This is a genomic window from Bifidobacterium sp. LH_413 (assembly GCF_056357015.1).
On the sequence record NZ_JBKEVK010000004.1, the window covers coordinates 57,672 to 173,014 of the forward strand.

At 64.9% G+C, this 115,343-nt stretch carries 100 protein-coding genes, 1 tRNA gene and 1 pseudogene (1 of these 102 only partly in view); 28 read left to right on the forward strand and 74 right to left on the reverse strand.

Translation table 11 applies throughout. The features are described 5' to 3' along the window. Positions 1-88: 88 nt before the first annotated feature. The gene (locus AC1AYN_RS07430) at positions 89-982 is read right to left on the reverse strand and encodes a bifunctional methylenetetrahydrofolate dehydrogenase/methenyltetrahydrofolate cyclohydrolase (RefSeq protein ID WP_476532770.1); all 894 of its coding nucleotides are present in this window, start codon (positions 980-982) and stop codon (positions 89-91) included. A 120-nt stretch (positions 983-1,102) separates the two neighbouring features. On the opposite strand from AC1AYN_RS07430, the gene AC1AYN_RS07435 reads away from it, so the two are divergent. The 4 genes from AC1AYN_RS07435 (at position 1,103) to AC1AYN_RS07450 (ending at position 5,478) form a co-directional block, all read left to right on the forward strand. Then, on the forward strand, positions 1,103-2,206 hold the full coding sequence (locus AC1AYN_RS07435; RefSeq protein WP_476532772.1) for a metal ABC transporter solute-binding protein, Zn/Mn family: 1,104 nt from the start codon (positions 1,103-1,105) through the stop codon (positions 2,204-2,206). 119 nt (positions 2,207-2,325) lie between these two features. Beyond that, positions 2,326-3,225 carry an ABC transporter ATP-binding protein gene (locus AC1AYN_RS07440; protein WP_476532773.1) on the forward strand — a complete coding sequence of 300 codons (900 nt, stop codon included), beginning with the start codon at positions 2,326-2,328 and terminating at the stop codon, positions 3,223-3,225. Beyond that, positions 3,222-4,058 (forward strand): metal ABC transporter permease, encoded by an 837-nt coding sequence (locus AC1AYN_RS07445; RefSeq protein ID WP_476532774.1) that lies wholly within the window; start codon positions 3,222-3,224, stop codon positions 4,056-4,058. Before AC1AYN_RS07440 ends, AC1AYN_RS07445 begins: the two co-directional genes overlap by 4 nt. 466 nt (positions 4,059-4,524) lie before the next feature. Next, complete coding sequence (locus AC1AYN_RS07450; protein ID WP_476532775.1) at positions 4,525-5,478, forward strand: hypothetical protein; 954 nt, start codon at positions 4,525-4,527, stop codon at positions 5,476-5,478. A gap of 567 nt (positions 5,479-6,045) precedes the next feature. Here the strand turns inward: AC1AYN_RS07450 and ispF are convergent. Then, positions 6,046-6,531 carry a 2-C-methyl-D-erythritol 2,4-cyclodiphosphate synthase gene (gene ispF, locus AC1AYN_RS07455; RefSeq protein WP_476532776.1) on the reverse strand — a complete coding sequence of 162 codons (486 nt, stop codon included), beginning with the start codon at positions 6,529-6,531 and terminating at the stop codon, positions 6,046-6,048. An 80-nt stretch (positions 6,532-6,611) separates the two neighbouring features. After that, a complete protein-coding gene (locus AC1AYN_RS07460) occupies positions 6,612-7,208 on the reverse strand; it encodes a CarD family transcriptional regulator (RefSeq protein WP_034526438.1) in 597 nt (198 codons plus the stop codon). A 140-nt stretch (positions 7,209-7,348) separates the two neighbouring features. On the opposite strand from AC1AYN_RS07460, the gene glgB reads away from it, so the two are divergent. From glgB to AC1AYN_RS07475, 3 genes are read left to right on the forward strand one after another with little or no spacing between them, the layout of a single operon-like run. Further along, a complete protein-coding gene (gene glgB, locus AC1AYN_RS07465) occupies positions 7,349-9,580 on the forward strand; it encodes a 1,4-alpha-glucan branching protein GlgB (protein ID WP_476502158.1) in 2,232 nt (743 codons plus the stop codon). Between the two features lie 50 nt (positions 9,581-9,630). Further along, the gene (locus tag AC1AYN_RS07470) at positions 9,631-10,356 is read left to right on the forward strand and encodes a response regulator transcription factor (RefSeq protein WP_476502157.1); all 726 of its coding nucleotides are present in this window, start codon (positions 9,631-9,633) and stop codon (positions 10,354-10,356) included. A 38-nt stretch (positions 10,357-10,394) separates the two neighbouring features. After that, on the forward strand, positions 10,395-11,462 hold the full coding sequence (locus AC1AYN_RS07475) for a sensor histidine kinase (protein ID WP_476502205.1): 1,068 nt from the start codon (positions 10,395-10,397) through the stop codon (positions 11,460-11,462). Here AC1AYN_RS07475 and AC1AYN_RS07480 read toward each other — a convergent pair. Next, positions 11,431-12,189, reverse strand: a complete 759-nt coding sequence (locus tag AC1AYN_RS07480; RefSeq protein WP_476532777.1) for a ComF family protein — start codon at positions 12,187-12,189, stop codon at positions 11,431-11,433. The two genes, AC1AYN_RS07475 and AC1AYN_RS07480, sit on opposite strands and share 32 nt — an antisense overlap. Positions 12,190-12,199: 10 nt before the next feature. Next, positions 12,200-13,009, reverse strand: a complete 810-nt coding sequence (locus AC1AYN_RS07485) for an HAD-IIB family hydrolase (protein WP_476532778.1) — start codon at positions 13,007-13,009, stop codon at positions 12,200-12,202. 101 nt (positions 13,010-13,110) lie between these two features. Between AC1AYN_RS07485 and AC1AYN_RS07490 the strand changes: the two genes are divergently transcribed. Then, positions 13,111-13,539 carry a metallopeptidase family protein gene (locus AC1AYN_RS07490; RefSeq protein WP_476502154.1) on the forward strand — a complete coding sequence of 143 codons (429 nt, stop codon included), beginning with the start codon at positions 13,111-13,113 and terminating at the stop codon, positions 13,537-13,539. Between the two features lie 18 nt (positions 13,540-13,557). On the opposite strand, the gene AC1AYN_RS07495 is transcribed toward AC1AYN_RS07490, so the two are convergent. From AC1AYN_RS07495 to AC1AYN_RS07505, 3 genes are read right to left on the reverse strand one after another with little or no spacing between them, the layout of a single operon-like run. Further along, positions 13,558-15,069, reverse strand: coding sequence for a DUF5719 family protein (locus tag AC1AYN_RS07495; RefSeq protein ID WP_476532779.1), 1,512 nt, complete (start codon positions 15,067-15,069; stop codon positions 13,558-13,560). Then, positions 15,066-18,221, reverse strand: a complete 3,156-nt coding sequence (locus AC1AYN_RS07500; protein ID WP_476532780.1) for a glycosyltransferase family 2 protein — start codon at positions 18,219-18,221, stop codon at positions 15,066-15,068. The genes AC1AYN_RS07495 and AC1AYN_RS07500 overlap by 4 nt, the downstream gene beginning before the upstream one ends. Further along, positions 18,218-18,520 (reverse strand): WhiB family transcriptional regulator, encoded by a 303-nt coding sequence (locus AC1AYN_RS07505; RefSeq protein ID WP_476502151.1) that lies wholly within the window; start codon positions 18,518-18,520, stop codon positions 18,218-18,220. The genes AC1AYN_RS07500 and AC1AYN_RS07505 overlap by 4 nt, the downstream gene beginning before the upstream one ends. A gap of 242 nt (positions 18,521-18,762) precedes the next feature. Between AC1AYN_RS07505 and AC1AYN_RS07510 the strand changes: the two genes are divergently transcribed. The 4 genes from AC1AYN_RS07510 (at position 18,763) to AC1AYN_RS07525 (ending at position 24,303) form a co-directional block, all read left to right on the forward strand. Further along, positions 18,763-20,211 carry an LCP family protein gene (locus AC1AYN_RS07510; RefSeq protein WP_476532781.1) on the forward strand — a complete coding sequence of 483 codons (1,449 nt, stop codon included), beginning with the start codon at positions 18,763-18,765 and terminating at the stop codon, positions 20,209-20,211. A 178-nt stretch (positions 20,212-20,389) separates the two neighbouring features. After that, positions 20,390-21,964 (forward strand): LCP family protein, encoded by a 1,575-nt coding sequence (locus AC1AYN_RS07515; RefSeq protein WP_476532782.1) that lies wholly within the window; start codon positions 20,390-20,392, stop codon positions 21,962-21,964. Between the two features lie 120 nt (positions 21,965-22,084). Continuing rightward, complete coding sequence (locus AC1AYN_RS07520; RefSeq protein ID WP_476532783.1) at positions 22,085-23,896, forward strand: FtsK/SpoIIIE domain-containing protein; 1,812 nt, start codon at positions 22,085-22,087, stop codon at positions 23,894-23,896. Positions 23,897-24,024: 128 nt separating this feature from the next. Continuing rightward, positions 24,025-24,303, forward strand: coding sequence for a WhiB family transcriptional regulator (locus tag AC1AYN_RS07525; protein WP_034526413.1), 279 nt, complete (start codon positions 24,025-24,027; stop codon positions 24,301-24,303). 131 nt (positions 24,304-24,434) lie between these two features. Here AC1AYN_RS07525 and AC1AYN_RS07530 read toward each other — a convergent pair whose 3' ends face one another. Next, entirely contained in the window at positions 24,435-25,925 is a 1,491-nt protein-coding gene (locus tag AC1AYN_RS07530) for a sensor histidine kinase (RefSeq protein ID WP_476532784.1), read from the reverse strand. Between the two features lie 144 nt (positions 25,926-26,069). Between AC1AYN_RS07530 and trhA the strand changes: the two genes are divergently transcribed. Beyond that, positions 26,070-26,966: a PAQR family membrane homeostasis protein TrhA gene (gene trhA, locus AC1AYN_RS07535; RefSeq protein WP_476502146.1), complete on the forward strand. Its 897-nt coding sequence runs from the start codon at positions 26,070-26,072 to the stop codon at positions 26,964-26,966. 99 nt (positions 26,967-27,065) lie between these two features. Here the strand turns inward: trhA and AC1AYN_RS07540 are convergent, their stop codons facing one another. From AC1AYN_RS07540 to AC1AYN_RS07560, 5 genes are all read right to left on the reverse strand, one after another. Beyond that, the gene (locus AC1AYN_RS07540; RefSeq protein ID WP_476502145.1) at positions 27,066-27,548 is read right to left on the reverse strand and encodes a GreA/GreB family elongation factor; all 483 of its coding nucleotides are present in this window, start codon (positions 27,546-27,548) and stop codon (positions 27,066-27,068) included. A 121-nt stretch (positions 27,549-27,669) separates the two neighbouring features. Continuing rightward, entirely contained in the window at positions 27,670-28,074 is a 405-nt protein-coding gene (locus AC1AYN_RS07545; protein WP_476502144.1) for an FKBP-type peptidyl-prolyl cis-trans isomerase, read from the reverse strand. Positions 28,075-28,227: 153 nt separating this feature from the next. Then, positions 28,228-29,688, reverse strand: coding sequence for an L-serine ammonia-lyase (locus tag AC1AYN_RS07550; RefSeq protein WP_476502143.1), 1,461 nt, complete (start codon positions 29,686-29,688; stop codon positions 28,228-28,230). A 44-nt stretch (positions 29,689-29,732) separates the two neighbouring features. After that, on the reverse strand, positions 29,733-30,302 hold the full coding sequence (locus AC1AYN_RS07555; RefSeq protein ID WP_476502142.1) for a cadmium transporter: 570 nt from the start codon (positions 30,300-30,302) through the stop codon (positions 29,733-29,735). A gap of 79 nt (positions 30,303-30,381) precedes the next feature. Next, positions 30,382-30,606, reverse strand: coding sequence for a hypothetical protein (locus AC1AYN_RS07560; protein WP_476532785.1), 225 nt, complete (start codon positions 30,604-30,606; stop codon positions 30,382-30,384). 116 nt (positions 30,607-30,722) lie between these two features. Between AC1AYN_RS07560 and AC1AYN_RS07565 the strand changes: the two genes are divergently transcribed. Further along, positions 30,723-31,211, forward strand: coding sequence for a hypothetical protein (locus AC1AYN_RS07565; RefSeq protein ID WP_476532786.1), 489 nt, complete (start codon positions 30,723-30,725; stop codon positions 31,209-31,211). Between the two features lie 4 nt (positions 31,212-31,215). After that, positions 31,216-31,389: a hypothetical protein gene (locus AC1AYN_RS07570; protein WP_476532787.1), complete on the forward strand. Its 174-nt coding sequence runs from the start codon at positions 31,216-31,218 to the stop codon at positions 31,387-31,389. A gap of 84 nt (positions 31,390-31,473) precedes the next feature. On the opposite strand, the gene AC1AYN_RS07575 is transcribed toward AC1AYN_RS07570, so the two are convergent. The 10 genes from AC1AYN_RS07575 to AC1AYN_RS07620 form a co-directional block, all read right to left on the reverse strand. Further along, entirely contained in the window at positions 31,474-33,456 is a 1,983-nt protein-coding gene (locus tag AC1AYN_RS07575; RefSeq protein ID WP_476532788.1) for a glycoside hydrolase family 3 protein, read from the reverse strand. A 131-nt stretch (positions 33,457-33,587) separates the two neighbouring features. Then, positions 33,588-39,041 (reverse strand): carbohydrate-binding protein, encoded by a 5,454-nt coding sequence (locus AC1AYN_RS07580; protein ID WP_476532789.1) that lies wholly within the window; start codon positions 39,039-39,041, stop codon positions 33,588-33,590. Between the two features lie 391 nt (positions 39,042-39,432). Next, a complete protein-coding gene (locus tag AC1AYN_RS07585; protein ID WP_476502137.1) occupies positions 39,433-40,380 on the reverse strand; it encodes an ROK family glucokinase in 948 nt (315 codons plus the stop codon). A 48-nt stretch (positions 40,381-40,428) separates the two neighbouring features. Next, positions 40,429-42,054: a phosphoenolpyruvate--protein phosphotransferase gene (gene ptsP, locus AC1AYN_RS07590; RefSeq protein ID WP_476532790.1), complete on the reverse strand. Its 1,626-nt coding sequence runs from the start codon at positions 42,052-42,054 to the stop codon at positions 40,429-40,431. After that, positions 42,054-42,314, reverse strand: a complete 261-nt coding sequence (locus AC1AYN_RS07595; RefSeq protein ID WP_100513134.1) for an HPr family phosphocarrier protein — start codon at positions 42,312-42,314, stop codon at positions 42,054-42,056. Before AC1AYN_RS07595 ends, ptsP begins: the two co-directional genes overlap by 1 nt. Before the next feature lie 60 nt (positions 42,315-42,374). Beyond that, complete coding sequence (locus tag AC1AYN_RS07600; RefSeq protein WP_476532791.1) at positions 42,375-43,811, reverse strand: 6-phospho-beta-glucosidase; 1,437 nt, start codon at positions 43,809-43,811, stop codon at positions 42,375-42,377. A gap of 32 nt (positions 43,812-43,843) precedes the next feature. Further along, the gene (locus AC1AYN_RS07605) at positions 43,844-44,170 is read right to left on the reverse strand and encodes a PTS sugar transporter subunit IIA (protein ID WP_033889656.1); all 327 of its coding nucleotides are present in this window, start codon (positions 44,168-44,170) and stop codon (positions 43,844-43,846) included. Between the two features lie 57 nt (positions 44,171-44,227). Continuing rightward, entirely contained in the window at positions 44,228-44,530 is a 303-nt protein-coding gene (locus AC1AYN_RS07610) for a PTS sugar transporter subunit IIB (RefSeq protein WP_034526368.1), read from the reverse strand. Positions 44,531-44,698: 168 nt separating this feature from the next. Then, entirely contained in the window at positions 44,699-46,060 is a 1,362-nt protein-coding gene (locus AC1AYN_RS07615) for a PTS sugar transporter subunit IIC (protein ID WP_051922756.1), read from the reverse strand. Between the two features lie 283 nt (positions 46,061-46,343). Then, positions 46,344-47,042 (reverse strand): GntR family transcriptional regulator, encoded by a 699-nt coding sequence (locus tag AC1AYN_RS07620; protein ID WP_476532792.1) that lies wholly within the window; start codon positions 47,040-47,042, stop codon positions 46,344-46,346. A 199-nt stretch (positions 47,043-47,241) separates the two neighbouring features. On the opposite strand from AC1AYN_RS07620, the gene AC1AYN_RS07625 reads away from it, so the two are divergent. After that, positions 47,242-48,057 carry an HAD family hydrolase gene (locus AC1AYN_RS07625; protein WP_476532793.1) on the forward strand — a complete coding sequence of 272 codons (816 nt, stop codon included), beginning with the start codon at positions 47,242-47,244 and terminating at the stop codon, positions 48,055-48,057. A gap of 237 nt (positions 48,058-48,294) precedes the next feature. Here AC1AYN_RS07625 and AC1AYN_RS07630 read toward each other — a convergent pair. The 5 genes from AC1AYN_RS07630 to eno form a co-directional block, all read right to left on the reverse strand. Continuing rightward, positions 48,295-48,374: transfer RNA gene (locus tag AC1AYN_RS07630), tRNA-Leu, on the reverse strand. An 86-nt stretch (positions 48,375-48,460) separates the two neighbouring features. Beyond that, positions 48,461-49,459, reverse strand: coding sequence for a Ppx/GppA phosphatase family protein (locus tag AC1AYN_RS07635; protein ID WP_476532875.1), 999 nt, complete (start codon positions 49,457-49,459; stop codon positions 48,461-48,463). A gap of 95 nt (positions 49,460-49,554) precedes the next feature. Beyond that, a complete protein-coding gene (locus AC1AYN_RS07640; protein WP_476532794.1) occupies positions 49,555-50,115 on the reverse strand; it encodes a DUF501 domain-containing protein in 561 nt (186 codons plus the stop codon). Then, the gene (locus tag AC1AYN_RS07645) at positions 50,112-50,684 is read right to left on the reverse strand and encodes an FtsB family cell division protein (protein WP_476532795.1); all 573 of its coding nucleotides are present in this window, start codon (positions 50,682-50,684) and stop codon (positions 50,112-50,114) included. Before AC1AYN_RS07645 ends, AC1AYN_RS07640 begins: the two co-directional genes overlap by 4 nt. A 110-nt stretch (positions 50,685-50,794) precedes the next feature. After that, positions 50,795-52,093, reverse strand: a complete 1,299-nt coding sequence (gene eno / locus AC1AYN_RS07650; RefSeq protein WP_034526353.1) for a phosphopyruvate hydratase — start codon at positions 52,091-52,093, stop codon at positions 50,795-50,797. A 206-nt stretch (positions 52,094-52,299) separates the two neighbouring features. Here eno and AC1AYN_RS07655 point away from each other — a divergent pair, with 206 nt between their 5' ends. Next, a complete protein-coding gene (locus tag AC1AYN_RS07655; protein WP_476502129.1) occupies positions 52,300-52,785 on the forward strand; it encodes an N-acetyltransferase family protein in 486 nt (161 codons plus the stop codon). Between the two features lie 44 nt (positions 52,786-52,829). Here AC1AYN_RS07655 and mfd read toward each other — a convergent pair whose 3' ends face one another. The 4 genes from mfd to AC1AYN_RS07675 form a co-directional block, all read right to left on the reverse strand. Continuing rightward, positions 52,830-56,444, reverse strand: a complete 3,615-nt coding sequence (gene mfd, locus AC1AYN_RS07660; RefSeq protein ID WP_476532796.1) for a transcription-repair coupling factor — start codon at positions 56,442-56,444, stop codon at positions 52,830-52,832. Continuing rightward, positions 56,434-57,033 carry an aminoacyl-tRNA hydrolase gene (gene pth / locus AC1AYN_RS07665; RefSeq protein ID WP_476532797.1) on the reverse strand — a complete coding sequence of 200 codons (600 nt, stop codon included), beginning with the start codon at positions 57,031-57,033 and terminating at the stop codon, positions 56,434-56,436. Before pth ends, mfd begins: the two co-directional genes overlap by 11 nt. Before the next feature lie 104 nt (positions 57,034-57,137). Continuing rightward, a complete protein-coding gene (locus AC1AYN_RS07670; RefSeq protein ID WP_476532798.1) occupies positions 57,138-57,722 on the reverse strand; it encodes an N-acetyltransferase family protein in 585 nt (194 codons plus the stop codon). Positions 57,723-58,035: 313 nt separating this feature from the next. Beyond that, positions 58,036-61,365, reverse strand: coding sequence for a UPF0182 family membrane protein (locus AC1AYN_RS07675; RefSeq protein WP_476532799.1), 3,330 nt, complete (start codon positions 61,363-61,365; stop codon positions 58,036-58,038). A 219-nt stretch (positions 61,366-61,584) separates the two neighbouring features. On the opposite strand from AC1AYN_RS07675, the gene AC1AYN_RS07680 reads away from it, so the two are divergent. Then, complete coding sequence (locus tag AC1AYN_RS07680; protein WP_476532800.1) at positions 61,585-62,781, forward strand: glycoside hydrolase family 3 N-terminal domain-containing protein; 1,197 nt, start codon at positions 61,585-61,587, stop codon at positions 62,779-62,781. Here AC1AYN_RS07680 and nadD read toward each other — a convergent pair. From nadD to glyA, 4 genes are all read right to left on the reverse strand, one after another. Then, positions 62,778-63,527: a nicotinate-nucleotide adenylyltransferase gene (nadD, locus tag AC1AYN_RS07685; protein ID WP_476511611.1), complete on the reverse strand. Its 750-nt coding sequence runs from the start codon at positions 63,525-63,527 to the stop codon at positions 62,778-62,780. The two genes, AC1AYN_RS07680 and nadD, sit on opposite strands and share 4 nt — an antisense overlap. Positions 63,528-63,553: 26 nt before the next feature. Beyond that, the gene (locus AC1AYN_RS07690) at positions 63,554-64,123 is read right to left on the reverse strand and encodes a phosphoribosylglycinamide synthetase (RefSeq protein WP_476532876.1); all 570 of its coding nucleotides are present in this window, start codon (positions 64,121-64,123) and stop codon (positions 63,554-63,556) included. A gap of 44 nt (positions 64,124-64,167) precedes the next feature. After that, the gene (locus tag AC1AYN_RS07695) at positions 64,168-65,484 is read right to left on the reverse strand and encodes a glutamate-5-semialdehyde dehydrogenase (protein WP_476532801.1); all 1,317 of its coding nucleotides are present in this window, start codon (positions 65,482-65,484) and stop codon (positions 64,168-64,170) included. Positions 65,485-65,569: 85 nt separating this feature from the next. Beyond that, on the reverse strand, positions 65,570-66,877 hold the full coding sequence (gene glyA, locus AC1AYN_RS07700; RefSeq protein ID WP_476532802.1) for a serine hydroxymethyltransferase: 1,308 nt from the start codon (positions 66,875-66,877) through the stop codon (positions 65,570-65,572). Positions 66,878-67,189: 312 nt separating this feature from the next. Here glyA and thrC point away from each other — a divergent pair, with 312 nt between their 5' ends. Further along, positions 67,190-68,680: a threonine synthase gene (gene thrC, locus AC1AYN_RS07705; protein ID WP_476532803.1), complete on the forward strand. Its 1,491-nt coding sequence runs from the start codon at positions 67,190-67,192 to the stop codon at positions 68,678-68,680. A gap of 81 nt (positions 68,681-68,761) precedes the next feature. Here thrC and AC1AYN_RS07710 read toward each other — a convergent pair whose 3' ends face one another. Further along, a complete protein-coding gene (locus AC1AYN_RS07710; RefSeq protein ID WP_476532804.1) occupies positions 68,762-69,925 on the reverse strand; it encodes a DUF1648 domain-containing protein in 1,164 nt (387 codons plus the stop codon). A 111-nt stretch (positions 69,926-70,036) separates the two neighbouring features. Next, complete coding sequence (locus AC1AYN_RS07715; protein WP_476532805.1) at positions 70,037-70,420, reverse strand: GntR family transcriptional regulator; 384 nt, start codon at positions 70,418-70,420, stop codon at positions 70,037-70,039. Positions 70,421-70,610: 190 nt separating this feature from the next. On the opposite strand from AC1AYN_RS07715, the gene AC1AYN_RS07720 reads away from it, so the two are divergent. Together AC1AYN_RS07720 and AC1AYN_RS07725 are read left to right on the forward strand one after the other, a co-directional pair. Beyond that, on the forward strand, positions 70,611-72,431 hold the full coding sequence (locus tag AC1AYN_RS07720) for an ATP-binding protein (RefSeq protein ID WP_476532806.1): 1,821 nt from the start codon (positions 70,611-70,613) through the stop codon (positions 72,429-72,431). Positions 72,432-72,524: 93 nt separating this feature from the next. Then, positions 72,525-73,148, forward strand: coding sequence for a GNAT family N-acetyltransferase (locus AC1AYN_RS07725; RefSeq protein ID WP_476532807.1), 624 nt, complete (start codon positions 72,525-72,527; stop codon positions 73,146-73,148). Between the two features lie 21 nt (positions 73,149-73,169). On the opposite strand, the gene yidC is transcribed toward AC1AYN_RS07725, so the two are convergent. The 5 genes from yidC to AC1AYN_RS07750 all read right to left on the reverse strand — a co-directional run bounded on the left by yidC (position 73,170) and on the right by AC1AYN_RS07750 (position 78,456). Then, positions 73,170-74,159, reverse strand: a complete 990-nt coding sequence (gene yidC, locus AC1AYN_RS07730; protein WP_476532808.1) for a membrane protein insertase YidC — start codon at positions 74,157-74,159, stop codon at positions 73,170-73,172. Between the two features lie 143 nt (positions 74,160-74,302). Then, a complete protein-coding gene (locus AC1AYN_RS07735; RefSeq protein WP_476532809.1) occupies positions 74,303-74,815 on the reverse strand; it encodes a hypothetical protein in 513 nt (170 codons plus the stop codon). A 28-nt stretch (positions 74,816-74,843) separates the two neighbouring features. Beyond that, positions 74,844-75,497 (reverse strand): HAD family hydrolase, encoded by a 654-nt coding sequence (locus AC1AYN_RS07740; RefSeq protein WP_476532810.1) that lies wholly within the window; start codon positions 75,495-75,497, stop codon positions 74,844-74,846. 71 nt (positions 75,498-75,568) lie between these two features. Then, positions 75,569-77,428: a DNA repair protein RecN gene (locus AC1AYN_RS07745; RefSeq protein ID WP_476532811.1), complete on the reverse strand. Its 1,860-nt coding sequence runs from the start codon at positions 77,426-77,428 to the stop codon at positions 75,569-75,571. Then, positions 77,428-78,456 (reverse strand): NAD kinase, encoded by a 1,029-nt coding sequence (locus AC1AYN_RS07750; protein WP_476532812.1) that lies wholly within the window; start codon positions 78,454-78,456, stop codon positions 77,428-77,430. The genes AC1AYN_RS07745 and AC1AYN_RS07750 overlap by 1 nt, the downstream gene beginning before the upstream one ends. Before the next feature lie 199 nt (positions 78,457-78,655). Here AC1AYN_RS07750 and AC1AYN_RS07755 point away from each other — a divergent pair, with 199 nt between their 5' ends. Beyond that, positions 78,656-80,122 carry a potassium transporter TrkG gene (locus AC1AYN_RS07755; RefSeq protein WP_476532813.1) on the forward strand — a complete coding sequence of 489 codons (1,467 nt, stop codon included), beginning with the start codon at positions 78,656-78,658 and terminating at the stop codon, positions 80,120-80,122. Between the two features lie 52 nt (positions 80,123-80,174). Next, entirely contained in the window at positions 80,175-80,837 is a 663-nt protein-coding gene (locus AC1AYN_RS07760) for a potassium channel family protein (protein ID WP_476532814.1), read from the forward strand. Positions 80,838-80,843: 6 nt separating this feature from the next. On the opposite strand, the gene AC1AYN_RS07765 is transcribed toward AC1AYN_RS07760, so the two are convergent. The 12 genes from AC1AYN_RS07765 to argH form a co-directional block, all read right to left on the reverse strand. Beyond that, positions 80,844-81,638, reverse strand: coding sequence for a TlyA family RNA methyltransferase (locus AC1AYN_RS07765; RefSeq protein ID WP_476532815.1), 795 nt, complete (start codon positions 81,636-81,638; stop codon positions 80,844-80,846). 50 nt (positions 81,639-81,688) lie between these two features. Further along, positions 81,689-81,865: a hypothetical protein gene (locus tag AC1AYN_RS07770; RefSeq protein WP_476502108.1), complete on the reverse strand. Its 177-nt coding sequence runs from the start codon at positions 81,863-81,865 to the stop codon at positions 81,689-81,691. Further along, positions 81,862-82,902, reverse strand: coding sequence for an HAD-IIA family hydrolase (locus tag AC1AYN_RS07775; RefSeq protein ID WP_476532877.1), 1,041 nt, complete (start codon positions 82,900-82,902; stop codon positions 81,862-81,864). Before AC1AYN_RS07775 ends, AC1AYN_RS07770 begins: the two co-directional genes overlap by 4 nt. An 8-nt stretch (positions 82,903-82,910) precedes the next feature. Continuing rightward, on the reverse strand, positions 82,911-84,941 hold the full coding sequence (locus AC1AYN_RS07780; protein ID WP_476532816.1) for a tetratricopeptide repeat protein: 2,031 nt from the start codon (positions 84,939-84,941) through the stop codon (positions 82,911-82,913). A gap of 70 nt (positions 84,942-85,011) precedes the next feature. Then, entirely contained in the window at positions 85,012-86,334 is a 1,323-nt protein-coding gene (gene tyrS / locus AC1AYN_RS07785; protein ID WP_476532817.1) for a tyrosine--tRNA ligase, read from the reverse strand. Positions 86,335-86,495: 161 nt separating this feature from the next. Then, positions 86,496-87,392, reverse strand: a complete 897-nt coding sequence (locus tag AC1AYN_RS07790) for a putative ABC transporter permease (protein ID WP_476532878.1) — start codon at positions 87,390-87,392, stop codon at positions 86,496-86,498. A gap of 2 nt (positions 87,393-87,394) precedes the next feature. Next, positions 87,395-87,913: an HD domain-containing protein gene (locus AC1AYN_RS07795; protein WP_476502105.1), complete on the reverse strand. Its 519-nt coding sequence runs from the start codon at positions 87,911-87,913 to the stop codon at positions 87,395-87,397. Positions 87,914-88,054: 141 nt separating this feature from the next. Continuing rightward, a complete protein-coding gene (locus tag AC1AYN_RS07800; RefSeq protein ID WP_476532818.1) occupies positions 88,055-88,438 on the reverse strand; it encodes a rhodanese-like domain-containing protein in 384 nt (127 codons plus the stop codon). Between the two features lie 89 nt (positions 88,439-88,527). After that, positions 88,528-89,337: a thiazole biosynthesis adenylyltransferase ThiF gene (thiF, locus tag AC1AYN_RS07805; RefSeq protein WP_476532819.1), complete on the reverse strand. Its 810-nt coding sequence runs from the start codon at positions 89,335-89,337 to the stop codon at positions 88,528-88,530. A gap of 111 nt (positions 89,338-89,448) precedes the next feature. Beyond that, a complete protein-coding gene (locus tag AC1AYN_RS07810) occupies positions 89,449-90,318 on the reverse strand; it encodes a thiazole synthase (protein WP_101621613.1) in 870 nt (289 codons plus the stop codon). A gap of 100 nt (positions 90,319-90,418) precedes the next feature. Continuing rightward, entirely contained in the window at positions 90,419-90,613 is a 195-nt protein-coding gene (gene thiS / locus AC1AYN_RS07815) for a sulfur carrier protein ThiS (RefSeq protein ID WP_476532820.1), read from the reverse strand. 483 nt (positions 90,614-91,096) lie between these two features. Then, positions 91,097-92,569, reverse strand: a complete 1,473-nt coding sequence (argH, locus tag AC1AYN_RS07820; protein ID WP_476532821.1) for an argininosuccinate lyase — start codon at positions 92,567-92,569, stop codon at positions 91,097-91,099. 129 nt (positions 92,570-92,698) lie between these two features. Here argH and AC1AYN_RS07825 point away from each other — a divergent pair, with 129 nt between their 5' ends. Then, positions 92,699-92,965 carry a helix-turn-helix domain-containing protein gene (locus AC1AYN_RS07825; RefSeq protein ID WP_476532879.1) on the forward strand — a complete coding sequence of 89 codons (267 nt, stop codon included), beginning with the start codon at positions 92,699-92,701 and terminating at the stop codon, positions 92,963-92,965. A gap of 16 nt (positions 92,966-92,981) precedes the next feature. Here AC1AYN_RS07825 and AC1AYN_RS07830 read toward each other — a convergent pair whose 3' ends face one another. From AC1AYN_RS07830 to AC1AYN_RS07890, 13 genes are all read right to left on the reverse strand, one after another. After that, positions 92,982-94,217, reverse strand: coding sequence for an AbiH family protein (locus AC1AYN_RS07830; protein WP_476532822.1), 1,236 nt, complete (start codon positions 94,215-94,217; stop codon positions 92,982-92,984). Continuing rightward, positions 94,214-97,243, reverse strand: coding sequence for a restriction endonuclease (locus AC1AYN_RS07835; RefSeq protein ID WP_476532823.1), 3,030 nt, complete (start codon positions 97,241-97,243; stop codon positions 94,214-94,216). Before AC1AYN_RS07835 ends, AC1AYN_RS07830 begins: the two co-directional genes overlap by 4 nt. Before the next feature lies 1 nt (position 97,244). Further along, a complete protein-coding gene (locus AC1AYN_RS07840; RefSeq protein ID WP_476532824.1) occupies positions 97,245-98,909 on the reverse strand; it encodes a site-specific DNA-methyltransferase in 1,665 nt (554 codons plus the stop codon). A 200-nt stretch (positions 98,910-99,109) separates the two neighbouring features. Continuing rightward, a complete protein-coding gene (locus AC1AYN_RS07845; protein WP_476532825.1) occupies positions 99,110-99,268 on the reverse strand; it encodes a hypothetical protein in 159 nt (52 codons plus the stop codon). After that, complete coding sequence (locus AC1AYN_RS07850) at positions 99,261-100,034, reverse strand: DUF4391 domain-containing protein (RefSeq protein WP_476532826.1); 774 nt, start codon at positions 100,032-100,034, stop codon at positions 99,261-99,263. Before AC1AYN_RS07850 ends, AC1AYN_RS07845 begins: the two co-directional genes overlap by 8 nt. 5 nt (positions 100,035-100,039) lie before the next feature. Beyond that, entirely contained in the window at positions 100,040-103,300 is a 3,261-nt protein-coding gene (locus AC1AYN_RS07855; protein WP_476532827.1) for a helicase-related protein, read from the reverse strand. A gap of 54 nt (positions 103,301-103,354) precedes the next feature. Further along, positions 103,355-104,116, reverse strand: a complete 762-nt coding sequence (locus AC1AYN_RS07860; protein ID WP_476532828.1) for a hypothetical protein — start codon at positions 104,114-104,116, stop codon at positions 103,355-103,357. A gap of 54 nt (positions 104,117-104,170) precedes the next feature. After that, positions 104,171-104,878 carry a YfbU family protein gene (locus AC1AYN_RS07865; RefSeq protein ID WP_476532829.1) on the reverse strand — a complete coding sequence of 236 codons (708 nt, stop codon included), beginning with the start codon at positions 104,876-104,878 and terminating at the stop codon, positions 104,171-104,173. A 451-nt stretch (positions 104,879-105,329) separates the two neighbouring features. After that, positions 105,330-105,659, reverse strand: a complete 330-nt coding sequence (locus AC1AYN_RS07870) for a restriction endonuclease (protein ID WP_476532830.1) — start codon at positions 105,657-105,659, stop codon at positions 105,330-105,332. Next, complete coding sequence (locus AC1AYN_RS07875; protein WP_476532882.1) at positions 105,608-105,976, reverse strand: hypothetical protein; 369 nt, start codon at positions 105,974-105,976, stop codon at positions 105,608-105,610. Before AC1AYN_RS07875 ends, AC1AYN_RS07870 begins: the two co-directional genes overlap by 52 nt. Beyond that, positions 105,973-106,200: a hypothetical protein gene (locus AC1AYN_RS07880; RefSeq protein WP_476532831.1), complete on the reverse strand. Its 228-nt coding sequence runs from the start codon at positions 106,198-106,200 to the stop codon at positions 105,973-105,975. The genes AC1AYN_RS07875 and AC1AYN_RS07880 overlap by 4 nt, the downstream gene beginning before the upstream one ends. 190 nt (positions 106,201-106,390) lie before the next feature. Then, positions 106,391-106,687, reverse strand: a complete 297-nt coding sequence (locus AC1AYN_RS07885) for a hypothetical protein (protein ID WP_476532832.1) — start codon at positions 106,685-106,687, stop codon at positions 106,391-106,393. Then, complete coding sequence (locus tag AC1AYN_RS07890; protein ID WP_034526300.1) at positions 106,684-106,935, reverse strand: hypothetical protein; 252 nt, start codon at positions 106,933-106,935, stop codon at positions 106,684-106,686. The genes AC1AYN_RS07885 and AC1AYN_RS07890 overlap by 4 nt, the downstream gene beginning before the upstream one ends. A gap of 577 nt (positions 106,936-107,512) precedes the next feature. On the opposite strand from AC1AYN_RS07890, the gene AC1AYN_RS07895 reads away from it, so the two are divergent. Together AC1AYN_RS07895 and AC1AYN_RS07900 are read left to right on the forward strand one after the other, a co-directional pair. Beyond that, complete coding sequence (locus AC1AYN_RS07895; protein ID WP_476532833.1) at positions 107,513-107,770, forward strand: type II toxin-antitoxin system RelB/DinJ family antitoxin; 258 nt, start codon at positions 107,513-107,515, stop codon at positions 107,768-107,770. A 1-nt stretch (position 107,771) separates the two neighbouring features. After that, complete coding sequence (locus tag AC1AYN_RS07900) at positions 107,772-108,047, forward strand: Txe/YoeB family addiction module toxin (protein WP_476532834.1); 276 nt, start codon at positions 107,772-107,774, stop codon at positions 108,045-108,047. Between the two features lie 11 nt (positions 108,048-108,058). On the opposite strand, the pseudogene AC1AYN_RS07905 reads toward AC1AYN_RS07900, so the two are convergent. After that, positions 108,059-108,193 (reverse strand): annotated as a pseudogene (locus tag AC1AYN_RS07905) (HAD family hydrolase); the annotation flags it as partial. Positions 108,194-108,362: 169 nt separating this feature from the next. Between AC1AYN_RS07905 and AC1AYN_RS07910 the strand changes: the two are divergent. Next, positions 108,363-109,775 (forward strand): ATP-binding protein, encoded by a 1,413-nt coding sequence (locus AC1AYN_RS07910; protein WP_476532835.1) that lies wholly within the window; start codon positions 108,363-108,365, stop codon positions 109,773-109,775. 21 nt (positions 109,776-109,796) lie between these two features. Here the strand turns inward: AC1AYN_RS07910 and AC1AYN_RS07915 are convergent, their stop codons facing one another. The 4 genes from AC1AYN_RS07915 to AC1AYN_RS07930 form a co-directional block, all read right to left on the reverse strand. Then, complete coding sequence (locus AC1AYN_RS07915; protein WP_476532836.1) at positions 109,797-110,639, reverse strand: HAD family hydrolase; 843 nt, start codon at positions 110,637-110,639, stop codon at positions 109,797-109,799. 120 nt (positions 110,640-110,759) lie between these two features. Beyond that, complete coding sequence (locus AC1AYN_RS07920; RefSeq protein ID WP_476532837.1) at positions 110,760-112,115, reverse strand: ABC transporter permease; 1,356 nt, start codon at positions 112,113-112,115, stop codon at positions 110,760-110,762. Further along, positions 112,102-113,385, reverse strand: a complete 1,284-nt coding sequence (locus tag AC1AYN_RS07925) for an ABC transporter permease (RefSeq protein WP_476532838.1) — start codon at positions 113,383-113,385, stop codon at positions 112,102-112,104. Before AC1AYN_RS07925 ends, AC1AYN_RS07920 begins: the two co-directional genes overlap by 14 nt. A gap of 38 nt (positions 113,386-113,423) precedes the next feature. Then, entirely contained in the window at positions 113,424-114,386 is a 963-nt protein-coding gene (locus AC1AYN_RS07930; RefSeq protein ID WP_476532839.1) for an ABC transporter ATP-binding protein, read from the reverse strand. Positions 114,387-114,619: 233 nt separating this feature from the next. Here AC1AYN_RS07930 and AC1AYN_RS07935 point away from each other — a divergent pair, with 233 nt between their 5' ends. Further along, positions 114,620-115,343 carry the 5' portion of a sensor histidine kinase gene (locus tag AC1AYN_RS07935; protein ID WP_476532840.1) on the forward strand. It continues 569 nt past the right edge of the window, so only the first 724 of its 1,293 coding nucleotides appear in the window; it begins with the start codon at positions 114,620-114,622; its stop codon lies beyond the right edge, outside the window.

Sequence of the window (115,343 nt, forward strand, 5' to 3'; positions counted from 1 at the left end):
GATATTCAGTTATGGATGTGCCCATCGGACACGCGACTTTCCACAATACAGTCAGCCATGCCCAAAATCCCGGGCGTGTCGCCGTCGGTCAGGCCTTGCCTTCGGCCTTCGCCTGGCGCTCGGCCATCTCCACGACGTTGGCGAGGAGCATGGCGCGGGTCATCGGGCCGACGCCGCCCGGGTTGGGCGAGTATGCGGATGTCTTGTCGTGGGCGGCCTTGTCGACGTCGCCCCTGACGCGCCAACGGCCCGCCTCCTCGTCGTAGACGCGCGAGACGCCCACGTCGAGCAGCACGGCGCCGTCCTTGATCATGTCGGGCTTGACGAATCCGGCGGAGCCCATCGCGGCGACGACCACGTCGGCGCGGCGGATGTGGTCGACGACGTCGCGCGTGCCGGTGTGGCACAGCGTGACGGTCGCGTTGACGGCGCGGCGGGTGAGCATGAGGCCGATCGTGCGGCCGATCGTGATGCCGCGGCCGAGCACGCACACCTCCTTGCCGTCCAGGTCGATGTCGTACGCCTTGAGCAGTTCGATGCAGCCGCGCGGCGTGCACGGCAGCGGCGTGTCGATGTCGCCCTTGACGTGGAGCACGAGCTCGCCGAGGTTGTACGGGTGCATGCCGTCGGCGTCCTTGGCCGGGTCGATGAGGTCGATGATCGCGTTCTGGTCGATGCCCTTCGGCAGCGGCAGCTGCACGATGTAGCCGGTGCACGCCGGATCCTCGTTCATCTCGCGCACCACGGCGGCGATGTCGTCGAAGGTCGCGTCGGCGGGCAGCTCGTGCTTGATGGAGCGGATGCCCACCTCGGCGCAGTCGGCGTGCTTGCCGGCCACGTACTTGACCGAGCCGGGGTCGCTGCCGACCAGCAGCGTGCCGAGGCCGGGTTCGACACCCACGGCCTTGAGACGCTCCACGCGCTCCTTCAAATCCTGCTTGATCTGCGCGGCCACGGCTTTGCCGTCGAGTTTCACGGGCATGTCGACTCCTTCTGTCCTAACGTGTCGTGGGATGCGGTGGACGCTACTACGATTAGGTAACATGTCGGTTTCGCCGAAGACGGATATGGACGCGCGGCGAGGAGCGGAAGGGGTCGGACGATGAACGTGGGACATCTGGGACGGCGAGCGGGACGACGGTTCGGGAGCGTGCGGCGCGCCGCGGCGGCGGTCGTCGCGGCCGTGCTCGCCCTCGCCTGCGCCGCCTGCGGCACGACTGCGGACGACGGCGGGACCGCCACGGGCGCGCAGACGACGCAGACGGCGAAGACCGGCGTCATCAAGGTGGTCTCCTCGGTGAACCAGTGGGGGTCACTCGCCAAGGAGATCGGCGGCGACGCGGTCGACGTCACGTCGATCCTCTCCTCCACGGGCGTGGACGCGCACGACTTCGAGCCGAAGACCTCCGATCTGGCGAAGCTGAGCCGCGCCGAGATCGTCGTCGCGAACGGCGCCGGATACGACACGTGGGCCACGAAGTCGCGCGGACCGGACTCGACGCTCGTCTCCGCCGCGCAGATCGTGGGTGCGATGGACGGCGACAACCCGCATCTGTGGTTCTCGAAGGACGCGCGCGCCGGCATGGCCAAGGAGCTGGCCGACGCGTTCTCGAAGGCGCGGCCGAAGAAGCGCAAGACGTTCGCAGCCAATCTCAAGGCCTGGCAGTCGCGCGAGAAGGAGCTCGACGCGCGCATGGCCGACTTCGCCGACGCGCACAAGGACCTCACCTATGGCGCGACCGAGGCGGTCGTCTACTATCTGATGAGCGACATGTCGTTCGACGACGCCACCCCGAAGGGCTACGCGCAGGCGGTCGCCAACGGCGGCGAGGTCGCTCCCGCCGATCTGCAGACCTTCCAGGAGGTCATCGAGAAGAAGAAGGTCGACGTGCTGGTCAACAACACGCAGGAGGCCTCCGACGCGACGAACATGCTCATCGGCACGGCCGGCCGCTCCGACGTGCCGGTCGTCGACGTGAGCGAGCAGATGCCGAAGAAGTACGACACCCTCGTCGACTGGATCGGCGCGCTGGCCGACGAGATCTTCACCGCCGTCGACCCCGACTACGGCAAGGACGACACGGCCGACAGCGCCGAATCGCCCTCTTCCGATTCCTCTGATTCCTCTGATTCCTCTGGCTCCTCCGACGACTCGGATTCCGCCGGAACCGACGCCGGCGACGCCCAGCCCGACCCCGGCAAGTAACGGCGCGGACGACGCGCCCTTATCGACGCGCACGTAATTGAGAACGGTTGTCAACATCATTTGCGATAATCCTGCGGTAGATTCGTGAATCCCAATCCATGACCACAGGAGGCCCGACCATGGGCGAACCGCTTCAGGACGCGATCGTCTTCCGCGACGCGGCAATCAGGCGCGGCGACCGCGTCATCTGGCAGCACGGCGACTTCGCCATCCCCGCCGGATCGGTCACCGCGATCGTCGGTACCAACGGCGCCGGCAAGACCACAATGATGAAGGCCGAGCTGGGACTGCTGCCGCTCTCGCACGGCTCGCTCACCGTCTTCGGCAAGCCGGCCGGCGAGGCGAACGGCGTCATCGGCTACGTCCCGCAAAGCTACACGTCGGACATCGACTCGAACCTCACCGCCGAACAGTCGGTGCTGCTCGGCCTAACCGGCACGCGGTTCGGCATCCACCCGGTCACGCGCGCGCAACGCGCCAAGGCGCACGAGGCGATGGCGTTCGTCGGCATCGACGGCAAGGCGCGATACCGGCTGTCCGAACTGTCCGGAGGCCTGCGCCAACGCGTCGCCATCGCGCAGGCGATCGTCTCCGACCCGAAACTGCTCATGCTCGACGAGCCGCTCGCCAACCTCGACCTTGCATCCCAGCGCGCCGTCGCGCACCTGCTCGCACGCCTCAACCAGGAACTCGGCATGACGATCCAGATCGTCGCGCACGACCTCAACATGCTGCTGCCGATCCTCACCGGCGCCGTCTACCTGCTCGACGGGCATCCGCACTACGCGGACATGCGCAAGGTGCTCGACTCGAAGCTCCTCACCCACCTGTACGGCACGAACGTGCAGGTCGTGACCACGCCGCAGGGCGACATGTTCGTCACCCCCTCCCCCGACGAGCCGAAGGACCAGCCGATGGACATGCACACGGCGGCCGAGGTGGCGGAGCTGCACCATCACGCGCACACCGACGACATGCACGCGCACGACGCCTCCACGATTCAAGGAGCGAGGAAATGAGCCACATCGATTTCAGCTTCGACCCCAACTGGATGGACACGCTGACCGCGCCGTTCATGGCCAACGCGTTCCTCGCCGGCCTGTGCATCGCGTTCGCGGCCGGCGTGATGGGCTACTTCACCATCGCCCGGCATTCCACGTTCGCCGCGCACGCGCTCGCCCACATCGGCCTGCCCGGCGCGACCGGGGCCGTGCTGCTCGGCCTGCCCGTCTCGCTCGGACTCGGCGCGTTCGCGCTGGGCGGCGCGCTCGTGATCGGCGCGCTCGGCAAGCGCGTCTCCGAACGGGAGATCGCCACCGGCACGGTGCTCGCCTTCGCGACGGGCCTCGGCCTGTTCTTCGCCCGGTTGTCGAGTTCGGCCTCGCAGCAGATGCAGTCGATCCTGTTCGGTTCGATCCTGACGATCACCACCGCGCAGATCATCGGATTCGCGATCTTCGACGTGGTGCTGCTGGCGGTGCTGTCGATCATCTACCGGCCGCTGCTGTTCAGCTCGCTCGACGAGCAGGTTGCGCAGGCCAAGGGCGTGCCGATCGGCTGGATGAACGTCGCGTTCATGGCGATCATGGCCGGTGTGATCACGATCGCCGTGCCCGCGGTGGGGACGCTGCTCATCTTCGCATTGGTCATCACGCCGGCGGCCGCGGCGAACATCATCGCCTCCTCGCCGCTCAGGGCGATGGTCGCGGCCGGGGCGATCTGCCTCGTCTCGATCTGGGGTGGCCTCGTGCTCTCCGCGATGTTCCCAGCTCCCCCGAGCTTCATCATCGTGACGATCTCCACCCTGTTCTGGGCCGCCGCCAAAGCCGTGGAGGCGCTGCGGCGGCGGTGACGCCCATCGCCCGGTTTCCCCATCGCCCGGTTTCCTTGGTTTCCCCCGTATCCCGGATTCCCTTGGCCTCCCCGTATCCTGGCTTCCCTCGATCTCCCCATATCCCGGCACAACCATTCCCGGCTATCAGCCGCATGCCCCGGGATTTCTTGCACTGACCCGCTCCCCAGCGCAAGGAATCCCGGAAACGAGGCGCATCGTCCGGGATTCCTTGCGCTGGGACTTCATCAGTGCAAAGAATCCCGGACGTAGGCCGTGTTTCCCGGGGTTTCTTGTGCGCCGGGGACGACAAGGCTCCCCGGCGTCGTCAGACAAAAACGGACAACGAACAACTGGATCCGTCCAGTTCACGCGTTGATGACGGTTCCCCGAAAAAACCGCACGCGACACGCCCGAAGTGAGGGGTGTTATCCACATTGCCCGATTCGGCTTGTCTCCGGGATCCGGCTGCACATAGCGTCGAACCATGAAAGAGCACAAAGGAGTCACCGCACTGCTGCGAATCGCCGAACGGGAACGACGCTGCGCGATAGGCGACGGCGGCGCCGTCTATCACGCCCTACGCAGGCGGGTGAAGGCGTTGGAAGTGGTCTCGCCATATCCGAATCTTTTCGCAGATGTGTTGTATTGGGACGCCCTCGATCCCGAGGAACAATCGCTGCATATGATCCGCGCGTTGGCAAAGGTCCATCCGCGGTGGACGTTCGCGGGGCTCAGCGCCGCATGCGTCTACGGATACCAGCATTCCTACGCGCTGCATGACGGAACGGTGAGCATCGCGTCGACGAAAGGCTCCGGGCACGGCGCGGCCAAGCAGCTGAGACCGCTTTACATGCACGCCGTTCCCCGTCGCCTGTTCCGCGGGATATCGGTCACCTCCCCCGCCCGCACGCTCATCGACTGCGCCATCCTACCGTTCGTCGATGCCCTGGCCATCTACGACTCCGCACTGCGGAACGGCCACGTCACAATCGCCGACGTCGAAACACTGATGATTCGAATCAACTGCGATGAGACGGCGGTGGCGAAACTCCTGAGACACGCCGCCCCGCTACGGGAGAACGGAGGCGAATCCTGGGCCTACGCCCATATCCTCGAGCTCGGGTATGCAGGCCCGACGTGCCAAACCGAGTTCTTCAACCCGGACATACCGACCATGCCGTATCGTGTCGATTTCTGCTGGCGGCTCGCCGACGGACGCGTCATCGTCGCCGAATACGACGGCATGGCGAAATACGCCGACGTCAGCAATCCGAATCGCGCGAGTCTACAGGCGAAGCTGGATTACGAGCGCCGGCGGGAAAGCTCTCTCCGAGAGCAGGGAATCACCACCATCGTGCATCTGTTCTTCGAGGATGTGAAGAACTCCGCAAGGCTGGATGCCAAACTCACCGATGCCGGCGTACCGAAAATCCGTTGACGTATCATCCACCGGAACCGATCCGAAAATCATCCCGCCCGGAATCCCTTGTACGGAGACCAAGGGCAGCGCAAGGATTCCCGGATAATGACCGCATCATCCGGGAATGGTTGCGCTGAGCCGCTCCCCAGCGCAACTATTCCCGGAAACGAGGCACATCATCCGGGATTTCTTGCGCTGGGATATGGTCAGTGCAAGAAATCCCGGACAAAAGGGACGATTCCCGGGAATAGTTGCGCCGGGAGAGGGGAAACGGATATCGCGACGGGACGTCTCATCGGAATCCGGTGTCACTTCGACGACGGTACGACGATACGACGGCAGCACGGCAATGCTTCGGCAATCATCTGACAATACCTCGGCGGCAATCCGGTGATGGCTCGGTGATGGGTGATGGTCTGGCAACGCCTCGGCGGCAGTCTGGCAGCGCCTCGACGATGGGCCGGCAACACCTCGGCGATGGGCCGATGGTGCGACGGCAGCCCGAGAAGGCGTCTCGGCGACGATGTCATTCGCGACGGCATCTCGTCGACGCGCCGACCCTTCTCCTCGGAGCCGCGAACGGAATCAGCGCCCGGCTTCCTCGACCAGGGCCGTGGCGATGGCGGCGAGGCCTTCGCCGCGGCCGGTGAAGCCCATATGGTCTGTGGTGGTGGCGGTGACGGACACCGGGCATCCCACGGCCTCGGCAAGCGCGGCGGCGGCCTCATCACGGCGACGCCCGATCTTCGGCCGGTTGCCGATGATGGCGACCGATGCCGACGTCGGCGCGAAGCCGCGTTCCCGAAGATACGCGACGGTCTCGCGCAGCATGTCCGCGCCGTGCATGCCGGCGCCGTGCGCCTCCACGCCGACGCCGAACAACACACCGATGTCGCCCAGTCCGGCGGCCGCCAGCAATGCGTCGATCAACGCGTGCGCGGCCACGTCGCCGTCGGAGTCGCCCTCGATGCCGCCGCCCTCGCCGTCCCAGCGAAGCCCCGCGAGCCACAATTCGCGGGAGTCGTCTTCGGGGGCGAAACGATGGGCGTCGAACCCCTGTCCTATACGCATAGTGCTCCTCCCGATATGCGAAGGCCCCCATTGACGGGGGCCTTGCGGATGTCGATCGTCGAATCGCGTCAAGCCGCGGCTCAGCGCTTGCGGCTCTTCTTCTTCTCGGCGTCGAGACGCGCCATCGTGTCGGAGGCGGCCTCCTCGGGCGCCTCGGTGTGATGCTTCTCATCACCGGGCTTCGGCTCGCTGTAGCCGAGGTTCACATCGAGCAGGCGCTGTGCCTCCTCCTCGTCGATCTTCTCGGACAGGGCGATCTCCGAGGTGAGGATGGAACGCGCCTTGGTGAGCATGCGCTTCTCGCCGGCGGACAGTCCGTGCTCGTCGACGTCGCGCTGGGCGAGGTCGCGCACGACCTCGGCGATCTTGTTGACGTCGCCGGTCGCGATCTTCTCGACGTTCAGCTTGTAGCGCCGCGACCAGTTCATCTCCTTCTCGACGATCGGGGTGCGCAGGATCTCGAACACCTTCGCCACCTCGTTCGCGTCGACGATGTCGCGCACGCCGACCTTCTTCGCATTGTCGACCGGGACGTTGATCACCAGGCCGTCGGAGGACAGCACCGACAGCTGCAGGTACTCGCGGGTGACCCCCCTCACGGTCCGCTCGGTGACCGCCTCGACCCTCGCCGCGCCGTGGCGCGGATAGACGACCATATCGCCGACCTTGTAACCCATGAAACCTCCGCTGAAAGCAGACCCACAAAAAACCTGAAAAAGTATGCCATCACCCCCGGACACGCCGGCAGGTCGCCGACCGCGGCTCGCGCGACGCGCCAAAGCCGCGATGATAACGTTTGTAGCCGTACACTATGGGCATGGCTACAAACACGAACATCAATGAAGATACCGTCGCCGTTCCCGTCAACCAGGGTGACCTCGACAAAGTCAGCAACGCCGAGTTCTACAACCCGCACGCCATCCTCGGCGCGCACATGGCGAACTACCCGCATGCCGACCAGACCACGATCCGCGTGCTGCGCCCGATGGCGAAGACCGTCGCCATCGTCACGCAGGACGGCGAATACCCGGCCGAGCATGAATACAACGGCGTGTTCATCGCCGTCGTGCCCTCCGCCAGGACCGAGCACGGCTACAGCGTGCCCGACTACCGCGTGAAGGTCTCCTACGAGGGCGGCGAGCCGTTCGTCGAGGACGACCCGTACCGCTACCTGCCCACCGTCGGCGAGATGGACACCTACCTGTTCGGCGAGGGCCGCCATGAACGCCTGTGGGAGGCGCTGGGCGCGCACGTGCGCCGCTACTCCGACCCGATGGGCGACGTGACCGGCGTCTCCTTCGCCGTGTGGGCGCCGAACGCGCACGCCGTGCGCGTCATCGGCAACTTCAACTCGTGGGACGGCCGCCGCCACGCGATGCGCGCGCTCGGCTCCTCCGGCGTGTGGGAGATCTTCATCCCCGGCATCGGCGCGGGCGAGGTGTACAAGTACCAGATCCTCAACGCCAACTACGAGTGGGTCGACAAGGCCGACCCGATGGAGCGCTCCCACGAGGTGCCGCCGGCGAACGCCTCCGTCGTCGTCGAATCGACGCACGAGTGGCAGGACGACGAGTGGATGGAGAAGCGCGCCAAGACCAACCCGATGGACAGGCCGGTCGCCATCTACGAGATGAACGCGCTGAGCTGGCGCAAGGACGTGAACAGCTACCGCGAGCTGGCCGACAAGCTCGTGCCGTACATCGAGAAGATGGGCTTCACCCACGTCGAGTTCATGCCGCTCGCCGAATACCCGTTCACCGGCTCCTGGGGCTACCAGGTCACCGGCTACTACGCGGTCGACTCCCGTCTCGGCGGCCCGGACGACTTCAAGTACCTCGTCGACCGTCTGCACGAGGCCGGCATCGGCGTGATCATGGACTGGGTGCCCGCGCACTTCCCGAAGGACGCGTTCGCGCTCGGCCGCTTCGACGGCACGCCGCTGTACGAGGACCCGGACCCGACCCGCGGCGAGCATCCGGACTGGGGCACGTACATCTTCAACTTCGGCCGTCACGAGGTGCGCAACTTCCTCGTCGCCAACGCCTGCTTCTGGCTCGGCGAATACCACATCGACGGCCTGCGCGTCGACGCGGTCAGCTCGATGCTGTACCTCGACTACAGCCGCGAGCCCGGCCAGTGGCATCCGAACATCTACGGCGGCCGCGAGAACCTCGAGGCCATCGACTTCCTCAAGGAGGCGAACGCCACCGCATACAAGAACAACCCGGGCATCATGATGATCGCCGAGGAGTCCACCGCGTACGCGGGCATCACCGCCCCCACCGACCAGGGCGGCGTCGGCTTCGGCCTCAAGTGGAACATGGGCTGGATGCACGACACGCTCGAGTACCTGCACGAGGAGCCCATCAACCGCAAGTGGCACCACAACGAAATCACCTTCTCGATGGTGTACGCCTACTCGGAGCACTACGTGCTGCCGCTGAGCCACGACGAAGTCGTGTACGGCAAGGGCTCCCTGTACGGCAAGATGCCGGGCGACGGCTGGCAGAAGTACGCCGGCGTGCGCGCCCTGTTCGCCTACCAGTGGGCGCATCCGGGCAAGAAGCTCACGTTCATGGGCAACGAGCTCGCGCAGTGGGGCGAGTGGGACCACAACAACTCGATCGACTGGGCGTGCCTCGACTGGGAGGACCACCGCGAGGTGCAGTCCATGGTCGCCGACCTCAACAAGCTGTACAAGGAGACGCCGGCCATCTGGAGCCAGGACTTCACGCCCGACGGCTTCCAGTGGCTCACCAGCGACGACGCCGACCACAACACGCTGAGCTTCATGCGCATCGGCTCCAAGGGCGAGACCGTCGTCGTGGTCGTGAACTTCTCCGGTGAGGCGTGGTCCGACTACCAGGTGCCGCTGCCGAAGGAGGGCAAGTGGACCGAGGTGTTCACCACCGACGCCAAGAAGTACGGCGGCTCCGACATCAAGAACGGCACGTTCGAGGCGGACGCCGGCGAATACCATTCGCGTCCGGCCTCGGCGAAACTCACCATTCCGGCGCTCGGCGCTGTATTCTTGAAGCCGGAAGAGTGACGAAAGGCGAACACCCCCTACCTACCGGCTGAAAGGCGGCAAGAACAACCATGCTCAATACCACGGCACGCCAACAGACCACACCGCGCACGGTGCTGGTCGTGGAGGACGAACCGACGCTGGCCACGGCCATCGCGCAGCGCATCACCGCCGAGGGGTGGACGGCGCGCGTGGCCGGCGACGGCGCCAGCGCCGTGCAGGCGGCCACGCAGTTGAAGCCGGATCTGGTGATCATGGACATCATGCTGCCGGTGATGGACGGCCTCGAGGCGACGAAACGCATCGTGGCCGCCCGTCCGGTGCCGGTGCTCATCCTCACCGCCCGCGACGACGAGGCGGACAAGGTGATCGGTCTGGGGGCGGGAGCCGACGACTACATGACCAAGCCGTTCTCGATGCGCGAGCTCATCGCCCGCTGCAAGGCGTTGCTGCGCCGCGTCGAGCGCGCGAAGGTCATCGCCAAGAACGCGGAGAACGAGAAGATCCTCGACTTCGGCACGCTGGTCATCGACCCGGCGCAGCGCACGGTGAGTGTGAACGGCGAGTACGTACACCTCACCCCCACCGAGTTCGATCTGCTCGCCACGCTGGCGCGCAAACCCAAGTCCGTGCTCACCCGCGAGAAGCTGCTCGAGGAGGTGTGGGACTGGGTGGACGCGTCCGGCACCCGCACGGTCGACAGCCATGTGAAGGCGCTGCGCCACAAGCTGGGACCGGACATGATCCGCACGGTGCACGGCGTCGGATACGCGTTCGAGCCCCCATCGGGCGAGTGAGCCGAGGCGACCGGAACATGGGACGACCGATGACGCCGATGACCAAGTCCATCGACTCACGCCGGGCGGGCGCATGCCGTGAACGCATGCGCCCGCTCGGCGTATTCTCCTCGCTCAAGCTCGAATTGTGCGCGCTGCTCGTCTTCGCCACGGCGATCGCGTTCACGATGTGCTGGTTCCTGCTCAAATTCGGCTGGAGCGGCTGGCTCGCCATGCCGTTCACCCTCGTGGTGGCGCTCGGCATCACGTATTTCTTCTCACGCGGTCTCACCGCGCGTCTGCGCCAGCTGCGCGACGCCGCGGAGGCGATGGCCGACGGCGACTACACGGTGCGCGTGCCGATGGACGAGTCCAGCCACGACGAGGTCGGCCAGCTCGCGCGTTCGTTCAACGAGATGGCCGCGGAGCTCCAGCACGCCGACCAGATGCGCCGCGACATGATCGCCAACGTCAGCCATGAGCTGCGCACGCCCGTCTCCGCGCTGCAGGCGCAGGTGGAGAACATGGCCGACGGCGTCACCGAACCGACGCCCGCGAATCTGGAGGGCATCCTCGACCAGACGCAGCGGCTGAGCGATCTCATCGCGTTCCTGCTCGACCTGAGCCGCATGGAGGCGGGGGCCGCGAGCCTCGAGATCGAACGTTTCGATTTCCGCGAATTCCTCGACGACACGATCGAACCGTTGGAGATCGCCGACGGCGGCCATGCGCACGACATCCGCATGCAGGCCGCCGAGGGCATCATGATGGAGGGCGACCAGGACCGTCTGCGCCAATTGTTCACCAACATCATCGGCAACGCGTTGAAGCACTCCCCCGACGGGACGAGCGTGCTCGTCGAAGTGCATGAGGACGAGACGCACGACACCGTGGTGACGAACGTCGTGAACTTCGGCTCGCAGATCGCCCCCGAGGCCCGTTCGGACATCTTCCGCCGCTTCGTCAAAGGCAAGTCCGGTCCGGGCACCGAATCGGGCGGCACCGGGCTCGGCCTGTCGATCGCGCGTTGGGCGGCGCAGCTGCACGGCGGCGACGTGCGCGTCGTCGACGACATGCGCGGCGCCGACTTCGAGATCACGTTGCCGAAGCATCATACCGTGGCGTAGCGGTCAGGGCGAGACAGGCGACGACCTGCGCGCCCGCCGACTCCAGCGCGGCCACGCAGGCGCGCATCGTCGCGCCGGTGGTGACGATATCGTCGACGAGGACCACGCGCCGCCCGTCGACGCGACGGGGCCGCGGCACCGTGATGACGGAACCGCCCACCCTCGCCGCGCGTCCGCTCCTGCCCTTCGTCTCCACCGACTTGCCTCCCGTGACGCGCGACGTCAGCACGTTGCCGGCGTGCGCACGGACGCCCCGCGCACGGCACCATGAGGCGAGTGCGCGCGCGGGCGGCATCATATGCCGCCTGCCGCGGCGCCTCGCCGAACGCGCCGATGACGGCGCCGGCACGATGAGCAGCCCGTCGTCACCGTCATGACCGGCGTCCACGCCTCTCGTCACCATGTCGCTCGCCACCGTGCCGTCGGACGTCGTGACGCCGATCGCGTCCGGGACGCGCGAGGCGAGCGTGCACAGCGCCTGGGAGAACGGACGATCGCACTCCTCGTCGCCATGATCCTTCCATGCCAGCACGGCGCGTCTCGCCGCCCCCTCGTACACCGAACACGCGTATGCCGGCACGTGCGTCGCCTCCGACGGCACGATCACCACCTGCGAGAACAGGGTCCGGCATGCGGGGCACAGCACCTCGTCGGGCATGTCGCATCCCGCACAGCCGCGCGGCAGCAGCAGGCCCATCATGTCCGAGGCCACGGTGCCGGCGCGCATGATACGCCTCCTACCGTCCCGCGGCGGGCTTCGGCAGGCGCTCCAGCAGGCCGTCGATGAGTTCGATGGTGTCGGCCGGGCTGGAGACGGCGATGCCCATCGCCCCGGCCTGCACCGCCGGATAGTCGTTGCCGCCGGGCTCCATGCGGTCGCCGACGAACGCGATCCGGTCCACCTCGACGCCGAGATGGCGGGCGAGCTCGCGTACCGCGAACGCCTTGTCGATGCCCCGGTCGGCCACGTCGATGCTCGTGTAGCCGCCCGCGTGCACCTTGAGATCGGGCAGGTCGGCGGCGACGGCCGCGGCGAGACGCGCCTTCACCTCGTTGGTCGGATCGAACGCCTGCTTGGCCTCCAGCGGCGCCTGCTGGCCGAGCACGGACAGGGTGATCTGGGAGCCGCGGTCCTCGATGCGTTCACCCCACACCGTCTCGAACCAGACGCCCTGCTCGCGCGCGCGGCGCTCCAGGCTCGCGCGGGCGCGGGCGCGCTGGTCCGCATTGAGGTCGTGGCTGAACACCTGCTTCCAGCCGCCGCCTTCCCAGCGCCGATAGCAGGTGCCGGAGGTGGGCATGAGATGGAGCCGCCGCAGATCCGCCTGCGGTTCGAGCACGTCGAGGATCTGGCTGACGACGAGCTCGTAGCGGCCGCCGGTGATGACGGCGACGTCGATGCGCCGCGTGAGTTCGCTGAACCGATGGGCCATGGCTGGCTTCATGGGTTTCCTCGAATTGGCGAGCGTGTTGTCCAGATCGAATCCGATCAGCCGTACACGCGCGCAAAGCACGTCGAGGTCCCATTCGTCCCATGGCCTGATCATCGTCGTCTCCTGTCCGCTGCGCGCAGCCGTCGTATGTCCAGTATCCCACGTCGGAGGCCGCCCCATCGCGGTTGCCGCCGGCATGGCCTACAGTGGGTGCCATGCTTGAAGCCCCTTGGAATGAACGAGTATACCGCAATCGTCACGGCCGCGGCGTCCGCACGCCGATGTTCGGCACACGTCTGCCACGGTATCGCACCCGTTCGGGCATGTTCGACGATCTGGTGGCCGCGCATATCCGCCGTCTGGCCGAGGCGTGGCCGCAGCTGGTCAAGCCGGTGCAGTTCGCGGTGGAGGACGTGCCGCCCTCCGATCCGGCGCCGTGGGAGTCGGAGCCGAGCATCAACTCCCGCCTGTTCCCCGCCGACCACGGCATGCCCGCGCGCATCGTGCTGTACCGCATGCCGTTGCAGTCGCATACGCGGGGCCGCGAGGAGCTCCAGTGGGCGATCCGCGACGAGCTCGTCATCCGTCTGGGCGAACTGTACGGCCGCCGCCCCGAGGAGCTCGACCCGGATTTCGAGTGGTGAACCCGGCGGCCGCGCGGCTCAGCGCACGATCGACGCGTCGGGCGTCGCCCTGACGAGCTCCTCGCGCACCGCGAGCGTGGTGGGCGCGACCACCGACAGTCCGGCGGTCTTGTCGGAGTCGAGTCCGCCGCCGCCGATGCGCGCGCCCCACGAGACGGCCTTGGCCTCGTCCGAGACGATGGCGGCGACGCCCTCCCCTTTCACGGTGGTCGCGTCATGCGCCTTGACGGTCACCTCGCGTTCGTCGCCGGCCTTGCCGGTGTCGTCCATGAATGTGAGCTTGACGGTGGCGTCATCGTCGCCGGCGTTGACGAACGTGAGCGTCGTATCGACGCCGTCCGCGATCGCCATGCCGGAGGAGACTGCGGGAGCCGAGGCCTGGAGCAACGCGAAGTCCTCCTGTCCGTCGGAGCCGGATCTCGTGGCCTTGGCCGAGGCGACGAAGGCCTTCCCGCCGCCGGAGACGACGATTCCGCGCGCGCCCTTGGGCGCCTTGCCCAGATCGATGACGGCGACGCGGTCCGCCTTCACCTGCTCCTTGCGGATGTCCTTCGCACCGTTCTCGGTGGCCCAGGAAAGGGAGACCTCGCCGGCGCTCTTGCCGTACAGGTAGAGGCTCACGCGGTCGCCCTCGGCCACGCCGGGAATCACGCTCGTGGCCGTGGCGTCCGCGGCGGGCATCGCGAAATCGGAGCCCTTCGGCGTCAATCCGCTGCTCGCCGTGGTGCGCACGACGGCGCCCACCGGCGTGGCGCCGCTGTCCACGGTGACGTAGACGCCGTCCTGTCCGGAAGCGGCCGCCGACAGGTCGACGACGGTCTCCCCCTCGGCGGCGACGGTGGCGCTGCCCGCCGTGGACAGGCCGAGCCGTCCCGAGGCCTTGCTGCCCACCACCGTGATGGACACGGTGGTCGCCTTGGACGAGGGATTGGCGAGCACGAGCTGCTGCCGCGTGCCGGTGGCCGTGGATGTGAGCAGGAACGACTGGCTCATCGCTGGGGTGACGCAGGTGGCGGCGGAGATGCCGCGCAGGTCGCCGTCCGCGGCGTGCGACACGGTGACGCCGGCGTGGCCGGAACCGTCGCCGGCCTTGAGCAGGTTCGTGTCGAGCAGGCGGGAGTAGCCGCCGTCGTCCCTTGACACCATCGCGTCACGGCTGACCGGCTTGTCCGGAGCCTTGAGCGAGACGGTCTTCGCGTCGCCGGTCAGGTCGAGCGGCGTGGACGTGGAGGCGTACACGGAGCCGAACGCGGCGAGCGCGGTGGAGGTCGTCATGTCGCCGGCGGATGCACGGTACTCGCTGTCCCCCCAATCGGTGGAGTCGGGCAGTTCCATGCGGGCCGGGCAATACGCCTGAAGACGCTCCTGGACGATGCGGTGCGACGATCCGAGTGTGCCCGAGGCGGAATCCACCATCACGTCGGGCATTCTGACGACGGCCAGCACGGCGAACGCCGCGATGAGCAGCACGCTGGTGACGACCGCCACGATGACGCGCAGCACGCGCATCGGTGTTCCCTGCCTGTTCATGCGGTTTCGCCCTCCTCTTCGCGTTCGGCGCGTCCTTCCTCGTCGACCGGATGCCCGCGCCGTCGCCGTGGCGCGGCGACGAGCACGTACAGCAGGCACGTCACGCCGAGCAGGACCAGCCAGACGTAGCGCCACGGACTGTGCGCCATGGCGCGTTCACGCGTGGCGTCGACGCCGACGCCGGTGCCCTCGGCCGCGGTCAGACGATAGTAGGTGCCCGAGTCGGAGGTCACGACGGACTGGGTGCCGTCGGACGCGGTGATGTTCGTGGCGAGCTGGTCGGATCCGGATTGCCCGGAGACGACGAACACGCCGCCGAACCCGAGACCCACGAGCGCGGAGACGGCCGCGTCATCGCTGTTCGACAGGAGCCTCGCGGACAGCTCGCCGATGCGCCCATCGGCGTCGTCCGTCTGACCGGCGGCCTGGCGGGCGCGCCATGCGGGCGAGGAGTCGACGAGATCGCCCACCGAGGTGTCCATGACCGCGTAGGAGACGTTGGAACGGGAGTCGGCCTCGAGGGCGAGGATGCGTTGGCCGGGCTGGCCTTCGAGCATGTCCGTCGCCACCATCGGCAATCCGGAGCCCGAGACGGCGACGGACCCCTCGACGTGACGGGCCGTGGAGAATCCGGTCCAGGCGACCACGCCCACGGACAATGCGACACACAGCAGCACACGTCCCGCGATCACGGCCCGGTGCCATGCGCGTCCGGAGGCGGCGCCGGAATCCGACCGGCCGCCCGGAGCGCGCAGGGCGACGAAGCGGCGGACGGCGCCGCCGGCCATCAGGCATACGCACGACAGCGCGCCGAGCATGGCGAGCAGAAGTCCGGGAAGCACCGATCCGGCCACGGCGCCGTCGGCGTCCAACGCGATGGCGACCCGTGCCGAGCCGAGGCTCAGCGCGCCGCCCGCGACGATCGTCACCCACATCATGCGCGAGGCGCGCAGGGCGAACGGCAGGACCAGCGAGACGACGGCCAGCACGGTCACGGCGAGCAGCATGCACAGGGTGGCGATGCCGAATCCGGAGGTGAGGAACTGCGTGAAGCCGCCTGTCTCGTCGAATCCGAACGCGCGGATGACCACCTCGGTCAGGTTGAGCGCCGCCGGACGGCCGTTGGCCGACGCGACGGGGACGGTCATGTCGCCGAACAGCTGACGCCATTCGCCGCGGGAGGCGTAACGCACGGACGCGACGAGCGTCGGCGCCGCGAGCAGCGCGGCGGGCAGCGGCATGAGCAGCAGCATGGCGCGATGCCGGGGCACGAAGACGAGGAAGACGAGGAACGTGACGACGAGGGGCAGCAGCAGCTGGGGCTCGGCGGCCACGACCGGCATGTAGCACAGCGAGGCGGCGGCGGACGCCTGCACCGAGGGGCGCGGACGGACCGGATCCTCGGTATGGTAGAGCCCCACCGCGCGGAACGTGAACGCGAACGCCGCGGGCATGAACACCATCACGGTGAGCATCGGCAGGTCGGCGGTCGAGAACAGTCCCATGGCGAGGCCGAGGGAGACCCACAGCAATCCCGAGATGACGCGCACCGCGTCGGAACGGGTGAATACGCCGGCGAGCGCCCAGAACGACAATGCGGCGCACGGCGCGGCGAGGAAGAACATGAGGACCGTCGCGGCGGCCACATGCCCGCCGGTGAGGAGGGAAACGAGCAGCAGCACCCACAGCCACGGGGCCGGTGGGGCGGCGACGCCCACGCCGACGCCCCACGTCCACTGCGTGGTGGCGGCCGATGCGAGCTGGGCGAGGGAGGCGCCGGTGGGCAGCCATTGCGCCGAGACGAGCGATCCGCCGGACAGCGCCGTGCGGAACAAGGACCAGTCGAGCGCGAGCACCGCGACGAACGCGGCCGCGGCCATCGCGGCGGCGAGCCCCCAGCGGCGCACGGCGCGCATGCGCAGATGCGCGCGCACCAGCGGCCCCAGCAGCACGGTGCCGCGCTGGTCGGCGAGGGCGTGCGAACGTTCCCTCCACTGCGTGAGCTGGCCTCGTGTGGCGGTGAGCAGCGCCAGTCGCCGCCGGTCCACCTTCGTCTGACGTGCGACCGCCCGGCGCGCGCGCAACGCCCCGGGCAGGGACGCGAGCGCACGCCAGGGCATGCACAGCTCGCACCATGCCTCATAGGGCTGCTTGGCGACGAGACGGGCCAGGGCGAGCCCGATGGCGGCGACGAGCGAGACGAGCCAGACGAGGGGCCAGCGGGGCATGGCGATGTCCGTGCACCGGTAGCGGCGCCATGCGGTCATCACGCGCATGGACGGATTGACCGCGTCCTCCGGGTCCAATCCTTCGCCGCCGTGCGTGCGCACGCCTTCGAAGCGGGCGCGGCGATGGGCGATGCGCGCGCGGGGGACGACGACCACGCGTCCGCCGCCGCGGCAGATCCTGCGGCATAGGTCGGTTCCCTCGGCGTAGGTGGTGAACCACGGGTCGGTCCCGCCGAACGCGCGATAGGTCTCCATGGGTACGAGCGCGCCGGCCAGCGACACGGCGAAGACGTCGGCGCGGGCGTCGTACTGCTCCTGGTCGGGTTCGTCGTCGACGACCAGCGTGTTGACGGCGTGGCCGGTCGCGTAGGCGCCCACGCCATGCAGCCGCGTGCCCTCCCAGTCGAGCTGCTTCGCGCCGAGCAGGGAGGCGCCCGGCGTATTGCGCCACGCCTCGACGAGGCGTTCCAGACAGTGGGCGTCGGCGGGACGGGAGTCGTCGTGCAGCAGCCACAGGGCGCGCGCCGTGCCGTCCAGACCGGCGTAGTCCATGGCCTTGGCGACCGCGGCGCCGAAGGACGAGGCCCCTTGGGCGCGCACCAGCCACACGTCGACCGACAGGGTGCGCGGTTCACGGCCCAGCAGCGGGTCGGTGGGCGTCACGGTCACGTCGAACGAGGTGCGTAGCGGCTGCGCGGTGTCGCCGGTGCAGTCGGCCACGACGATCGCGCCGGGCAGCACGGTCTGTCCGAGCAGCGATCCGAGCGTGTCCGGAAGGAATCTCAGATCGTCCTCGACGGTCACGACGGCGGTGACGCCGGTCTCGACGCCGCGCGCCCGTGAACGCGGACGGGCGGCCAATGCGTCGGACAGGATCCGGCGCACGCCGCCCGTGGTGGGAAATTGTTCGATGTCTGCAGTCACGCCTGCTCCTTGCGTGTTTTCTTGTACCGTCGGCGTTCCCTCTCGCTCATGCCGCCCCAGATGCCGAACCGCTCATCATGCTCGATGGCCCATTCGAGGCACTGCCGGCGCACTTCGCACTGCGCGCACACGCGTTTCGCGTCGCGCGTCGACCCACCCTTCTCCGGGAAGAACGCCTCCGGATCGGTCTGCGAGCACAGCGCCTTGCGCTGCCATGACACATCGCCGTCCGGGGAGAACAGCCCCCATAACAGCTCCTCCAGCGGCTCGTCGGCGGAATCTTCGGCAATGCCCCACATGTGCATGACCTCCCTTGCCTGATTCGAGCCTGTTCCTTCGTGTCTAGATTACACACATGCGGTTTGGCTTTTGTCAAGTGGAGCCGTGTCAATGCCACAGTTCGGACGTCCGATGTGGTATAAGCCCGTTCCCTTGGTTTTCCAACGGAACGGCGTCCGTCCCTCCCCGTCTTCAGGATGCTTTTCGTCCGCATGCCGTACAATCGAGAGGATTTTTGTCTCCGACAGGAAGGTTTGCGTCCGTGGGCTCGAAGAGATCCGGCAACGATATCCCCAACGTGAACGGATGGGGAGACCGCTCCCCCCGTCATAGCGTGGCGTTCCGCATCCAGCACAAGCTGCGCGACACCGTGATCTGCGTGGTCGTGGCGGTGCTCGTGTTCGCGGGCACCGCGGCCGGCGCGACGCTGCTGGATATCAACGGCACGATCGCCGACCAGGCGGTCGGCGTGATCCCGCAGAACGGCAACTCCGCGTCGAACTCCGTCGTCGACCCGAACGCCGGCAAGTCGCTGGAGATCCTCATCCTGGGTCAGGACACGCGCGACGGCGGCAACAGCGCCATCGGCGGCTCCGGCGGCGACCTGGACGGCACGCACAACGCGGACACGACGATGGTCATGCAGATCTCGGCGGACCGCAAGTACATCAATCTCGTGTCCATCCCGCGCGACTCGCTCGTCGACGTGCCGAGCTGCGAGACCTCGAACGGCACGGTGGGCGCCCAGTACAACGTGATGTTCAACTCGATCTTCGCCTCCGGCTACAGCCAGGGCGGCGACCTCGCCTCGGCGGCCAGCTGCACGATGAACGCGGTGAACTCGCTGACCGGCCTCAACATCCAGAACTTCATCGTCGTCGACTTCAACGGCCTCAAGAGCATGATCGACGCGGTCGACGGCGTGGACCTGTGCATCCCCTCGGACATCTCCGACGACTACACGGGCACGTACCTGAACAAGGGCTGGCAGCATCTCGACGGACTGGCCGCGACCCAGTACGCCCGCATGCGCCACGGCGCCGGCGACGGCTCCGACGTGCAGCGCACCACCCGCCAGCAGTACCTCGTCAAGCAGCTGCTCAACCAGGCGCTGCAGAAGAACATGCTCACCCAGTCCGGGCAGCTCTACCAGCTCGCGAAGGCCGCGCTGAAGTCCCTCAACATCTCCAAGGGACTGGCGAACACGACGACGCTCGCCGGTCTCGCCATGAGCCTCAAGGACCTCAAGGTCTCCAACTTCTACACGCGCACCGTGCCCGTCGTCGAGGCCCCGACCGACGCCAACCGCGTGGTGTGGGGCGACGACGCGGACGCGCTGTGGGCCAAGATGCGCAACGGCGAGCCGTTCGTCTCCCAGACCACGGAGACCTCCACGGACTCCGGCTCCACCGGTTCCGCCGACTCCGGCCAGTCCGGTCAGTCCAACGGATCATCCGCCGACCAGAGCGCGGCCGCTCAGGGCTCCACGGACCAGCAGGGCACCGAGCAGCAGGGCACCGAGCAGACCCAGTCCGCCAACACGAAGGTCGCCGACGGCGTCGAGCAGGACGCCTCGGGCCAGTACATCGACACCGCCACCGGCGGCGTCATCGACACGGAGACCGGCATCATCAAGGACGCGGCCAGCGGCCAGGTGATCGGCATCTCCGAGGCCTACCTCAACAACGTGGCCTGCCCCGTCAAGCAGTAGCCCACGGCGGGACCGGCGTGTTCCGGCGAAAGGCCCCGCGGCGCGATGCGCGTCGCGGGGCCTTTCGCATGTGCCGGAAATGAGAAAATACCAGACGCCCGGCCCCCATCCGCGCCACGATGTGCAACAGTGTCATAGGTTCAGACAACAATCATCCGATCAGGCACGGGGAGGCGGCATGACGCAGGAAGACGAGGGCTCACGTTCCCAAGGGGTTCCTCCGAGCTTCATCCCCGCCGCCTCCCGCCGCCGCCCGGCGGCCGAAGACGTCCCGGGATTCGCCGCCAAGCCCGCGTCGTTCACGCCGACGGCCGCCGCCTCGTTCACGCCGGCCGCGTCGTTCGCACCGGCCTCGTCCGGCGGCACGCCGCCGAGCTTCACGCCGGTCCCGTCGCGCGCCGAGGCGCGTCATGCGCAGCCCCGGCAGTCCCAGCATCCGACGCCCGCCTCGTTCACCCCGCGTTCCAGCGCATCGGCGTCCGTGTCCTCGCTCGGGTCGTCGGCCGCGCCGTCACGGGTCCCGCGGTCGACGGCCGCGCCGCGATCGACGTCATCGGCCGCCGCCTCCGGCCACGATCATGAGCAGTCCCCGCGCAGCTTCTCCCCCGCGCCGGCGCGCGCCGCACGCCGGTCGACGGGTTCCAGCAGCGTCGCCGGTACACGCCGTCCGGGCGAGGGCGCGGCACGCGCCGCACGAACGGATCGCCCCTCGTCCATGAGACGGGACGCGGGAGGCCGCGACGGTCTGCAGCACGCGGGGAACGCACGGACCATGCGGGCCATGCGCCGCCGACGCCACCGCGCTCCGCACATCATCCTCGGCGCGCTCGCCGCGCTCGTCATCGCGCTCATCCTCTCCGTATTCGGCGCATGGCATTGGGTGGACTCCCGCCTCACCAAGGAGAACGGGTGGCTCACCTCGGCCGCGAACACGTCGGCGACGACATGGCTGATCCTCGGCTCCGACGAACGCGACGGCACCGCCGGCGGCAGCGCCGACGACACGCCGGGCTTCCGCACGGACACGATCCTGGTGCTCACCAAACCGAAGAACGGCCCCAGCTCGCTCATCTCCATCCCGCGCGACTCGCTCACCCAGGTGGACGGCACCTACATGAAGATCAACGCCGTCGCGCAGCTCAGCGGCAACCAGGCGCTCGTGAGCACCGTCGAGCAGATCACCGGTCAGAAGATCGACCACATCGCCAAGATCAAGTTCGGGGGCCTCACGACCGTGGTCGACGCGGCCGGCGGCGTGAACCTGTGCTACGACGAGACGGTCCAAGATCCGTACTCCGGACTGAACTGGCAGGCCGGATGTCATGTGGCGGACGGCACGACGGCGCTCGCGTTCTCCCGCATGCGCTACTCGGACGCGAACGGCGACTTCGGACGCGCCCAACGCCAACGTCAGGTGATCTCGGCGATCGTCTCGAAGATCTCCTCCAAGGAGGTGCTGGGCAATCCCGCCAAGGCGATGAAGGTCGCGGACGCGGGCCTCGCCGCGGTGACCTTCGATTCGAAGACCTCCCCCGCCACGTTGCTCGACATGGCGCTGACGTTCAAGGCGGCCACGGGCTCCGACGGCGTGACCGGCAGCGTCTATTGGACCGACCCCGACTATCAGGTCGACGGCGTCGGCTCATCGGTCCTGCTGGACGACTCGAAGAACCTCGAACTGTTCTCCGAACTCGCGGGAGGCACACACAAGGCCGGAACGGTCGGCACCCTCGCGGAGGCGGAGAACGGCTGACAGTTCCCGCACGACGAATCGCCCGTCCCTCGTCCCCGGATTTGTGAAGATTTCCGGGGGCTCCATCCACATTGCCCGTGGAGGTTGCACGCGACGCGCCCGCTCCCGGACACTGGGGGCATGACACGGAGAACCCCATCGCGCGGCAGGGCGGCCGACGATCCCGCGCGCCGCGAGGAGCGCCTGACCATGGTGGCGACGGCGGCGCCGCTCGCCGCCCAGATCGTCATGCTCGCCGTGTTGCTGGCCATGCGCCGCTGGATGTTCGCGCTGATGTTGGCGCCGTCAATCATCGGATGCGTCGCCGTGATGCTCGCCCAGCACGCGCGGAACCGGAACCGGGACCGCGACCCGTCGGGCATCGGCGCCGACGACCGCGCACGGCGCGAGGCGATCGACGACGGCACGGAGCTGGACCTGCTCGAACCGGTGCCGCTGGAAGGCCTGCTCGCGCTGCTTCCGTCCGACGACGCGCTGCCCTGGCGGACGATCGCACGGCGATGGCTGGAACCGCGCACGCTGGACGTGCCGGTCGGCGTACGCGCCGACGGTGTGTTCCGGTTGGATCTGGAACGGCAGGGGCCGCACGCGCTGGTGGCGGGCACCACGGGCTCGGGCAAGTCGGTGCTGCTGCAGAGCTGGTGTCTGGCGCTCGCCTGCCGCAACACGCCGGATGACCTGCGGTTCGTGTTCCTGGATTTCAAGGGAGGGACGGCGTTCAAGGAGCTGGAACGGCTTCCCCACTGCATCGGCAGCGTCTGCGACCTGGACCTGAAGCACGCCACGCGCGCCCTGCACGCCATCGAGGCGGAGCTCAGACGCCGCGAACGCCTCGTCTCGGACGCGCACGCGCAGGACGTCGAATCCATGGGGACCGACGCGCCGCCCCGCATCGTCATCGTGGCGGACGAGTTCCACGCATTGAAGGACCAACTGCCGGACATGGTGGACCGGCTGGTGCGCATCGCCTCGCTCGGCAGGGCGCTCGGCATGCACGTGATCGCCTGCACGCAGCATCCGGCCGGACAGGTGTCCGCCGACATGAAGGCGAACATGTCGCTGGGACTGTGCCTGCGCGTGCGCGACGGCGTGCAGTCGACGGAGATCATCGGCTCGACGAAGGCCGCACGCATCCCGCCGTCGCTGCCCGGCGTGGCGTACTGCAGCGACGGCGAGACGGTCGTCCCGTGGCGTTGCGCCGCCGCGCGGGACATCCCGCGGATCGTGGACGCGGTGGACGCCGCCGCGCGTCTGCACGGTTCGATCCCGCCGCCCGCGCTCTTCACCGCGCCGCTGCCGCGACGCGTGGATGCGATCGCCACGTCCCCCGGCGACGACGGCGTGCCGTTCGCCCTGCGCGACGACGGCGTGTCGCTCCACGTCGCCCGTCTGCCGTTGGACCGCGGCAACATCGGCGTGATCGGGCAGCACGGCCGCGGCAAGACGAACCTGCTCGACGTGGTCCGGCTTCGTCTCCTCGCGGGCGCCGGAGCCGACGCGCCGGCCGTGCGCCTCACCGTGCGCGACGGGGACGGCCATCGCAGCCGGATGCTGCGTGGGGACGCCCGCGGGACAGGCCCCGCCCTTCCCCGGTCCGCCCGCCCCCGGCTCGTCTGGCTCGTCGATGACGCCGGCCCCCTGTTCGACCCGTTCGGCGATGACCCGCTGTGCGCCGAGCTGCGCGGGGCGCTGACGGACCACCATGTCACCGTGGTGTTCGCGGCCGATACCAGCCGGCACATCCGCATCCCGGAGCATTGCGCGATCCGCGTGGTGTTCCCCACCGGCGACCGCGCCACCGATCAGATGAACGGCATTCCCGGCGACCTGTGGACGTCGTTCGACCATGACGACATGGTGCTGCCCGGGCGAGCGGTCCTCATCGACCATGCGCGTGCCGCGCCGGTGCAATGCGCGCTGGCCGGCGGCTGACGGGTCCGCCGCGCCGGCGTGCGCCGCGTTCCTTCATCTCTTTGGCGAAAAGTCTTGAAAATGACGTGCGAACGTGCTTATGTATATGAAGACAGGATGTAGAGGGCTCGGACAGGAGTGTAACGACGATGAGCAGTGCTTACGATTGGCGCGCCAAGGCCGCGTGCCGCGACAAGGATCCGGAGTTGTTCTTCCCGGTGGGCAACACGGGTGCCGCATACCAGCAGATCGAAGAGGCCAAGGCCGTGTGCCGCACCTGCAAGGTGATCGACGCATGCCTCAAGTGCGCGCTCGACACGAACCAGGATTATGGTGTCTGGGGCGGCCTGAGCGAGGACGAGCGTCGCCAGCTCAAGCGCAAGGCGATGCGTCTGCGCCGCTCGCAGGCCATGCAGATGCAGATCTGAGATTCGCATCTCCCCCGTGGTTCCCGCGTCATACGAGAACCACGGCTTTCCGCTTGCATATGATGAGGCCCGGTTTCCCGTGGGGAGCCGGGCCTCGTCATATGTCCGGACCGTCGCCCGTCGCCCGAACGTCACTCGGTCTGGGCGGCGCGCAGCTTCATGTCGAGCACCACGCGGGTGCCGCCGTCGCGACGCGGCTCCCAGCGCACGGTGCCGCCGAAGTCGTTCGTCACGAACGTGTTGATGATCTGCGTGCCCAGGCCCGAGCCGGAGGAACGCGCCATGCCGCCCTGGGCCTCCGTGTCGATGCCGGTGCCGTCGTCCTCGACGATGACGCTCAGGTTCGAGCCGGAACGTCCCACCGAGATGGTGATGTGGCCTTCCTTGCGTCCCTCGAAACCGTGCTCGACGGAATTCGTGATCAGCTCGGTGAGCACGAGCGACAGCGGGGTCGCGTCCTGGGCGGGCATCATGCCGAACTTGCCGACGAAGTCGATGTCGATGTGCTGGTCGCGCATCGTGGCGACGTCGACGGCCATCTTGAGCAGGCTGGCGATCACCTTGTCGAAGTCGACGACCTCGTCGACGGTCTGGCTCAGGCCCTCGTGCACCATGGCGATGGTCTGCACGCGGCGCTGCGCCTCCTTGAGCTCCTTCTTGACCTCCTCCGACTTGGTCTTGCGCGCCTGGAGGCGCAGCAGGGCGGAGACGGCCTGCAGGTTGTTCTTCACGCGGTGGTGGATCTCGGAGATCGCCGCGTCCTTGGTCTGCAGCTCCTGTTCGCGGCGGCGCAGCTCGGTGACGTCGCGGCACAGGACGATGCCGCCGGTGCGGCCGTTCATGTCGTACAGGGGCAGCGAGCGCACCGACACGGCGGAACGGTCCGTGGTGATCTCGGAGTCGACGGCGGCCTTGCCGCTGAGCACGAGCGGCAGCTGTTCGTCGACCTGCTCGTTCTGTTCGCGCAGCAGGTCGGCGCCGAGCTCGCTCAGGTAATGGCCCTGCATGGTGGTGAGCAGGCCGAGGCGGCGGAAGCAGCTGATCGCGTTCGGCGAGGCGTAGCGGACGATGCCGTCCATCGTGAGCACGATGAAGCCGTCGGCGACGCGGGCCATATGGCGTTGGCTCATCACCGAATCGGAGTACGGGAACTGGCCGCGCGGGATCATCTCGTACAGCTGCTTGCCGGCGTTGATGCTTTCGGATTCGTAGCGGCCGTTGGATTCGCGCGTCGCCATGTTGGTCTCGCGCACGACGAGGCCGAGCGTCTTGCCGTTGTGGCGCACGGGCGCGTACACGTTGCACACGGTGGACTTGCCGACGGTCCTCAGCACGGTGGACCGGAACACGACGGCCGACTGCATGGCGGCATCGAGCTCGCCGGTCATCGCCTCGGGCATGATGTCGCCGACGACGTCGTCGGTGCGCAGCGTCATCACGGTGGAGGGACGGCATTGCTCGGCCACGACGTAGCGGCCGTCGCCGTTCTGCATGATGAGCAGGAGGTCGGCGAAGCTCAGGTCGGCGATCACCTGCCAGTCGGCGACGAGCTGGTGCAGCCATTCCCTGTCCCTGTTGTCGAGGTCCGGCCGCGTTGCGAGTATCTGGGAGAAATCTGCCATGGCCCCCATCATACGCAACGCCGCGTCCTTCGCGACGCCGGTCTTGCGCCCCGGCAAGGCTTGACTTCGCCGTAACCTACGCTATCGTAGGTTACGGTAACGTAAGTACCGGATACGTCAATACATGAAGGGGCCGGAGGCGGCATGGCATACACGGGGAAGCTGACGGACGAACAACTCAGGGAGAAACGGCAGGCGGTCGTCGACGCCCGCGAGCAGGCGCTGAAGGCGCGCGCCGACGCGGCACGCAGCAAGGCCGAGCTCAAGGCGCAGGAGATTCGGCTCAAGGCGGAGGCGAAGGCCAAGCACGTCATCGCCAAGGGCGAGGCCAAGGCGTTGAGGCTGGAAGGCATCGCGCCGGCCGAGGTCGAACGCAAGATCCGCCTCGACGTGCATGGACGCCCGAAGCCGGCCATGCGCGGCTGGATCCACGCGGTCGCCTCGCCGCTGTCGCTGGCCGCGGGCATCGTGCTCATCTGCCTCGCGCAGGGGGCGGGCCTCAAATGGGCGTGCGCCGTGTTCATGACGGCCTCGCTCGTGCTGTTCACGAACTCCGCCTGCTACCATCTGGGCGATTGGAGCCCGCACGTCACCGACGTGCTGCGCCGCATCGACCATGTGAACATCTTCCTGCTCATCGCCGGCACCTACACGCCGGTCTCGTTCGCGCTCCAGCCGTTCTGGCGCAACTTCATCATCATCTCGATGTGGACGTGCACGGCCGTGGCGATGATCATCCACGTGATCTGGATCTCCGCGCCGCGATGGCTGTACACGATCGTCTACATCGTCTTCGGCATCTACGGGCTCGCGTTCATGGCGCTGTTCTGGCGGTCGCCGTACGCGGGTCCCGCGGTCGTGATCCTGCTGTGCGCGGGCGGCGCCTGCTACATCCTCGGCGCGATCGTCTACGCGCTGCGCAAGCCGGATCCGTGGCCGCGCGTGTTCGGCTTCCACGAGATCTTCCACTGCGGCACCGTCGCCGGGTACGCCTGCCACATGGTCGCCATCTACATGGTGATCGTGGCGTTGTGGGTCTGACCCGGATCCGAGCGACACCGGACACGGCAGCCGGATAGCGAAGGCCCTCGGATTCCCGATCGATTCGATCCGGGAATCCGAGGGCCTTCGCTATCACGCTCACACGAGCGGCTTGGACTCCTTGATGGTCACGGAGATCTCGCGGCCGTTCGGTGCCTTGTAGCTCACCGTGTCGCCGGCGGAGGCGCCGTTGATGGCGGCGCCGATCGGGGACTCGGGGCTGATGATGTCGTGGTCGGTGGCGATCGACAGGTCGCGCGTGCCGAGCACGAACACCTTCTCACGGCCCATGATGTCGAGCGTGACGAGGGAGCCGTCGCCCACCTTGCCGGCCGGCGGGGCGGTGAGGATCTTCGCGTGACGCAGCTTGACGGTGAGCTCGTCGATGCGGCCCTGGTTGACGCGCTGCGCCTCGCGGGCAGCCTGGTATCCGCCGTTCTCGCTCAGATCGCCCTCCGCGCGCGCGGCGGACACCTTGGCGAGGATCTCGTCGCGGTACTCGCCCTCACGCCAGGCGAGCTCCTCCTTCATCTTGTCGTACGCCTCCTGCGTGAGCAGGATGTCCTTGTCGTCTTCTGCCATGTCGCTTCCTTATCCTCCCCGGCGCGCGTCACGCGCACGGGGATGCTGTGAATGTCTGTCGTGGATATGCGAAAGCGCCGGTCATCCCCGGCGCTTCCTGAAGAATCCGCTGCCGCCGTACTCAGCGCGTGGAGATGATGTCGATCACGAACACGAGCGTGTCGCCGCCGCCGATGCCGGCCTGCGGGACGCCGCGCGAACCGTAGCCGTACTCCGGCGGGATGGAGACGATGAGACGGGAGCCGACGTTGTGACCCGGCACGGTCTGGTCCCAACCCTTGATGACCTGGCCGACGCCGATGCCGAAGCTGGCCGGCTGGTGGCGGTTGAAGCTGGAGTCGAACGGCTCGCTCTTGCCCCACACGACGCCGTGGTAGTTCACGGTGACGGTGTCGCCGCGGCGGACGATCGGACCGTCGCCCTCCACGACCTCGACGACCTTGAGACCGGCCGGCGCCTCGGCGGTCGGGAACTCGATGACGGGCGTGGTGCCGAACTCGGCCTGCACGGTGGGCATATCAGCCATGGGCTGCCTCCTATCTCACGGGGCGCGCGTCCCACACGACGCACGCCCGCATACGGAACATCATCCTCAATCGGACACAATGCCGACCATACTAGCACCACCGGCGCGCGGCAATCGGCATTCGGCCACTTCGGCGGTCGGCGTTCGACCGTCTCAGCATTCGACCACGTTGACGGCGAGGCCGCCCTTCGAAGTCTCCTTGTACTTGGCCATCATGTCCTCGCCGGTCTCCTTCATCGTGCGGATCGCCTGGTCGAGGCTCACGATGTGCGAACCGTCGCCGAGCATGGCCATGCGCACCGCGTTGATGGCCGTGTTCGCCGCCATCGCGTTGCGTTCGATGCAGGGAATCTGCACGAGGCCGCCGACCGGGTCGCAGGTCAGTCCCAGATTATGCTCGATGCCGATCTCGGCCGCGTTCTCCACCTGTTCGGGGGTGCCGCCCATCACGGCGGCGAGTCCGGCGGCGGCCATCGAGCAGGCGGAACCCACCTCGCCCTGGCAACCGACCTCCGCGCCGGAGATCGACGCGTTGCGCTTGAACAGGTAGCCGATCGCGCCGGCGGTGAGCAGGAACGTCACGACGCCCTGCTCGTTCGCGTCGTCGACGAAATGCCAGTAATAGTGGAGCACGGCGGGGATGATGCCGGCCGAGCCGTTGGTGGGGGCGGTCACGATGCGCCCTCCCCCGGCGTTCTCCTCGGAGACGGCGAGCGCGAACAGGTCCACCCACGCGGCGTCGGAGCTTTCGAGCACGGCGTCATGGCGCTGCCGGTCACGGCGCAGCACGTCGGCGTTGGAGGCGAGACGCGCGTACATCTTCGGCGCGCGGCGGGGCACGTCGAGGCCACCGGGCAGCACGGGCTCGGTGGACGAGCAGCCGTGGTTCACGCATTCGCGCATGACGCGCCACACGTTGTCGATGGCGGTGCGCACCTGCACGCCGGAGCGTGTGGCGGTCTCGTTGGCCCACACGAGTTCGGCGATGCTCAGATGGCGTTCACGGCACAGGTCGACGAGTTCGGCGCAGGAGGAGAACGGGTAGGGCGCGTCCGGGCCGAAGTCGGTGGACGCGGACTCGTCCTCGTCGGCGAACGCGGTGCCCTCCGGCGGCCGCTCGTGGATGCCGATCATCAGGTCGTCCGGGTGCCCTTGGCGGATGAATCCGCCGCCGATCGAATACCAGACCTGCTCGTCGACGAGGCTGCCGGCCGCGTCGAACGCCTGGAAGCGCATGCCGTTGGGATGCGCCGCCATGCGCTTCCACTGCTCGAAGACCATGTCCTTGTCGTAGTGGAATCCGATGCGCTTCTCCCCGGCGAGGTTGAGCGTGTCGTCGAGCGCGCAGGTCTCGCGGATGCGCAGCATGTGCTGCGTGTCGACGGTGGCGGGCACGTTGCCTTCGAGTCCGGCCATGACGGCGCGGTCGGTGCCGTGGCCGAGTCCGGTGAGCGCGAGCGAGCCGTACAGGGTGACCTTGATCCGGTCCGTGCGTTCGATGAGCCCGTCGTCGCGCATCGAGGCGACGAACGCGTGCGCGGCGGACATCGGCCCCACGGTGTGCGACGAGCTGGGGCCCACGCCGATGGAGAACATGTCGAGGACGCTGAACATGGGGTTCCTCCTATCTGCCTTGTCTGGCTGTCTGGCCCGCCCGGCTACCTGCCGAGTGCGGAGAACATCATCACCGCGCACACGAGGCCAAGGGCGGCGAGCGCGATCTGCGCGACGAGCAGGCCGATCGCGGCCTTGCGCCTGGCGGCGAGCTTCGGACCGTGCGTCTGGCCGAGCATGGTGGCGACGAAGCCGAACACCGCGTAGTTGACGGCGACGGCGGCCACGTCCCCGTTGGAGAGCACGACGCCGTTGAGCGGCTGGTCGAGCGAGTTCATTACCGAGGTCATCACGAACAGGCCCCAGATGCCGTAGCCGATCGCGCCGATGACGCCGTAGGCGATGGGCTTGAACTTGTCGCGCATGCGCAGGGTGAACGATTCGACGCACCACAGGATCGCGAAGCCGACGACGTACGTGTAGGCGACGGCGACGAACGTTACGACGAGCGCCCACGGCACGAGCGAGGCGACGTTGCCGATCATCGTGAGGTAGAAGCCCGAGCAGGCGATCGCGCCGACGGTGAGCGCGGCACCGACGATGATGTTCTGCGCGAGCATGATCGGCAGTCCGGTCGTGGTGTCCTTGTCGACGTGGCTCCAGCTGGACGGCATGACGTTCCTCTCCTTCACGGGTGCATTGTGGTCGGGTGCATTGTGGTCGGGTGCATTGTGGTCGGGACGGGGAACGAGCCTAGCCGCCGTATGTTTCGGCGGTTTGTTTCCGGATGATGACGAACGATGGCGGACGATGGAAGTGCCCCCGCAGGGATTCGAGCATATCGAGCTTCAGACAACAGACACCGCCAAGCTCCATACTTGCAGCCAGACAGATGTACTCACACTGACCGGCAACATCCTGCCATTCGGTTTCCTGACCATCATTATTCGTAAACCCAGTCGTCAGTAAGGTAGTCACCTTTTCCTGTGGTGCTGGCGGGGAGGTCCCCCGCTTTTTCTTTTCTCTAAATCATTCCTGGTCTTGCAGAGACGTACGTGAAGTAGCGCAACGTGGGAACACCGAAGGAGCTTGTAATGGAAAAGCATGTAGGCGCACTTTTAGGTGCACAAGCCGACACGGGCAAAAGCACTCCTGAGGTGTGCAATAGACCTAGGTCCAATCGGCCAGTCAGAGCTACAAGGAGGAGGAACTCCACCCGCGCGGGACGGACCCGGAGCAAATGGGGATCGGTCATAGCAAGACTGGATTCTGACGGACAACTGTATGCGTGGCAGGTCCGGTATAAGAACCCGATCGACCCTAGTAAGAAAGTACAACGTCAGTTCAAACCGGAATTCAAAGCGGAGGCATATCGATGGCTTGATGAGGAGCATGAGCTCGTCATCAAGCATGAGAAGGGCATCAAGCAATGGGTTCATCCGACCGAACGGGCTAAAGCCGAAGCCGCGCTTCAGATTACATTCGGTGATTTTATCCGAAACGAATTCATCCCCGGATACCGTAAATCCGATGGAACGCCTTTGGCCGGGTCATCGAAACGGAACCTGAGAGCGGATTGCTGATCTGTTGGCTTTCGATTTCCTTCCCGATCAGCATGATGCTTACGTGTTGCAACAGGCCATTCTGGAAATCGCCATGCAGACTTCGAAGCTGGAAGAATCCAAGATTGAACTGGAGAGAGCCTTGGCTCTGGCAGAATCCTCTCATGCCTTCCCCATATTGGTCAAGGACGGAGCATAAGAAACAATCCCGCTTCCTATTCCAGATGTCACGGAAGTGCCCGCCCACTTGGCACGGGCACTTCCAACCAGTTTCCTTCGCGGACTAGTTCACTTGGCTCTTGACCAGCCCGGTTCCGTACGGGAACAGCACCGCGTTGGAATCGATATATTTCTTGGCGATGTTGTTGGCGTCTTTCGGCCAGGTAGTCGTCAGGTGCCCGCTGAAGTCCCGATCTGCGGACAGCAGCACATCGGCCACGCCCTCTCCTTCGGAACCGGGGAACCCGGCCATGACCACCGCATCCACCTGCTTGAGCTGGTCGGTGATGGTCAGTGCTCGGCCCGTGGTCAGTATCAGGACGATGGGCAGGTTCGGATGCGTTTTGCGGATGCTGGAGATCGTATTGATATCCTTCTGCTGCAATGTCAGTTGATTCGCGGTGCGGTCGCCGGCGTATTCCGCGTATGGGCTCTCCCCGGCGACGACGATGGCCGCATCATAGTTTCCGGTGAATGAACCGTCTTCCTTGAGATCGACGGTTTGTCCGTTCTCTTTGCCGGCCGTCTTGAGGCCCTCATAGATGGTGGTGCCGCTGGTGATGTCGCCAGCCGACCCCTGCCAGGTGATCGTCCATCCACCGGACTGCATGCCGATGTCGTTGGCGGACGACCCCGCCACGACGATGCGCTTCATGGACGGCAAGTCGTTCATCAACGTGGAGCCATCATCGGTCGACCTGTTCTTGAGTAGCGTCAATGATTGCGCGACGGCCTCGCGGGCCACGGCGCGATGTGCCTCGCCGCCGAATTGCGCTAGCAGTTCCTTATTTGAGTAGGCCAGCTGTGGGTTCTCCAGCAGACCCATCTCATCCTTCACGTTGAGGATACGGGTCACCGCATCATCGACGCGCGCCATGGCGATATCCCCGGAGTTCACGCCGTCGATGACGGCCTGGCGTGCCGCGATCCACTTGGGTTGGGTTCCCTCGTGTTCGTCCACCATGAGCATGTCTACGCCGGCGTTCACGGCCTTCGCCACTTTCTGGGCGTAGTTCAGGTTGCCCTCGATCTGGTCGATGCCGTTGTAGTCGGTTATGACGATGCCGGTGAATCCGAGTCCTCGTTTCAACACGTTGGTGAGCAGGTCGGCGTTGCCGTGGCATTTTACACCGCCGATGGAGTTATAGGAGACCATCACCGATCTGACGTTCGCGTCCTGGACGGCCGCCCGGTAGGGTACCAGCAGTTCGCTGTCGAGAATCTTCCGGAATGCTTCGCTGTTGTAGTCGAGAGGCACGTCACCTTGGTTGACGCCGTCTTTGGTGATGCCCTCGCCGATGAAATGCTTCGCGGTGGCGATGGCGGAGTCCGAGCCGGCCAGCCCGCTGCCGCTTTCGCCCGCCTGCGAGCCTTCGATATAGGCGGCGCCGAGTTTGGCCGAGAGATCTGCGTTCTCACCGTATGCCTCATAGGTGCGGCCCCATCGTTCGTTTTTGGGCAGTCCCAGCGTGGGCGTGAATACCCAGTTGGAGCCGGTGGCTCGTACCTCGCTTGCCGTGATCGCTCCGATCTGCTTCACGAGTTCGGCGTTTCCGGTTTGGCCGAGGTTGACGTTGTGCGGGAACAGTGTGGCGTCGGCGACGTTGTTGTGGCCGTGTACCGCGTCCACGCCGTACAGCAGCGGGATGCCGGTCTCGTTGATGACGGCGTGCTGGTAGGAATCGGCGCGGTTCGCCCAATCGGATGCGCTGTTGCCTGATTCCGGGGCGGCACCGCCGCCGCTCAGTATGGAGCCGATATGGTATTCAGCGGCCTGCTGCGGCGTGATGTGCCGGGTGTCCGGCTGCATCATCTGACCGACTTTATCTTCCAAGGACATCGAGGCCAGTAATCGTGCGACGCGATCGTTCCGGGCGGTCACCATGGTGGCGGCTGGTTCCGTATGTGAAGATGCGGGTTTCCGATGCGGGTTTCCGTCGTCGTTTGCCGAGGCCATCGGCACTGCGGCAAACACCAGTGATGCTGAGATCGCCATCGAAAGCAATGTGGTCGCCACTGCATTGCGGCGTCGAATACGGTTGTGCATGGTCGTTCCTTGTTCCTTATTCATAGAACGTTTGGATATTCATATTGAGGTTGGATGCGGCTCATGGCCGCGGCTGAAGGGAACGCCCGGAGACCTGTATTCTTACAGGACTCCGGGCGCCCGTTTCCCTATCAGCGACGGCGGCTGCGGGCGCGCTTGGCGAGCAGAAGCGCCACGCCACCACAAACGAGTGCGAGGGCGACGGCCAAGGCGACACCGATGGCCGCGCCAGTCTTGCTCAGCGCTGTGTTCGTCTTGCGATCCGAGGACGCACCGTTGCCGCTGGACGGAATGACTTCCTGTTTCAGCCCGTCGATGGCCTGTTGGAGGGCGGATTTTGCCGCCTCGACCTGTTCCTTTGTGGCGTTATCCGAGTCAAGGATGGACTTCGCGGCGGCGATGGCCTTATCGAGGTTCGTCTTTGACGCGGCGGTGAAACGCTTGCCGTCATCTGGCTTCAGCGATTCGGCCTTTTCGACCAGTGCTTCGAGCGCGGACTTGTCGACGGTCGGCTTGGTGGGCTTGTCCTCCTCCTTCAGTCCGTCGAGCGCGGACTGCAATACCCGTGCCGCGTCGTCCACGGTCTGCTGGGCGGCCGTGCCGTCGGCGGAGACTTTGAGCGCGTTGGATAGTGCTTCATCCAGCGCGGCCTTCGATTCGGCGGTGAACTGCTTGCCGTCGGCGGGCTTACGGTTCTGGGCCTGTTCGATCAGCTTGTTGAGCTGGGTCTTGTCCACTGTCGGCGGCATGGGTTGGTCTGCGCTTTGGAGCGTGAGATTGGCGTACCGGTAGTTGACCGCGCCTCCCCTGGCCACGATGCGGAGCAGATGTTCGCCTTCGGTGAGCGGGACCTTCTTCAATGCGGTGGTGGCGTAGCTGTCCCAACCGTATTGGGGTACGTCCAGCGCGGCCAGCTCGGTGCTTTTGCCGTCCGCTGCGACCTCTTCAATCACGGCCGATGCGTTCTGGTCGTTGGTGGCGGCGTTGAGGCTGAACTGGTAGGTTCCACCCTGCTTGGCGTTGATGGAGAACTCTTGGTAGGAATTTTCCTCGCCCCATCCGACGTTACGCGTGTTGCCGGTTCCTTGCAGACCCCAGGCCTTGTCGTCGGAGCCGCCAATGATCGCATCGGTGGCGAGTCTCACCTGGCCGGAGGTTCCGGTTGCAGTGCCGACGTCCGTGGCATGGACTTTGGTGAGTCGCAGATCCCAGATGCTGGCGTCATCGGCGGTCAGTGCCACGCGCAGCGTCTGCTCGCCTGCGGCGAGGCGGATCCGCGTACGTCTTTCTCCGGTGTTCGCCACATCCCAGGTGTTCGGCAAGCTCACCGATACCGATTCCAATCCGGAGCCGGAGATCCTGATCGCGTTCGGCACGGCTTTGGCGTTCACCCAAAAGCCGTAGGTCAGCGTATAGTCGCCTTCCTCGGCGACGTTCAGCGTGTATTCCGCATAGTTGCCGTTCTTCTGGTTGTTGCTGAGGCTGCCGTTGGAGTCGGAGGCCTTGTCTTCGTTCAGGGAGACGGTGTCACCACCGACGGCGATGGGCGCTATCGCCTTGGACAGGGTGAGCTTCAGGCTGCGGTAGTTGAGACTGGTCCCCTTGGTGAGCACGCGGATGCGGTGTTCGCCCTGGGTCAGCTGCACGGTGGCGGTCTGCGTCTTGTAATTGTCCCAGCCGGTGTTCGGCACGTTGAGCTGCGTTAGATCGGTCGCCGTGGAGCCATCGACTGTTTGTATGTGTGCAACGGCACCGTCGGATCCGGTGGCCGCGTCGAGGGTGACGACGTACGTGCCGGTCTTGGCGACGTCCACCAGGTAATCCTGATAGGAGTCGGCCTCGCCCCATCCGATGTTGCTCGGGTTGGAGCCTTGGATGGCCCATGCTTTGTCAGTGGAACCGTTGATGACATTTGAGGGTGCCAGTGTAGCCGGGGAATCGGCGTTCGTCTTCACTGCGTTCGCTTTGGCGATGCGGATGTTCCATAGGCTCGCGCCTTCGGCGTTGAGCTCGAAGCGCAGTGTCTGTCCGCCCGCCTTGAGGTGCAAACCCGTTTTGTATTCGCCGGTGCCGTTGTACATGTTCGGCAGCGAGATGCTGGCGAGGTTGTCGGTGGCGAAACCGGTGCCGCCGGAGAGTTTGATGGCGTTCGGTACGGCGCCGCTGTCCCATACGCCGAAGGTGATGGTGTAGTCGCCTTCCTCGGTCACGTTCAGGTAGTAGTCCTGATAGTCGCCTTTCTTCTGGTTGTCGCTCAGCGATTCGACGCCGCGATATGGTCTGGCGTTCTCGCCGCCAAGCGTCACCTCCTGATCGCCAACCGTGATGCCGGCGGGCATGTCGTTGGTACCGTTGAAGGTCAGGTCGGCGGACAAAGCGCCTTGGCCGTCGCTGTCGTCGTATCCGTTCGCCGCGACCGTCAAGCTGCCGGAGGTGCCGCCGTACAGCGTTTTCCCGGTCCAGTCGAGGGTCAGGGTGATGGTGTGGGCGTCTTTGCGTTCGGCTTTTGTCAGCGTCGCGTATGCGGCGATATCGCCGGTGAGCGAGACCACACCGTCGTCGGCGACGTGGTCGTTGAAGGTGCCTCCCGTGATGGTCACGTCCACGGATTTGGCCTGGTAACCGATCTCGCCTGCGGAGAGCGATTCGGGATCGTTCACTGCGGTGAACGTGACCGGCGCACTGATTGCGGTGCCTGCCGTACCGGAGTACTGGCTGGCATCCACGTTCAGCGTGGCGGTCATGTCGCTATCGAAGTCGACGTCCGATTCCGTAGTGAAGGTGACGCGCGCCGTGGTGTCGTTTACGCGATCGACGGTGTATGCGATGCCGTGGGGCGCGTCGTCGAACGTCCATTTCGCGGGATCAAACGTCTGGACGAATTGGCCGTCGGCCAGTGCAAGGGTGATGCTTTTGCCAGTGAGCGATCCTTCGGTCAATTGCTCCTGTTCGGCCGTGATGGCGTTGCCGATGACCATCGCCGAGAACGATTGCGCGGCGCGGTCGAGCTTGATGCGCAGGGTGGCGGTGCCCTTGGCGAGCTGGACAGTGGCCTTTGTTCCGTAGACGTAGTCGCCGAGCTTGGTCTCCGTGCCATTGCCGTCCACGGAGTACAGGCTCACGTCGGCCGTGGTGGTGTCGGCTACGGTACGTACATGCTTGGTGGCCATATCCGTGGGTGTGGCGACGTATGCGGATTCGTGAACGGTGGAGCCGTTGTCGCGCGACGGTTCTTCAGACTCATCGCCCGTGTTCGGCTCGGTGGGATTGGCGGCGTTGCCGTCTTTCTGGTTCGTGCCGTTCTTCGATGAATCCTCATCAGGCGTTCCGTCACCGGGTTCTTGCCGGGTGGAATCGCCGCCTGTCTCGGTCTTGGAGTCCGCGCCGGCATCGCCCGCATCGGGGACGGCTTCTGCATCGTTCCCTGAAACGTTCGCGCCGGTGCCGCTGACCATGACGTCATAGGTGCCGGTCTTCTGCACGTTCACTGCGTAATCGAGATGATCGCCGTCGGCTATCGCGACAGCCTTGCCGTCGGCGATGCGTACTCCGTCACGATCGGTGTAGTTCGTCGCGTCGAGTCGTCCGGGAATGCCTACGGTGTCCTGTGTCTTGGTGAAGGCGATGCCGGCAAAGTTCACGCCGCCTTCGGGGAAGGCCACACGTAGGATCTGGATGCCCTTGCCGAGTGTCACCGTGGTCTGGGTGGTGGAGATGGCGGCGTTGTCGGACGAGTAGTGCGCCACGCCGAGTTCGTCACCGCCGGAGGACAGCGTGACCGGCGTATTGCGTGTAGAACCGCTCGCGGCGGAGAGGGCGTACGCCACCTGGTAAGTGCCGGCCCTGTGCACGTTCACCAGGTATTCCACGGTGCTGGTTTTGTCGAGCCCGGTGATGACGGTGTCGTTTTTGGCGCCGGCACCGTCGAGGGTGGCGTCGGCCAAGGTCAGGGCGGCGGTCACGTCCTTCACTTTGGTCTGGTCGATGGGCAGCCACCGGTAGGTGGCGACGTTCTTGGCCGGCACGCTGGACACGAACTGTGCACCATTGTTGACGACCTTGAATTTCTGTTCCTTGTCGGTTCGGTTGACGACCACCATGGAGACCTCACCGGTCTCGGGGTTCTTGAACGCCACATTGGTGAGCGTGTCCGGGGAGCCGGCGGTGCTGTCCACACGTACGTCGCCCGGACGAATGTACCGGCTGAACTGGCTGATGAGGTTCACTTCAGGCGTGTTGACCACGTCATCGGGGTTCTTCGCGTTCTGCACGAAGGTGGTGGGATCGGGAGTGCCGACCCAGTGGTGGGTCTTGCCTTCGCTGTCGAGCATGGAGACCCAGCTGTTGTAGCTCTGAGAGCCGTTGCGGAACCAGTCGATCATCCAGTTCGCTCCGGTGGTGCCCCACCAAGAGCGTTCGGTCAGGTGGATGGACTTGTCCGGGTTGGCCTGGCTCAGTGCTCCCATCGTGCTGGGGTTGCCGCCGTAAGGATGGAAGGCGATACCGTCCACGTTGGCCCAGTCCTCGGGGCTTTGCTTCATTTCGCTTACGTAGGCGTCGGCACCGTCGAAGTTGTGGTCGAACGCCCAGACCTGAACCTGTTTCTCAGCATCATTCAACACGGTGCTGGCCGCAAGCTGTCTTTTGATGGCGGTGGCGAGCTTGGCTTCCTGCGTACCGGTCATATGGCAACTCGGATAATCGATTTCCAGCAAGGGCTCGTTCTGCAATGTGAGTGCGGAGACTGGGATGCCTTCCTTCTGGTATTCCTCGATGTAGCGCACCAGGTACTTGGCGTAGTCGTCGATATGTTCGCTGTTGAAATCACCTCCCTTGAGCAGCAGATTATTGTCCGCATAGGATGCGCTGGAGCTGGTTGGGGTCTTCATCCACCCTGGCGGGCTCCACGGTGAGGCGAAGAAGCTGATGTCGACGCCGAGGTTCTTGGCTTCGGATTGGAGCGCATGCACGAAGTCGATGATGTGTTCGTCACGGTCCTTCTGAATACTGAATCCAGTGATACCATCGCCGTCCCAATTGGGTTCCGCACCGTTCAATGTGGCGTTCGGGGCATCGTAGTAGGTGTAGAAGTCTTTGTCGGTGAAGTCGGCGGCGCCGATAGTCAGGCGGAACGAGGTCAGTCCCATGCCGTTGACCGGGTCAAGCAGCGTCCTGATGAATTCGGCGCGTTTGGATTCACTCATTTTCCACCAGTTGCCCACAGTGGAGCCATCCACGGAGGTACCGATACCAGTGATGGTCTGGTAGGTTTTCGTGTCATCCACTGAGATGTCGGTGATGTTCTCATCGGTGGTGTCGGTGACGTTGGTCAGGTCGATGGCGTCCTTGGCCGATACCGCGTTGCTGACTGTCCAGTTGGGTTTGGATGCGTTCTTATCCGTCAGGTTCCAGAACCAGCCTGACTCCTGCGAGTGTTCCGTCGAGGACATCGTGACCTGGACTCCGCTGTTGCGGATGACGGTGCCAGTATCGGCCGCCGACGCGGCATTCATTGGGATCAGCATGGCCATCGAGACCGTAAGTCCCGTCAATGCGAGGCCGATTCGCCTTCGTTGTTTCATCATTCTCCTTCGAACTTCCTGTTTTCCATTGCGAGTCATCGAACACGTCGTCGTTGAAACACTCCAATGTGTGGATGCGCTTCATCGCCTCACCATGACACGCATTTCATGCGCATGAAATTAAAACATTCGCATGAATACCGCCATCCTATCGCAAAGCAATCAGAATGTCAAAATTCATTCGAATGAAATTTGGGCGGATGTCACGCAAGCGACTGACAATATTTCACAGCAGGCACTGCAGTTGCGCGGTCGTTTGCGTCGCGGAATGCCAGGCACCGACAATACAGGTCACGAGTACAACAACCGTCGTGGCTGCGGATATGAAGACGGCCGGTACTCCACGCTTATCGTAGAGTACCGGCCGAAAACGGTTCCCGTGAGTATTGGTCATCTAGTCGACTCTCGCCAGATCGGCAGCTCCGATAATGCCTGCCTTGCCGCCGGCCTTGGCTTCCAGGATGTTGGCGTGCTGGCGGTACATGCTGGCCTGTAGGTATCGGTTGAATGCGGTGCTGGCGGGGCCGAGCAGCATGCTGCCGACCTCAGCCACACCTCCGCCGATGACGAAGGTGTCGGGATCCAGTACGGCGGACAGATTGGCCATGAGCCGGCCGAGCCAGTCGCCTAGGCGTTCGAACGCTTCGGTGGCGGTGGGGTCCCCCTGTTGGGCGGCGTCACGCACCATGGGGCCTATAAGTTTACTGCGGTCGTATTCGCATGTTTCGAGCAGGTGCTGTGACTGGTTGGGTTGGCGTCTGGCGGCCGACCATGCGAACCGTTCCAACGCCGAACCGGAGGCGTATTGCTCCGCGCAGCCGAACAGGCCGCATCCGCAGGCCTCGCCATCGGGGACCATGACCATGTGGCCGATCTCGCCGGCCATGCCGAACGCGCCCCTGGCCAGATGGCCGTCGACGATGATGGCTCCGCCGACACCGGTGCCCACGGTGATCATGATCATGTCCCGGGAGTCACAGCCGGCGCCGAAGCGGTATTCACCCCATCCGGCGGCGTTGGCGTCGTTCTCGACAACCACCTTGACCCCGTTCCCGATCAGATCTTCGATGGCGTCGGCGAGCGGGTACTGGTTCCATGCCGGCAGGTTCGCCGCGAAGCTGACGGTGCGTCGGTCGGATGCCACGTTGCCGGCGGCCGAAATACCGATGGCCTTGATGTCGCCCTCTTTTTTGCACTGTTGGTAGATGTCGGCCACGACGGCGTTGATGTCGGCAGCATCCTCCGGTGTGGGTACGCGCTGCAGGCAGCGGATGTTGCCTTCCTCGTCGCAGATGCCTCCGGCGATCTTTGTACCGCCGATATCAATGCCGAGCGTTTCCATGGCTGATTTTCCTTGCTGTCGAAATAGTTGTTGAAAGCTAACCGCCACTCAGTGGTTGCGGATGGCGTTGCGCAGGGGCAGGACGCTGGTGGGCGAGACGGACAGTTCGTCGAGTCCTATTTCAAGGAACGTGTCGGTCAGGCTCAGGTCCGCGCCGAGTTCGCCGCAGATGCCGCACCAGATGTCATGGCGATGGGCGGCCTCGGTGGCCATGCGGATCATGCGCAGCACTGCGGGCGAGTGCGGGTCTGCGAAGCGTCCGAGGTTCGGGTTCTGCCGGTCGCAGGCCAGCGTGTACTGGGTCAGGTCGTTGGTGCCGATGGAGAAGAAGTCGACTTCGGCGGCCAGTTCGTCGGCCATGATGACCGAGGCGGGCGTCTCGATCATGATGCCGACCTGGATGTGTTCGTTGAAGTCGATGTGCCCGCCGCGCAGCTCGCTCTTGACCTCGTCGAGGATCTTCTTGGCGTCGCGCACCTCCTGGACCGAGGTGATCATGGGCAGCATGATGGCGATGTTGCCGTACACGGAGGCGCGCAGCAGGGCGCGCAATTGCACCTTGAAGATCTCCGGACGGGTCAGGCAGATGCGGATGGCGCGGTAGCCGAGGGCGGGGTTGTCCTCGTGCTCTAGGTTGAAGTAGCCGACCTGCTTGTCCGCGCCGATGTCGAGCGTGCGGATGACGACCAAACGGTCGCCCATCTTCTGCGCGACTTCCTTGTAGGCTTCGAACTGGAATTCCTCGGTCGGGTAGTCCTCGCTCTCCAGGTACAGGAACTCGCTGCGGAACAGGCCGATACCCTCGGCGTCGTTGGCCAGTACGGCGGTCCCGTCCGAGGGGCGGCCGATGTTGGCGTACAGGCGCACCTGCTGGCCGGACTTGGTCTCGGTGGGCTTGCCCTTGAGCTCCTGCAGCAGGCGCAGGTGTTCCTCGTACTTGGCCTTCTTGCCTTGGTATTCGGCCAGCGTGGCCTCGTCCGGGTCGACGAACGCCAAGCCGCTGGTGCCGTCGATCACGGCGGTGTGGCCGTCGTCGTCCGGGTCGAAGGCGTCGCCGATGCCGATGATGGCGGGCAGGCCCATCGTGCGGGCCAGGATCGCGGTGTGCGAGTTCGCGGAGCCTTTGGCGGTCACGAATCCCAGCACCTTGGCGCGGTCGAGCTGCACGGTTTCGCTGGGGGCCAGGTCCTCGGCGAGGATGATGTGGCTGTCGCCGTCGCCGTCCTGCGCTCCGCCGCCGCGTTTGCCTTCGAGTACGTTGATCACGCGGCGGGAGACGTCCTTGACGTCGGCGGCGCGCGCCTGCATGTAGGAGTTGTCCATTGCTGCGAACATGGCGGCGAACTGTTCGGCGGTGCTGTTGACCGCGAACTCGGCGTTCACTTTGCTCGATGTGATCAGGTCCTCGATGCTTTCCACGTAGTCCGGGTCCTGGAGCATGAGCTGGTGGGTGTCGAACAGTTCGGCCTTGCCTTCGCCGAATTCGGCGGCGGTCCTGTCGCGCAGCTGCTTGAGCTGGTTGACGGCCGTATCACGGGCCGCACGGAAGCGTTCCACCTCGGCCTTCGGGTCGTCGACCACGCGGCGTTCCACGGCGTGGTCGGCGGTGTCGAGCACGCGGATCGCGCCGATGGCGATGCCGGCGGAGACCCCAACGCCTTGTATCGTTCTCATCACAGGTTCTCCTTGAGGAACTGCTCGAATTCGGCGGCGGCCTTGACCTCGTCGTTGCCCTGCACCTTGACGGTGACCTCGTCGCCCTGCTTGACGCCGAGTCCCATGACGCCGAAGATGCGTTTGGCGTCCACGGATTTTCCGTCGCGGGTGACGATGATGCTCGACTGGTATTCCTGGGCCTTGGCGACCAGCAGGCCTGCGGGGCGGGCGTGCATGCCCTCGGGGTCGGATACGGTGAACGTGAATTCCTGAGACATGATGATTCCTTTATGCGTTTGATGTGTTGCGCTTGAAGCGCCTTGTATACGTGCTGTGGTTTACAGCTGTTCGCCGTTGGTGGCGATGACCTTCTGGTACCAGCCGAAGGATTTCTTGCGGCGGCGTTCGAAGGTGCCGTGTCCTTCGTCGTCGGCGTCGACGTAGATCAGCCCGTAGCGTTTCTTGAATTCGCCGGTGCCGAAGCTGACCACGTCGATGCAGCCCCACACGGTGTAGCCCATGACCTCCACGCCGTCGAGGTCGATGGCCTTGCCGACCTGTTCGATGTGGGCGCGCAGGTAGTCGATGCGGTCGTCGTCGTCGATGGTGCCGTCCGGGTTGACGGTGTCGTATGCGCCGTAGCCGTTCTCCACGATGAAGATCGGCTTGCGGTAGCGTTCGTACAGGACGCTCAGCGCGTAGCGCAGGCCGACGGGGTCGATCTGCCAGCCCCATTTGGTGGCGGGGATGTACGTGTTGCGCACCACGCCGGCGATGCCGGAGTCGAAGTCGCCGGGGGTGGAGTCGTCGGCGGACAGGGCCATCGACATGTAGTAGCTGATGGAGATGAAGTCGACCGTGCCCTCGGCGATGGCCTCCTCGTCTCCCGGCTCCATGTGAGGGGTGATGTCCTCGCGGGCCCACATGTTCCTTGCGTAGTTCGGGTATTCGCCGTTGACGTACACGTCGCCGAACACGAGCCGGTCGCGCATGGCGACTTCGGCGCGCATCACGTCGTCGGGGTTGCAGGTGGCCGGGTAGATCGGCACGATGGCCAGCATGCAGCCGATCCGGAAGTCGGGGTTGATCTCGTGGCCGCGCTTGACGACCAGGGCGCTGGCGACGAACTCGTTGTGCACGGCCTGCCAGACCTTGCGTTTGCGGTCGTGGATCGTGTCCGTCCCGGAGAAGCGGATGCCGGAGTCGGTGTAGGCGAAGATCGGGTTGTCGAGGTTCATCTGGTTGTTGACCTCGTTGAAGGTCAGCCAGTACTTCACCTTGGTCCTGTAGCGTTCCATGACGGTGAGCGCGAACTTGACGAACAGGTCGATGAGCCTGCGGTCGGTGAATCCTCCGTATTTGAGGCTCAGGTTGAGCGGCATCTCGAAGTGGGAGAGCGTCACGACCGGTTCCATGCCCTTGGCCTTGAGGTCGTCGAACAGGTCGTCGTAGAACCTCAGACCCGCCTCGTTGGGTTCGTCCTCCTCGCCGTTAGGGAAGATGCGCGACCAGGCGATGGAGGTGCGGAAGCATTTGAAGCCCATCTCCTGGAACAACGAGTCGTCGCCGCGGAAGCGGTGGTAGTAGTCGTTGCCCCAGTGGTTCGGGTAGATCTTGCCGGTCTCGACGCTATCGGTGATTTGTCGGGGCACGCCGTGCGCGCCCGCGGTCATCACGTCGGCGATGGACACGCCCTTGCCGTCTTCGTTCCATGCACCTTCGAGCTGGTGGGCGGCCACTGCGCCGCCCCACAGAAAGTTGCTTGGGAAACCCATGTTGTGTTCCTTTTCCTGATAGGTCCTGTGGGTCAGTTGATCTTCTTGTACAGCGCGATGAGCTCGTTGACCAGCAGTTTGACGGTCTCCGCGGCCATCATCTGGTCCTCGACGTGCGTCATGAGCAGGCTGACCTCGATCTTCTCGCCGGACGCCTCGCGCTGCACGAGGTTGGTGTGCAGGTCGTGGCCGGTCGCGAAGCTCTGGTCGCCGCTCTTGATGAGCTCGTCGGCCTTGTCGTATTTGCCGGCCTTGGCCGCCTGCAACGCCTCGATGTAGTCGGATTTGGCGCTTCCCGCGGCTGTGATCATCTGGAAGCAGAGGGTCTCCCAGTCGAAGTCCTTGTTGTCTTCTGCCATTGTTACCACCCTTGGTTCGTTCGTTTGGTTGTCGGTTGTCTGTCTGTTGGTGTCGGGTTACTTGGCGTCGGCGATGGCGATGGCGTGTTCGAGCACCTTGTCGCCGCGCACCATGCCGTAGTCCTGCGGGTTGATGGCCTCGACCGGCTTGCCGGGCAGCAGCTTCTTGACGTGGTCGAGCTCGTAGCGTACCTGCGGTCCGAGCAGCACGGCGTCGGCGTTCGCGGCCTTCTCCTCGACCTCGGAGATCGGGTAGGCGTCGATTTCGGCCTCGATGCCCTTGGCCTCGGCGGCGGCGCGCATCTTCTTGACCAGCATGCTGGTGGACATTCCGGCGTTGCAGCACAGTACGATCTTCATGGTGTTTTCCTTTCAGTGGGCCCCATACCGATCGTGGGGCGGTTGGTTGTTATGGGTGTATTGAGTGTTGATTAAGGAGGGGGCCCGGCAAGGGTGGTTGCTCGTACCGGGCTCCCATGTCATCCGACCATTGCCGATCGGAAGAGTCGGGCCGTTCGATGCGGCGTCTCAGGCCTTGGCCGCGGCGGCGGCCGTCTCGATGTCGGCGTCGTTGGCGGCCTGTTCGGCGACCCATGCCTGGTCCTGCTTCTTGACGAACGGCAGGTAGACGACCACGGAGATCACGAGGATGATGAGCTGGATGAGCGCGGCCTTCCAGCCGCCCAGCAGGAAGCCGGAGATGATCACCGGGGTGGTCCACGGCACCTGGACGGCGCCGAACGGGGGCAGGAAGCCGATGTACATCGCGCCGTAGGTGATGATCATGGCGATTAGCGGGACGACGATGAACGGGATCAGGAAGAACGGGTTGAACACGATCGGCAGGCCGAAGATGACCGGCTCGTTGATGTTGAACAGGCCGGGCACGACGGACAGCTTCGACATTTCCTTCATCTGGCTGGACTTGGCCACGATCAGGCCGGCGATGAGCAGGCCGAGGGTGATGCCGGTGCCGCCGAACTTGACGAAGCAGTCGACGATCTGCGGGGTGAGGATGTGGCCGCCGTCGGCGGTGGTCACGGCCTTGCCGGCATCCATGAGGGCCTGGTTGGCCACGGAGTTGGCGGTCAGCAGCGGGGCCATGATGCCCATGACGACGTTCGGGCCGTGGATGCCGCACCAGAAGAGGATGGAGATGAGCAGGGTGATGATGATCGCGCCGGCCCAGTTGTCGGTGAGATTCTGCATCGGGGTCTGCAGGATCTTGAAGATGAGTTCGGTGAAGCTCACGCCGCCGAACAGCTGACACAGATGGTAGATGACGGCGGAGCCGAGCACCACGAAGAAGCCGGGGATCATGGCGGAGAACGCGTTGGACACGCCTTCGGGCACGGAGTCGGGCAGTTTGATCTTGAGGTTGTGCTTCATGCACTTGACGAACACCAGGCCGGACAGCAGGCCGACGATGATGGCGGTGATCACGCCGTTGCCGCCGGTCCATGAGGTGGAGATCGCGCCGGACACGGAGGCGGTGGTGCCCTCCTTGATTGCGTCGACGGTGCTGTGGTCGATGCTCACCGAGGACGGCGAGAGGATGAAGAAGGCGACCAAGGCTAGCAGACCGGAGGAGATGCCGTCTTCCTTCTCGTTGCGCGCGTAGGCGTAGCCGATGCCGACCGCGATGATGACGGCCAGGATATTGAATGTTCCGGCGGACACCTGGCTCAGGCCGATGTTCCACTTGTCGGTCAGCAGGTGGTTCATGAAGTCCGTGTAGCCCTCGAACGGCAGGTTCGCGAGCAGCAGGAACAGCGAACCCACCAAGGTGGCCGGCATCGTGAGCACGAAGCCGTCCTTCAGAGCAGTGACCGCCTTGGTCGTCGCGAATTTCATGAAGCCGTTGAGCAGTTTGTTGCCGAACTCCTTCATTCTCGTCCTCCTTTGGACTGGTTGACGTCCCCGGGCCGGTGTCCTTGTCGCCGGTCCGATTCCTCTTGTTCAGTATCAAGTCATTCGGATGAATAGGCGTAATCCGAATGACTTGACTACAATATACGAGTTTCATTCGGCTGTGTCAAATTCATTCGAATGATTTTTGGATACGGCGTGTCGCCCCCCCCCCCCCCCCCCCCCCCCCCCCCCCCCCCCCCCGAGGGAATACCGTGAAGCGGCGCCTCCCCCACCAGCGACGCCGCCTCACGCATATAAGGGACTACTTCAGGTCGGCGAAATTAAAAAACGTGGCCTTCTTATAGTGGTAGTAGACCGTGCCGGCGTTGAACATGCGGCCGCTGGCCAGATAGGCGTCGTCCTCGACCACCAGGGCGGGATCCCCCGCCGACAGGCCAAGAAGGTCGGCCCGACCATGATCCAGCTCTCGCGCGCATATCAGCTTGTCTGCAAATCCCGTACTCAGCCCCAGATCCTCGCGAATGTACGCGTAAATGGAGCCACTGGCGATCTCCTCGCTGAGATACGGCACGAACTCCTTGAGATACAGGGCGTACTCGATGGCGAACGGTTCGTCATCCAACAGACGCAGGCGCGAGACGCTATAGACTTTGGCGTCGACGGCGCACTTGAGGCGCGCGGAATCCGCGCCCGCCTCGCGCTGCTCCAGCTTGATCAGCTTGGAGGACACGGAATGGCCGGGAAACTCCGAAGTCATGCCTCTCGTGCCGTTGATATTGAGGCAGCCCTCACGCCTGTTCTCCCGGACGAACATGCCGCTGCCCTGCACCGGATACACATCACCAAGCTCGACCAACATGGCAATGGCGTTACGCACGCAGTACCGGGTCGCGCCGAACCGCTCCATGAGCTCGGGCTCGGTGGGCAGCTTTCCCGTGTCGCGGTATTTGCCCTTGTCGATCTCCACCTTGAGAATCTTCGCCAGTTCACGGTATTTCATACACCCTCCAAAATCACATCATTCAGCCGCGCCACATCGCCGCAGCACACATAATCCATATTATCGCATGACTCATATTCATTCGAATTACAGACACACCATCACCCACAATTGCATGATTCATTCGAATGAATTATTCTTAGGAAACACCATCTACAGTTCAGACGCTGATGTCGGCATTCCATAGGAGAACACGCGCATGAGCATATCCAAACTAGTATTTATTGATATCGACGGCACACTGCTGGACAGCAGCCACCGCATTCCCGAATCGGCTCGCGAGCAGTGCCGCCGAGCGCAGCAGGCCGGGCACCGGCTGTTCATCTGTTCGGGCCGTGCGGCGCTGGACATCGATCCACCGGTGCTCGAACTTGGGTTCGACGGCATCGTATCCGACGGCGGCGCATGCGCCGAGCTCGACGGTGAGACCATCATCGACGAGCGCATGCCCGCTGAATCCGTCCGCATGGCGACCTCGTTCTTCACCGCGCACGCCATGCCGTATGCCTGGCACTGCCCCGACGGCATGCACGCCACCGAACGCTACCTGCACCGGCTCGGCATCTGGCGAAAACTGCTGCGGCATCCGCAGATGCGCGACTCCTGGCACACCATCACCAACCATTCTGCCCCTCTACCTCCAGTCCGCAAAGGAACGTTCTACGTCCCCGAGAACGGCAGTCTTACCGTGGAAGACGTGCGTCGCGAGCTCGCTGACTACGCGACCATTATCCACGGATCAATCAACGCTTCCAGCGACGACAACGGCGAGATCCTTATCCCCGGAGTAGACAAGGGCACGGCGCTCATGAAAGTCTCTCAACGGCTCGGAGTTCCACTGTCCGACACGATCGCCATCGGCGACAGCGACAACGACCTTGAGATGATACAGACTGCCGGCATCGGCGTGGCGATGGGCAACGGCACCGAAGCCGTCAAATCAGTCGCCGACATGATTGCGCCAAACGTCGACGACAACGGTCTCGCGGCAGTACTGCACCGGCTGCTCCGTTAACATGCCACCCCGCCTCAGAAGAGAATGCTCCAGACGGGGCTGTTCGACACACTCTCCTTCATCGGCGTGGGAACACGGCCCCGAGCCATGCGCTCCGTCTTCGCTTCCTGCGCCGTGTCCCGTGCCGCTCCCGGGCCGCCACCCAACAGCCGCATGATTCCAACGCAATCGCAACATCGCCTATCGTCGGAAATACAAAACCCGGCCCACGATATTTCGTGAAGCCGGGTGATGAAGTGCCCCCGGCGGGACTCGAACCCGCAAGCCGAAGCGATCGATTTTAAGTCGACTGCGTCTACCGATTTCGCCACGGGGGCCTGTGGTCGGCGGGAGCCGACCGTGTCATTGTACTATGCGGCGCGTCCGTATGCCGGCGTGCGCCGCATAATCGTGTCTGGTCGCGTCACGCGGCGAGCAGGCGCCGTCCGTAGTCGAGGACGATGCCGTCGAGCAGCCCGTGCTCGCTCGCCACGTACGAGTCGATGGCCTCGCCGTGGTCGAGCCGCGCGGCCTCGCTCACCTTGGCGAGCACGCGGTTCCAGACGACGGCGCCGCCGCCCACCACGTCGATGCGTCCGGGATGGATCGTCTTGTAGGCGCGGCGCTGTTCGCGCGTCATCCTGAGGAACAGGTCGTCGATGCTTGTCGCGTCGGCGATGGACAGGCGGTGGCCGTCGACGATGGAGTGGTCGTATTCCTTCAGTCCGATGGCGAGCGCGGTCATCGTGGTCACGGTGCCGGACACGCCGATGATGGTGCGCGCCTTGCCGGCGGGCACGGTACGGAACGCCTCGTCGATATGCGCGTCGATGTCCTCGACGGCCTCGGCGATCTCCTCCTCGGTGGGCGGATCGGTCTTGAGATGCCGTTCGGTCATGCGCACCGATCCGATGTTCATCGAATACGCGGCCTGCACCTGCGTGGCGGGCGCGGTCTCGCCGTCGCCGCCGATGACGAGTTCGGTGGAGCCGCCGCCCAGGTCGACGACCAGATAGGGCGGTTTGAGGTCGCCGCGGTCGACGACCGACGTGGCGCCGAGGAAGCTCAGGTCGGCCTCCTCCGTGCCGGGGATGACCTCGGGGCGCACGCCGAGGATCGACTCGATGCCGTCCTCGAACTCCTCGCGGTTCCCGGCGTCGCGCGTGGCGGAGGTGGCGACGAAGCGGATGCCGTCGACCGGATGCTCGGCGAGGATGCCGGCGAACTCGTGCGCCGCCGCGTAGGCGCGTTCCAGCGCCTCGTCGGCGAACCGGTGCGTCTTGTCGACGTCCTGGCCGAGCCGGATGACGCGCAGCTGGCGCGGCACGATCTCGGTCATGCCGTGCTCGTCGACGCGCGCGATCTTCAGTCGGATGGAATTGGTGCCGCAGTCGATTCCCGCGACGGTCACCGCCTTGCCCATGATGGTTCCTTTCCTTGGCATTGAACGCCTGTCTCCTTTGGCTCCCCTTGCCAGGGGAGCTGTCCGCGAAGCGGACTGAGGGGTAGTCCGCCTTGTCAGTCCAGCACGCTGCACCGGCACACGGCCGGGTCGAACTCGTCTTTCACGCGGTCGAGCACCATGTCGCCGATCGGGTTGGCGCCGCGGCCCATGACGAGCGACTGCGCGATCAGCGCGTGCAGGCACTTGACGCGCACGGGCATGCCGCCGGCCGACGTGCCTTCGATATGCTCCTCGGTGTCGCCGAGCTTGACGGCGATCTCGTGGCGGAACGCGAGATACAGCTCGTGTGCGCGCGCGTAGGCGGCCTTCACGTCCTCGTCCTCGGCGACGAGACGGCTGTACTCCTGCATCACGCCGTCGGCCTCCACATGCGAGGCGGCCTTGAGGGCCTCCGGACTGGTGAGATAGCAGGTGGTGGGGAACGGTACGCCGCCGGGCAGCAGCGGACGGGTGACGACGGCGAGCGGACGGCCGCACACGCAGCGCGCGCCGACGGCGGCCATGCCGCGCGGGTAGCGTCCGAGCTGGTGCTCGACGGTGGCGATGTCGGCTTCGGTGGCCGGATGGTCGAGGATCTGGTCGGCCAGTGCGGTCGGGTCGATGGTGGTGGTCACTGTTGGTCCTTCTTGGTCGTGGTCGTGTCCGTCGAGGCGGAGCCGGAATCCTGCCGGTTCTTCTGCGTTCCGGTCTTCCCCTGCGTGCCCGTGGAGTTCTTGGACACCGGTTCGTCGGCCTTCTTGAACGCGTACGAGAGCTCACTGTACCAAGGCAGTTGCTTCGACGTGTCCGTCTCGGCGTCGGTCTTCGTCCCGCCGCCGCTGCCGTCGCCGGTCACCGCCTGCGGGTTCTGCACGCGCACCGCGGTCTCGCCGGGGAAGACGAAGCCGAGGCGTTCGCGCGCCTGCGCGGCCACGTAGTTCTTGTCGTTCCAGCGGGAGATGTCGTTCTCCAGCTCCTGCTTCTGGGCGACGAGCGCCGCCTCCTCGCGTTTGAGGCTGTTCAGGTGGGCGAGGTCGGCCGCGTACGTGTTGAACGTGGAGACGAGCTGGATGGTGCCGACCGCGATGATGAACAGGGAGACGAAGAAGGCGATCGGGCCGGAGTTGCCGGAACGGCGGTTCTTCTTCGCCTTCGCGGCGGACTTGGCGTCCCCCGCGCGTGGTGTCCGGTTCCGTGTGGTCATGGGCAACAAAATACCCGTCGCGTTCGACGGAACGCGACGGGCATTCGTTGCTGCGCTATGGTCGCCCCGTATGGGGCGACGCCTCAGCACGCCGGCGAAGCGGCATCAACTCACTTGTTGATGTACTTCTTGCAGGCCTTGAAGGCGCTGTAGCCGGCGTACTTCGCGGTGGAGCCGAGCTCCTCCTCGATCTCGAGCAGGCGGTTGTACTTGGCGACGCGCTCGCCACGGGCCGGGGCACCGGTCTTGATCTGGCGGGTGTTCTTGGCGACGGCCAGGTCGGAGATGGTGGTGTCCGGGGTCTCGCCGGAACGGTGGGAGACCATGGAGGTGTAGCCGTTGGCGGTGGCCAGCTCGATGGCGTCGAGGGTCTCGGTCACGGTGCCGATCTGGTTCAGCTTGACCAGCAGGGAGTTGGCGGCGCCGAGCTCGATGGCCTTGGCCAGACGGGCCGGGTTGGTCACGAGCAGGTCGTCACCGACGAACTGCAGGCGATCGCCGAGCAGCTTGGTGATGGCGGTCCAGTCTTCCCAGCCCTCCTCGTTGAACGGATCCTCGATGGAGACGATCGGGTACTCCTCGATGAGCTGCTCGTAGAAGTCGAGCATGTACTGGGAGTCGCGCTCGTCGCCCTCGAAGTGGTACTTGCCGGTCTCCTTGTTGTAGAACTCGGAGGAGGCGACGTCGAGGGAGATGCCGATCTGCTTGCCCGGCTCGTAGCCGGCGGCGGAGATGGCGTCCATGATGTAGTTGAGGGAGTCCTTGTTGGACTTCATCTTCGGAGCGAAGCCGCCCTCGTCGCCGAGGCCCGTGTTCAGGCCTTCCTTCTTGAGGACGTTCTTCAGGGTGTGGTAGACCTCGACACCGGCCTGCAGGGCCTCGGAGTAGGTGTCGAAGCCGTACGGGGAGATCATGTACTCCTGGATGTCGGTGGCGAAGTCCGCGTGGGCGCCGCCGTTCATGATGTTCATGTTCGGCACCGGCAGGATGTGGCCGTTGGTGCCGCCGATGTAGCGGTACAGCGGCTCGTCGGCGGACTCGGCGGCGGCGTACAGGGCGGCCAGGGAGACGCCGAGGATGGCGTTGGCGCCCAGACGGCCCTTGTTCGGGGTGCCGTCGAGCTCGATCATCAGGTCGTCGAGGGCGCGCTGGTCGGAGGCATCCATGCCGATGACCTTCGGAGCGATCTCCTCGTTGACGGCCTTGACCGCGTTCAGAACGCCCTTGCCGCCGTAGACGGACTTGTCGCCGTCGCGACGCTCCCAAGCCTCGGCCTCACCGGTGGAGGCACCGGACGGGACCAGACCCAGACCGCGGGCGCCGTCCTCGGTGTCCAGAACGACCTGGACGGTCGGGTTGCCGCGGGAATCGAGAATCTGACGCGCGTAGACGCTTTCAATTGCTGCCACAACTACTCCTTTAACGTTAGGTTGTGATGACATCGTCAAGAATAGTGTGATTGATGGACTACGCGCAAGGGTTGCGCATTGCGTGTTGTGAGCGTTCACATCCCACTGTTCACCGATATTTCAACGTTGTTTCACGCCCCGTTCGACTCCCGTCGACGTTCCACGGTCCGGACAGGCACCACATCCGCCGACTAGACTGGGCCCGCATGAACGACATGCACATCCGCCGCGCCGAGAAGCGCGACATCCCCGAACTCCACCGCCTGCTGCGGCAGGTGGCGGACGTCCATCACGCCGGCCGCCCCGACCTGTTCAAGGCGGACGCGACGAAATACACCGACGACGAACTCGCGGGAATCCTCGCCGACGACGAACGCCCGGTCTTCGGCGCGTTCTCGGACGCGGACGACGCGACGCTCTACGGCTACGCGTTCTGCGTGTTCGAGCGGCATCCGGGCAACCACGTGCTCACCGACGTGACGACGCTCTACATCGACGACATCTGCGTCGACGAGGCGGCGCGCGGGCGGCACGTGGGTACCGCCGTCTACCGGCACGTGCTCGATTTCGCCCGCGGCGCCGGCTGCTACAACGTGACGCTCAACGTGTGGTCGTGCAATCCCGGCGCGCAGGCGTTCTACGAGCGAATGGGCCTCAAGCCCTACAAGATCGGCATGGAGACGATCCTGTAGGGCCTTGCAGGGTCCGCGCCCCGCCCCGCTCCCCCGCCGCTCGGCTACCGGCGTTTGCCCGGCACGTAGGCCAGGTCGTTGAGCAGGTCGGACACCCAGTCCATCACCTGCTCGCCGGGCATCGGCCCCTTGCCGAGGGAGCCGCCGAACGGCGTGGGGATGATCATCTGGTGCGTGACCGGCCGGTACTGGAACCCCTTGTAGATGCGCGACATGCGCATGAGCATCGACTCGGGCGGGTCGACGCGGCCGACGCGCAGACGGTTCGACTGGGCGAGGATCTCGGAGATGCCAAGCTTCCTGGCCCTGAACTTGAGGCGCGCCACGCCGAACAGCATCTCGAACTCCTCCGGCAGCGGGCCGTAGCGGTCGGCGAGCTCCTCGGCGAGGTCCTTGAGGTCGTTCTCGTCGCGGGCGGCGGCGAGCTTGCGGTACGCCTCGAGGCGCAGCTTGTCCGAGTCGATGTAGTCCACCGGGATCGACGCCTCGACCGGCAGGTCGATCGACACGTTCGCCGGTTCGGCGGCCTTGTCCGGCTCCTTGTACTTCTCGACGGCCTCGGAGACCATGCGCACGTACAGGTCGAAGCCGACGCCCTCGATGTGGCCGGACTGCTGGTCGCCGAGCAGGTTGCCGGTGCCCCTGAGCTCCAGGTCCTTCATCGCCACGTCGAAGCCGGAGCCCAACGCCGTGTTCTGCGCGATCGTCGCGAGCCTGTCGTGCGACTGCTGGGTCATCGGCTTGGACGGATCGTACAGGAAGTACGCGTACGCGCGTTCTCGGCCGCGGCCGACGCGTCCGCGCAGCTGGTGGAGCTGCGAGAGGCCGAAACGGTCCGCATGGTCGACGATCAGCGTGTTCGCGTTCGAGATATCGAGGCCCGTCTCGATGATCGTCGTGCACACGAGCACGTCGATGTCGCGGTGCCAGAAGTCGCGGATGATCTGGTCGAGCTGCTTCTCGCCCATCTTGCCGTGCGCGACGCCGACCTTCGCCTCCGGCACGAGCGTGTGGATCCTGTCGGCGATGTGCGCGATGTCCTCCACGCGGTTGTGCACGTAGAACACCTGTCCGCCGCGCAGCAGCTCGCGGCGCACCGCGGCCGTGACCTGCGCGTCCTCGTAGGCGCCCACGTAGGTGAGCACCGGCAGACGGTCCTCCGGCGGGGTGGCGAGCGTCGACATCTCGCGGATGCCGGTGACGGCCATCTCCAGCGTGCGCGGGATCGGCGTCGCGGAGAGGGACAGGACATCCACGTTGGTGCGCAGGGCCTTGAGCGTCTCCTTGTGTTCGACGCCGAAACGCTGCTCCTCGTCGATGATGACGAGGCCCAGGTCCTTGAACCTGATCTTCGGGTTGAGCAGCTTGTGCGTGCCGATGACCACGTCCACGGTGCCGGCCGCCAGCCCCTCGATGGTCTCCTTGATCTCCTTGGGTTTCTGGAAGCGGCTCATCGCCGCCACGTTGACCGGAAAGCCCTCGTAGCGTTCGGTGAACGTCTCGTAGTGCTGCTGGACGAGCAGCGTGGTGGGCACGAGCACAGCCACCTGCTTGCCGTCCTGGATGGCCTTGAACGCGGCGCGCACCGCGATCTCGGTCTTGCCGAAGCCCACGTCGCCGCAGATGAGGCGGTCCATCGGACGCGGCTGTTCCATGTCGTGCTTGACCTCGTCGATGGTGGTGAGCTGGTCGGCGGTCTCCTGGTAGGGGAACGCGTCCTCCAGCTCCTTCTGCCACGGGGTGTCCGGGCTGAACGCGAAGCCGGGCGTGCGCTGGCGGGCCGAATACAGCTTCACCAGGTCGTCGGCGATCTCCTTGACGTGCTTGCGCGCCTTCGCCTTGGTGGCCGCCCAGTCGGAGCCGCCCAGCTTGTTGAGCTTGGGTGCCTCGGCACCGATGTATTTGCTCACCTGGTCGAGCTGGTCGGTGGGGATGAACAGCTTGTCCGGCGGGGCGCCCCGCTTGCTCGGCGCGTATTCGATGACGAGGTATTCGCGCGTGGTCCGGTTCGCGCCGGTGCCGATGGTGCGTTGGCGCATCTCGACGAACCGGCCGATGCCGTGCTGCTCGTGCACCACGTAGTCGCCGGCCTTGAGCTCCATGAGGTCGATGGCCTTGCGGCGGCGCTTCGGGGTCTTCGCCTGCGCCATCGCCGAGGTGCGGCCGGTCAGGTCGCGTTCGGTGAGCAGGGCGGTCTTCGCCTGCCTGTCGACGAAGCCGTCGACGGCCTGCGAGCGGATCGCGCCGAACCGCGTGATGCCGGTCGCGTTGACGGCTCGCTTGAGTCGTGCGAGCGTGCCCTTGGCCGCCGCGGTGATGGCGACGTCGAATCCGGCGTCGATGAGGCCTTCGATGCCGGCGGCGGCCTTCGACTCGTCGCCGCGGTACTCCCCCGGATTCGTCGCGTCGACCTGCACGCGCCCCGGGCGCGAACCGTCGACGGTGAAGCTGGTGAGACGGATCACGTCGTGCTTCGAGTTCTCGAGCGCGGATATCGCCTCGTCATAGTCGATGAAGCTCGCCTGGTCGAAGGTGATGGGCGCGCCGGCGCCGTGGCCGGACGCGGCGACATGCCAGCTGGCGGCGAGGAACTCGTTCGCCGTCTTGGCGAGGTCCTCGGCGGAGCGGCGCAGCTTCTCCGGGTCGCTCAGCAGGATGACGGCGTTCCCGGGCAGCAGGCCGGCGACCGGCTCCATGTCGTCGATGAGCGCCGGCATCAGCGATTCCATGCCTTCGACCGGGACGGCGTTCGCGATGGATTCGAGCATGTCGTCGGCGTTCGGGATGGAGCCGATCAGCGATTTCGCGCGGGCGCGCACCCGGTCGGTGAGCTGCAGCTCGCGGCATGGCGTCGCCCAGATGGTCGTAAGGCCGTCGCCGTAGGTGCGCTGGTCGGAGGCGTGGAACTCCCTGATGCCGTCGATCTCGTCGCCGAAGAACTCGATGCGCACCGGGTGGGGCGCGGTCGGCGGGAACACGTCGAGGATGCCGCCGCGTACCGCGAACTCGCCGCGGTCCATGACGAGCTCGACGCGCGTGTACGCGTTCTCGACGAGACGGTCAGCCGCCTCGTCGAGCGGCAGGTCCTCGCCCCGCGTGAACACGAGCGGTTCGACGTCGGCGAGGCCGGCGACGATCGGCTGGATGAGCGAGCGCACCGGCATGACGAGGATGCGGATGCGGCCGAACATCGGATCGGCGTCGCTCGGATGCTTCAGGCGACGGAACACGGCCATGCGGCTGGCGACCGTGTCGGCGCGGGGGCTGAGCCGCTCGTGCGGCAGCGTCTCCCACGCCTCCAATTGGGCGATGTCGTCCGGATTCCCGTCATACCAGGAGCGCAGCGCGCCGACGGTCTCCTCGGCCTCGCGCCCGGAGGCGACGACGAGCACGACCGGCTTGCCGGCCTTGCCTGTTGTGCCGTCTGTGCCGCCCACACCCTGTGCGATGGCGGCGGCGAGCGCCGGGCGCATGCCTTCGGGCATGCCGACGACGATTGCGTCGTCGACGCCCTCCGGCGGTTCGATGTCGCCGGACGCGACCTTGCGGAACGCGGGATCGCCGTCCGCGAGCCGTTCGAGCAGCCCGGCGAGCGAGCCGTCGACGAGGCCGAGTTCGGACGTGACGGACGCGGGCGTCTCCTTGGCGTCAGCGGCCATTGAACTTCTCCTGGGTCTTGGCGAGTCCCTTGAAGATGATGTCCTCGGCGGCGTCCGCGCCGTCCATGAGGAATTCGGGCAGCTGCTTGCGCTGGTCGGGGCCGAAGCCGCCGAGCACCCAGTTGATGGTGTTGTCGTGCGCGTTGGCACCGCGGCGGGCATGGCCGACGCCCATGCGCACGCGCGCGTACTTCGGCGTGCCCAGCGACTTGTCGATGGATTTGATGCCGTTGTGGCCGCCGGCGGAGCCGCCGGCCTTGACCTTGATGCGGCCGAAGTCGAGGTCCATGTCGTCGTGGATGACAATGACGTGGTCGGGCTGGATCTGGTAGTAGGAGCAGATCGAGGCGACCGCGTTGCCGGACTCGTTCATGTAGGTGAGCGGCTTGGCGAGGAAGAACTTGACGGCGCGGCCGTCGAGGTGCATCGCGCCCTTGCCGAGCATGGCGAGCCCCTTGTGGTCGGCGAAGTTGACCGACCAGCGTTCCGCGAGCACGTCGGCGGTCATGAAGCCCATGTTGTGCCGCGTGTCCTCATACTTCTTGCCCGGGTTGCCCAGTCCCGCGATCAGCCAGAAATCCGATGCCATATGCGTTGCTCCTTACTGCGCCTTACTCGTTTTCGACCGAACAGATTGTACCCACCGCCTCAGTCAAGGGCGCGGACGCGCAGGTGCCGGCGCCGGTGCCCCGGTCACAGGTCGAGGCACCAGTAGGACATGTCGTGCATGACGCCGGTCGCGTCGGTGGCGGCGGCGGGGAGGAGACCGAACCGGGTGAATCCGAAGCGGCGCATCAGGGCGGTCGATCTGGCGTTGTCGGCGAAGATGATGCCGATGGCCTTGCGCATGCGGCGGGCCCTCGCCTCGTCGAGCAGGTGGTCGAGCAGGAACGCGCCGATGCCGCGATGCCGCCACTGCGGCGCGATGTAGTAGGCGAGGTCGGTGACGCCGTCGTAGCCGGCGCGGTCGTAGAACACGGACAGCGCGCCGAAGGCGACGACCTTGCTGGGACGGGCGCCGTCGCGCTCCCCCCGAACGGTCTGCCCACCGTCGCGTGCGACCTCTTCGTCGCCGCGGGAGGCATCGTCACCGTCGTCCGTCGCCTCGACGACGAACACCCCGTAGGGCGGCTGGTGCGATTCCACCCATGCGCGTCGCTGGTCGAGGGTGCGGGGGGCGAGGTCGGCGGTGGCGCCGCCTTCGACGACGGACGCGTTGTAGATGTCGGTGATGGCCTGGAGATCGGATGCGGTCGCGGCCCGGAACAGATAGGACATGCCGACAGCCTAACCCCGGCGCAAGAAATCCCGGAGGAAACCGGCTCGGTCCGGGAAAAGACGCGCTGGCGCGTCGCCAGCGCAAACAATCCCGGGGAATGTCCCCGTCACCCGGGAATCCTTGCGCTGGCCCCCACTCAGCGCAAAATTTCCCGGAAAACACCCCTATCGTCCGGGAAAAGTCGCGCTGACGATGGGTCAATGCAAGAAATCCCGGAGAATCACGCCGATTCCCGGGATTTCTTGTGCCGTGCGTTGGAGCGGGATGCATCGGGGCCTCGGATACGGGTTTCCGATGCCCTCGCTCCCGAAACTACTGTTCCAGTTCGATGGCCTTGTTCAACGCGTCCTCGAGGGCCTTCTGGGCTTCGCCATAGGCGGTCCAGTCGCCGTTCCTCATGGCGTCCTGGCTGTCCTTCATCGCCTGGGCGGCGTCGTCGAGCGCCTGCTTGAGCTCAGGGCTGCGCGCGGCGGACGAACCAGACGAACCCGACGAACCCGACGACGAACCGGAATCCTTACCGTCACCTGAGCTGGAACCGCCCTTCGACGTGTCACCTGACGAACCCGCCGAGCCGGAACCGCCCGAACCGCCCGCGACGTTCGCCGCGTCGCCGGCGGACGCGCCGGAGTCGCCGCCGAACACCTGGTCGAGCGCCTCGTCGAGCGTGTCGGCGAACCCGACCTGGTCGCCGAACGCGACGAGCACCTTCTTGAGCAGCGGGAACGACGTGGCGCCCGAGGACTTCACGTACACGGGCTGCACGTAGACCAGGCCGCCGCCCAACGGCAGGGTCAGCAGGTTGCCGCGCACCACGTTCGTGGAGCCGGACTGCAGGAGGTTCAGCTCCTTGGACACGTCGGCGTCGGCGTTGAAGTTGTTCTGCGCCTGTCCGGGGCCGGGCACGTTCGAATCCTTCGGCAGCTCCTGCAATCTGAGGGTGCCGTAGTTCGCCCCGATCTCGCCCTTCGTCGAACCCGCGTCCGAGTCGACGGAGAGGAATCCGGTGAGGATCTCGCGCGTCGACGTGCCGGCGGGGATGTACGAGGAGGTCAGCGAGAACACCGGCTCCTTGGTGCCGCCGGTCTGGAGGGTCAGATAGTAGGGCGGCTGGAGGATGTCCTGGTCCTGCGCCTGCTGCGATTCGGTCGGGTCGACCGGCGTCTGCCAGAAGTCCTCGCCCGAATAGTACTGGCTGGCGGAGGTCACGTGGTACTTGGCGAGCAGTTCGCGCTGCACCTTGAACAGGTTCTCCGGATAGCGCATGTGGCTCATCAGGTCGCCGCTGATCTCGCCCAGCTGGTGGTACTGGCCGGGGAAGATCTGCTCCCACGCCTTGATGACCGGATCGGACTTGTCCCACACGTACAGGTCGACGGAACCGTCATACGCGTCGACGGTGGCCTTCACCGAGTTGCGGATGTAGTTCGCCTGCTGCGTGCCGAGTCCGGTCACGGTGGACGACGAGACGGTGGTGGAGTCCTTGGTCGCCGACCCGAGGTCGGTCATCTGCGAGTACGGGTAGGCGTCGGACGTGGTGTAGCCGTCGACGATCCACTTGACGCGGCCGTCGACCACCGCCGGGTAGACGCGCCCGTCGAGCGTCAGGTACGGGGCGACCTTGGCGACGCGTTCGCGCGGCGAACGGTCGTAGAGAATCTGCGAGGCGGAGGTCACGCGGTCGGAGAAGAGGATCTGGTCGGAGCCGAAGCGGATCGCGTACAGGAGACGCGCGAACAGGTTGCCGACGGACGGGCCGCCGTTCCCCTTGAACGTGTTGGTCGCGCCCTTCGACCCGGTCGGATAGTCGAACTCCCATGCGGCGGTGCCCTCCGGCGCGCCGACGATCGAGTATTCGCCCATGTTCGGCGAGAAATAGATGCGCGGCTCGTACTTCTCGGATTCGGTGAGCTTGCCCTGCGTGGGGATGCCGGATTCAAAGAACTCGGGCTGGCCGTCGGCGGTCACCTTGTTGCCGTAGGCGGCGACGACGCCGTAGCCGTGCGTGTACACGGTGTGGTCGTTCACCCAGTTGCGGTTGTCGTTGCCGGCGAGGTCGAGCTCGCGGGCGGCAATCACCGTGTCCTGGCTCTTGCCGTCGATCTCGTACTTGTCGACGGCGAGCGTGTCGGCGAACGTGTAGTACTGCTTGGACTGCTGGAGCTGCTTGAACGTCGGGGAGACCACCTGCGGGTCGAGCAGTCGGATCTGCGCCGTGGTCTCGCCCTCCGAGCTCAACGCGCCGGATTCGCCCTTCGTCGTGGCCTTGTAGTTCTCGGTCTTGAGCTTGTCGAGGCCGTAGGCGGCGCGCGTGGCGTCGATGTTGCGCTGGATGTACGTGGATTCCATCTCCTGCGCGTTCGGGTTGACACGGAAGCGCTGCAGCACCGCCGGCCACACGATGGTCAGGACCATGGAGACGACGACCACGACGGCGATGGCGACGATCGGGGTGCGCCACGCCTTCAAGGCGGCGGAGGCGCGCACGCCGAGCGGCTGCGCGCCCTCCAGCGCGTGCGAGCGCATGAGCCACACGCCGAGCACGACGCCGAGAATCGCGATGAGCGCGGCCATGATGAACGTGACCGGGATGGTCGCGTTGACGGTGGTGTACGTGGCGCCGGTGATGCGCGAACCCTGCTGGGTCAGGTGCGCGAACACGCCGAGCGCGGTGGACGCGGCGAGCGCGAACATGTTGAGCATGAGCCACACGGCGATCTGGCGACGGGCCCGCTTCGTGATGGCGAACAGGCCACGGCCGTTCACCGGCATGGTCAGGCGGATGCCGCCCATCATCACGTGCGTGGCGACGGAGAAGACGATGCCGACGAGCAGCAGCATCGACACGGCGGACATGACGAGCCTCAGGCCGGGCAGCACGAACACGTAGAAGCCGTTGTCGAGACCGAACTGCGGGTCCTCGACGCCGAAGCTCTGCGCGTGGAACATGAGCAGCACGTCGGCCCAGTTCGCGTTGAACTGCGCGCCGAACACGGCGCCCACGATCACGGAGATGACGGCGGCGACGCGTCGCGCGGTCTTCGAGCTGACGGTCTGTTTCACCTCGACCACGTCGCCGTCGACGCGTACGCGCGAGCCGTCGGCCGCGTCGGGACGGGCGCGGATCGCCAGCCATGCGGACAGGAATCCGACGAGTCCCATGAGCAGCGCGTAGGCGACCCACAGGCCGACCTTCACGCCGAGCTGCGTCCAGACGACGGATTGGAAGCCGAGCTGCCCGTACCACATGAGGTCGGTGAGGAACCGGGCGAGGCCGAAGAACAGGCCGACGAGGATGGCGAGCGCCGCCACCACGCCGATGAGGATCTTCGTGCCGCGGTCCGGGCCGCCACGCGGGCCTTTGCCCGGACGCGAGGGTCTGCGCGTGATGCGCGGGAATCCAGGGCCGAACGGGGGTCGTCCCGACCCCCCGCCGCGTCGCGCACCGGAGCCGGCGGCACCGGCGCCCGCTCCCGCGCCCGACGGCCTTGCGTCGTCGCCGTCCGTCTCGACGTCGATGATGATCGGATCGTCGTCGGAGCGTTCCGCCCGCGCCTGCGATCCGTTCCGACCGGACCGCCCGCGATCGCCGCGCGGGTCGAAATCGGGGTCGAACATACCGAATATATCTGCGAATGACATGTTCCCAGCCTACAAACAGGTGAGGAATGTCAATTCGCGTCCGTTCGCCGGGAGCCGAGCCGTGCCGGCGTGTATTCTCGTGCGCGGATACGGACGGCCATCGGATATCCGATGGGCGGTGGCCGATGACCGATATCGGTGACGGAACAGGATGGAAAGGGGACGTCTGTGCTCACGGGGAATCGTCGGGACGGTGGTGCGACGAGGCGCGGAGGCGCGATGCCGGTGCTCGTGACGGCCGTCGCCGCGGCGCTCGCGGTCGTGCTGGTCGTCGTGCTGGTGGTCCTGCCGCGGGTGCGCGACGCCCGGCATCCGGCGGCTCCGTCGGGCCGGACCGCGCACATGTCGCGTTCGGCCGTCCCCACGCCCGGGGATCCGACGTCGATGCGGGCGCGGCGAATCGTCGACGGCATGGATGTGGAGGAACGCGTCGGCCAGCTGGTGATGGCGCCGTTGTTCGCCGGCAGCGAGCCGTCCGCGTTGAAGGACGCGATCGCCGACCGTCACGTCGGTTCGGTGCTGCTCATCGGCAACTGGCGTTCCGGCGTGTCCGGCGTGCGTAAGGCGGTCGACGGGCTGCAATCCTATGTGGGGGACGGTTCGCGGCTGATCGTCGCCACCGATCAGGAGGGCGGCCAGGTGCAGCATCTGACCGGTTCCGGGTTCGACGCGATGCCGAGCGCGGTCGAGCAGGGCGCGATGACGTCCGACCAGCTGCGCGCGTCGGCGGCCGGTTGGGGTGGTCAGTTGGCGGCGGCCGGCGTCAACGTCGATCTCGCGCCGGTCACGGACACGGTTCCCGGCGACCGCAAGCAGAACGATCCGATCGGCGCGTTGGACCGTGATTTCGGTCTCGACGCCGCCGGCAACGCGGCGCATGCGGCGGCGTTCGTCGCGGGGATGCGCGACGCGGGCGTGCAGTCGTCGATCAAGCATTATCCGGGTCTGGGCGCGGTCAAGGGGAACACGGATTTCACGGCGGACGGCATCGTCGACACGACGACCACGGCAGACGGCGCGGAAATCGGCGCGTTCCACACGGTGATCGCGCAGGCGCGGCCGGCGATGGTGATGATGTCGCTCGCCACGTACCAGCGGATCGACGCGGATAATCCGGCCGCGTTCTCCTCCACGATCGTGGACGGCGTGCTGCGCGGCAGGCAGGGCTATGACGGCGTGGTCACGTCGGATTCGCTGTCGGCGGCCGCGGTGAGCGGCACGCCGACCGACCAGTTGGGCGTGCGGTTCGTCGAGGCGGGCGGCGATCTCGTATGTATCGGCCAGAGCGCCTATGTCACGCCGATCCTCGACGGGTTGGCGGCGAAGGCGAAGTCGGATGACGCGTTCGCGGCCAAGGTGGAGCGTTCGGCGGAGCGCGTCGTGCGGCTCAAGCTCGAGATGGGGCTGATGGACTAGCGATACAGGCCGTGCTTGCCGATGTATTGGACGACGCCGTCGGGCACGAGATACCAGACGGGCTCGTCGTGTTCGGCGCGGCGGCGCACATCGGTGGAGCTGATCGCCAACGCGGGGATCTCCAGCGTGTCCACCTTGCCTTCGGGCAGCCTCACGCCTTCGGGCGACGAGTAGCCGGGGCGGGTGACGGCGACGAAGTGGGCGAGATCCCACATCTTCTCCGCGTCCTTCCACTGCATGATCTCGGCGACCGCGTCCGCGCCGGTGATGAAGAACAGTTCCGCGTCGGGGCGTTGCGCGCGGATGTCGCGCAGCGTGTCGATCGTGTAGGTGACGCCCGGGCGGTCGATGTCGACGCGGCTGACGGTGAACTTCGGATTGGAGGCGGTGGCGATCACCGTCATCAGATACCTGTCCTCGGCGTTGGTGACGTGCTTGTCGAGCTTGAACACGGGCCGTCCGGTGGGCACGAAGATCACCTCGTCGAGGTCGTACACCCACGCCACTTCGCTGGCGGCGACCAGGTGGCCGTTGTGGATCGGGTCGAACGTGCCGCCCATGATGCCGATGCGCGGCGTCGCATGCCAGTTGCCGCGCGCCGACCGGCGGACGGCCGCCCCGTGCCGCGCGGCGGCGGGGCCGGATTCGGAGCCGCCGGTGCCGGGCGCGCCGGCGTTGGCCACGTTGGCGGCCGCCTCCACCGAGTCGACGGACAGGTCGGACATGCGCCGTTCGCCGGCGGTCATTCCCTCCGCATCGATGCCGTCCGTGCTCACGCGCGTCCCTCCGCCTTGCGTTCGGCCGCCTCCTCGCGCAGTTCGACGTGCTCGGCCTGCTCGGTCTCCTGTTCGATCTCCATGGCGGTGGGGCTGCCGTCCTTCGGGTCGATCTTGCCCATGTCTTCGTCCCATTCGTCCTGCACGACACGGCGGATCTCCGCGAACGTGGGCAGCGGGAAGTCGGGCTGGTAGAGGCGGCGCACCTCGGCGACGCGTTCGGTCACGCGGATGAGCGTGTCGGTCATGCCGTCCACGTCGCCTTCGCGTTCGAGCGTGGAGAAACGCGCGATGTAGCTTTCCATGAGGGTCATGTGCTCGCGCACCGCGTGCAGCTGCGCGTCGTCCAGGTCCGCCACGTCCGGCGCGTGCTCGTCGGGCCAGCCGATGAGCACGGCGTCCGCGTATTCGAGCGAGGCGCGCTGGGATGCGGAGGCGATGCCGTCCTCGATCTGCACGAGGAACACGTAGCGCACGATGCTCAAGCGTTCCGCGGCGATCTTGAGCCCGCAGCGCGGGTCGTCCAGGTCGAGGTCGTCGCGCAGTTCGGTGATCGGCACGCTCATGCCGTCGTTCACGATCTTCTCGTCGGTCGTCTCGTTCATGTCGCTCATGCGCGCACCTGCCCCCTGCCGTATCCGATCCATTTCGTGGTGGTCATCTCCCTCAGGCCCATCGGCCCGCGCGCGTGCATCTTCTGCGTGGAGATGCCGAGTTCGGCGCCGAAGCCGAACACGCCGCCGTCGGTGAACCGCGTGGACGCGTTGACCATGACGACGGCCGAGTCGATGCGCGCGGTGAACTCCTCGACTGCCGTGTAGTCCTCGGCGACGATCGCCTCGGTATGGCCGGTGGAGTGCGCGTTGATGTGGTCGACGGCCTCGTCGAGCGAGTCGACGATCTTGACGCCCATTTCGAGCGCGAGGTATTCGGTGTCCCAGTCCTCGGCGGTCGCGTGCGTGAGCAGCCCGTCCGCCGCGGCCTGCGGCGCGGCGGCGTCGATGATCGCGTAGGCGCGTTCGTCCGCGTGGAGCGTCACGCCCGCGTCGAGCAGCGCGGCGGCCGCCACGGGAAGGAACGCCGCGGCGACGCGCTCGTGCACGAGCAGCTTCTCGGCGGCGTTGCACACGCCGACGCGCTGCGTCTTCGCGTTGATGATGATGGGGATGGCCTTGGCCGGGTCGCCGGAGGCGTCCATGTAGATGTGCACGTTGCCGGCGCCCGTCTCGATGACCGGCACCTTCGAGTTCTCGACGACGGCGCGGATGAGGCCCTTGCCTCCGCGCGGCACGAGCAGGTCGATGTGGCCGCGCGCCTCCATCATCGCGGTCGCGCCGTCGCGTCCGAAATCGTCGACGGTGGCGACGAGCGACGGGTCGAAGCCTTCCGCGCGCAGCGCGTCGCCGATCACGGCGAGCGTGGCGGCGTTCGTGCGTTCGGCCGCGTGACCGCCTCGCAGGATCGCCGCGTTGCCGGATTTGAGGCACAGGGACGCGACGTCGACGGTGACGTTCGGACGCGCCTCGTAGATCATGCCGATGACGCCGATCGGCACGCGCGTCTGGGTCAGTCGCATGCCGTTGGGCAGGTTATAGCCGCGCACGATCTCGCCGACCGGATCGGGCAGGGAGGCGACGTGGCGCACGCCGTCGGCGGCGGCCTTGACACGCGGGGCGTGGAAGAGCAGGCGGTCGAGCTTGCCGGCGTCCATGCCGGCCTCGCGCGACACGTCCATGTCGGCGGCGTTGGCCGTCTCGATCTCGCCGGCGCGGGCGTCGAGCGCGTCGGCGATGGCGTGCAGCAGACGGTTCTTGGCGTCCGTGTCCGCGCGCGCGAGCGCCCGCTGCGCGCGTGCGGCGGCGTCGGCGCGGACGCACACGGCATCGAAGACGGCTCCCGCGACCGCGGTTTCCTCGTTGTTCGTCATAACCACCCACCTTACCGCAACACGTGCGCAAAGTCCGGAATACGAAAAGGCTCCCCCGCCGGGCGAGGGAGCCGATATGGACCGATCAGTGGATCTGGTCGAGGTCCGGGTAGAGCGGGAAGTCCTCGACGAGCTTGTCGACGCGGGCCTTGAGGGATTCGACGTCGGCGGACGGGCCGGCGGCGAGCGCGGTGCCGATGATGTCGGCGACCTCCTCGTACTCCTTCGGTCCGAAGCCGCGGGTGGCGAGCGCGGAGGCGCCGATGCGAAGGCCGGAGGCGACGGAGGCGGGACGCGGGTCGAACGGCACGGTGTTGCGGTTGATGGTGATGCCGCACTGGGCGAGCAGGTCCTCGCCCTGCTTGCCGTCCATCTCGCTGTTGCGCAGGTCGACCATCACGAGGTGCACGTCGGTGCCGCCGGTGAGCACGCTGATGCCGTTGGCCTTGACGTCGTCGGCGAGGAGGCGCTCGGCGATGATCTTCGCGCCTTCGAGCGTGCGCTCCATGCGGTTCTTGAACTCCGGGGTGCCGGCGACCTTGAAGCTGACGGCCTTGCCGGCGACCACGTGCATGAGCGGGCCGCCCTGCTGGCCGGGGAACACGGAGGAGTTGAGCTTCTTGGCGTACTCCTGCTTGGCGAGGATGAAGCCGGAACGCGGGCCGCCGAGGGTCTTGTGGGCGGTGGAGGAGACGACGTCCGCGTACGGGACGGGGCTCGGATGCAGGCCGGCGGCGACGAGGCCGGCGAAGTGGGCCATGTCGACCCAGAACTTGGCGCCGACCTCGTCGGCAATCTCCTTGATGGCCTTGAAGTCCTCGATGCGCGGGTAGGCGGACCAGCCGCCGATGATCATGGCCGGATGGGTTTCGAGGGCGCGCTGGCGGATGATCTCCGGGTCGATGCGGAAGGTCTCCGGGTTCACGCCGTAGGCTTCGGCGTGGTAGAACTTGCCGGAGAAGTTGATCTTCATGCCGTGGGTGAGGTGGCCGCCGTGGTCGAGGGCGAGGCCGAGCACGGTGTCGCCGGGCTTGACGAGCGCCTGGTAGACGGCGGCGTTGGCCTGGGCGCCGGAGTGGGGCTGGACGTTCACGTATTCGGCGCCGAACAGCTTCTTGGCGCGCTCGCGGGCGATGGTCTCGATCTGGTCGACGAACTCGCAGCCGCCGTAGTAGCGGCGTCCCGGGTAGCCTTCGGCGTACTTGTTGGTGAGCACGGAGCCCTGGCACTGCAGCACGGCGCGCGGCACGAAGTTCTCGGAAGCGATCATCTCGAGGCCGCCCTGCTGGCGGCGGAGTTCGGAGTCAAGCAGCTCGGCGATCTCCGGATCGGCGGCGCTGATGGGCGCGTTGAATGCGTCGGTGGCCTTCTGTGCGAGGGGTGAAGCGGTCATGTGTGCTCCTTAAACGGTGTGGGTAACGACTGGTTTGCCGTTCGGGCGACGAGTGTACGGTCCGTTTGTGGCGAACCTGTTTCCGCCGTATGACGAATCTCACACCGTGGAACGCCGCCCCGCGCCCCCACCCCGCCCGCCATGCCCATGGTGCGGTAAACCCCTCATGGTGCGGTCGCCCGAAACGGCGTCGTTCCGCCGTTGTGTGGATTGTGTGTGACCGCACCATGGGAGATTCGCCGCACCATGGGAGGGCCGCCGGTAGACTGGTGAGTGGTTCATCGTCCCCGTTTCGCATATTAAGGATCCGCAGTGGCCACCACATTCCATTCCACCCGCTCCACCACCGACTCGCTGACCGCCAAGCAGGCGATCCGCAAGGGCATCGCCGACGACGGCGGCCTGTTCGTCTCCGACCAGCTGGGTTCCGTGAAGGTCGAGATCGGCGATCTGGCCGGCAAGTCCTATCAGGAGATCGCGCGCCGCGTGCTGGGCGCGCTACTGCCCGATTTCACGGCCGAGGAGCTGGGCGCGTGCATCGACGCCGCCTACGGCGACCAGTGGTCGGACGACCGCATCACGCCGTTGAAGCCGCTCGGCGACGACTTCATCCTCGAACTGTTCAACGGCCCGACCTCCGCGTTCAAGGACGTGGCCCTGCAGATCCTGCCCCGCTTCATGGCGCGCACCACGCCGGCCGGCGGCGACGCGGACGAGAGGATCATGATTCTCACCGCCACCTCCGGCGACACGGGCAAGGCGGCGCTGGCCGGCTTCGCCGACGCCCCGGGCACCGCGATCACCGTCTTCTACCCGGAGGGCAAGGTGAGCCAGGTGCAGGAGCTGCAGATGACCACGCAGACCGGCTCGAACGTGAACGTGGCGGCCGTGGAGGGCAACTTCGACGACGCGCAGTCCGCGGTCAAGCGCATCTTCGGCGACAAGGAGCTCGCCGCGAGGCTCGCCGGCGACTCGCACGTGGTACTCTCCTCCGCGAACTCGATCAACGTGGGCCGTCTCGTGCCGCAGGTCGTCTACTACTTCTCCGCGTACGCGCAGCTGCTCGAGCAGCAGGTCATCAACGTGGGCGACGAGGTGGAGTTCGTCGTGCCGACCGGCAACTTCGGCGACATCCTCGCCGGCTACTACGCGAAGCTGCTCGGCCTGCCCGTCAAGCATCTCGTGGTCGCCTCCGACAAGAACAACGTGCTGTTCGACTTCCTCACGACCGGCACGTACAACCGGCAGCGCCCGTTCTTCCAGACGATCAGCCCGTCGATGGACATCCTCATCTCCTCGAACCTGGAGCGCATGCTCTACTACCTGTCCGATGGCGACACGCGCCTCATCGCCATGCTGATGAACGACCTCAAGAACTGGGGCACGTACGAGATCCCGGAGCCGCTGCTCGCCAAGATCCGCCAGCTGTTCGGCTGCGGTTGGGCGGACGAGGACCAGGTGCGCGAGATGATCGCCGACTGCTGGGAGAAGAACCGCTACGTCATCGACCCGCACACCGCGTGCGCGTACTTCGTCGCGCAGCAGATGCCGCGCGATCCGCTGACCCCGCGCGTGATCCTCGCGACCGCGAGCCCGTACAAGTTCCCGCGCGTCGTGAACGAGTCCCTCGGTTTCGACGCGACCGGCACCGATTTCGAGTGCATGGACGTGCTCGCGCATGAGACCGGCACGACCGCCCCGGCCGCGCTGCGAGGCCTTGAGACCGCCGACGTCCGCTTCGACACGGTCGTCCCGATCGACGGCATGGAGGCCTTCGTCGAACAGGCCGCCAAGGCGCTGTGATCGCGTTTCGCGATCCCCCTCGGTAAGGAAATCCCCTTCAGCCCGTACCGGCGGCTGAGGGGGATTCTCTTACGAATTCTCTTACAGCAGGGCGAACACGACCGGCATGCCGATGATGACAACAAGCAGCGCAGCGATTCCCGCCCACGCTCCCGGACGCGCGAAGTTGCAGGTCCAGCCGATGCCGAAGCGTTTCGGCACGATCACGGCCGGATCGTCGCGGTTCCAGTAGATCACGCCGCCGATCCAGTATCGGTCGTCATCGCGGGACATTGTCCCGCCCGTTCCGTCACCGTCATGTCCGTCATCATCGTCGCCACCACCATCACCGCCATCCCCGCCGAACACGCGCGCGCCGTTCTGCCCGTACCGCACGCCCATGCCGATGGCGCCGACGACCGCGACCACGGCGACGAACGCCAGCAGCACGCCGACCGCCCCCGCGCCGACCACTCCGATGAGCGAGAGCTGGAAGCCCAGTCCCATCGCCGCGGCGACGAGCAGGCCGACGACGACCAGATACACGCTCCACGCCCGCGCGTACACACCGTAGGCGTAGGTGCTGGAGGCGGGACGTTCCGGGTCCGCCGGACGCCGGGACCGCAGCAGCACCACGTGGCAGACGACCATCACCACGGCCATGACCAGCTGCACGAGCACCGGATACCAGATCACGGACGGCGATTTCACCGCCCACGAATCCACCCGCCCGGCGAGGTCCATGTGCATGGGCACGCGGTCGGGCATGCGCCCGTAGCCGAGCACGCCGATGAGGATCGTGGTGGCGAGCGCCACGGCCTGCAGCGACTCCCAGCCGAGGCCGAGCGGTTCGGGCGCGGCGGTTTCGGCGACGACGGCCGCACGCCGGTCTCCGGCGGCCGTCCATCCGCGTTCCCGTTTAACCGCCATGACCTTGCGGCGGCACGCCTGCTGCGCGACGACGGCGAGAACGGCGACGACGATGGTCGCCGCGCCGGCGGCCCACAATGCGCCGGTCGCGCCGGCGAGAAGCCAGACCGCGAGCGAGACGGCGACGCATGCCGCGCCGGCCCCGACGACGGCACGCAGATATCCGGTCTTCAGCGTGCGGATGCGCGGGTCGCGGTGCGCGACGGGAGGCACGGTCACGCCGAAGACCTCACGCCGATCGGTCAGCCACGGCGTGAGCGCCATGGGGACGGCGACGAGCGATGGGAGGACGAGGACCGTCAGCAGCGGTGCGACGGTCGCGATGGTTTCGTTCATGATCTGTTACTCCGATTTCGGATGATTGGAATGACTGTCTTGTCTGGCCTGATGCCACCCTCCGGCGCTTCGCGCCACCTCACGCCGGCGGGAGGAACGGGGAGATGGCCGTCATTCGCCGTATATGCGGGCGAGTTGCGTGCGTACGAGGTCGAGGAACGCCGCGGCGTCTCCCCCGCCCGCCTTGTGTTCGAGTATGAGCCGGTGGAGTTCGCCTTCGATGCGCGCGTCGCCGGGCGCGTCCGCGGCTCCGGCGCCTCGTTCGGCGACGACGGCGCCGGAGCCGCGTCGCATCGTGATGTAGCCGTCGTCGCGCAGGCGCGCGTACGCCTTGTTGACCGTGTGCAGGTTGACGCCGAGGTCGACGGCGAGCGCGCGCACGGACGGCAGACGGTCGCCGGGCGCGAGTTCGTCGTTCGCGATGCCGGCGATGACGCCGCGTCGCAGCTGTTCGTAGATCGGCACGTCGCTGCGGGCGTCGATGTCGATAATCATCGACGGGCCCCTTTCTTTCAAATCGTTCTATCTGTTCCATATCAACTATAATACTTGCGGCGATTGCGGCGCTGCGTGAATGAAATGCGGCAAAACGGCGGCCGACAGCGCCACCCGCGACACGGACATAACAAACATAGCAATCTTACTGCTACGATGGTTGTTATGTAGGAACGGCGAAGGAGTCATCATGTGGTCGGAGGAAGAGATCGACGCGCTGCTCGAACCGCTGCGTCATGCCGACAGCGACAATCAGAGCGTTGAGGTCAAGGAGGCCGTCGGAGGATTGCCGACTTCGTTGCCCGAAACCGTCTCGGCGTTCTCCAATGGAAACGGCGGCACCATCGTCCTCGGCGTTTCCGAACGCCATGGGTTCTCTCCCATCGATGGATTCGACGCCAAATCGATCGCGGACGCGATGGCGCAGATGTGCCGGGAGAAGCTGATGCCACCGGTCCGCCCGGTCATCGAAATCGCGGAGTACCACGGCTCACAGGTGGTCATCTCGGTCATTGACGAGACCGACCCGCTGGACAAGCCTTGCTATGTGCGCAACAGGGGCCGCTACAGCGGCTCGTTCATCCGCGTGTGGGATGGCGACAGGAAGCTCAGTCAGTATGAGATCGACCGCCTGCTGGAGAACCGCGCACAGCCCACATACGACAGGGAAATCGTCGGCGAGGCAACGGTCGACGATCTGGACCCGGATGCGGTCCAAGGCATTCTGGGCCTCTGCCAAAGACAACGGCCGCGCATCTTTGGAACGATTCCGGACGATGACGCCCTGCATATGCTGGGAGTCACGGGAATCGACGGCGACGGCGGCACCCACCCCACGCTCGCGGGGCTGCTCGCCGCCGGAAAATACCCGCAGCAGTTCCTCCCCCGTCTGAACATCACGTTCACCCGGTATCAGGGGTACAGCAAGGTGTTCGCCGGCGGGGTGAAGTACATCGACAACCGGACCTTCGACGGCCCGATTCCCGAGATCCTCGAGGAGACGTTGCTCGCCGCGCGCAGGAACATGCGCATCGGCGGCGTGTTGGACGGCCCCCTGCGCAAGGACACCTTCGAGTATCCCGAAGAGGCCATACGCGAGGCGGTGGTCAACGCCGTCATGCACCGCGATTATTCGCCGATGGCCCGTGGCGGCCAGATCCAGGTCAACATGTATGCGGACCGGCTGGAGATACTCAGCCCCGGCGGACTGTACGGCGCCGTGACCACGGACACCATCGGCATGCCCGGCGCCACGTCCACCAGAAACCAGACGTTGGCCAAGCTGCTGGAGCTCACGCCGTTCCGTGGCGGGACCGTCGCGGAGAACCGGGGCACGGGATTCGAGCTCATCACGGCCACCCTCACGGAGAACGGCAACGGCGCGCCCGAGATCGCCGACACCTTGACGGCGTTCCGCATGACCTTCCGATCGGCCGACACCGCCAGGCTGCCGGACAGCCGCAGGGATCGACGCTACGCCGCGCAGGGCGAACAGGCAGACGTCGACTACAGCGCCTCCATAGGATTGGACCATGGCAAGGTGCCGAAACCCACGCATCCGAAGATCGTGCCGTTCCCCCATGGCGGCATCGACGTGCAGGACATCACCGACCGGGAGCTGTACGACCAGACCATCAAGGGCACGCCATGGCTGGAGGAACCATATGCCCGATACATGGGCATCGAACGGGATTCCCGGTCGGATGAAGGGACCGTGCCGGCCGAAGACACCGTGCCTGCGGCATCTTCCGCCATCAGCGTCGGCACGCCCATCGGCGACGACTCCGCGGCTCCACCTCACGAGGACGCCGGATACTCGCCGTTGGAGGAGGCGCTGCTGACGCTCATCGGCGAGCATGGCACCATGGCGACACCGCAGCTGGTGGAGGCGACCGGTGCCCCGCGTTCGACCGTCACCTACCAGTTGCGCAAGCTGCTGCGCTCGGGAGCCATCGAACGCACCCAACCGGCCCGCAGCCCCAAACAGGAGTACCGTCTCAAAGCCGCCTAGGCAGCCGACACGGCACCCCATGTGAATAGCCGGTTAACTCCGTCGCGCCGCACGGGACGTCGTGCCTACAATGGCGAGACGAAGGGAGCAATCATGCCTGACAACAACGCTGTTACGCTGCGCAAGACCGAACCGTCCGATTATCCGCTGTTCGCACGGTGGTGGAACAACCCGTCCGTCGCCGACGGCTGCCGGAAGACCCTGGACGAAACAACCGACGACGAGGCGGAACGCCTGTTTCATGAATGGAGCGACGTCGATGACGACACCCGTTTCGGGCGGACGGTGCTCGACCCGTTCGGCAACCCCATCGGATTCGTCTCCGCCTGGGACGGCGGGGAACCGGACCGCAATCCCACGATGTCGGTGCTCATCGGCCCGTACTATCAGGACCGCGGATTCGGCAACCAGGCCATGAAGCTCGGCATCACGCTTGCCGCCGAACAGCTCAAGGCGAGGAAGATCACCGTCAAGGTGTGGTCGTTCAACCTGCGCGCCCGCCACATGGTCGAATCCCTCGGGTTCACCGAAGTCGACCGTCATGAGGGCGTCGTGGAGCGCGGCGGGCGCACGTTCGGCGAGGTGGTCTACCAGGCACCGATCGCGCGCCTCACCGGCCGCATCACCGCCGAGGCCGCCGAGCGTGAGGAGGGCGAGAAGCTCGAAGCGCAGCGTTTCGCCGCCGAACGCCCCTCCGACCTCATGCCGGTGCGCTGAAGCCGAACCGGAACGAGTCCTTTAGCGGCAACGGGATTTGACCGGCGTCAGTCGCCGACGTGAGTGGGAGTCACGGCCACCACGCACCGACTCCCGCTCACGCCGCGCTTGGGCGGCGGCACGAGACTTGGCGGCGCTCTCCTCCTCGAGGGAGGGCAGACCGGCGGCGGCACGACGGCCGTTCTCGCGTCGGTGGCCCCGCTCGTCCTTGCGTTCCGCGGCGATGGAGCCGGGAGCGGGGAACCAATGCAGCTGGACCAGCGTCTGGGCGAGGTTCCACAGATTGTTCGTCATCCAATAGAGCAGCACGCCGAACGGCAACGCCACGCCCGAGACCACGTAGATGGCCGGGAAGACGAACACCGTCATCCTCTGCATGCGGAACTGCGGAGAATCCATCGTATCCTTCGGCGTATTGCGGTGGATGAGCATCCATTGCATCGCGAACAACGACACACACATGACCGCCACGACCATGCCGATGACGGCGCGAGGCCCCACGGATTCGGCCGTACCGAATGTTTCGGACAGACGCACGCCGAACACCGATGACGATTCGACGCTGCCGGCAAGCACACGATCCATGGCGCCGAGTGGCTCGGCCTTGCCCGACGCGATGGAGGGCAGCGACTGCAGCACGTAGTACAGGGAGCATAGGATCGGCGCCTGGATCATCGCGGGCATGCATGAGCCGAGCGGTTCGGCGCCATGCTCACGCTGCAACGCCATGAGCTCGCGTTGCAATGCCTCACGGGAACGTTGATCCCTACGTGCCGCGTATCTGCGCCTGATGCGCTGCATTTGCGGTTGGATGGCCTGCATCGCCCGCATGCCGCGCAGCTGACGGACGAACAGCGGGATCAGACATACGCGGATGACGACGACCAGGCACATGACGGACAGGCACCATGCGGGATCGGGACCGTCCGGCAGTCCGGCGGCGACGAACACGGCATGGATGAGGGTGAGCAGTTGGGCGATGACCCATTCGATGGGTCGGAACAGGGGCATGAGGGCATTCATGATGCTAAACGCTTTCCGGATAACGGTCCCGGTCCGGGTCCTGCATGGACCGGGACGATGACGAATCTGAATATGAGAGGAACCGGCCGTGACCATGTCACGGCGTACATGAGCAAACAGAAGAGGAAAATTCAGATTCGCGGTTCGGGAAGCGTGTAACGGGCCCAACGCGGCACCCATTGCGGGCGCGCCCACGAGCGCACCTTGTCGCACAACACCGCATCGAAGCGGAAATCACGCGGCAACGGCTTGCGGCCGGCGCAGGACGCGCAGAGGGCGAGCGCATGTACGGCGACGCCTACGACCGTCGCAATCACGATGACGGCGCAGGATGCGGCCAACGCGACGACGGCGAGCGCCGTACCGGACGTGTCGGACGCGAACCCGCCGGCCATGCCGATGGACAGCGTCACGACGGTCAATGTAAGCAGGACGGCGAACGACGCCGGTCGGACGACGAGACCTCCACGTGAGAACAATGCAAGCCGTGTCGCGGCGACATGCCGCGTGACCTCCTGCACCAGCACGGCGGGAATGACGACGGGCGCGAGCATCACGAGGAGCATGGCATATCCCAGCCATGTGCCAAATCTGATGCCATCCATGCCGTTGTCGCCCCCCTGACCGTATATCACGTATATCATTCGCCGTACGTTGCGGCCAGTATACGCCCTACAGGTCGCGGGGCGCGTCGTGGAAGTCGAAGAGGACGCCGTCGGCCTCGTCGCAGATCGTGGCCCAGTCCGCGTCGGACGAGTCGTCGTGCATGGCCCATACGCGCATGCCCGCGGACCTCGCGGAGCGCACGGCGACGAGCAGGTCCTCGAACACCGTGCAGTCGCACGGTTCCACGCCGAGACGGGCGGCGGCGAGCAGGTAGACGTCCGGCCGGTCCTTGCCCACGTCGTTCACGTCGTCGACGGAGACGATGGCGTCGAACAGGTCGAACATGCCCACGTGCCGCAACGCCGGTTCCCTGAGGTGCGGCGGCAGGGATGTGGCGACGGCGAGCCGCACGCCGCGCGCCTTCAGGTCGCGCAGATAGCCGAGCGCGCCCGGTTTCGCCTCGACGGTGGTCGCGTAGGCGACGCGCGCCATCTCGTCCCACTCGTCCATCAGCGCCTCGGGCGTGTCCTTGAGACCGAACCGCGCGATCGTGTATTCGGCAATCTGCCGGAACTGCATCGGCGCGACCTTGGCCATGTAGTCGTCGGGCACGGCCAGCCCGCGCTTGGCGAGGAAATCGATGTCGACCTGATCCCACACACCCATCGAGTCGAGGAGCGTGCCGTCGAGGTCGAAGATGGCGGCCTTGCGTGATGTCATGTCTGTCTCTCCCTCAGTCAGCTTACGGTTGCCGACTCCCCCGTCTCAGGGAGCCGGCACGGCTTCCACCCTCAGTCGGTTTCACCGACAGCTCCCGCCAGCGGGAGCCTGGATGAAGCGAGCAGTTCGCGGGCGTGGTCGAGGGACGCCTCCGACTCGCTGCCGGAGAGCATACGGGCGACCTCGTGGACGCGCGCGGCGTCCCTCACCTCGGCCACGGTGGTGACGACGCCCAGATCGTCGTCGTCCGCGTCCGGCGGCTCCTTGGTGACGACGAACTGCGAGTCGGCCCAGCTGGCCACCTGCGCCAGGTGCGTGACGACGATGACCTGCGAGCTGCGGGCGAGACGGGCGAGTCTCCGGCCGAGTTCGACCGCCGCCTTGCCGCCGACGCCCGCGTCGACCTCGTCGAAGATGAATGTCATGTCGGACGGCGCGGCACCGTGCTCCCCCGCTGCCGCTCCCCCCGCGTGCATGTCCGCGGCGGACAGTTCGAGGGCGAGCATGAGGCGGCTCAGTTCGCCGCCGGACGCGCTTTTGCCCATCGGCAGCTGCGGCGAGCCTTCGTAGGGGGTGAACAGGAACGCGATGTCGTCGCCGCCGTTCGCGTCGAGCGCGTCGTCGCCTTCACGCGGCGTGACGCGGATCTCCAGCGAGGCGCCGTCCATGGCGAGCGAGGAGAGCTCCTCGGTGACGCGCGCGGCGAGACGCCCGGCGGCCTCCTCTCGCGCCTCGTGCAGTCCGGCCGCTGCCTTCGCGGCGGTCTCGTGCAGCCGGTCGCGTTCGGCCTCCAGCTCGGCGAGTTTCTCGGGCGAGGCGTCGAGGTCCTCGATGTCGAACGCGGCCTTGTCGCGCCATGCGATCACGTCCTCGATGCCCGGCCCCCAGCGGCGCGTCAATTCGTCCAAGTCGTGGATGCGCGCGTTCAGCGTGTCGAGGTCGGCCTCGCCGACGTCCTCGCCGAGATGCCCGGACAGGGTGAAGACGATGTCCGCAAGGTCGGCGTTCACCGATTCGAGCCGGTCGGCGAGCTCGTCGAACCCGCCGTCGGACACGTGGATGGCGCGCAGCGCCTGCGCCGCCTCGAGGATCCGGTCGGAGGCGCCGGGCGCCTCGGCGGGCGAGTCGGCGAGTTCCAGCTGCGACGGGTCGAGCGCGGCGAGCGCGTGGGACACGCCTTCGGCGATGTCCGCCGCGTTCTCGATGCGGTCGCGTTTCGCCTTCAGCTCCTCCAGTTCGCCCGGATGCGGGTCGACCGCGTTGATGCGGTCCACCGATTCGCGCAGGTAGTCGGCCTGCGCGCGGGCGGAGGACTCCTGCGAGCGCAGGCGTTCGAGGCGGGCGTCCATGTCGGCGAGTTCGCGCCACGCCGCATGGTAGGCGGCGAGTTCGCGACCGTCGTCGGCGGCGTGGTCGAGGAAGTCGCGTTGGCGGGCGGCGGAGGCGATCCGCAGCTGTTCGGCCTGCCCGTGGATGGTGACGAGTTCGCCGGCCACGGCGGCGAGTACGGAACGCGGCACGGTCTTGCCGCCGAGCACGGCGCGCGACCGTCCGGTGGCGCGCACGGTGCGTGCGAGGAACAGTTCGCCGTCCTCGGGTTCGACGCCGGCGCGGCGGGCGATGGCGAGCACGCCGCCGGCGAGCGCCTCGTCGTCGTCCGCGTCGTCGCCGACCGTCTCGTCCGCCGTGTCGGTCGCATGGGCGTCGTCCGCCGCATCGTCGACGGCGAAGATGCCCTGCGCCCAGGCTTCGGACGCGCCGACGGAGATGCGTTTCGCGTTGGCGGGTCCGCCGGAGATGAGCGACAGGGCGCTCAGCAGCATCGATTTGCCGGCGCCGGTCTCGCCGGTGATGGCGGTCATGCCGCAGGCGGGGGTGATGACGGCGGACCTGATCGGCCCCAGGTCGCGCAGGGAGAGTTCCTCGAGCATCAGCGGCGCGCCTCCCCGTCGCCGTCGTGGTGGTCGTCGCGGCCGTCGTCGCGGTGGTAGTCGGAGTGGTCCGTGTACGTGGAGCGGAAGTCGGCGGCGACGCCGTGTTGGGCACGGTTCGCGCCACCGGCGCCGCCCGCACCGCCGTGCGCGGCCTGTTCGCGCCATCCGACGACGGGCAGGTCGAATTTGGTGACGAGGCGTTCGGTGAACGGCGCGCCGGAGAGGCGCGCGAGACGCAGCGTGCCGTGCGAGGCGCGCACATCGACGCGCGTGCCCTTCGGCAGGGCGCGCTGGCGGCGGCCGTCGCAGCAGATCCATCCGCCGGACATCGAATCGTCGAGGATGGTGATCGTGAACGTGGAGTCGGCGCCGATGACGAGCGGACGCGCGAACAGGGCGTGCGCGGCGAGCGGCACCAGCTGGAGCGCCTTCACGTTCGGCCACATAATCGGGCCGCCAGCGGAGAACGCGTAGGCGGTGGATCCGGTGGGCGTGGACACGATGACGCCGTCCGCGCCGAACGAGCTCATCTCCACATCGTCGACACTGATGGACAGTTCGACCATCTTGCCACGGTCGGCGCGTTCCAGCGTGATGTCGTTCAACGCCCAGTTCTCGATGGGCGTCGACGCACCCGGCAGCCACACGTCCACGTGGGCGATCATGCGCTCGTCGATCGAATAGTCGCGGGTGGCGATGCGTCGAATCGCCTCGTCCATCTGGAAGCTCTCGAACTCGGCGAGGAATCCGACGTGCCCCATGTTGACGCCGAGGATCGGCGTGCTCGTGCACCGCACGAGTTCGGCGGCGCGCAGGATCGTGCCGTCGCCGCCCAGCACGACGACGATCTCCGTGTCGTCGCCGACGACGGGCGGCTGCACGTCGAACGCGGGAGGCTCGAGATTGTCGATGATGGAGACGTCGAATCCGGCGTCGCGCAGCCTGCCCACCACGTCGGACACGACGGTGCCGCTCTGCCTGAGCCGCGTGTGGGTCACCACCACAGCATGACGAACACCGGTCATCGACTCCCCCTTGGATGGACGGAACAGTACAACTGCCACCCATCCTAACCGAATCGAACGGATGTCGGAAACCCCGTTCCCGAACGCCGGCACGCGCGGTTTCTCGACATGCACGCCTACAATGGCCTCACATACGCCGGCGCACGCCGGGAGCACCATGAGACAGACACCACGGACGGACAAGGAGGGGCGAGGGTACATGGCGGATCCCGTCTTCGACCAATCCTCCTCCAACCGGGAGGCCTCGCGCGGCTACGCGTGGTGGTTCTCCGGCAACACGTTCGCGCAGGCGGCGGACGGCGACGGACGCCCGCCGCGCAAACGCACCATCGTCCAGCATCTGGTCTCCCACCCCGGACGCCTGACCATCATCTACTTCATCATCCTGGTCGTCGCCTCGACGACCATGCTCCTCATCCCGCCGTCCACGCCGGAAGGCGAGACGACCACGTTCTCGACGGCGATGTTCACCGCCGTATCCGCGCTGTCCACGTGCGGCATCTCGATCGTCAACTCGACCACGCACTGGACGACGTTCGGGCAGGCGGTGCTGCTCGTCTCCGTGCAGCTGGGCGGCATCGGCGTGATGACGTTCGCCTCGCTCATCACGCTCGCCATCAACCACCACATGAAGTCGACGCAGCGCCTGCTCACGGCGAGCGAGCTGGGCACGTCGAAGCTCAGCGAGATCCGCGGCGTCCTCACCGTCGTCATCGGCACGACGATGTTCATCGAGTCCGTGACGTTCATCGCCCTGTTCCCCGGCCTGCTCAAGGTCAACGGGGGCGACTGGCGCAAATCCCTGTGGGAGTCGCTGTTCTTCGCGGTCATGTCGTACAACAACGCGGGCTTCACGCCCGACACGGCGGGCCTGCACGTCAACAGCTGGGGCGTGGGCCTGCCGATCATGCTCTCCGCGTTCCTCGGCACGCTCGGCTTCCCCGTGATCCTCAACCTGCTCAAATGCGCACGCGGGCACGTGCCGCCGAAACGCTGGAGCCTGCACACGAAGATCACCCTCTCCGTCACGTTCATCATCGTCGCCATGTCGCTCACTTGGTTCCTGCTCGTCGAATGGGACAACCCGTTCCTGTTCAGGGACGCCGACTTCAACACGCGCATGCGCTACGCGATGGTCGCCGCCGTCATGCCGCGCAGCTCCGGATTCGACCTGTCGTGGGTGCCGCAGGTGAGCGAGCCGACGAAGGTGTTCATGAGCGTCATCATGTTCATCGGCGGCGGCAGCACGTCGACGGCCGGCGGCATCCGCGTGACCACGTTCGCGGTGATCCTGCTCATCTGCAAGGCCTCGTTCACCGGCCACAAGGACATCAACACGTTCCACCACCGCATCCACACGAACGTGGCGATGACGGCGGTGAGCATCACCAGCACCTGCCTGCTGCTCGTGCTCGTCTCGTCCCTGTCGCTCATGCTCGTCTCCGGCTCGTCGCTGACGAACGCGCTGTTCGACTCCTGTTCGGCGTTCGGTCTCGGCGGCTACACGGTGGGCGTGGCGCGCGAGGACAATCCGGCCGCGTTGGCGATCCTCGCGGCGACGATGGTCGTGGGCCGTCTCGGACCGATGACGATTGCCTATTCGATCAGCCGCCCCCGTTCGCTGGAGGCGGTGCGCTACCCGACCGAACCGATCGTGGTCGGCTGAATCCCCGCATTATTCGCGACATCTCGCAACACACGGAAAGGACTGCAAGGCAATGGCGAAATCAGGCAAGAGCGTGCTGGTCGTGGGATTGGGCCGTTTCGGCAGCGCCGTGGCCATGACCCTCGACGCGATGGGCCAGGATGTGCTCGCCGTCGACAAGGATCCCGACCTGGTGGCCCGCTGGTCCGCGCACGTGCCGGTCGTCCAGGCGGACATGACCGACGTGCTCGCCATCGAGCAGATCGACGCCTCCCAGTTCGACACGGCGGTCGTCGCCATCGGCGACAGCGTCGAGGCGTCGGTCATCACGACCGGCAACCTGCTGGACGCGGGCGTGACCGACCTGTGGGCGAAGTCGGTGTCCGTGCAGCATGCGCGCATCCTGCAGCGCATCGGCGCGCGGCACATCATCAACGCGGAGGCCGACGCGGGCAAGCGCGTCGGGCATCTGGTGAGCGGCAACTATCTGGACTACATCGAGATCGAGGGCGCGCACACGGTCGTGAAGATCCATACGCCCTCGCATGCGGTGGGCCATTCCATCGAGGACGCGCAGGTGCATGAGCGCTACGGCATCACCGTGGTCGGCATCAAATCGCCGGGCAAGGAGTTCCAGTACGGTTCGAAGGAGCTCATCATGCACCGCAACGACGAGCTGGTCATCATGGGCAAGGAGGACCAGATCGACCGCTTCATCCACGCCGGCAACCGCTGATCGCCCTCAGGCGCGCGCGTAGAGGAGGTATTCGGCGTTGCCGTGGGTGCCTTCGATGGGGCTCGGCGCGGTGGCGACGACCTTCAGGCCGTGTTCGCGCGCGCATGCGGTCACGTCGTCCAGCGCCTTGACGCGCAACGCCGCGTCGACGACGACGCCGTGGCGGTCGAGCCCCGCCCGCCCCACTTCGAACTGGGGTTTGACGAGCAGCACGATGTGCGCGCCGGGCGCGGCGATCCGCGCGATCACGGGAATCACGTAGGTCAGGGAGATGAAGGAAACGTCGGAGACGATCATCGCCGGGGCGTACGGCAGGCCGTCGGCCGTGACGTCGCGGATGTTGACGCCGCTCATCTCGATGACATGTGGGTCGTTCGCGACGCGCGGGTCGAGCTGGCCGTGGCCGACGTCGAGCGCGACGACCCGTCGCGCGCCGCGGCGCAGCAGCACCTGCGTGAACCCACCGGTGGACGCGCCGATGTCGAGGCAGTCGAGGTCCGCCGGCTCGGGCAGTCCGTGCGCGGCGAACACGTCGAACGCGCCGACGAGCTTGTACGCGCCGCGCGAGACGTAGTCGTCGCCCTTGTCGACGACGATGCGCGTGTGCGCGGCGTCGCCGATCGCGTAGGCGGGTTTGGTCACGACCTTCCCGTTGACGGTGACGTGCCCGCCTTTGATGAGCCGCTGCGCCTTGGAGCGCGAGTCGACCACTCCCCCGGCGACGAGCCACAGGTCGAGACGGTCGGGCATGTCGATTGGCTCGTCATCGGCCTCGTACGAGGTGATGCCGTCGTTCGTCATTCTCGTTCCCTCCCGTTCCATGGCTGGTGCGCCGGTGTGGTGAGTCGGTGTCAGTCGCCAATCGCGTCGAGTTCGCGTTTCAGCTCGTCGAGCAGGCCGTGCAACGCGGCGATGCGCCCGTCGTCGTCCATCTGGTCGAAGCCGGGCAGCACGTCGGCGATGTCGCCGGTGGGCGGCGTGGCCGGGGCGTCGTTCGCGACGCCGTTCACGGTATCGCCGTCGCTCACAGCGTGAACTCCGGCAGCGTGATCGCGGTCATGTCGATGCCGGCGTCGGCGGCCTGCCACGCCGCGCAAATCGCGGCGCGCAGCGCGTCCACGCTCGACGCGTCGAAGACGGCGAGCGTGCCGGCGGCCGCGTCCAGCGTGGCCTCGGCGTCGCCGCACGTCCACCGTCCGTCGCCGTGGTCGCACGGTTCGGGCATGGTCTCGCCGAGCGCGCGCAGGTCCGGCGCCACGTAGGTGGGGCGCAGGTGCGCGGGCGCGAGCATCAGCTCATGCGGGTTCGTGACGCCGGTCAGCACGGCGAGGGAGTCGTAGCCGCCCCGGTTGCCCGCCTCGATGTCGGTGTCGAGCCGGTCGCCGATGGCGATGGACTCGTCCTTCGGGACGAGCGCCTGGCCGCCGGACGCGTTGAGTTCACGCGCCTCGTCGTACATATACGATTCGGGTTTGCCCGCGGAGGCGACCGGTTCGACGCCGGTGGCGGCGATGACCGCGCGGATCATCGAGCCGCAGCCGGGCGCGATGCCGAGCTCGCGCGGGATGGTCAGATCGCGGTTGGTCACGAAGTACGTGGCGCCGGCTTCGACGGCGAACGCGGCGTTCGCCATCATCTGCCAGGTCATCTCCGGGAACCAGCCTTGGATGACGGCCGCGGGCTCGGTGGTCGGATCGTCGGTGACGACGAGTCCGGCGCGCGTGACCTCCTCGCGCAGATGCTCCGCGCCGACGACGAGCACGGTGGAGCCGGCGGGCACGGCCTTGGCGACCATGCGGGCGGCCACCACCGAGGAGGTGATGACCTGCCAGGGTTCGACGTCGAGATCGAAGCCCTTCAACTGGTCGGCGACGACGTGCTGGAAACGCGACGAGTTGTTCGTCGTGTATTCGATGGTCATGCCGGCGGCCTCGGCGGCGCGGATGGACGCCGCGGCGTGCTCCACCGGGTTCTTGCCCCGGTAGACCACGCCGTCGAGGTCGAGCAGCGCGAGCTTGTAGGCTTCTGCGATCGGAGCCGTGGTGCCTTTGAGGAATCGCGTCATGCGTCCGCTCACGCCTCGGTCGTCTCGGATTCGTCGGAGGAGGACTCTTCCGGAGTCTCCTCGGCGGATTCGTCGGAAGCCTGTTCCGGCTCGTCGTCGGATTCGGCGCCTTCGGCGGCCTCTTCGGCCGGGGCCTGCGTCTCGTCGGTGTCGGCGGTCTCGCCGTCGGCGGACTCCTCGGAATCCTCCTGGGTCTCCTCCTCGGCGTGGGCTTCGGACTCGGACTCGCCTTCGGCGGCATCCTCGTCCGCGTCCTCATCTTCGGACTCCTCGTCGGACTCTTCGGTCTCGTCCTCGGGCGCGTACTGGGCGTCGTCCTCGGAGATGCCGAGCTCGGCGAGCACGTCCGGATCGTCGAGGTGCTCGAGATCGTGGTCGATGATCACGTCGTCGCTCTCCTCGTCCTCGTCGAAGTCGGCGTACTGGTTCTCCAGCTTCTCGATGACCTGGTCGAGGGCGATGGCCTCGTCGGAACGGCCGGCCTCCTCGAGGAACAGCTGCTCGGCCTGCAGGGCGCGCATGCGGTAGCTGCCGGCCAGACCCTTGGAACGGCCGAGCGTGTGCACGATCTCGATGGCCTTGTCCCAATGCTCCAGATCGCCGAGCGCGCCGGCGTACACGAGGAACATCTCGGCCTTGGACTCGCCCTTCAGGTACTTGGCGTCGTCGGAGACGGCCATCTCGATGGCCTTCTTCGGGTTGCCGAGGCCACGCTCGCAGTCGGCCATGAACGGCAGGTAGTCGAGGTAGCCGTTCATGCGGTACGCAGTGCGGAACTCCTTGAGCGCGAGCTTGTAGTCGCCCTTGCGGTAGGCGACGAACGCGAGCGTCTCACGCGCGAAGTCGATGCGGGAAGCCTGCTTGGCGACCCACTGGGCGTGCTCGAGCGCGGCCTGCGGGTCGTCGTCGAGCAGCGTGTACGCGGCGAGGATGTGCAGGCCGATGTTCTCGGCGTGCTCCTTGGACAGGCCGCGCAGACGCTCCTTCTCGTCCTTGGAGAGCATGCCCCACACCATGCCCTTCGGCATGCGGGGCTCGTTCGGACGACGGTCGGTGTACGGGTTCTGCGAGGGGAAGCTCACCGCGCCTTCGCCGTTGCGGCGCGCAGCACCCTCGCGACGGTCGTCGAAGCGCCGGGAATCATCGCGCTGGTAGCGCGGATTGCCGCCACGGTCGCCGCGGTTGTCCCGGCGGTCGTCGCGACGGAAGTCGCGGTCGCCGTCACGACGGAAGTCACGACGGTCATCGCGGCGATCGTCACGATGGAAATCACGGCGATCGTCCTTGTGGAAGTCCTTGCGGAAGCCCTGACGCTCGCCGTCGCGACGGTCATCGCGACGGAAATCACGATCGCCGTCACGATGGAAGTCCTTGCGGAAACCGCCCTTGCCGCCGCGACGATCGTCACGATGGAAATCACGGCGGTCATCGCGACGGAAGCCGCCGTTGCCGCAGGAGCCGCCGTCACGACGGAAATCGCGGTCGCCGCCCTGACGCGGGCCCTTGTGGAAGTCACGACGCTCGCCATCGCCGTCACGACGGAAATCACGATCGCCATCACGATGGAAGTCCTTGCGGAAACCGCCGCGGCGATCGTCGTCACGACGGAAGCCGCCGCGTTCGCCGTCCTTGCGGAAACCGCCCTTATGGAAGCCGCCGGACTTGCCGTAGCCGCGACGTTCGCCGTCACGGCGGAAGTCGCGGTCGCCGCCCTGACGCGGGCCCTTGTGGAAGTCACGACGCTCGCCATCGCCGTCACGACGGAAATCACGATCGCCATCACGATGGAAGTCCTTGCGGAAACCATCCTTGTGGAAATCCTTGCGGTAGCCGCCGCGACGCTCGCCGTCACGGCCCTCGCCGTCGCGACGGAAGCCGCCGCGCTCGCCGTCCTTGCGGAAACCGCCCTTATGGAAGCCGCCCTTGCCGCGCGGCTTGAAGCCGTTGCCGCCGCGGGAGCCGGGACGGCCGGAACCGTGGCCGTAGCTGCCCTTGCGGCCGCCGAACGACTTGCCGGAACGCTCGTTGCCTTCTGCCATGTTGTGTATGCCTTTCTCTACTACGAAAGTCTTGGATGATGCGCGTGTGCGCGAACGGACGCGCGCCGGTTCAGCGCTTCTCGACGGCGCCGAGCGCCTTCTTGCCGCGGCGGATCAGCGCGAAACGGCCCTGCAGGAAGTCGTCTTCGCCGAGCGTCGCCTCGTCGCTCTCCACACGCGTGTTGTTGAGGTACACGCCGCCGGACTTGATGGCGCGGCGCGCCTCGGAGACGGTCTTGAACAGACCGGCGGCCTGCGCGGCGTCGATCACGCGCACGCCCGCCTCGACGGACGGGAACACGTGCCCGCCGTTCTCGTCGACGACCTTGAAGCCGTCGAGCACCGATTCGAGCGTCTCCGCGTCGATGTCCTTGAGGTCGCCGCCGCGGCCGAACAGGGCGGCGGAGGCGTCGATCGCGGCCTGCGTGGCGGCCTCGCCGTGCACGAAGCTGGTGACCTCCCAGGCGAGCGCCTTCTGCGCCTCGCGACGGCCCGGATTGGTCTTCGACTCCTCGACGAGACGCTCGATCTCCGCCTTCGGCAGGAACGTGAACGCCTTCAGCAGGCTCTCCATCTCCACGTCCGGACGGTTGATCCAGAACTGGTAGAACTTGTACGGCGAGAGCATCGTCGGGTCGAGCCAGACGGCGTTGCCCTCGGACTTGCCGAACTTCTTGCCGGACGCGTCGGTGATGATCGGACTGGTGAACACGTTGACGTCCACGCCGCGCACCTTGTGGATGAGGTCGAGGCCGGAGGTGAGGTTGCCCCACTGGTCGGAGCCGCCGAGCTCGAGCGTGCAGTGGTATTCGTCGTACAGGTGGAGGAAGTCGTTGCCCTGCAGCACCTGGTAGCTGAACTCGGTGAAGGAGATGCCCTCCTCCGAGTTGAGACGGCGGGCGACCGTGTCCTTGGCGAGCATCGTGCCGAGGCGGAAGTTCTTGCCGACGTCGCGCAGGAAGTCGATGACGCTCATCTGCGCGGTCCAGTCGTAGTTGGAGACGAAACGCACCGGGTTGTCGCCGTCGGTGACGAGGATGCCGCCGATCTGCTTCTTCAGGCGTTCGGCCCAGCCGGCCACCACGTCCTTCGGGTTGAGCGTGCGCTCGCCCGACTGACGCGGGTCGCCGATCAGACCCGTGGCGCCGCCGACGAGGGCGATCGGGTGGTGTCCCGCCGCCTGGAGGTGGCGCATGTTGATGAGCTGGACGAGGTTGCCGATGTGCAGGGAGGCGGCCGTCGGGTCGAAGCCGCAATAATAGGCGATCGGCTCCCCGTTCAACGCTTCTGCGAGTCGATCGCGGTCCGTGGACTGCGAGATCAACCCGCGCCATTCCAGCTCATCGAGCAGGGTGTCGAACCCCGCTTCTTTGAAGTCGATGACGTGAGCCATAACTGGTCGCTCTCCCTATCGAATTGTGGGTATTGTCTTGGATGCGCCCGGATTCCGAGCGCCTACCAGTCTCGCATGCCGCGGCGACAGTGCCGCGCGGCACGCATGCGGCATCGCCCGCGACGCAGCATGCGCCGCGATGTGCGCCGTGACGCACGTCATCACCGGCCATTGCGGCGCAGCTTCTCGAACGCCTCGCGCAGCTGCTGGAGGGCCTCGTCGTTGCGCGTCGCCTTGAGGCGCGGGAAGGAGACGATCATACGGCGCTGCTGGCGGTTGAAGGCCTTGCCGGCGGTCTCGCGGATGCGCAGCATCAGCTCGGTGGACATCTCCTTGCCGGAATGCCAGGTGCCGCCGACCTTCTCGCCGATCGTCTCGCCCACCTTGCCGGGCACGCCGCCGAGACGCTCGTTCGCGCCGGCGGCGACGCCCGCGGCGAGCTCGGCGGCGCGCCCGGTCGCCTCGCCCATCGCACCGCCGACCTTCTCGCGCACCTCGCCGAACGCGTCGCCGTACTTGGCGACGGCCGTCTGGAACTGTTCGAGGCTCTTCTCGAAGTCGACGATGCCGATCACGGTGACCACCGCGTCGACGGTGATGGCGACGAGAAACACGGCGCACATCACGTGGATCAGGACCAGCGGGATCATCGCCGTGACGCGCGCCACCTGCGGCTGGACGACGTCGACGATGGCGACGCCGCCGATGCCGAACACGATCGCGCCGAGCAGGCAGATGCGGCCGTTGAGGTTGAAACGGAAATGCGAGTAGTCCCACCAACGGGCGTGGAACAGCTCCTCCATCGCCCAGGAGGTGAAGTATTCGAGGATGCATGCGCCCACCGAGGAGACGAGGAACACGACCACCGGATCGCGCTGGCCGCCGAACACGACGATGGCGAGCACCGCGCCCGTGCCGTAGATCGGGCACAGCGGGCCGTTGAGGAAGCCACGGTTGACGGGGCGGCGCTGCTGCACGGAGACGAGGACGGACTCGTACACCCAGCCGCAGAAGCTGTAGAACAGGTACCACAGGAACAGGTATTCGAGGAAGAGCATCGTCATCGCGCGCGCTCCTCGTCCTTGCCGTCCTTGCCTTTGTTGAACCGGTCGAGCGAGAACGTCTCGCGCGTGGCGGACAGCTTGTCGGCGGCGGTGACGAGCCACCCCTCCACGTAGCTGGGCGCGGTGGGTGTCATCGGGAACATGTGGCAGGAGATCGAATCGCGTTCGATCGCGTTGAGACGGAAGTCGCGCATCGCGTTGAGCAGCGCGGCGTTGCCGTGCGTGAACCCGTGCAGCCGGTGCGCGCCGCCGTCCCAGTCATGCCAGTCGTAGAGGAAGTAGTCGTGCAGGAGCGCGGCGCGCACGAGCGACTTGAGGTCGACGCGGTCCCACAGGTGCGCGCGGTCGGCGAGCCAGACGGCGAGGCACGCCACGCGGATGGAGTGCGCGAACGTCGACACGTTGCCGTGCTGGTAGTTCGCGCGTTCGCGCTGCATGTTCGGGTGCGCGAGCACTTCGCGCCCGTTTTCGGCGACGATCCGCCGTATCTGCGTTCGGGTGAGCAGACGTCCCACGATGTCGATCCCCTATCAATCGGTTTCCGTTCGGTGCCGATTGTACGAAGGAGATGTGTCGGGTGCGCTCGTCCGCGGGGATGATTCACAAGGCGATTGCAGACGGGCGGGACCGACGTTCCGGCGGACCGCCGGTTGTGGTCATTCCCCTTGCGTCTGTCGGTCCAGATACTCGCGGTAGGCGCGGAACCCGCCTTCGAGGCTTGCCACGTCGTAGCCGCGGTCGGCGAGGATCTCGGCGACCTCTTCGCTCCACCAGCCTTCCGCGCAGAAGACGACGACGGTGCGTCCCACCGGGACGGTCTTCAAAACCCGCGCGAGCGGGTCGAGCGGCGCGTTGATCGCGCCTTCGATCGGATGCGCGGCCACATCGGCCGGCTCGCGCAGGTCGAGCAGCGTGACGTTCCGCTTGTCGAGTGCGGCGAATTCGGCCGGCGTGATGCGGCGGATCGCGGATTCAGCGGTGTCGGGCGCGGTCATGGCCGCGTCGGCGGCGTCGCTATCGGCATGCCATGCGATGGGCATTGGTTCCCTTCTCTCCTTGGTTGGCCTCTCCCCCAGTCGGCTTCGCCGACAGCCCCCTCAACAGAGGGGGCCAAAGAGACGATTCGGTGTCAGATGGCGCAGGCGGGTTGGATGTAGCGGTCCGGGTCGAGCGCGGTGATGGTCGGATGTTCGCCGCACACCGGGCAATCGGGCACGCGTTTGGGCAGCGGCACACGGCGGATGTTCATCGTGAGCGCGTCGACGGTGAGCATGCGCGCGACGAGCGGCTCGCCCACGCCGGCGATCAGTTTGACCGCCTCCGTCGCCTCGAGACTGCCGATCACGCCGACGACCGCGCCGAGCACGCCCGCCTCGCGGCAGGTGGGGATCTCGCCGGCCGCGGGTATGTCACGGAAGATGCAGCGATAGCAGGGGCCCGCGCCCGGCACGACGTCCATCACCTGTCCGGCGAATCCGACGACGCCCGCGTGGATGAACGGTTTGCCGGCGAGCACGCACGCGTCGTTGACGAGGAACTTCGCGGAGAAGTTGTCGGTCGCGTCGATGACCAGATCGTATGGGGCGATGAGGTCCGCGACGTTGCCGACGTCGACGAGCGTGTGGTGCGTCTCGACGGTGACGTCCGGGTTGAGCGCGCGGATCGCCTTGGCCGCCGATTCGACCTTCGGCTCGCCGACGGACGCGGTGGTGTGGATGATCTGGCGTTGCAGGTTGCTCAGGTCCACGACGTCGCCGTCGACGAGGCCGATGCGGCCCACGCCTGCGGCGGCGAGGTAGAGGGCGGCCGGCGAGCCGAGCCCGCCCGCGCCGACGATGAGCACGCTGGACTCCAGCAGCCGCTTCTGCCCCTTGACTCCCAATCCCTTGAGGATCAGATGCCGCGAATACCGTTCAAGCTGTTCATCCGAAAACGCCATTACTCTCCTTCATTCTCGGCTCCCCTTGTCTGCGAGCCACCCGTCCGATGTGCCCTCACTCCGGCTCCCCTTGTCAGGGGAGCTGTCCGCGTAGCGGACTGAGGGGTAGTCTCAGTGCAGGTACCCCGTGGTCGGGCTGGACGGCACGGCCTGTCCCTCCGTCACCTTGCCGAGTCCGGCGAGGTAGGCGGCGCGCCCCGCGTCGATGGCGTGCTTGAACGCCTCGGCCATGAGCGGGATGTTGCCGGCGGAGGCGACGGCCGTGTACGCCATGACCGCATCCGCGCCCATCTCCATCGCGTCGGCGGCCTGGCTGGGCCGGCCGATGCCCGCGTCGATGATGACCGGCACGTTCGCGTTGGCGATGATGATCTTGATGAAGTCGCGCATGCGCAGGCCCATGTTGGAGCCGATGAGCGAGCCGAGCGGCATGACGGCGGCCGCGCCTGCCTCCTCGAGCTGGCGCGCGGCGATCGGGTCGGGGAACATGTACGGCATGACGACGAAGCCCTCCTTGGCCAGCATCTCGGTGGCACGGATGGTCTCGGCGTTGTCCGGCAGGAGGTACTTGGTCTCGTGCTCGATCTCCACCTTCACGAAGTCGGTATGACACACTTCACGCGCGAGGCGGGCGATGCGCACGGCCTCCTCGGCGTTGCGCGCGCCGGACGTGTTCGGCAGCAGCGTGATGCCTTCGGGGATGTAGTCGAGCACGCTGTTCTCGGTGGTGGTGGCGCGGCGCAGCGCCATCGTGACGATCTCGGTGCCCGCATGTTCGACGGTCGCCTTGATGAGGTTCAGGTCGTAGCGACCGGAGCCGAGGATGAAGCGCGAGTGGAACTCGTGCCCGCCGAGGTTGAGCGGCTTGTCTTCGACGGGCAGGATCGGCGCGGCGGTGCCGACCGGGTTGACGACCGAGGGCTGCGGCGGCAGCGGCGTCGCCTCGACGGACGCTTCGGTGACCGGATTGATGTTGCTCATGATATTCCCCTTCCTTGGGTTGATGTCTATTGTGCTCCCGCTGGCGGGAGCTGTCCGCGAAGCGGACTGAGGGTGGTCAGCGGACCAGCCCCTTCACGTCTCAGCCGCCCTGGACGAACTGGACGATCTCCATGACGCTCTGGTCGTCGAGCATCGCCTCGCCGCGCTTGTCGCGCGGGATGATCTCGCCGTTGAGCTCGATGGCGACGCGTTCGGCCCTGAAGCCGTGTGCTTCGAGATACTCGGCGACGCTGACGGGCGCGTCGAGCGTGATCTGCTCTCCGTTGACCTGCATAAGTCCTCGTTCTCCCTTCCGGATTCTCGGTCCGGATATCAAAAAAGGGTGCACGAAAGGAACCGTACCCTAAGTGGTGCGCCCATTCATGAACCCGGTCATGCGACCATGCGGCGCGGATGCCCGGCCACACGGCTTGGTTATCTGGTGCGAACGAGGGCGTTGGGACGTTCGAGGCTCCCGAGGCCTTGGCGAAAGAAGACGATTCCTTACGGCGGCATGACCCGCGTCAAGTTCCCCGGTCGAAGCTGGCGCTTCCTCTCAGCCTTGCGGCTCCCGTTCGTGCTGAAGCCCAGTGTAGATGTCGACGATGACATCCTCTCCCGCTCCCACTGACAGCAATCGGCCGAAGCCCCTCCTTCCCCGCTCCCGCTGGCGGGAGCTGTCGTCGAAGACGACTGAGGGTGGTCAGGAGTCCGGCCCCGAACCACCCTCAGTCCCGCTACGCGGTCCAGCTCCCGCCAGCGGGAGCGACGACGTGCTTTAGAACGTGCCGGGGGCCTTGTACGACGGGCCGTCGGACGTGGAGTCGGCGAAGACCTTGAGCTCCTCGACCTCGCGCTTGGCGTCGACGATCTGCTCGCGCACGCGGCCGTAGGCGGTGCCGCCTTTGCCGTTGCGGGAGTCGACGGAGCCGTGGCTGGAGAGTACCTCGCGCACGCCCGGGGCCTTCTCGGCCGGCAGGAACGCGGCGAACGTGGACTTGAAGTCCTCGTCGGTCAGGTCCCACAGCTCCTGGCCGCGGCCTTCGGCGATTTTCACGCACGCGCCGGAGAGCTCGTGGGCGTGACGGAACGGCACGCCGTTCTTGACGAGCCATTCGGCGATGTCGGTGGCGAGCGCGAAACCGGTGGGGGCTTCGGCTTCGAGGCGTTCCGCGTCGAAGCGCATGGTCCGGATCATGCCGGTGAACGCGGGCAGCAGCACCTCGAGCGTGTCGACCTGGTCGAACACGGCTTCCTTGTCCTCCTGCAGGTCGCGCGCGTACGCAGTGGGCAGGCCCTTGAGGGTGGCGAGCAGGCCGGTCAGGTCGCCGATGAGGCGGCCGGACTTGCCGCGCGCGAGCTCGGCGATGTCCGGGTTCTTCTTCTGCGGCATGATCGAGGAGCCGGTGGAGTAGGCGTCGTCGAGCTTGACGAACGCGAACTCCTGCGTGTTCCAGATGATGATCTCCTCCGAGAGGCGCGAGATGTCGACGCCGGTCATGGCGGCGACGAACGCGAATTCGGCGACGAGGTCGCGCGAGGCGGTGCCGTCGATCGAGTTGTCGGTCACGCGGGAGAAGCCGAGTTCGCGGGCGACGGCCTCCGGGTCGAGGCCGAGCGTGTTGCCGGCGAGCGCGCCGGAACCGTACGGGGAGGCGTTGATGCGCTTGTCCCAGTCGATGAGGCGTTCGATGTCGCGCAGCAGCGGCCAGGCGTGGGCCATGAGCTGGTGGGCGAGCAGCACGGGCTGGGCGTGCTGCATGTGGGTGCGGCCGGGCATGACGGTGCGGCCGGCCTTCTCGCTCTGGGCGATGAGCGCGTTCACGAGTTCGATGAGGAGCTTGGCGATGACGCGCGCGTGGCGGCGCAGCCACATGCGGATGAGGCAGGCGATCTGGTCGTTGCGGGAGCGGCCGGCGCGCAGTTTGCCGCCGAGCTCGTCGCCGGCGATGTCGATGAGGCCGCGCTCGAGCGCGGTGGCCTCGTCCTCGTCGTCCTCGATGGGCGCGAAGGTGCCGTCGTCCACGTGGCGCTGGAGCGTGTCGAGCGCGTCCTCCATGCGCTTGAGCTCGTCGTCGGTGAGGAGTCCGGCGCGGCCGAGGGCGCGCGCATGGGCGCGGGAGCCGGCGATGTCGTCGTCGGCGAGTCGCCAGTCGAACTGGGTGGACTTGGACAGGCGGGCGAGCGCGGCGGACGGTCCGGAGGTGAAGCGGCCGCCCCACAGGGCGAGGTGTTCGGTGTTTTCGGCCATGCAGGTCTCCTTCAAGGGTTCATGGATGCTGCTCGGATGATTGCGGATCCACGCACACGCGCGTTCCGCGGCTGTCCGCCAGCCTATCAGCGTCGGACTACATCGCCGGAGCCGGCGGACAACACCACCATGCCCGGCGGCATTCTCGTGTTCAATATCTTCGCCGCACTTGCCCAGTTCGAGCGTGGCTTCATCCGAGAACGTACCAACGCTGGGCTGGAGACCGCGCGCGTACGAGGGCGTAAGGGCAGGCGGCCTGTAAAGCTCAACGAAAAACAGGTTGCTGAGATACGACGTCTCTATGCTTCAAACACCGTTACGGTTAATCAGATTGCAGCCATGATGGGAGTAGGTAGAGCAACGGTATATCGATCACTGAAACGGCAGAGCCAGTAAATCCTTGTTCAAGGAGTTACTGTGGAACAATCGATTGGAAAGCCCGTTCAACAATAGCTTCACGATATGACAATGACCTAATGTTATTAGCATTTTCATTATCAATAGAACCAGTATCAATTTGCAGTATGTGAAGACGGTTTTCCAAGAGCAATTTGTGTAAAAGATTTTGTCCACGCTTCTGGTCGACCATACTGTTTCCGTAGCTATTAAGCAAACTTGACACTCGAATGAATAATTGGTTGCGCTCTTTGGGTCTGTCAGATGGATAAAAGAACGTTAATTCTACATGGGAAGAATATAGATCAATATAGTCGAATATAGATTTGAAATATGAATAATCCGCTTCTCCGAGTCCGTGGCCGTAGAATTTCAAGGCTGCAAAAGGTACACCATCTCTGTATAGGCGGAAAATGTCCGTATTCATCGATGACGCTTCCTGTTGTAAAACCCTGAAAGTTTTTGTAAATTGCTGAACTTCAATATGGTTCATATATCTCGAATAATGTGCCGAGTCTATGCCGAAAATAATATTGTGATCCCCGAGCATTCCGTGTACGTTCCGCCAAGTTCCTATTTCGGAGCTAGGAAGAGTGGTGCTTGGGTTCACTCTCGTGTAGTTGAAAGACAATACATTATTGATGATTGTGACGCTACGACTATATGGTGATGCGCCATTTTCATTGTACTGTGAAATCAGTTTAAAAAGCTCTTCTGCGTTTTTTCGATATGAAATATCAGTGGCTTCTGCTTGGAGATATTGTTCAAAATCGTCTTCCAGATTTTTAAGTTGGAGGAATAGGAAATCTGCTAAACTTAGATCTCCAATTTGTGCCAATGAGCACAGGGCAGGTAGAGATGGGAGTGTTAGTTCCTCACCTGGATGAAGATTGTTTCGCCAGCTATTATATTCATCTATCGCTTTTGTTTTCCCTTTTGCATTATCGGCAATAAAATCATTTAACCAATCCCTATAATCCTTACTTATATTATACGAATCGTATAACTTAGAGACCCATTTGGCAATCACTGCTTCGATATCCGTCCAAGATGGATTAATCTGACGCTCTTTCTCAAGAATAAAATCCCAAACGCTGACATGATGAGACGTATCCCCATTTTTCTCAGCCTCTAACCATTCTTTCAGATGATTAATACGTGTGGCATAGTAGTCCGAAAACGAGGAGGGCAACCCGCATTCAAGATCGAACCCGTTGCCGAGAATAATAAGCTGATTTATTTCGTTGTTCATTGAAGTACCTTGTCATATTGCGTGCGGACGTCGTATTCGAGGTCGGGGTGGTCTTTTGAGAGGAGTGCGAAGTGGACACGTGCGCAGTCGATCTTGGACTGTTCCTCGGGGCGGGTCGCGGCCAGACCGTTCTTGCCGCCTTTGGTTTCGATAACGAAGTAGACCTTCTGTCTGCCGTTCTTCTCCTCCACGTACGCCCAGTCCGGGTTGTATGAGCCGAATGGGGTGTCGATGGTGAAGCTGTCGGGCAGTTTCGCGCAGAAGAGCACGTCGTCGGCGCGGTCGAGCTGTTGGGCATAGGGGCGTTCGATGGTCGCGGAGTCATAGACCACGTAATCGTATAGCCATTTCTCCAGATGGCTTGGCGGGAACGCGTTTTGTTTGAGGTAGCCCTTCATGCCGTGGGGCGAGAGCACGTTGATCTTGTACCATTCGTCCTCGGGCAGCTTCGTATACGTGATGCCCTTGGGCAATACGACGCGCTTGGCCTTCTGGATGCAGGCGGCGACCTGCGTGATGAACGTGACCGGATCCACCGTGAACTCGTCGAGACGCCCGCATCCTTCGAGGATGCGTTTCAGGGTCCTACGGGTCAGTCCGACCACATCCTGCAGTTCGCGGATCGGGTCGGGCAGGTCGTAGCTCAGGCCCTGCGACGTGTCGATGACGGACATGCGCGCATCCCCTGCTGCCACGCCGGCATCGTCGATGTCGATGTCGGAGCGATAGCTGTGGATCTCCACGGGGCGGATCTTCTCCATCTCCCTGATGTATTCGATGGATTGTGCGACGAGCGCGTCACTGTCCACGTTCAGTTCGAACTTCGTACGCGGACGGATACGCTCCCATAATTCCCGGAACGCGCTATTGTCCACGGCGTCGGCGTTGAGACTGACCTCAACCTCCTCGGCCTTGTCACGAATCTGGAGTTTCTCGGCCTTGTGCGCGATGACCTGTTCGATCTGGTCTCGCATCGGCTCGAACTCGTCGGGCAGGTCGAGCGATCCGTCCTCGACGGCGGTCTTCAACACCTCGGTGATCTCGCCCTTGCCGGTGACAAGGCCAGCGGAGGCGAGATGCTCGTACACGGCCTTGGACTTGTCGAAACCGAACAGCTCATCCGTGGTCTCGCCGTTCGCATCGACTGTGTGCAGGTTGGTGAACGATTCCGGCGTGAGCACGCCGAACCTGAATCCCGATTGCTCGAACTCGGATTGCAGGCCGCGTGCGAAGTCGTTGTAGGATTCGTTCGCGATCACGGTCAGCGTGTTCGCCTCAGGTTCGAAGCAACGACGGCCGGACTGGTCGACGCACAGGCGCAGACCACGGCCGATCTTCTGCCGTTTGGTCATCGTGTCCTTGGTCTCCACGAGCGTGCAGATCTGGAACACGTTCGGATTGTCCCAGCCCTCCTTCAACGCGGAATGGCTGAAGATGAACGAGTAGTCCTTCTCCGCGTCCCTGCCGTCGGGGAAGGAGACCAGGGTCTCCTTTTTGCGCATGATGAGCTGGAACGTGTCCGTGTCGGCGGCCGTGCTGCCGCTCGTGTCCTTGAACCGTTTCTTCTTGTCCTCGGAGAAGTATCCGGTGCGCACGCGCTTGGGATCATCGATAAGTGGGATTCCGGCTTTTTCGTAACGTCGCTGCCATTTCGCGCTGTTCACAAGATTCCGGTATTCCTCGTCGAACATGCGCGCGTACTCGCCGTCGGCGGTGCCGTTGTCCAGATACTCGCGGTATTTGGCGACCTTGTCGATGAAGAACAGGGACAGCACCTTCACGCCGCGCGGCCACATCTCCAGCTGGGTTTCCAGGTGGTCCTCGATGGTTCTGCGGATCTGGGCGCGTTTGATCAGTTCCGCGGACACGTCGCCCTTCGCTTCACCCAATTCCAGATAGTCGCCGTTCTGGAACTCGATCGATTCCATGCCTTCGGCCGTGTCGATGTTGCTTACGATCCAACCGGCTTTGTAGTCCGTGTTATAGCCGCTCTTCTCGTACAGGTCCTGGCCGACTTTGACCGTTACGCCCTTGCGCTTCTGACCGCCGTCCTTCTGCCTGACGTCCAACGTGACCTTCGCTCGATACGGCTCTCGGCTCACGGAGTCCAGACGCACGTACGAACCGTTGAGATTCGCCTGCGAGAGCACCGAATCCACGCAGATGCCCTTGACCAGATGCTCCTGGAACGCGTCCACCGGCGTCAACCGGTAGACCATGTTGTATTTCTCCTTGTGCGTGGCGGAATAGCGAAGCACGAACAACGGATTCAGACTCCTGATGGCCTTCTTCGCCTTCGCGGTATTGTCCACGCTCTGCGGCTCGTCGATGATCACCATCGGACGGCACTCCGCGACCATCTCCTGCGGGGAACGCCCGCCGGCCAACCTCTCGCTCTTACGATGGAACAGGTTCGACCTGTCCTCGTCGCCGTTCTTATCGAACGCCTTGTTGAACGCGCCGATGTTGATGATCATCACCTGAATCGACGAGCTCATCGCGAAATTACCGACCGGCCCCATGTTGTTCGAGTCATACACGAAATAGTCCAACGGCGTCCCGTCGTACAAGGTGTCGAAATGCTCCTTCATCGTCTCGAAGGACTTCCGCACGCCCTCGCGGATCGCGACGGACGGCACCACGATGATGAACTTCGTCAACCCATACCGTTGATGCAGCTCATAAATTGTGCGAATATACACGTACGTCTTGCCCGTGCCGGTCTCCATCTCCACCGTGAAATCACGCAGACGCCCATCCGTCAGCACTTCGGTCTTCGGCAGACAACCGCGCTCCTGCACCGCATGCAGACCATCCACGAGACGCCGTTCGGAAACACGCAGGTCGTTGGCGAAACCGATGCTGACGTTGTCCCCACCGACACCGAGCTCCTCAAGCCACTGCTCGGAGGCGCCGGCCGTGAACCGCGAGGTGCGGAACTCCTGATCCCTGAACAGGTCCGCCACCGCATTGATGGCATCAAGCTGGTACTGCTGGTCGCTGGAATACTGGAATCGCAACACCATGTCACACCGTCCGCAACTCGATCTCGTCACCATCGGCCGACGCGCGGCCGAAAATGGCCTCGGCGTTCAGCTTCAACGTGTCATCCAGCACCGAATCAAGAATCAGCACACGACGCGGACGATCCTCCAACGAGGCAATACGTTCCAACACGGGAACGGTAAGACCTTCATCCATGCAGCAGATCAACTCGCCCTTCGCCACCGACCAGCACGTATAACCATCCAGAGTCAACGGCTCGATCGGCAGCGACAGGTCAAGGCCCCACTTGAGCATGACCTCGAACAGCACATCCTCCTTGGAGCGATCGCCCTTCACCATGCTGTCCTGCAACGTCAGACCGTTACTGGCATCGAACTCCTCGATGTTCGACGAATCAAGCGACAGCACGCGGAAACCAATATCCGGGACAGGCTTCGGTTCGGCACCAAGTTCCAGCTGCCGATTAGACTCCTCTATTTCAGACCTGATTTTTTGGCCTGCACGACGAATACGTTCCTCCGACAACGAGCAAAGTGTACGTGGTTCATTGATTGAATCGCATAAATCAATAGCATCTTGAATGACCTGTTTAGTGCTTTGTTTTGTGGCTGAAGCTAGATTGGATTCGAGAGATTCAGGCAATTGAACAAGGATGAATCGTCTATGACCGTCATCTATAGCATTCCTCATCATTACTGCATGGGCTGTGGTGCCGGAGCCAGCAAAGAAATCAAGAACAATGGAATCAGGAGAATCAGAATACGAGATTAATTCTTCGATTACTTCTTCATCTTTCGGATTGTCAAAAACTTTGGATCCCATTAGCGAGGCTAGTCGTTTTGATGCAGCACGCCCATCCTTATATATGACACTGTAAGGAACCTCCATCTCAGTATCTTTGAGGTAGCGCTTGTAGCAGGGAACTTTCGTCTCGTCTTTACCAAACTCGACTTCACCATTTTTGATGGCTTCCGCCATTCGTTCCGGAGTGGAAAAGAGCCAGCCTCTGGAAGGAATGGCGACAGGCTTCTTGGTCACAGGATGAAGCACTTCGTATCGAGGTCCGCCGCCACCAGGCCATGAAATGTTATCCGCAAAATATATTCCACGAGAGTCCACGGACGAGTAATGTTTGTGCTTCTTTGCTGGGTCAGAATCAGGAAGCTGCTTATACCAGCCCCTTAGACAAGTTTGTATACGTGAGTAGTCCGTCCCATACTGCTCTTTCAGCTGCTCATATTTTTGGTAAATTGACTCGAGTCCTTGCTTTCGTTTACGCCATTTGATTCTGTTGTCGATAAGATACTGCTTGGATTTTGCGTAGCAAAGAATATACTCATGAGACACGGATATGTATTTGGAATCGTTTTTTCGCCCTGCTGCCCAAATCATTTGTGCAATAAAGTTCGATGGCCCCATGATTTCGTCGGCAATTTCACGAAGATTGCCGACCTCAGCCTCATCGATACTGATGAACAAAGTACCATCTGGCGTTAAAAGTTCGCGAGCAAGTCGGAGCCTCGGATAAATCATTGAACACCAGTCAGAATGGAAACGTCCATTTGTATCGGGATTCGCCTGGCCAGTGATATTTGCTTGATTTTTATAGTTGTTAATAGAATCGCCGAACTTGTCGTTGTAGACGAAGTCGTTGCCGGTGTTGTATGGCGGGTCGATGTAGATCATCTTGACCTTGCCGTGGTAGGAGCGCTGGAGAAGTTTGAGGACTTCGAGGTTGTCGCCTTCGATGTAGAGGTTCTTGGTGGTGTCCCAGTCGACGCTCTTGTCCTTGCGCGGACGCAGCGTGGCCGTGGAGGGCGTCTGGGATTGGCGGATGGCGTCGCGCTTGCCGGGCCAGGTGAACGCATAGCGCTCGGGAGAATCCGTTACGAAATCACCGAGAATCTCACGCAGTTTATCGAAATCAATCGTGCCGTCTGCCCCCCCTCAGTGCGGATTTCAGGGAACAGATGGCATAGTTTTCCGATGTTTTCCTTGACGATGTCGGCCGATTCGATCGGCAGCTTCGTTGCCTCGTCAGTCATGGCACAGCTCCTTGATGTGGTCCACTATGGTTTGCGCTTCTTCTTTTTTACCTGATTCGATTACGCGGATCTCGGCTGACTCGCCGAACGTCGTGTCTTTGTCGCGCCGCTTGGCCCGAAGCCTGCTGATCTCCGCGTCCAACCGTTTCAACCGGATAATGTTTTCGCGGATTTCCTCACGACGTGACTGGCTGGGACTGGGGGTAAACCCGAGTCTCGGGCGGACGTTGTGGAACAGTATGGCGTCCTGCATGCCATGCGTGTAGTCCAGCAGATCGTTCTGGGGCAGATTGTCATACCTGAGCATTTGCCAGAGCTCCATGACGGATGCGTCCATCGGGTCGAGTATGTCAGTGGATTCGACGGATTCGATGACCATGGCACCGATTTCGGCGAGGTTCTTGCGTTTCACTGCGATCGACACCATGCGCCCGTCAAGCAGGTCCATTGTGCGCATGAGCAGTACCGTGGGATTGGGCAATGCGCGATGCAGCAGCATTGCCAGCTCGTTCGTCCTGCTCCAGGAGACAAGCGTGCAGTCGAGGTAGATGACGGCCTGGATGTCGTACGTGTCATCGATGTGGGGCAGGATACCCGTGTCCGATTTGCCGATGGTCGCCCAACTGCGCAGTTCGGAGAGATTGACGAGCTGTTTCCGCTCCCGTTTGGATAGTCCGGCTCGGTCGGCGAACACCGTTTTGGGTATGCGCTTGTCCTGAAGCGTTACTTCCGGCAACTGAAGGTAATGGTTCCATTCGATGGTCATGCCGGTCACCTCATGACGACAAACGAGACGAGCGAGTAATCGTCGAACCCGAGCCTGCCTGCGGATCCAGTGGGCTCCCCGAGATCGAACAGACTGTCGATTGCGGTTTTCTCCTCGGTACCGTTGATGCGTTTGACGGCCGCATCCAGCAGCTTCGTGTAGCGGCTCATGTCCTGTCCGTCGTCGGTCTGCCGGTTGAACCGGTCGCATAGTTCCTTGATCGACTGCTCCCGGCCGGCGCATACGGCGCGCATGTAGTCGAGCGCGGTCTTGGGATGCGCGTGCGTGGTCTTCGCCTCGCCCTTGTCGGTCACGTACACGATGCAGTACGGGAACGTCGGGTTCGATTCACGCGACCCCTTGGACTCGTCGTTCTGTTTGAGGCAGAAGATCACGCCAGGTTCGATGTCGCCGCGCAACGCATCAGGTATGCGGGTAACGGCATGCAGCCCCATGGGAGACTCGTCGAGCATGCCGGGGTGCGCCTGCATGTAGCGTTTCAGTTCGACGCGGAAGTCATCCAATGCGAAGTCGGTGATGGAGATATTGCCCGAGATGTCCTCCAGGTCGAGCACCTCATGCTGCAGCTGCTGCAATTGGCGTTTGCGGTATTTGAGGTCGTTCATCTCATCGTTACGCTTGCCTTCGAGCACGTTCTCGTCACCGGTGGCGGACGAGTCGAGCAGGACCATACGGTTCTTGACCCGGCCTTCGAGACGGATGTATTCGTCGAGGTCAATGTCCGGCCAAAAGTCGACCAGTTGGATGCGCTTGTTCGTGGAACCGAGACGATCGATGCGGCCGAAGCGTTGGATGATGCGCACAGGGTTCCAGTGGATGTCGTAGTTGACCAGACAGTCGCAGTCCTGCAGGTTCTGGCCTTCGCTGATGCAGTCGGTCGCGAACACGATGTCGATCTCGCCGTCCTTGCGCCGTTCATCGGACAGTTCCTTGGACATGGGCGAGAAGTGGGCGAGCACGTCCTCGAACGTGGTGCGTGGCAGCTTCAACGTGGACTGCGTCCCGGAGGCGCCGGTCACCAGGGCGCTGTCGATTCCGTAATCCGTCTTCAGAGATTCGGCCAGTGTGTCGTACAGGTATCGTGCGGTGTCGGCGAACGCGCTGAACACGAGAATCTTGCGGTTGCCCTTGTTGTACGGGGTCGTCTCGATCTTGGTCTGCATGAAGTCGCACAGTTCGGCAAGCTTCCTGTCGCGCTCCGGCGTGACCATACGCGCGTAGCCGAGCAGCCGCTCCAGCAGTTCGATGTCGCCGTGCAGCTCCTCACGCACCTTGACCGCGTCCACGTCACGCAGGTCGACCTGCACCTTGCCGGCGGCCTGGAACTCCTCGGCGTCGTCGTCCTCGTCGAACGAATCCGTCAGATCACTGTCGTCGAACCGGGACAGGCCATGCGATTTGACTTTGGCAAGCTGCGCGTCGAGCGTATGCGCGCCCTTCAGGATGCGTTCCAAGGAAAGACGGAAACTGTGGATGCTGCTTTCGAGGCGTTTGAGCAGGTTGACACGCATGAGACCGGCGATGGCCTGCGTGCGGTCCTTCTGTGCCTGGAAGCTCTTGCCCCACGAGTCGCCGTATTGCTCCACGTATTTCGCCTGCTTGTTCGGCAACACGTAGGCGAGCAGCTGGTATTGCGGGAATCGCAGCGCGGCGATCAGATCGTTCAGATCCGCGATGGGTGGCAGCTCGTCCTTCGTGTCGATGGACGGGTGCTTCGAGATGGGCTTCAGGCGTTCGGGGAACTTCCCGCCGCCGTTCGACGCATAGTATTTCGCGATGTGCTTGCGTCCGCGCGCGATGGTGAAGATGTCCAGCAGCTTGAAATAGTCGCCGTTCAGCGATTCCACGAACGACTGGGTGGTGCGCTCCTCGTCGGGCAGCTCGCTCCACTCCTTGAACCGCTGCTGCGCGGTCTTCGTCACGTAGTTGATACTCGGAATATCGTCCGACTTGGCCAGATACGCGTCGTCGTCCTCGGTGATGATGTCCAGCTGGTTGCGCAGGTCGAGCAGACGGTTGTTCACCGGCGTGGCCGACAGCATCAGCACCTTCGTGCGCACACCGGACTTCACGATGTCGTTGATCAGACGGTAGTAGCGGGATTCCGTGGTCGTGTCCGTGGGACGGTTGCGGAAGTTGTGCGACTCGTCGATCACCACCAGATCGTAGTTCGCCCAGTTCAACGTCTCCAAGTCGATGTCGCCGCTCATGCCGCGGTGACGGGACAGGTCGGTATGGTTGAGCACGTCATAGTTGAACCGGTCCGCCGCCAGGATGTTGCGCGTATCGTTGCCCCGGTACATCGTCCAATTGCCGCGCAGGCGCTTCGGCGCCAATACGAGCACGCGGTCGTTGCGCAGCTCGTAGTACTTGATCACCGCCAACGCTTCGAACGTCTTGCCCAGGCCGACGCTGTCCGCGATGATGCATCCCTTGTACTTCTCCAACTTGCGGATGGCTCCCACCACGCCGTCCTTCTGGAAGTCGTACAGACGATTCCACACCACCGTATCCTGGAAATTCAGGCCGGGCTTGATCGGGTCCTCCTCGTTCTCGTCCACGAAATCACGGAACACATGGAACAAGGTGAGGAAAAACACGAACTCGGGCGCGTTCTCCCGATACAGGGTCTCCACCTGCTCGATCATCTGCTCGGTCACGTCCTCCAGTAGGCCGGGAGTGTTCCACAGCTGGTTGAACATCGTCAGCTGCGGCTGCGCCTCCGACGTGCTCTCGAAATGGTTGATCATGGAGATCACACCGGGCTTGCGCTCGTATCCCAAGCCCTCAAGGGTGAACGGAACGCTCATGCCCGTGAACGCCTGCACGGAATGCTGTCCGTTCTCCACGACATACATCGAACCGGTCTGCAACCGGTTGGCCGTCCTCGCGGACTTGAACTGCGCATGCCAGCGGATCCATTCCGCACACTCATGAGCCAACGCGCGTTGGCTCAGGTTGTTGCGCAGCGTCAATTCCAAGTCCACGCCGCCTACGCCACGCTCGCGTGAACGCTGTGAGACCGCGAACTCCTTCGGCTCCTTCGCATTCGCCATGCGCTTGACGAACGTCGGCTCGCTGAAGATGAACCGCAGCTCCTCCACACCCTGCAGTTCCTCGCGCATGCGACCGTACGCGAAAATCGTGAAATACGACGCGATCACCGACATCTTCGCGTTCCGGTCCAACGCGTGCCCCAACGCGTCGCCCAGCCTCTTCGGACCGATATTGTCAAGCAGCTCCATGTCATCCGACCTTTACCGACGATGAATACTCATTCAGGGATTCCCGCACCGTTGTCAGAACGGAAGCGCCTGCATCGCGCCTATAAGGTCCTTGACCTGTTCGCTGACTCCGGCTGACACTCCGGCGCTGATGCCCATGCCTATCGGCGCCAGCAACCCCTTGATTGCGGTCAAGCCGCGAGCTATCAAGGAATCATCCGGCTCCGGAGCGTGAATCTGACCTCTCACGGAATCTATCTCGGAAGAAAGCGGGCGGACTTCAGCCGCATCAAGGTTCCATCCGGCCAATTCGTCAGATAGCCTACCGAGCAATTCCTCCAACTCCCGATAACGCTCGGGAAGAACCTCGTTTGTCGAGATGCTCATCTGTTGTTGCACGTGATTGCCGACCGCGACGTTCCCATAATTGTCACCATTGACCAGAGGCGCGTCCACATTGATTTCCACAGGCTTGATGTCATTCATCCTTTTCTCCATGTCCCGCGCATTGCGCGCCATGCGCTTGGACTCGGCGATTCTCTCCTCATTGAGTTTCTTCTCCAATTTCGATACATCACCGTCCAGCGAGGACAGGCGCTTTTCGTAAGTGGCGCGGCGAGCCATAGCGTCGCTCGCCAGCTTCCTATGACGCTGCTCTTCGCGCAGCTTGCGCTGTCTGGCGGAGTCCTGTTTCGTCCTAGCGGCAGCCTGAGCGGCTTTCCCTGCCTTGGCAGTCTCGTCCGCAGCTGTTCTCGCATAGGCGCTGATCTTACTTTGCGTATCCGTCTGCTGCTTCCTTTTCCCGGCAAGCTGTCTGGCCAATTGGTCAATTGACATGTATCGCTCCTTCTTGATGTCTGCTGGATTTCGCTCTTTCGCCGTGCATTTCCGTCACCCGTTGACGACGGCGAGAATCTCCTGACGTGTTAACAATCTCCATCGGGTGGAGCAGTAGTCCGGTTGTGACATGCTGCGCGCAATCTTGACTTTCTCATATGAGTCAAGCATCCGCTTATAAACGGGAAGCATGGGCATGTGCGAATTCCCTTTATCGCTGTATCGCGAGGAATCGTCAGCCGTCCATGACCAACGGCCGGTACTGGCGAGATAATCCACGTAAGACGCCATCGAACCCTCGACGTCGTCATTGCGGTCGAACCCACGATAATGACAAGATGATTCATCGATTCCCTGTTTGTCATGCTCCTGCAGCGACCTGTAGCCATCACGCAGATCGCGCAGCATGTCCAGCAAATCCCAGATCATCTCACAGTCGCGCCTGGGAAGCTCCTCGTGCATCTGAGACAGGATACGGGAGTACTCCGCGACGTATCCTTGACGAAAAGCCTCGGCGTCCGTCTCATACGATTCTGCGTCATCAGGATGCAACGAGGCCATCAGATCATTCAACCGCATCATCATGTACCGGTCGGCCGAACCCAGCGAATAAGGCGCATCGGCACGGACTTCTTCGATGGAGCCGGTCAACTCGCCAATCTGCGCATTGATCAGAGCGCTGACAGTGGTGGATCGATCTGCTGCCATCCGCTCCAAAGCGGCTTTCACCTCATCTGCCATACGGAGCGAGACCACAGCCACGCAACCACCTCCTCCTTGTAATACTGTATGACAACTATTGTACTACAGTTTATTTATGAGTGGCAAGATGCCCGCAGCGTGACGTTGCGGCATCTCGTAACGGGTCGACCCGTATTGTTCGAGTAGCTTCTACATGCTCTATGGCGATGGGTTCATTCACATGTTCATATGCGAGAGTTGAGCAGGCGTTACACGACGTTCTTGTGTTTGACAGCTGGACCCGACGTAGACGCTCTGAATCAGGCAAGTAGACAATTGGGAGCAGCCATCGGTTGATTTCATACTATTTGACGTTCTTTCACCACGGTACTGGAAACTTGGCGATCAGGACACTGCCGACCTGCCTGATTCCCCTGTGGATTACCATTTGTGATTCCTCCGCCGCTATGCCGGCCAGTAGATGCGGGTCAGCGGCAGTAGGGCGCGAGTCTGGGTGTCCGCGTTCTCGTAGTTATCGACAAGGACGCGCGTGAATCGGTCGAGGTCGAGCAGGGTCACCGGTATACGCGCCCGCTCGGCCTCGTACAGGGCCTCCCTGGTGAAGCCGCCGGTGCTGGACGTACAGGCCGCGGTCGGCGTCGCGCAGGCCGGCGATGAACGAACGCAGCGCCGGAGCTCCCATGCTTTCCTTCCGGTGCTTCACCTCGACGACGATACGTGGGGATGACAATCCAAGACCGTCGGGCGAGGCGATGATGTCGCGTCCCTGATCACTGCCGCTGCCGGTCATCATGGTTCGATAGCCCATCGCTCGCAGCATGCCCGCCACAAGGTGTTCCATATATCATCCCAATCAAGGGCATGGATGCGATCTTTGATTTTCTCCAACGCTTCCTCTTCGGTGACCATACGGATTCCCTCATCGTCCGTCATGCCATCGGCGGAAGAAGCGGCATCGGATTCGATAATGACGTCGGGGGAACGCTCCTCCTCAAGGCTGTGGGCAAGATCGGCGTATGCATCCTCGTTGATGAGGCTGAGCGTGGCAATCGTGCCCAACGAGTTGCGAGATGTGTCGGACAATGCGTCCCGAGAAACGATGTGCTCCCACCTGACCTCGCGTGTATAGCAGACATCGGTATCGGTCCGAGCCATCATGCAGCCCCCGTCAGGATACCGATATGGTACTGGCGTTGCGCGGGATCATAGGTTACGACGTTATCGCCACATGACATGACCGAACCGAATCGGTATGTCTGCCCGACGATCATCGCGCGCGCCTGAGGGGACTTGTCCGCGTAGAGACGGTCCACGTATTCCTTGACCTGTTCCCTCGATGCATGGCCGAGGTCGAGGCCATCCAGGAGCCAGTAGATTGCCACGTATCCATGAGCGAACCAATCAGCCGCATACCGCGCTCCTCGTCCAGCGCGAATCAGCCATGCAGACAATCGATCGCCTCCCTGTCGCTCATGATTTCCGATGCCAGTCACGCCGGAATCGTTTGCCGGTATGTCCCGTCGTTCCGCGGGGACATACCGGCAAAGAGTTGTCGTGCCTATGGTCAATCAATCATACGTCGGCAAGCGCTTTGTCAAGCAGGGCCCTCACGGCCGCGCTGCGGCTCATGTGATGGTCGCGCATGTAGCGTTCCAGTTTGGCGTCACGTTCGTCATCCAGACGTACGCGAATCACGTTGGTCGCGGGCGTCGTGCCGACTTCGAGCGGACGACCGGGAGCCCGTCGCATGGCCTCCTCGAGCTGCTCATCCGTGTACCCGCGTTCGGCTTCCTCGGCATCAGCTTTGAGCATTGCCGCTTCGTCGGCCGGCAGATCATCGTATGAGAGCATGGCGTAGTCGTAGGTCATATCCATCGCCTGCCTCCTTCCATCAGTTTCACGTACTTGGTTCGCATGCGCATCGCGTGGATCAGTGCAGGACCCCTTGACGTTTCCACCACGACGACTTCCAAAGGAATACCATCCGGCGATATGCCGAGGTACAGCACCTTGAGCGGATCCTCGCGCAGCGTCAGCTCCCGTATCGCATGGGTCGCGACATACATGGCATCGTCAGGCTCGATGCCATGCTTGAGAGCTGAAGGGAATATGTTCATACCGAATATTGTACCACAAAACCCCCGCTACGGCAATGCCGCACCTGGCTCATATCCACGATTCCGGTAGTCCGCCTAGCAAGTATCTCCCAAAATCCTCGGAATCCGTCGTCCATCATGAAGCAGAAGAAGCGCATTCCTTACCGAGAACGCCCATTCGGGTTGTTCGGAATATGTGGGTGCGCACATATCCGGCACGGAACTACGGAACTGTTCACGCGCAGTTCCTCGTAAGTGACGCGCAGGGACTTCCGCAACATAGTCCCACCGGCATCACACCAGCCTTTCCCGGTCGGTCTTGGCCAAATGAAATAGGCGACATCAGGCATTACCTAGCACCTTACGTTCGAACTCATCGAAATCCGCATCCGCGAAACAACCGACAAGACCGTTGTATGTGCGACTCCTCCCATCCCGGATTCTTCCCCAACATGCAACTTCATAAATGGTTTATGAAGTTCCGCCCCTAACTTCATAAACCGTTTATGAAGTTCCCGAACCGTGGCACACGGCGGATTGCATGACGAGACCAACCAAGATATCATTTGTATAGATTTCCGATATACAAATGGAGGCTATGATGACATCGACCATGGTGAACGTCCGGCTTGACGAAAGCACGAAGAAGGGCATGGCCGAGGTCTGCGGCGAACTTGGCATCAGCATGAGCGCCGCATTCAACATCTTCGCCAAGACGGTCGTACGCGAACGCCGCATCCCGTTCGAAGTGACCGCGGACCCGTTCTACTCGGCCGAGAATATGTCTCGGGTCCGCAGAGCTGCCGCGAAGCTCGACGCGGGCCAAGGCACCGTCCACGAGCTAATCGAGGAATGACGTGCTGCTTATCTGGACGGACGAAGCATGGGATGACTACCTCTACTGGCAGTCGCAGGACAAGAAGACGCTTACACGCATCAACAAGATCATCCAGGACATCCAACGCAACGGCGCGGCGAACGGCATCGGCATGCCGGAACCGTTACACGGAAACCTATCCGGCTATTGGTCTCGTCGTATAGACGACAAGAACCGCATCGTGTACCGCGTCACCGGCGGAGAATCGGACAATCTCGAAATCGCCGTCTGCCGCACCCATTACGGCGACCACTGATACGACGATTCTCAGATCAGCTCCAGCTTCCGGAACGCGTTGGCGATGCCGTCATCGTGGATGTCGGCGGTCTGGATGTCGCACCATTGCTCGATGCCGTGGATGGCGTTGCCCATGGCGACGGACGTGCCGGCGGCCTTGAGCATCACCATGGCGCAGGCCCCGTTTCCGCAAAACGCCAGCCAAACCAATCAAACATGCAAACAACCACATATGACGCGGCTCGTTTGCCGGAAGACATGATTATTTATAGAATCATAATTTAGTAAATTACGATTCTATAAATCGCATCTCGTCCGTGGAAAGGTCGTCATCATGTTCGTGGGAAGGACCAGGGAACTCGCCACGTTGGAACGGCGATGGAACTCGTCGCAATTCGAGTGCGTCATCGTGTACGGGCGGAGACGCGTGGGCAAGACCACGCTCATCAACCGGTTCCTCGACGGACGCCCGTCAATCTTCTTTCCAGCCATCGAATCCAACACGGCCCGGAATCTTGAGAACCTCAGCCGCAGCATCGCCCTGTACCGCGCCGCCGCCGGCGACGACGATCTCGCCGACATGGCTGACGCCGCACCGGTCTACCAAGATTTCGCTTCGGCGCTGGAAGCGGTGTTCTCGCTCGCCCGACGCAAACGCCTCGCACTCGTCATCGACGAATACCCCTATCTGGCGAAGGCCGACCGGTCCATCAGCTCCGTCCTGCAACACGCCATCGACCGGCACAAGGACGATAGCCGGCTCATGATCATCCTCTGCGGCTCATCGATGTCGTTCATGGAGCGTCAGGTGCTCGGATATTCCAGCCCGTTGTACGGGCGCCGCACCGCGCAGATCAAGGTAGAGCCGTTCGGCTACGCCGACACGCGAACGTTCCTGCCCCGATACGGCGCCGAGGATGCGGCCATCGCATACGGTCTGACGGGCGGAATCCCGCAATATCTCAGACAAATCGACGACACCGAAAGCATCACGGACAACATCCGTTGGAACATCATCGATCCGGACTGCTACCTGTTCGAGGAGCCCGGCAACCTGCTCAAGCAGGAGCTGCGCTCGCCGTCAGAATACAACGCCGTCATCCAGGCCATCGCATCAGGCGCCTCGCGGACGAACGCCATCGCCACGGCATGCCATATGGAGACCGCATCATGCGCTACGTATCTACGCAACCTCATCGACTTGGGCATCCTCTATAAGGAGACCCCGTTCGGCGAACACGCGCCACGCAAGACGATCTACCGCATCAAGGACTCGTTCTTCCGATTCTGGTACCGCTACGTACCGGCGAACCTGCCGCTGATCCAGTCGGGCAACGCGGACATCGCCGCCGAACGCATCACGCGATCGATCAACGACTTCATGGGACCCGTGTTCGAGGACATCTGCATGCAATGGCTGTGGGCGCACGACACGACCGGGGAACTGCCGTTCCTCATACTCGACTCCGGACGCTGGTGGGGAGCCGACCCCAGGACCCGCAGCCAGGAGGAGATCGACATCATCGCCACCGGTGAGGATCCGAAGACCATGCTGTTCTGCGAATGCAAGTGGCGCAGCGTCCCGACCGGGCTGCGCCAGCTCGAAACGCTGCGCAGCCGGGCCGAACTCCTGCATCCTGCGCACGGATACTACATGCTCTTCTCCAAAAACGGCTTCGACGAACATGTCACGAGCCGTGCGGCGCAGGCGGACGATGTATCGCTGGTGAGTTTCAAGGACATGTAAGGCAGCGACCTCCTCGCCATCTCAGATCAGCCCCAGCTTCCGGAACGCGTTGGCGATGCCGTTGTCGTGGATGTCGGTGGTCTGGATGTCGCACCATTGCTCGATGCCGTGGATGGCGTTGCCCATGGCGACGGACGTGCCGGCGGCCTTGAGCATGGCCGTGTCGTTGTCGGAGTCGCCCACGGCGATCGTGTCGGCGACGTCGATGCCGAGCCGGGCGGCGACCTCGCGCACCGCGGTGCCCTTGTCGACGCCGTTGATGAGCAGTTCGCCGTTGTTCGGCGAGATCTTGTCATATGAGCCGTGCACGAGTGTGAACCACGGCGAGAGGTCGCGTTTCGTCTCCTCGAACGTCACGTCCGGGTCGGGGGCGGTGAAGTACGAGCCCTTGGACACGTGGATCGTCCGGCCCAACGTGGAGCCTTCCGGCACGTCGACCTCGTCGATCCGGTGCCAGAACCGCGCGAACTCGCCGCGGTCGAACGCCTTGCCCTTCGACTTCAGGTGACGCGCGTAGCCTTCCGAAATGTACATGCCGTCCGCGCCCTGCCACTGGTACGCCTCGATGCCGTGCGCCTTGAAATACGCGTCGGCCGCGTCCACCGCCTCGGGGTCGACGAACCGTTGGAACAGGATCTCGTCGCCCATGTTCGCCTGCGCGCCGGCCACGGAGACCACGCCGTCGAACCCGAGGTCGAGGATGCTTTTCTCGATCTTCGGCAGGGAGCGTCCGGTGCAGATGAACAGCAGGTGCCCGTTCTCCTGTGCCTTGCGGCACGCCTCCTTCGCGGATTCTGGCACCATGTGCCTTTCGTCCGCCAACGTGCCGTCGATGTCGAGGAACACCAGTTTCTTCGCGCCCATGCTTCGCTCTCCTTGTCCGTGAATCCGTTCGTTTATGAACCCGTCTGTCCGTGAGCCGTCACCGAATCCGCCACCATCATACGTGGCGCACACGGTTGCGCACACGGCCCCGCTCCCCGCTCACGCTTCGGCGAGCTGCGTCGTCGCGGCGGCGACCGGCGCGGGACGGGAGCGGCGGATGCGGCCGACCGCGAGCCCCAGCGCGACGAACGCGACGGCGAACAGCGCGACGATGCCGGTGCCCGTCGCCCAGCCGGCCGCGTCGACGCCGGACGCCGCCGTGCCGATGCCGAGCGCGTCGTCGATCGCCGCGCAATACCACCAGCCGGGCAGCATCCGCCCGACCGCGAGCATCGATTCGGGAATCATGTCCACCGGCAGGGAGAGTCCGGAGGTGAACAGGAGCAACAGGCCGAACACGTTGGCGAAACCGTTGGCCATCGTGTCGCCCGCTCCCGCCTCGCCGAGCAGGAAGCCGCAGGCGACGGTCATCAGCGCGTACACGCACGCCGACAGGACCGTCATCGCCACGCCGGCGGGTGCGAGGGACGCGGGGTCGAGTCCGGCGGCAAACATCAGCGCGACCGCGGCGATCAGGTAGGCGGCGACCACGACGAGCGCGAACCCGCACAGGGTGGCCATGCGCTGCATGCCCATCGTCGAGGAGCGTTGCGGCGAGGCGAACAGCCGGCGCCGCGTCTCCCCCGCGTTGAACACGCCGGACACGAGCGCCGTGCACACGGTCATCGCGAGGAACAGCGGGTAGAGGGCCGACTTGATCGTGGAGCCGAAACCGGCCGACGTCCGCTCCGCCGCGGACGTATCGGCGGCGTCGGCGGCCGCGTCGGCGTGGTCGACCGCGATCGCATGGTTCGCGGTCTTGTCGCGGGCGAGCGCGCGCACCCGCGTCGTCGCGGCGGTGAGGTCGTCGAGACCGGGACGCGCGACGGCGCCGTCCGCACCGGACGCACCGCCCACGTTCGCGCCGATCAGTTCCGTGCGCGTGAGCGAAAGGAATCCGCCGGTGGCCATCGACGCCATCGAACCGACGCCGGACGTGTAGCTGGTGACGGTCTCGACGGACGGGACCTTCCCGGACGAACCGTCCGCGTCACCCGATGCGGCCGAGTCGAGCATCTTGTCCGCGTAGCCGTCCGGGATGATGACGATGAGGTCCACCCAGTTCGACGCGACCGCCTGCTGGAGCGCCTGCGGCTCGTCGGCGAGGTCGATCACGTCGTCGTTCGCCGCGAGGTACGCGCGCAGCGAGGAGGCGACGCCGCCGCGATCGGAGTCCCGGTCGATGACGGCGACGGTGGCGCGGCCGGGCTCGTACACGTCGGCCGTGGCGTTCCGGTCGCCGAACAACGCGGACCCGCTGATGGCGAGCATCATGATGCCGATCAGCACCAGATAGATGATGATGTACAGCTTGTGCGCGGCGAGCACGCGCAGCGTGGCCTTACAGGTGTTCATAGCGTTGCTCCTTGAGCATGACGACGCCGGCGGCCAGGAACACGAGGCTCATCGCGATGAGCACGCCGCAGGTCGTGGCGAACGGACGGTAGTCGTCGTAGTAGAGGATGTCGTAGAACAGGTTCGTCACCTGCTGGGCGGGATTGACGAGCGCGAGCAACGGCGCGTGGCGGGTGATCCAGTCGCTCAGCTGCATCGCGAAGCCGCCGTACAGGCCGGAGAACAGGGACAGCGTGCACGGGATCGCGCTCGTCAGACCGATCTTCACGCTGTGCTTGAGTCCCGGTATCGCGCCGATCATCGTGCCGAACGCGCATGCCATGAACGAGGCGACCGCGACGGCGGCCACGGCGGCCGGTTCGCGCCCGCCCAACGGTATGCCGCACACGTAGCGGATGTAGGCGAGCGCGATGGTGAGGCTCACGTCAGAGCACAGCCAGCTGGCGAGGAATCCGGCCATGAGCTGCCGTCCACGGCCGAGCGGCGACACCGTGCGCCGGATGCCCAACGCGGACAGGTTCGCCTGCGCGCTGGTGACCGCGGTGATCGAATACCCCATGGCCATGAGGCAGGCCATGCCGAGCAGCGCGTAGAAATACCGTGCCATCACGTTCGGCGTGGCGTTCGTGAGGCTGATCTCTCGCGTCGTCCCCGCGATGCTGCCGATGGACGACCAGAACATGCGGGATTTCAGCGCCTCCGGGTGCCGTTGGAGCAGGTCGCGGGTCGCCGCGTCGGTCCGGTTGTACAGGTCGATCACGCCGGAGAGCGCGGCGACGGTGACGGCGCCGTTCGAATCGGTGGCCGTCGCGCCCTTCATCGCCTCCGCCGCCCGTGACGACAACGTCAGTCGGATGCGCCCGTCGCCGTCGACGCGCAGGTAGCCTTTCGCGGTGCCGTCGGCGAGCGCGTCGCGCGCCTCGGCGAGCGTGGCGGCCTTCCTGGCGTCGAGCAGTCTGGTGACGGTCACGGTCGTGCCGGTGGCGTCGCCGTTGTCGGTGGCGTCGCCTTTGCCGCCGGCGTCGCTCGTGCCGGTGGTCCCGCCTTTGCCGGACAAACCGTCGATGAACGCCTTCGCACCGAACGACGCCTTCCAGTTCGCGTCCTCGACGACCGCCACGGGCAGGGTCTTGAGCTCGTAGCCTTCCGCGAGATTGCCGAGCAGGCCGTTGAACAGGGTGGCGAGCGCGATCGGGAACACGATGAGCCAGAACAGCGATTGCCTGTTGCGCAGGTTCGTCTTCAACGTCATGACGAATGTGGTCCACATGGTTGCCTCCTTTCCGTGGGGCGTGCGGCGTGTACCGGTCAGTCGCGCAGCGCCTTGCCGGTCAGTTCGAGGAACACGTCGTTGAGTGTCGGCGGCCGGCTGGTGAGGTGACCGACGTTCACGCCGGCGGCGCGTAGCACGCCGAGCACGTCGACGAGATTGTGGTCGCCGCGGCGGCAGCGCACGTCGAGTTCGCGGCCGTCCCAATCCGCTTCGATGACGAAGCCGAGGGCGCGCACGTGGTCAAGCGTCGTCTCGTCGAGGTCGAGCGTTTCGACGGTGATGCGTTCGCCCGTGTCGATCATGGATTTGAGCTCATCGGCGGTGCCGAGCGCCAGATGCCGGCCGTGGTCCATGATGAGGATGCGGTCGCAGATCCGTTCGATCTCCTCCATGTAATGGCTCGTGTAGACGACGGTCGCGCCGGCCGCGTTGAGCCGTTCGATGCCTTCGAGAATCGCGTTGCGGCTTTGCGGGTCGACGGCGACGGTCGGCTCGTCGAAGAAGATGAGGTCGGGCTTGTGCGCGACGCCGCACGCGATGTTGAGACGTCGCAGCAGACCGCCGGAGAGTTTGCCGGGTCGGAACCGGCGGAATTCGCCGAGTCCGGCGAAGTCGATCGCCTCCTCGACGAGCGGCGCACGGTCGGCTTTCCTCGGCACGTACAGCGAGCAGAAGTAGTCGATGTTCTCCTCGACGGTCAGCTCGTTGAACACGGCGACGTTCTGCGGGACGAGGCCGATGCGCCGTTTGAGCGCGTAGCTGGTCGGCGTCATCGGCTCGCCGAACACGCGGATCGTGCCCGAATCGTAGGAGAGCAGGGCGAGGATGCAGTTGATGGCCGTGGTCTTGCCGGAGCCGTTGGGGCCGAGCAGGCCGAAGATCTCGCCCTGCCGGATGTCGAGGTCGAAATGGTCGAGCGCCACCATGTCGCCGTATCGTTTGACGAGTTTCGTCACGCTGATGGCCGAAGTCGCGGTGGTCGTGTGGTCGTCCGTCATGTCCGCTCCCTTCCTTGGGTGGTTGTCTCCATCGTCCCACCCGCGTGCACGTCCCGCCACCTGCAAACGTCACGTATCGGCGTGACGCAGGTGACATTCGTCACCGGTTTCGGTGGCACTGGGTGCGGGACGGATTGCGGGAATGGACGGTAGGCGCGGGGCGGTCCGGGATGTGCCGCGGCGAAGCGGGTAGGCTGGATGGTGACGGTTCGGTGCGGACGACGGAGGATTCCATGCGGGCGATGATCGGGAAGGGGGTGCTGCTCGCGTTCTGTCTCACGTTCGCGCCGGTCGCGCACCTCGCCGTGGATGCGTCGCTGGTCACGGCGATGCTGATGGCCGTGATTGTCTCCGCCCTGTCCGAATGGTCGTCCGGCAGGCGCGCGGCGCTCCTGCCGGCGACCGTGTTCTGCCTCATCGCCGTAATCGTCTCGGATTGCCGTGTGTTCCTGCCGCTCGTCGCCTTCGATATGGCGCGGATTCCGGCGGTCACGAATCACACGAACCATACGAATCGTCCGAATCGTCTCGCCGGTCTGATGCCGCTGATCGCGCGCTGGCTGTGGGTGGCGCCGCTGGTTCCGATGGCGGTCGAGGCGCATGCGGGCGGCGATGTCGCCCCGACTGCGCTGATGGTCGCGGCGACATGCGTGGGGGCGCTGTTGGGGGCGGATTCGCGCGACATCCCCATGCTGCGTCGCGCGTTGCGCCGCACCGAGGACCGTCTGCGGGAATCGTCACGTTCGTCGCGAATCAGGATCGCCGACCTGGACGAGGAGCGGGCGCAGTCGGTGCGCATGGCGACGCTCGGCGAACGCACGCGCATCGCCCGCGACATCCACGACAACGTCGGCCATCTGCTGACGCGCGCGATCATGCAGGCGCAGGCCGGGCGCGCGTTGGCCGACGCCACCGGCGACGCCGTCGCGGCGCGAGGATTCGGCGCGTTGGGCGCGA

Bases quoted from the DNA above. Each gene is read 5' to 3' on its own strand.
- glgB (WP_476502158.1), top strand. From the start codon at position 7,349: ATGGCTACAAACACGAACATCAATGAAGATACCGTCGCCGTTCCCGTC.
- argH (WP_476532821.1), bottom strand. From the start codon at position 92,569: ATGGCCGAAAACACCGAACACCTCGCCCTGTGGGGCGGCCGCTTCACC.
- AC1AYN_RS07675 (WP_476532799.1), bottom strand. From the start codon at position 61,365: ATGTCATTCGCAGATATATTCGGTATGTTCGACCCCGATTTCGACCCG.
- AC1AYN_RS07765 (WP_476532815.1), bottom strand. From the start codon at position 81,638: ATGACGAACGACGGCATCACCTCGTACGAGGCCGATGACGAGCCAATC.
- AC1AYN_RS07840 (WP_476532824.1), bottom strand. From the start codon at position 98,909: ATGATCTACATCGACCCGCCATACAACACCGGCAACGACTTCGTCTAC.
- AC1AYN_RS07545 (WP_476502144.1), bottom strand. From the start codon at position 28,074: ATGGCTGATATGCCCACCGTGCAGGCCGAGTTCGGCACCACGCCCGTC.
- AC1AYN_RS07585 (WP_476502137.1), bottom strand. From the start codon at position 40,380: ATGGAAACGCTCGGCATTGATATCGGCGGTACAAAGATCGCCGGAGGC.
- AC1AYN_RS07605 (WP_033889656.1), bottom strand. From the start codon at position 44,170: ATGGCAGAAGACAACAAGGACTTCGACTGGGAGACCCTCTGCTTCCAG.
- AC1AYN_RS07735 (WP_476532809.1), bottom strand. From the start codon at position 74,815: ATGATATACGTGATATACGGTCAGGGGGGCGACAACGGCATGGATGGC.
- AC1AYN_RS07680 (WP_476532800.1), top strand. From the start codon at position 61,585: ATGCCGGTGCTCGTGACGGCCGTCGCCGCGGCGCTCGCGGTCGTGCTG.
- trhA (WP_476502146.1), top strand. From the start codon at position 26,070: ATGGCATACACGGGGAAGCTGACGGACGAACAACTCAGGGAGAAACGG.
- AC1AYN_RS07515 (WP_476532782.1), top strand. From the start codon at position 20,390: ATGACGCAGGAAGACGAGGGCTCACGTTCCCAAGGGGTTCCTCCGAGC.
- AC1AYN_RS07790 (WP_476532878.1), bottom strand. From the start codon at position 87,392: ATGCTCTTCCTCGAATACCTGTTCCTGTGGTACCTGTTCTACAGCTTC.
- AC1AYN_RS07910 (WP_476532835.1), top strand. From the start codon at position 108,363: ATGTTCGTGGGAAGGACCAGGGAACTCGCCACGTTGGAACGGCGATGG.
- AC1AYN_RS07530 (WP_476532784.1), bottom strand. From the start codon at position 25,925: ATGGCAGATTTCTCCCAGATACTCGCAACGCGGCCGGACCTCGACAAC.
- AC1AYN_RS07495 (WP_476532779.1), bottom strand. From the start codon at position 15,069: ATGAACAGGCAGGGAACACCGATGCGCGTGCTGCGCGTCATCGTGGCG.
- AC1AYN_RS07720 (WP_476532806.1), top strand. From the start codon at position 70,611: ATGTGGTCGGAGGAAGAGATCGACGCGCTGCTCGAACCGCTGCGTCAT.
- AC1AYN_RS07440 (WP_476532773.1), top strand. From the start codon at position 2,326: ATGGGCGAACCGCTTCAGGACGCGATCGTCTTCCGCGACGCGGCAATC.
- AC1AYN_RS07595 (WP_100513134.1), bottom strand. From the start codon at position 42,314: ATGTCTCAGGAATTCACGTTCACCGTATCCGACCCCGAGGGCATGCAC.
- AC1AYN_RS07915 (WP_476532836.1), bottom strand. From the start codon at position 110,639: ATGGGCGCGAAGAAACTGGTGTTCCTCGACATCGACGGCACGTTGGCG.
- thiS (WP_476532820.1), bottom strand. From the start codon at position 90,613: ATGCAGGTCAACGGAGAGCAGATCACGCTCGACGCGCCCGTCAGCGTC.
- AC1AYN_RS07725 (WP_476532807.1), top strand. From the start codon at position 72,525: ATGCCTGACAACAACGCTGTTACGCTGCGCAAGACCGAACCGTCCGAT.
- AC1AYN_RS07745 (WP_476532811.1), bottom strand. From the start codon at position 77,428: ATGCTCGAGGAACTCTCCCTGCGCGACCTGGGGCCGATCAGGTCCGCC.
- AC1AYN_RS07830 (WP_476532822.1), bottom strand. From the start codon at position 94,217: ATGAACAACGAAATAAATCAGCTTATTATTCTCGGCAACGGGTTCGAT.
- AC1AYN_RS07645 (WP_476532795.1), bottom strand. From the start codon at position 50,684: ATGACCACACGGAACCGGACACCACGCGCGGGGGACGCCAAGTCCGCC.
- AC1AYN_RS07895 (WP_476532833.1), top strand. From the start codon at position 107,513: ATGATGACATCGACCATGGTGAACGTCCGGCTTGACGAAAGCACGAAG.
- AC1AYN_RS07475 (WP_476502205.1), top strand. From the start codon at position 10,395: ATGACCAAGTCCATCGACTCACGCCGGGCGGGCGCATGCCGTGAACGC.
- AC1AYN_RS07695 (WP_476532801.1), bottom strand. From the start codon at position 65,484: ATGACGAACAACGAGGAAACCGCGGTCGCGGGAGCCGTCTTCGATGCC.
- AC1AYN_RS07775 (WP_476532877.1), bottom strand. From the start codon at position 82,902: ATGACGCGATTCCTCAAAGGCACCACGGCTCCGATCGCAGAAGCCTAC.
- AC1AYN_RS07845 (WP_476532825.1), bottom strand. From the start codon at position 99,268: ATGACTGACGAGGCAACGAAGCTGCCGATCGAATCGGCCGACATCGTC.
- AC1AYN_RS07615 (WP_051922756.1), bottom strand. From the start codon at position 46,060: ATGAAGGAGTTCGGCAACAAACTGCTCAACGGCTTCATGAAATTCGCG.
- AC1AYN_RS07925 (WP_476532838.1), bottom strand. From the start codon at position 113,385: ATGTGGACCACATTCGTCATGACGTTGAAGACGAACCTGCGCAACAGG.
- AC1AYN_RS07610 (WP_034526368.1), bottom strand. From the start codon at position 44,530: ATGAAGATCGTACTGTGCTGCAACGCCGGAATGTCCACCAGCATGCTG.
- nadD (WP_476511611.1), bottom strand. From the start codon at position 63,527: ATGACCGCCGGCGAACGGCGCATGTCCGACCTGTCCGTCGACTCGGTG.
- AC1AYN_RS07480 (WP_476532777.1), bottom strand. From the start codon at position 12,189: ATGCGCGCCGGCACCGTGGCCTCGGACATGATGGGCCTGCTGCTGCCG.
- AC1AYN_RS07470 (WP_476502157.1), top strand. From the start codon at position 9,631: ATGCTCAATACCACGGCACGCCAACAGACCACACCGCGCACGGTGCTG.
- AC1AYN_RS07755 (WP_476532813.1), top strand. From the start codon at position 78,656: ATGGCGGATCCCGTCTTCGACCAATCCTCCTCCAACCGGGAGGCCTCG.
- yidC (WP_476532808.1), bottom strand. From the start codon at position 74,159: ATGCCCCTGTTCCGACCCATCGAATGGGTCATCGCCCAACTGCTCACC.
- AC1AYN_RS07890 (WP_034526300.1), bottom strand. From the start codon at position 106,935: ATGAACATATTCCCTTCAGCTCTCAAGCATGGCATCGAGCCTGACGAT.
- AC1AYN_RS07550 (WP_476502143.1), bottom strand. From the start codon at position 29,688: ATGTTCAGCGTCCTCGACATGTTCTCCATCGGCGTGGGCCCCAGCTCG.
- AC1AYN_RS07625 (WP_476532793.1), top strand. From the start codon at position 47,242: ATGAGCATATCCAAACTAGTATTTATTGATATCGACGGCACACTGCTG.
- AC1AYN_RS07710 (WP_476532804.1), bottom strand. From the start codon at position 69,925: ATGAACGAAACCATCGCGACCGTCGCACCGCTGCTGACGGTCCTCGTC.
- AC1AYN_RS07460 (WP_034526438.1), bottom strand. From the start codon at position 7,208: ATGGGTTACAAGGTCGGCGATATGGTCGTCTATCCGCGCCACGGCGCG.
- AC1AYN_RS07850 (WP_476532826.1), bottom strand. From the start codon at position 100,034: ATGACCATCGAATGGAACCATTACCTTCAGTTGCCGGAAGTAACGCTT.
- AC1AYN_RS07690 (WP_476532876.1), bottom strand. From the start codon at position 64,123: ATGAGCGTGCCGATCACCGAACTGCGCGACGACCTCGACCTGGACGAC.
- glyA (WP_476532802.1), bottom strand. From the start codon at position 66,877: ATGACCGCTTCACCCCTCGCACAGAAGGCCACCGACGCATTCAACGCG.
- AC1AYN_RS07875 (WP_476532882.1), bottom strand. From the start codon at position 105,976: ATGATGGCTCGGACCGATACCGATGTCTGCTATACACGCGAGGTCAGG.
- AC1AYN_RS07540 (WP_476502145.1), bottom strand. From the start codon at position 27,548: ATGGCAGAAGACGACAAGGACATCCTGCTCACGCAGGAGGCGTACGAC.
- AC1AYN_RS07760 (WP_476532814.1), top strand. From the start codon at position 80,175: ATGGCGAAATCAGGCAAGAGCGTGCTGGTCGTGGGATTGGGCCGTTTC.
- AC1AYN_RS07525 (WP_034526413.1), top strand. From the start codon at position 24,025: ATGAGCAGTGCTTACGATTGGCGCGCCAAGGCCGCGTGCCGCGACAAG.
- AC1AYN_RS07565 (WP_476532786.1), top strand. From the start codon at position 30,723: ATGGAAAAGCATGTAGGCGCACTTTTAGGTGCACAAGCCGACACGGGC.
- AC1AYN_RS07800 (WP_476532818.1), bottom strand. From the start codon at position 88,438: ATGCCCATCGCATGGCATGCCGATAGCGACGCCGCCGACGCGGCCATG.
- AC1AYN_RS07580 (WP_476532789.1), bottom strand. From the start codon at position 39,041: ATGATGAAACAACGAAGGCGAATCGGCCTCGCATTGACGGGACTTACG.
- AC1AYN_RS07810 (WP_101621613.1), bottom strand. From the start codon at position 90,318: ATGAGCAACATCAATCCGGTCACCGAAGCGTCCGTCGAGGCGACGCCG.
- AC1AYN_RS07750 (WP_476532812.1), bottom strand. From the start codon at position 78,456: ATGACCGGTGTTCGTCATGCTGTGGTGGTGACCCACACGCGGCTCAGG.
- pth (WP_476532797.1), bottom strand. From the start codon at position 57,033: ATGGCATCGGATTTCTGGCTGATCGCGGGACTGGGCAACCCGGGCAAG.
- AC1AYN_RS07855 (WP_476532827.1), bottom strand. From the start codon at position 103,300: ATGGAGCTGCTTGACAATATCGGTCCGAAGAGGCTGGGCGACGCGTTG.
- AC1AYN_RS07780 (WP_476532816.1), bottom strand. From the start codon at position 84,941: ATGGCAGAAGGCAACGAGCGTTCCGGCAAGTCGTTCGGCGGCCGCAAG.
- thiF (WP_476532819.1), bottom strand. From the start codon at position 89,337: ATGGCGTTTTCGGATGAACAGCTTGAACGGTATTCGCGGCATCTGATC.
- AC1AYN_RS07635 (WP_476532875.1), bottom strand. From the start codon at position 49,459: ATGGGCAAGGCGGTGACCGTCGCGGGAATCGACTGCGGCACCAATTCC.
- AC1AYN_RS07490 (WP_476502154.1), top strand. From the start codon at position 13,111: ATGCTTGAAGCCCCTTGGAATGAACGAGTATACCGCAATCGTCACGGC.
- mfd (WP_476532796.1), bottom strand. From the start codon at position 56,444: ATGGCCGCTGACGCCAAGGAGACGCCCGCGTCCGTCACGTCCGAACTC.
- AC1AYN_RS07885 (WP_476532832.1), bottom strand. From the start codon at position 106,687: ATGACCTACGACTACGCCATGCTCTCATACGATGATCTGCCGGCCGAC.
- AC1AYN_RS07930 (WP_476532839.1), bottom strand. From the start codon at position 114,386: ATGACGGACGACCACACGACCACCGCGACTTCGGCCATCAGCGTGACG.
- AC1AYN_RS07520 (WP_476532783.1), top strand. From the start codon at position 22,085: ATGACACGGAGAACCCCATCGCGCGGCAGGGCGGCCGACGATCCCGCG.
- AC1AYN_RS07575 (WP_476532788.1), bottom strand. From the start codon at position 33,456: ATGCACAACCGTATTCGACGCCGCAATGCAGTGGCGACCACATTGCTT.
- AC1AYN_RS07715 (WP_476532805.1), bottom strand. From the start codon at position 70,420: ATGATTATCGACATCGACGCCCGCAGCGACGTGCCGATCTACGAACAG.
- AC1AYN_RS07445 (WP_476532774.1), top strand. From the start codon at position 3,222: ATGAGCCACATCGATTTCAGCTTCGACCCCAACTGGATGGACACGCTG.
- AC1AYN_RS07435 (WP_476532772.1), top strand. From the start codon at position 1,103: ATGAACGTGGGACATCTGGGACGGCGAGCGGGACGACGGTTCGGGAGC.
- AC1AYN_RS07860 (WP_476532828.1), bottom strand. From the start codon at position 104,116: ATGTCAATTGACCAATTGGCCAGACAGCTTGCCGGGAAAAGGAAGCAG.
- AC1AYN_RS07670 (WP_476532798.1), bottom strand. From the start codon at position 57,722: ATGTCCTATCTGTTCCGGGCCGCGACCGCATCCGATCTCCAGGCCATC.
- AC1AYN_RS07600 (WP_476532791.1), bottom strand. From the start codon at position 43,811: ATGGGTTTCCCAAGCAACTTTCTGTGGGGCGGCGCAGTGGCCGCCCAC.
- AC1AYN_RS07825 (WP_476532879.1), top strand. From the start codon at position 92,699: ATGCCCGGCGGCATTCTCGTGTTCAATATCTTCGCCGCACTTGCCCAG.
- AC1AYN_RS07870 (WP_476532830.1), bottom strand. From the start codon at position 105,659: ATGGAACACCTTGTGGCGGGCATGCTGCGAGCGATGGGCTATCGAACC.
- tyrS (WP_476532817.1), bottom strand. From the start codon at position 86,334: ATGGCTCACGTCATCGACTTCAAAGAAGCGGGGTTCGACACCCTGCTC.
- AC1AYN_RS07620 (WP_476532792.1), bottom strand. From the start codon at position 47,042: ATGAAATACCGTGAACTGGCGAAGATTCTCAAGGTGGAGATCGACAAG.
- AC1AYN_RS07835 (WP_476532823.1), bottom strand. From the start codon at position 97,243: ATGGTGTTGCGATTCCAGTATTCCAGCGACCAGCAGTACCAGCTTGAT.
- ispF (WP_476532776.1), bottom strand. From the start codon at position 6,531: ATGCGTATAGGACAGGGGTTCGACGCCCATCGTTTCGCCCCCGAAGAC.
- AC1AYN_RS07655 (WP_476502129.1), top strand. From the start codon at position 52,300: ATGAACGACATGCACATCCGCCGCGCCGAGAAGCGCGACATCCCCGAA.
- AC1AYN_RS07430 (WP_476532770.1), bottom strand. From the start codon at position 982: ATGCCCGTGAAACTCGACGGCAAAGCCGTGGCCGCGCAGATCAAGCAG.
- AC1AYN_RS07555 (WP_476502142.1), bottom strand. From the start codon at position 30,302: ATGCCGTCCAGCTGGAGCCACGTCGACAAGGACACCACGACCGGACTG.
- ptsP (WP_476532790.1), bottom strand. From the start codon at position 42,054: ATGAGAACGATACAAGGCGTTGGGGTCTCCGCCGGCATCGCCATCGGC.
- AC1AYN_RS07920 (WP_476532837.1), bottom strand. From the start codon at position 112,115: ATGAACACCTGTAAGGCCACGCTGCGCGTGCTCGCCGCGCACAAGCTG.
- AC1AYN_RS07505 (WP_476502151.1), bottom strand. From the start codon at position 18,520: ATGTGGGGCATTGCCGAAGATTCCGCCGACGAGCCGCTGGAGGAGCTG.
- AC1AYN_RS07740 (WP_476532810.1), bottom strand. From the start codon at position 75,497: ATGACATCACGCAAGGCCGCCATCTTCGACCTCGACGGCACGCTCCTC.
- AC1AYN_RS07450 (WP_476532775.1), top strand. From the start codon at position 4,525: ATGAAAGAGCACAAAGGAGTCACCGCACTGCTGCGAATCGCCGAACGG.
- AC1AYN_RS07485 (WP_476532778.1), bottom strand. From the start codon at position 13,009: ATGATCAGGCCATGGGACGAATGGGACCTCGACGTGCTTTGCGCGCGT.